Source organism: Pseudomonas sp. 58 R 3, assembly GCF_900006605.1.
GTDB lineage: Bacteria > Pseudomonadota > Gammaproteobacteria > Pseudomonadales > Pseudomonadaceae > Aquipseudomonas > Aquipseudomonas salomonii.
Map to the genome: position 1 here is coordinate 1 of NZ_CVTT01000060.1, position 113,194 is coordinate 113,194.

The following is a 113,194-nucleotide window of genomic DNA, read 5'->3' on the forward strand; positions in this document are numbered from 1 at the left end:
CGGCGAATGTTGTCTTCACAGTATAACCAGATTGCTTGGGGTTATATGGTCAAGTGAAGAAGCGCATACGGTGGATGCCTTGGCAGTCAGAGGCGATGAAAGACGTGGTAGCCTGCGAAAAGCTTCGGGGAGTCGGCAAACAGACTTTGATCCGGAGATGTCTGAATGGGGGAACCCAGCCATCATAAGATGGTTATCTTACGCTGAATACATAGGCGTAAGAGGCGAACCAGGGGAACTGAAACATCTAAGTACCCTGAGGAAAAGAAATCAACCGAGATTCCCTTAGTAGTGGCGAGCGAACGGGGACTAGCCCTTAAGTGGCTTTGAGATTAGCGGAACGCTCTGGAAAGTGCGGCCATAGTGGGTGATAGCCCTGTACGCGAAAATCTCTTAGTCATGAAATCGAGTAGGACGGAGCACGAGAAACTTTGTCTGAATATGGGGGGACCATCCTCCAAGGCTAAATACTACTGACTGACCGATAGTGAACTAGTACCGTGAGGGAAAGGCGAAAAGAACCCCGGAGAGGGGAGTGAAATAGATCCTGAAACCGTATGCGTACAAGCAGTGGGAGCCCACTTTGTTGGGTGACTGCGTACCTTTTGTATAATGGGTCAGCGACTTATTTTCAGTGGCGAGCTTAACCGAATAGGGGAGGCGTAGCGAAAGCGAGTCTTAATAGGGCGTCTAGTCGCTGGGAATAGACCCGAAACCGGGCGATCTATCCATGGGCAGGTTGAAGGTTGGGTAACACTAACTGGAGGACCGAACCGACTACCGTTGAAAAGTTAGCGGATGACCTGTGGATCGGAGTGAAAGGCTAATCAAGCTCGGAGATAGCTGGTTCTCCTCGAAAGCTATTTAGGTAGCGCCTCATGTATCACTGTAGGGGGTAGAGCACTGTTTCGGCTAGGGGGTCATCCCGACTTACCAAACCGATGCAAACTCCGAATACCTACAAGTGCCGAGCATGGGAGACACACGGCGGGTGCTAACGTCCGTCGTGAAAAGGGAAACAACCCAGACCGTCAGCTAAGGTCCCAAAGTTATGGTTAAGTGGGAAACGATGTGGGAAGGCTTAGACAGCTAGGAGGTTGGCTTAGAAGCAGCCACCCTTTAAAGAAAGCGTAATAGCTCACTAGTCGAGTCGGCCTGCGCGGAAGATGTAACGGGGCTCAAACCATACACCGAAGCTACGGGTATCACGTAAGTGATGCGGTAGAGGAGCGTTCTGTAAGCCTGTGAAGGTGAGTTGAGAAGCTTGCTGGAGGTATCAGAAGTGCGAATGCTGACATGAGTAACGACAATGGGTGTGAAAAACACCCACGCCGAAAGACCAAGGTTTCCTGCGCAACGTTAATCGACGCAGGGTTAGTCGGTCCCTAAGGCGAGGCTGAAAAGCGTAGTCGATGGAAAACAGGTTAATATTCCTGTACTTCTGGTTATTGCGATGGAGGGACGGAGAAGGCTAGGCCAGCTTGGCGTTGGTTGTCCAAGTTTAAGGTGGTAGGCTGAGATCTTAGGTAAATCCGGGATCTTAAGGCCGAGAGCTGATGACGAGCTAACTTTTAGTTAGCGAAGTGGTTGATGCCATGCTTCCAAGAAAAGCTTCTAAGCTTCAGGTAACCAGGAACCGTACCCCAAACCGACACAGGTGGTTGGGTAGAGAATACCAAGGCGCTTGAGAGAACTCGGGTGAAGGAACTAGGCAAAATGGCACCGTAACTTCGGGAGAAGGTGCGCCGGTGAGGGTGAAGGACTTGCTCCGTAAGCTCATGCCGGTCGAAGATACCAGGCCGCTGCGACTGTTTATTAAAAACACAGCACTCTGCAAACACGAAAGTGGACGTATAGGGTGTGACGCCTGCCCGGTGCCGGAAGGTTAATTGATGGGGTTAGCTAACGCGAAGCTCTTGATCGAAGCCCCGGTAAACGGCGGCCGTAACTATAACGGTCCTAAGGTAGCGAAATTCCTTGTCGGGTAAGTTCCGACCTGCACGAATGGCGTAACGATGGCGGCGCTGTCTCCACCCGAGACTCAGTGAAATTGAAATCGCTGTGAAGATGCAGTGTATCCGCGGCTAGACGGAAAGACCCCGTGAACCTTTACTATAGCTTTGCACTGGACTTTGAATTTGCTTGTGTAGGATAGGTGGGAGGCTTTGAAGCGTGGACGCCAGTCTGCGTGGAGCCAACCTTGAAATACCACCCTGGCAACTTTGAGGTTCTAACTCAGGTCCGTTATCCGGATCGAGGACAGTGTATGGTGGGTAGTTTGACTGGGGCGGTCTCCTCCTAAAGAGTAACGGAGGAGTACGAAGGTGCGCTCAGACCGGTCGGAAATCGGTCGTAGAGTATAAAGGCAAAAGCGCGCTTGACTGCGAGACAGACACGTCGAGCAGGTACGAAAGTAGGTCTTAGTGATCCGGTGGTTCTGTATGGAAGGGCCATCGCTCAACGGATAAAAGGTACTCCGGGGATAACAGGCTGATACCGCCCAAGAGTTCATATCGACGGCGGTGTTTGGCACCTCGATGTCGGCTCATCACATCCTGGGGCTGAAGCCGGTCCCAAGGGTATGGCTGTTCGCCATTTAAAGTGGTACGCGAGCTGGGTTTAGAACGTCGTGAGACAGTTCGGTCCCTATCTGCCGTGGACGTTTGAGATTTGAGAGGGGCTGCTCCTAGTACGAGAGGACCGGAGTGGACGAACCTCTGGTGTTCCGGTTGTCACGCCAGTGGCATTGCCGGGTAGCTATGTTCGGAATAGATAACCGCTGAAAGCATCTAAGCGGGAAACTAGCCTCAAGATGAGATCTCACTGGGACCTTGAGTCCCCTGAAGGGCCGTCGAAGACTACGACGTTGATAGGTTGGGTGTGTAAGCGCTGTGAGGCGTTGAGCTAACCAATACTAATTGCCCGTGAGGCTTGACCATATAACACCCAAGCAATTTGACTACTCGAAAGAGCATCAGATTGCGGTGTGTGAAGACGAGATGAACCGAAAGTTCGACGCTCACAAAACACCGAAAGCTGTCACATACCCAATTTGCTGAAGCGAAGCCATCTGGCTACGACTCAGTACCCGAATTTCTTGACGACCATAGAGCATTGGAACCACCTGATCCCATCCCGAACTCAGTAGTGAAACGATGCATCGCCGATGGTAGTGTGGGGTTTCCCCATGTGAGAGTAGGTCATCGTCAAGATTAAATTCCGAAACCCCTGATTGCTAACGCAATCAGGGGTTTTGTTTTGGGCGGTCGAAAAGTGTGGCCACGCAATGTATCAAGCGGTTCTCACTTGCAGTCTGTGACCGCCTTCAATGCTAAAGTCCATGCCTCGATTTTGCTTTTCCCAAGGAAGCCGTTATGCCGGATGCGACGTCCCTCAGCGCTGGATTCATGGTGGTTCACGGCAACCGCCTCGACGAACTGCGCAGTCTGGTAGTCAGCTGGATGCGCCGCTATCCGCTGGCTCCTTTGGAAAACGAAATCGCCCTGGTCCAAAGCAACGGCATTGCCCAATGGCTCAAGCTGGCCTTGGCCGAAGATCCCGAAGAAGATGATATGGGTGGCTGCGGCATCGCTGCGGCTATCGACGTGCAACTCCCCGGCAGCTTTATGTGGCAGCTCTATCGCATGGTTTTGGGCAAAGACGAAATCCCGCCCAAATCCTTGCTCGATAAGGCCCCACTGACCTGGCGCCTGATGCGTCTGCTCCCGGAGCTCATCGGCCAACCGCACTTCGAGCCCCTGCAGCGATTTCTCACCGACGACACCGACCTGCGCAAACGCTATCAACTGGCGGAACGCTTGGCCGACTTGTTCGACCAATACCAGGTCTACCGCGCCGACTGGCTGGAAGATTGGGCGGCCGGTCGCCACCAACTGCGCAACGGCCGAGGCGAAACAAAGCCCCTGAACCCGGCGAATTGCTGGCAGGCAGAACTCTGGCGTGCACTGCTACTGGATGTAGGCGAAGAGGGCATGGCCGAAAGCCGAGCCGGTGTTCACCAGCGTTTTATCGAGCGGATCAATACCCTCGAAAAAGCCCCCCAAGGCCTGCCGTCCCGAGTCATCGTTTTCGGCATCTCATCGTTGCCCGCCCAAGCGCTGGAAGCACTCGCCGGCCTGGCACGCTTCAGCCAAGTCTTGCTGTGCGTACACAACCCTTGCCGCCACCACTGGTCCGACATCGTTGCCGACAAAGACCTGCTGCGTAACGAGTACAAACGTCAGGCGCGCAAAGCCGGCATGCCCGTCACCATCGACCCGCAAACCCTGCACCAGCATGCGCACCCGTTGCTGGCCGCTTGGGGTAAACAGGGCCGCGACTACATTAGCCTGCTGGACAGCTACGACGACCCCAACAGCTACCGCGCTGCTTTCCGTGATGGCCGCATCGACCTGTTCAGCGACAACGAACCCACCACGTTGCTCAACCAATTGCAGGACGACATCCTCGAACTGCGCCCACTCAATGAAACCCGCGAACTGTGGCCGGGCGTCGATCTGAATCACGACAGCTCCATCCGTTTCCACATCGCCCACAGCGCCCAACGCGAAGTGGAGATCCTCCATGACCAATTGCTCCAGCGCTTCAGCGCCGAACCCGCACTGCGCCCGCGTGACATCATCGTCATGGTCCCCGACGTCGACAGCTACGCGCCGCACATCCGCGCGGTCTTCGGCCAGCTTGAGCGGAACGACCCGCGTTTTATCCCGTTCACCCTCACCGACCAAGGCCAACGTGGCCGCGACCCACTGCTGATCGCCGTCGAGCACCTGCTAAAACTCCCGGACAGCCGCTTCCCCGTCAGCGAAATCCTCGACCTGCTCGACGTTCCCGCCTTGCGCGAACGTTTTTCCATCAAGGAACGCGACCTGCCTACGCTGCACCGCTGGATCGAAGGCGCCGGCATCCGCTGGGGCCTCAACGCCGAACAGCGCGCCGGCCTCGGCCTGCCCAAGGAGCTTGAGCAAAACAGCTGGCGATTCGGCCTGCGCCGCATGCTGCTGGGTTATGCCGTGGGCACCGGAATGGCCTGTGACGGCATCGAACCCTACGATGAAATCGGCGGCCTCGACGCCGCGTTGATTGGCCCATTGGTCGCCTTGCTCGATGCGCTAAACCACGCCCATCAAGCCTTGTCACAACCGGCAAGCCCACAAGAATGGGGCGAGCGCCTGCAACGCCTGATGCAACTGTTCTTTCTGCCCAGCAGCGAGCACGACGACTATCTGCTTGGCCAACTCGAACAGTTGCGAGAAGACTGGCTGGAAACCTGTGAGTCCGTCGGCCTGCAGGACGAGTTACCCCTTACCGTCGTCCGCGAAGCCTGGCTCGCCGGCCTCGATCAAGGCCGCCTGTCCCAGCGCTTCCTCGCGGGGGCTGTCAATTTCTGCACCCTGATGCCCATGCGCGCCATCCCGTTCAAGCTGGTCTGCCTGCTCGGCATGAACGACGGCGACTACCCGCGCGCCCAACCGCCGCTGGACTTCGACCTGATGGGCAGCGACTACCGCCCCGGCGACCGTTCACGCCGCGAAGACGACCGCTACCTGCTGCTCGAGGCGCTGCTGTCGGCCCGCGATCAGCTCTATATCAGCTGGGTAGGCCGCAGCATCCGCGACAACAGCGACCGCCCGGCCTCGGTATTGATCGGCCAGTTGCGTGACCACCTCGCCAGCGGCTGGCATAACGCAGACACACAAGAACCGTTGCTGGAAGCCATGACCCAGGAGCACCCACTCCAACCCTTCAGTGCCCGCTACTTCCACGAAGGTGATGCGCTGTTCAGCTACGCCCGCGAATGGCAACTGCTCCACGAAGCACCGGTAGCCTCAGCCAAGCAAGACGAACTGGCAGAGCACCACCAGGAAGAACCTCTAAGCCTCGGCCAGTTGCAAGACTTTGTGCGCAACCCCGTCAAACACTTCTTCAGCCAGCGTCTGAAAGTGTTCTTCGAAGCCGCCGAAGTCCCGCTGGCCGATGAAGAACCTTTCGTTCTCGATGCCTTGCAACGCTACAGCCTCAGCGACAGCCTGCTCAATGCAGCCTTGGCCCAGCCCGATCACATAGACCAGGCCCTGAATGCCCAAGCCCTGCGCCTGCAAGGCAGTGGCCTGCTGCCCATGGTCGGTTTCGGCGAATGCCTGCGTAATGAATTGGTCGAGCCATTGCCCGATCTACTGCAGCGCTATCAACACTTACTGGCGCTCTGGCCTACGCCACAAACCGCTGCCGAACCGATCAGTTTTGAGCATCAAGGCATCGAACTCGAAGGCTGGATCAGTGGCCTGCATCGGCGCAGTGATGGCGGATTGTTAAGCGTCACCACCATCCCCAACAGCATCGGCTCGATCAAGACCCGCAAGTGGCATCGCCTGATCCGCCCGTGGGTCAATCATGTGGTGGCCTGCGCCTGCGGCCTGCCGCTGAGTACCGGGCTGGTTGCCAGTGACGACACCTTGCTGCTGGCCCCGCTGGAAAAAACCATCGCCCAAGACATACTCGGCAACCTGTTACTGGCCTGGCACACCGGCATGCGCAAACCACTGCCCGTAGCGGTGAAAACCGCCTTCGCCTGGCTCGGCCAAACCGATCCGGACAAGGCCCAGGCCGCCGCCAGCAAAGCCTACGAAGGCGACGGCCTGACCACCGACGGCGAACGTCGCGAAACCCTGGCGCTCACTCGCCAATTCCCGGATTACGCCTCGCTCATCGCCAGCGAAGAATTCGAAGGCTGGGCCGAAACCCTGTATCGCCCCTTGATCAACGCCCCATGGCGATCACTCAGCAGCGAGGAGGCCGGCGCATGATCGGTAAACCTTTGGCCCTAGCCTTCCCACTCAAAGGCAGCCAGCTGATTGAAGCCAGCGCCGGCACCGGCAAGACCTTCACCATTTCCGCCCTGTACCTGCGCCTGGTGCTTGGCCACGGTGGTGACCAATCCGGCTTTGGCCGCGAACTGCTGCCACCGCAAATCCTGGTGGTGACCTTCACCGACGCCGCCACCAAAGAGCTGCGCGAACGCATCCGCATCCGCCTGGCCGAAGCAGCGCGTTTTTTTCGTGACGAAATCGAGCAACCTGACGCGCTGATTGCCGACCTGCGTGACCAATACCTGCCCGAACAATGGCCGACCTGTGCCAATCGCCTGGACATCGCCGCCCAATGGATGGACGAAGCCGCGGTCTCGACCATCCACAGTTGGTGCCAGCGCATGCTGCGCGAACACGCGTTCGACAGCGGCAGCCTGTTCACCCAGACCCTGGAAACCGACCACAGCGACCTGCTCGGCGAAGTGCTGCGCGATTACTGGCGGCTGTTCTGCTACCCGATGCACGACGATGCGCTCAATTGGGTACGCAAAAACTGGAGCGGCCCCGCCGCGCTGATGCCACGCGTGCGCGCGTTGTTCGGCAGCGAGCGGCCCACCGATGAAACCCGTGAGCCGGCCGAGTTGATCAACGCTTGCTTGCAAGAGCGCCGCCAAGCGCTGGTCGCGCTCAAGGCCCCCTGGCAACAATGGGCCATCGAACTGCGCGATATCTGCCTGCAAGCCGTCGCCGCCAAAGCCGTCGACGGCCGCAAGATGCAGGCGCGTTACTTCGAACCCTGGTTCGAAAAGATCAGCGCCTGGGCCGCTGACGAAACCCTTGAACAACTCGACATCGGCACCGGCTTCACCCGCCTTACGCCCGATGGCATGGCCGAAGCCTGGAAGGGCGAGGCGCCGCGTCACCCTGGCATCGACGCCATGGCCAGCCTCAAGGCCAGCCTCGACGCACTGCCAACCCCCGACGCCGCCGTGTTGCAACACGCCGCCGGTTGGGTCGGTAAACGCTTCGAAGAAGAAAAACGCCGCCGCGCCGAAATGGGCTTCGACGACATGCTCATTCGTCTCAACGCCGCCCTGCAAACCGAAGGCGGCGAGCGCTTGGCCAGTGTGATCCGTGAGCAGTTCCCGGTCGCCCTGATCGACGAGTTCCAGGACACCGACCCGGTGCAATACAGCATCTTCGACAGCATCTACCGCATCGAAGAAAACCACCTCGACAGTGGCCTGTTCCTGATCGGCGACCCCAAGCAGGCGATCTACGCCTTCCGTGGCGCCGACATCTACACCTACTTGCGCGCCCGTCAGTCCACCTCCGGCCGCCATCACACCCTGGGCACCAACTTCCGTTCCAGTCATGCGATGGTTGAGGCGGTTAACCATGTGTTCCAGCGTGCCGAGACCGGCCGTGGCGCGTTCCTGTTCCGTGAGCCGAATGGCGACAACCCGGTGCCGTTCCACTCGGTGTTGTCCCAAGGCCGCAAAGAGCAATTGCAGGTCGATGGCCAAACCCTGCCGGCGATGAACCTCTGGCACTTGCCTACCGACCAACCTATTTCCAACGCGGTGTATCGCCAACAACTGGCCGCCGCCTGTGCCACGCAGATTGTTGAGTTACTTAATGGCGGGCAGCAAGGCACGGCCGGATTCGTAAAAGATGGCAGCTTAAAAGGCGTACTCCCGTCAGACATCGCGATTCTGGTGCGTGACGGCAAGGAAGCCCAAGCCGTGCGCGCCGAGCTGGCCGCCCGTGGTGTACGTAGCGTGTACCTGTCCGACAAAGACTCGGTGTTTGCCGCCCAGGAAGCCCACGACCTGCTGGCCTGGCTCAAGGCCTGCGCCGAGCCGGACGTCGAGCGCCCACTGCGCGCCGCCCTGGCTTGCATCACCCTGAACCTGTCACTGGCGGAACTGGAGCGTCTGAACCAGGACGAACTGGCGTGGGAAACCCGCGTGATGCAGTTCCGTGGTTATCGCGCGATCTGGCGTACCCAAGGCGTGCTGCCGATGCTGCGCCGCCTGCTGCATGATTTCAAGCTGCCGCAAACCCTGATTGCCCGCAGTGACGGCGAACGCGTACTGACTAACCTGTTGCACCTGAGCGAACTGCTGCAACAGGCCGCGTCAGAACTGGACGGCGAACAAGCGCTGATCCGCCACCTCGCCGAACACCTGGCACTGTCGGGCCAGGCCGGTGAAGAACAGATTCTGCGCCTGGAAAGCGACGAACAATTGGTCAAGGTGGTGACCATCCACAAGTCCAAGGGCCTGGAATATGACTTGGTCTTCCTGCCGTTTATCTGCTCGGCCAAGCCGGTGGATGGCAGCCGCTTGCCGCTGCATTACCACGACGAACACGGCAAATCCCAAGTCAGCCTGCGGCCCACCGCCGAGCTGATTGCCCAAGCCGACGACGAGCGCCTGGCCGAAGACCTGCGTTTGTTCTACGTCGCCCTCACGCGTGCCAAACACGCGTGCTGGTTGGGCATTGCCGACCTCAAACGGGGCAATAACAGCAGCTCGGTCTTGCACCTGTCCGCGCTGGGTTATCTGCTCGGCGCCGGTGCCTCGTTGGGCGAATCCGCCGGCCTGGCGCGCTGGCTGCTGGACTTGCAAGAGGGCTGCGCCGCCATCCACTACACCCACGTGCCCGACGCGCAAGACAGCCTGTTCCACCCGCCGCGCAACGAGGCCACCTTGCTGGCACCGCTACTGCCCAAGCGCAAGGCCGCCGAAAACTGGTGGATCGCTTCCTACAGTGCATTACGAATTGGCGACAGCATGAGCGCCGCAAGCCTTGAAGCGCCAGAAAACCCACAAGCCCAGAAGCTGTTTGACGACGAACGCCTCGACCCCGACGCACCGCGTGAAGTGGCAGCGTCTGGCGGCGACATTCACCGTTTCCCACGTGGCCCTAACCCCGGCACCTTCCTTCACGGCCTGTTGGAGTGGGCGGGCGAGGAAGGCTTCAACGTGACACCCGAGGCCATCGAAAAAGCCGTGGGCGCCCGCTGTAATCGGCGCAATTGGGAAGGCTGGATCGTCACCCTCAGCGGCTGGCTCGGCCATTTGCTGCAGACGCCGCTGCCGGTAGATAACGATCTAGTCGCCCTCAGCAGCCTGCAGCACTACCAGATCGAAATGGAGTTCTGGTTCGCCAGCCACAAAGTCGACGTGCTGGCCCTCGACAAGCTGGTGTGCCAGTACACCCATAAAGGCGTGTCCCGAGTAGCCGCCGAACCGGTGCTGCTCAACGGTATGTTCAAGGGCTTTATCGACCTGACGTTCGAACACGACGGCCGTTATTACGTGGCCGACTACAAATCCAACTGGCTCGGCCCTGACGATTCGGTCTACACGCAGGACGCCATGGAACAGTCGATCCTCGAGCACCGGTACGACCTGCAATACGTGCTTTACCTGCTGGCCCTGCACCGCCAACTGAAGGCACGCCTGCCGGATTACGACTACGACCGCCATGTCGGCGGCGCGCTGTACCTGTTCCTGCGTGGCACCCAGGCCACGAGCCAAGGCGCATATTTCACCCGGCCGCCACGGGAGCTGATCGAAGGCTTGGACCTGCTGTTCCAGGGCAAACCCATACCGCCCAAGGTTGAGCCCGCCTGGGAACAAGGAGTGCTGCTATGAGCCTGTCGCCGTTACCGCTAGAGGAGCTGATGCCCCTCAGCCGCGCCGCCGACCTGCTGCAACTGTTGGAGCGCTGGGTTGACCGTGGCTGGCTGCGCGCATTGGACAAAGCCTTCGTCGGTTTCCTCCACGAACTCGACCCACAGGCCGACCCGCTGGTGTTACTGGCCGCCGCATTGACCAGCCACCAACTGGGCCATGGCCACGTCTGCCTGGACCTGTTCGAAACCCTTAAAGCGCCAGACTTTGCCCTGTCATTGCCCCCCGAAGGCGACCTGCAAACCGGCGCCATGCTGCTGCCCTCGCAATTACTCGGCGGCCTTGATGGCGCCCACTGGTGCCATGCGCTGGCCGCCAGCCACTTGGTCGCGCTGGCTTTGGATGGCAGTGAGTCGGCTCAAAGCCGCCCGCTGGTGTTGTCCGGCAAACGCCTGTATTTGCGCCGCTACTGGACTTACGAACGGCGCATCGACACGGCGTTGCGCCTGCGCCTGGCCACCCAGGAAACCGTCGCCACTGATTTGCCGCAACGCCTGAACACCTTGTTCGAACAACCGCCACCGGACGGCGTGATCGACTGGCAAAAACTCGCCTGCGCCCTGGCCACACGCGGGGCCTTCAGCATCGTCACCGGCGGCCCCGGCACCGGCAAAACCACCACCGTAGTGCGCTTGCTCGCGCTGCTGCAGGCCCCGGCCGTAGAGGCCGGCAACCCATTGCGCATTCGCCTCGCCGCGCCCACCGGCAAAGCCGCGGCACGCCTCACCGAATCCATAAGCCAGCAAGTGTTGTCGCTGAATGTGCTGGACAGCGTGCGGGAAAAAATCCCCACCCAGGTCACCACGGTTCACCGCCTGCTCGGCAGCCGCCCCGGCACGCGACATTTTCGCCATCACCTCGGCAACCCGTTGCCATTGGACGTGCTGGTGGTGGACGAAGCCTCGATGATCGACCTGGAAATGATGGCCAACCTGCTCGACGCGTTGCCGGCTCACGCACGCCTGGTATTGCTCGGGGACAAAGACCAACTCGCCTCGGTAGAAGCCGGCGCGGTGCTCGGCGACCTATGCCGTGATGCCGAAGCCGGCTGGTACAGCCCCGACACGCGCCAATGGCTGCAAGCGGTCAGCGGCGAAGACCTCAGCGCCAGCGGCCTGCAGGAAGACCTCGAGGGCGGTCATCCGCTCGCCCAGCAAGTGGTCATGCTGCGCTACTCGCGACGCTTCGGCGAAGGTAGCGGCATCGGCCAACTGGCGCGCTGGGTCAACCAGCAAAATGCCGAAGAGGCGCGCAAACTGCTTGCCGCGCGTAGCCACAGCGACCTGTTCTGCCTCAGCCTCAAGGGCGAACACGATCACGCCCTTGAGCGCCTGGTACTGGACGGGCAGGGCGACGAAGCCCAAGGCTATCGCTATTACCTGAATCTGCTGCAAAGCGCGCGCCCGGCCCTCGACACTCCACGTGAAGACGCCGCCTGGACTCACTGGGCGCAACAACTGTTGCAAGCCTTTGACGCCTTCCAGCTGCTCTGCGCCGTGCGCAAAGGCCCGTGGGGCGTGGAAGGTTTAAACCAACGCATCACCGCCGCCTTGCGCAAAGTGCGGCTGATCGAAGGCGACGACCAATGGTACGAAGGCCGACCGGTGCTGATGACGCGCAACGACTACGGCCTGGGCTTGATGAACGGCGACATCGGCATCGCCCTCAAGCTGCCCGAAAGCGACGGTGGCCCACAGGTGCTGCGTGTGGCTTTCCCACGCAACGATGGCCAGGGTGGCGTGCGTTTTGTACTGCCCAGCCGTCTGAATGATGTGGAAACCGTGTACGCCATGACCGTGCACAAATCCCAGGGCTCGGAATTCACCCACACGGCGCTGATCCTGCCGGATGCGCTGAACCCGGTGCTGACCAAAGAGCTGATCTACACCGGCATCACCCGCGCCAAACGCTGGTTCAGTTTGATCGAACCGCGTGGCGGGGTGTTTGAAGAAGCGGTGCGGCGCAAGGTCAAACGCCTGAGTGGGTTGATGCTGGAGTTGGAGGCTGCGCCCGATGAAACTGACTGATCGGTCGTAAAATATTTCTGGTTTAGTTGTCTGATTTTTCTGAAAAAATAGCGGGCTTTGATAAACCCCCAAGTCGTGGGGTTTTCCGCCGCTGTGCTATCGTTGCGGCATCACCCTGTAAAATAGCTGAGAGAATCGCTGCATGAACGTGGCTGTCTCGCCCACAGAGCGCAGTTCGAGCTGGAGACGCATGTTACTGGTGGCGGTGCTATGCCTGCTCGCCCCGCACGTATTTGCGCAGACGCCCAGCCTGGCGGATCACCGCGCCCAGGCCGTCACCCAAGTGGTACTCGGCATCCTCAGTTATGCCCGTTGGCCGGTGGAGCCTGCGCAACTGCGCTTGTGCATCGTCGGCCCCACCCAATACACCGACGACCTGATCAAAGGCACCACCCAGGCCACTGGCCGCCCGGTGGTGGTGCAGCGTCTGCTGGCCGATAATCCCAATATCGTCAGCGCCTGCGACGCCATTTACATCGGCAAACTCTCCGCCGATGAACGCAGCCGTCTGTTCACCTCATTGATCGGCCACCCGGTGCTCAGCATCAGCGAAGGCGGCGACCAATGCACCGTGGGCAGCCTGTTCTGCCTGCGCGTGGGCGATGAGCAAGTGTCGTTCGAGGTCAACCTGGACTCCGTCGCCCGCAGTGGCGTGCGTATTCACCCCAGCGTGTTGCAACTGTCCCGCCGTCGAGCGCCGGCGCCATGAGTACCGCTAAAGTGCGGCCGACCTTGCGTTCGGTCATTGGCCGTGGGCATTTGATCCTGGCACTGGTGGCCGTGACCCTGGCCAGTGTGTCGCTGACCCTGCTCGGCGTGCTGGCGCTGCGCGTGTATGCCGAACACAACCTGCACCTGATCGCGCGCTCCATCAACTACACCGTTGAGGCGGCAGTGGTGTTCGACGACAGTGCCGCCGCCACCGAGGCCCTGAGCCTGATCGCCTCCACCGAAGAAGTGGCCCAGGCCGAAGTCTTCGATGCCAACGGCAAGCTGCTGGCGCAATGGATACGGCCCGATACCGGCATGCTCTCCAGGGTTGAACTGGCGGTGGCGCACACCCTGCTCGAACAGCCCATCAGCCAGCCGATCCTGCACCAGGGCCAACCCGTCGGCAGCATTCACTTGGTCGGCCATGGCGGCAGCCTGCTGCGCTTTTTGCTCAGCGGCCTGGCCGGAATTCTGATTTGTACCGCACTCAGCGCCTGGGTCGCGTTGTACCTGGCGCGGCGCCTGTTGCAAGGCATCACCCAACCGCTGCAAAGCCTCGCCGCCGTGGCCCACGCCGCCCGCAGCGAGCGCGATTTCGACCGCCGCGTGCCACCGGCGCAGATCGCCGAACTCGACAGCCTCGGCAGCGACTTCAACGCCCTGCTCGGCGAGATGGAAGCCTGGCAAAGCCACCTGCAAAGTGAAAATGAAACCCTCGCGCACCAGGCCAGCCACGACAGCCTCACCGGCTTGCCCAATCGCGCGTTTTTCGAGGGCCGCATGATCCGTGCGCTGCGCAGCGCCGCCAAGGTCAATGAGAAGGTGGCGGTGCTGTTCCTCGACAGCGACCGCTTCAAAGACATCAACGACAACTTTGGCCACGCCGCCGGCGATGCTGTGCTGGTCGCCGTTGCTGAACGCGTGCGTGCGCAACTGCGGGAGGATGACTTGGTGGCGCGCTTGGGCGGCGATGAATTCGCGATCCTGCTGGCGCCGCTGCACAAGGCCGAGGATGCCCAGCGCATCGCCGACAAGATCATTGCCAGTATGGACAAGCCGATCCCGTTGCCCGGCAATACCCAGGTGCTGACCTCCCTCAGTATCGGCATCGCCATCTACCCTGATCATGGCGCCACTCCCGGCACCTTGCTCAATGCCGCCGACGCGGCCATGTACCAAGCCAAGCGGCTGTCCCAGGGCGGCCAGCAAACGGCGGAGGCGGAGCCTACCGCTGCCAATGTTCAACACAGGAGTTGATCCCTTGTTCTCTAAAACGCGTGTTCTGTTTATTACTTTGCTGGTGGCCTTCCTGGCCCTCGGCGGCTGCCAGACGCCGCCACCCAAAGGCCTGAGCCCGGCGCAAATCGCGGTCCTCAAACAACAAGGCTTTGAGCTGACCGACGAGGGTTGGGCGTTCGGCCTGTCCGGCAAAGTGCTGTTTGGCAGCGATGTGGAAAGCCTCAACAAAGCCAGCACCGACATCGTCGAACGCATCGGCAAAGCCCTGACGGGCGCCGGCATCGAACGCGTGCGCGTCGACGGCCACACCGACGCCTCCGGTAAAGAAACCTACAACCAGCAACTGTCCCTGCGCCGCGCCAAAAGCGTGGGCAAGGTGCTGACCGGCGTGGGCATGAAAGAAGAAAACATCCAACTACGCGGCCTGGGCAGCAGCGAACCGGTGGCGTCAAACACCACCGTGGCAGGCCGCACCGAGAACCGGCGCGTGTCGATCGTCGTGATCGCCGACTAAGCACCACACTCAGTTCCAAAGTGGCAATGCGGTCAACTGTGGGAGCTGGCTTGCCTGCGATGGCGGTGTATCAGCAGTAGATAAGCTGCCTGACCCACCGCCATCGCAGGCAAGCCAGCTCCCACACTTATTTGTGCCAGGCCTGAATCCTGTGCCCACCACAGTCCAAATGTGGGAGCGGGCTTGCTCGCGAATGCGGTGTATCAGCAGTAGATAAGCTACCTGACCCACCGCCATCGCAGGCAAGCCAGCTCCCACACTTATTTGTGCCAGACCTGAATCTTGTGCCCGCCACCATTCAACTGTGGGAGCCGGGCTTGCCCGCGATGGCGGTGGGTCAGCTGAGGATTTACTCACTGACCCACCGCTTTCGCGAGCAAGCCCGCTCCCATATTTTGTTTTGAAGTGTGCTTGCTGGCGTGTTCGCTTAGCTGCTCGGCGTCATTGCTTGCGTCAGGTCATCCACCACGGCTTTGCCCATCTCACACAGGTAGTGTGCGGCCCAGGCGTATTGTTCGCCGCGTACATCCATGGCGGCTTCCATAGCGAGTTTCTTGGAGTAAAACAGCAAGGTGGAGGCGTGTTCAAGGCTTCGCTGAGGCTGATGCGCCATAGCCGAATTCCAGCAATAAACGTCCAGTGTTTTTATCTGTAGGAACGGTCTGCCATGACGAATTTTGATGGCTGGGCTGATGAGGTTTCGCTTTTTAGAAAGTGCTGAGTTTAGTTAAATATCCGCTCTAACTACCGTAAAGGATTGCGATGAACATAAACGTCAGTAATTTTCGCCAAGAGGTTTCTAAGGTCAGGCTTTCAAAAAAAGCTTTTGAGGAACTATTAAGTGCAAAAAAAATTATCGAATCCGAAATTCAGGATAGTCGATTTGATGCGAAGCCTGCCTATATAAATCCACTGCTATTGCCCGTTCTTAGCGAGGAACTACATAGAATACGAAACATGATTGATCACGAGAGTCATGTCTTGATCCTCGATGGCTTTAAGGTCGAAGAGCTTGCAAGCTTCAAATCGCTGGTGTGGACATTCGGTTCTTTACTAGGTAAGCCAATGGTGCAGAACCATCTCGGTCACAAGGTGATTGAGGTTTATGACCGAGGTGGTAAGAGCATTGAGGAAGGTGCGAGATACCATCAAACCCGTCAAGGTGCCTACGTACACAATGATGGGGTGAGCGACCCACTGCCTATCGATTACTTGATCTTAGCTTGCGGACAGAAAGCGCTTTTAGGCGGGGAGAGTATTCTCATTGATGCAAGCTCTGTTTATGCGGAACTGATGGCGTTCCCGGAAATACTGGAAGAACTCAAATGTGACTTCTTTTTTGAGAATCGCGGCATGTCAGATGAAGAGCAGTTGTTTAAAGCTCCCATCCTGAGTTTTTCAAGTGAAGGTGTTCCACTGATTAGATACTTTCGAGTCTACATAGAGTCGGCTCATTTGAAGGCAGGAGTGCCGTTAACAGTGGCTCAATCCCAAGCGCTGGACTTTCTAGATACCGTTCTCGATCAATCATCGGTTCAGCATCGAGTACTGCTGGAGCCAGGACAGGTACTTATTTCGGCCGATAACAAGTTTCTTCATACCCGGACACACTTCATTGATATGAGCGCCCCACGTTCCGAAATCAATGATACTGAGCCTTTGAGCGATCTGAATCGCTATATGCTACGGATGTGGTTACGCAAACAATGATGCCCCGATGTTCATAACGTAAGTCCTCAAATATCCGCCATAAGCCGAGCCCCATGGACAACTCCGATATCGCGATCACGCTGGTCTTGATCTCTGCCTTCATGCACGCCACCTGGAACGCAGTAGTCCGCGCCGGTAGCAGTCGCTTCATGACCTTGGCCATGGTTGATGGTACCGCGCTAGTGATATGCCTGCTGGCCTTGCCATTTGTCAGTGTGCCGAGCCTGGAGGTTGGGAGCTATATCCTCGTCTCCGTGATGCTCAATACGGTCTATAGGCTATTTCTGATCAAGGCGTATGAAACGGGTGACTTTGGCCAGGTTTATCCCGTGATGCGTGGGGTACCGCCCGTATTGGTCGCGCTGTTTTCCTACTTTCTGCTGCATGAGCAGTTGTCACTTCAGGCGTTGACCGGAGTGTTGCTGATTTGTGTGGGGATTATCAGCCTGACTTTTGTGCGCAGGATGACGGCGCAGATGTTCAAACCGATCCTGATGGCGGTGTGCGCCGGTGTGTTTATTGCGTCTTACACGGTGGTGGATGCCAAAGGTGTAAGAGCGAGTGAGACGGTAATGCAGTACATCATCTACCTGACAGTGTTCCAGAGTATTCCGATCCCTGTGCTGGCGTATTCCAAAGAGCGTTCAGCCTTGGCTCAAGCAATACGTGGGCATTGGCGAGTAGGCCTGTTAGGCGGTGTTTTTTACCTGGCGTCTTACGGATTGGTGTTGTTTGCGTTATCGCTGGATGCGGTCGCCAAGGTCTCAGCGCTGCGGGAAACCAGTGTTATTATCGGCGCCATTATTGCCGCGCTGTTCTTTCATGAACGGTTCGGTTGGCGACGGATGCTGTCGGCATTCGTCATTGTTTGCGGGATCATCTTGATCAAAGTGAGCACCTGATGGCCCAGCGTCCGCCTCCCACACCCATGCTTCAAGCGTTCGTCAGCGCAGCTCAAACGGGTAGTTTTGCGCGTGCTGCATCTGAGCTCAACCTCACCGCCAGTGCCATCAGCCATCAAATTGCGGGCCTTGAGGAGTGGTGGGGCGTGCAGTTGTTTGAGCGGCACTCGCGCGGTGTGAAGCTGACGGCAGCGGGGCAGGCCTTATTGCCGGTAACCGACGGATTTTTCAAGGCGCTGGACGGGGTGCTGCATTCGCTCAACCCCGGTAAATCCCAGCCGTTGTACCTCTCATGCACCTCTTCCCTCTGTTCGACTTGGCTGATTCCCAGAATGCACGGCTCTCACACTGAGGCCTCGTTCAACATTGACCTGGTGTTGATCAGCGCTGACATGAGCGGCGCCAGCCTGGAGGCTCATCAATACGATGTTGCGGTGGTGATGGGGTACGGCGACTACCCGGATCATCATGTTGAACTGCTGATGCGCGACGCGGTGTTCCCCGTTTGTTCGCCGGAGTTTCTGCGGTTGAAGGGTGATATTGCACTGGAAGATGTCGCCCGGTACCCGCTGATCCATCGGGTGGACGATCAGGTGTGTCCGGGGTGGGAAAGCTGGTTTGCATTTCAGGGGCTGGCGGCGCCGCCTTATCACCATGGGCCGCGATTTCCGGATTCGAGCCAGGCGATCAGTCTGGCGGTGAAGGGCACAGGGATTGCGCTGGGCAGAACTGCGTTGGTGTACGACCAATTGGAAGGCGGCACGTTGGTTGCGCTGAATAGCCCAGTGATGATGTCGCCAGCGGCCTACTACATTATTTGCCGAAACGGACGACAGTCGGAGCCCGATATCGCTCGGTTAATTGCTTGGCTCAAGAGCACCGCGGGTGAGTTTTTGCGGGAAGTGCGGGCTCGGTATCCGCAAATAGCCGGGGCTGGTGCGGTTTAGAAGTGGAAGGAGCAAGCTTCCTCCCACATTCCGATCGTTCCCACGCTCCGCGTGGGAATGCATCCTGTGACGCTCGCGTCACGACTTCAAGAGCGGACGCAGAGCGTCCAGGGCGGCATTCCCACGCAGAGCGTGGGAACGATCTGCGATCTAGCCTTTAGCTCGTTGGGGTCATTGCCTGCGTCAGGTCATCCACCACGGCTTTGCCCATCTCACACAGGTAGTGCGCGGCCCAGGCGTATTGTTCGCCGCGTACATCCATGGCGGCTTCCATGGCGAGTTTCTTGGAGTAAAACAGCAGGGTGGAGGCGTGTTCCAGGGCTTGCTCGATGGGCATGCCGGAGTTGACGCGGAACAGCGGTTTTTGGTTTTCGCCGTAGTCGCCGAAGGTGACGACGCCGAGGGTGGTGATGGATGAAAGGGGTGGATCGGGGACGATTTTGCTCATGATGATTGCTCTCTGCTGAAGTAGAGCTGCCACATCACATCGCTAAACATGAAGAGGGTGGCAGCTGTGTGCAGGTTAGCGATCCGGGCCAGAGCGCATCCCGGGTAGACTCGAAAGTCTCCCGCACACAGCCGCCATAAAACGCTAAAAGCTGACGAGAGCCAGCTGATACTGTTGGGGGCAGTGTTACGCCTGAAACTCGGATCGCTAAACCCGATCGCTGATGAGCAGCGAAGTCAGGAGGCTAGTGACCCAAACGGTAAGGCGCAATAGGGTAGAGAGTCTCTAGGAAATGTCCTGCAAATTAAAGCGAATCTTCGCTGATGGCCTTTTAATCCGCAGGACCACAACCTCCGCGTCTCTTTGCTAAGCGACGCGTATTTCTACTTTGCTTGCTCTTCTCACCAAGCAGTATCACTACAGGCATAACCGCACCTTTTTAAGCAGTGACAGTGAGATACACATCGTCCATTTTTTCTAAGAAAGTCTGATAGGTCGATGGTTAAATAAGCATGGTTGCCATCAGGTTGTTCCACCTTGCCCCTGAATATCTTTGAGCAGTTGCTCTTATGTCTATAACAAAGCAAGCCAGCCCTCGAGGTCTTCAGGGGCAGCCTATTGTCACTTGGCCTTAAGTGGGAGAGGCACTCTTAAAGCTCAATCGAGTAGAAGAATCAAGTAGATCAAGTGCGGTGGATGTATCTTGGAATACTTGCATGCTTACCTTGTCTCCTTTATTTAAAGAAAGCTCAACTGTTAAGCCTAGATAAGTGTTGTTTCCACCTCCGGTAGCATTTTTAGAGTCATTCATTACCTCCACGCCATTCACGTTGACTCTAATTAATCTTGTGCCAATTGAGTTGGCAGTAAAGTTGGCGTTGGCGGTTACGGTGTACCTATTGGTGATAGGGGCGGTGATGTAAGTTGCGTGTGTTGGATCGTGTAGGGCGCTAGGATCAAAAATGGCCGCAGTGAAATCGACATCGGTCAGCACGCCCTGAGTAATTGATTGCTTAGTATTTAGACCTATCACGCAACTGAAGTGCTCTTGTTGTGGAATGGCTTCGATATCATCTTGGAAGAGGTTTCCTTCAGCGTGAAAGTTATAAGCGTTCATGTTGTCAAGGCCGAATTTAATATAAGGGCGGCCATTGGATGCAGCGTAATTCCCATACCCTTTAAAGCCAGATGAACGCACATTCAGCTTCTGCTTACCAGCAACAGAAGACGTGAACGTAGCAAAGATGTTAGTGATGGTGAAGTTTTTATTGCTGACTCGGTTGAATGAGCAAGAGTCTATATTGTGCACGCAATGGTTAGGGTTTAAAGTGGCATCCGGTGCATTGCTCGCGCTTACCCACACATCAGCAATACCATTGTTCTGCTCAAAGTAGACGCCGTTAAGGTTAGCACCTACGCCACCTTGCACACCGCAGTCCTGGAACAATAGGCCGAAACCTTTACCGTCTCCATCGATTCCATTACCTTCTATATCTCCGCCGTAGAAGTTAATGCAAGAACCTTTAACAAAGGCGGCACCATACGTTTTATTGCCAGCAATTTGGCAGCCAATAAAGTCAAGTCCATTGGGGGCTGTGCTATTGATAAGCCTAGGGCTACGCTGTTCAGCAATAAGCCCTCTGTTATTCCAATGGATAATAATTTTTTGAAATGAAGAGAAGTCCGCATCCAGAAGCTTTAAACCAACATCCAGCAGGGTGAGTTCAATGTCTTGCATGAAAATATGCTGGCAAGTATCTTGGTAAAAGCCAATAGACCCAGATGCCTGATTGCCCTTAATGGCGAATCCGGAGAATACTTGAAACATTTGCGATGGGATTTTTCCAGAACCTGTGCCGCCAGTAACCTTTATACAAGCGTCGGTGCCCGTAAATTCAAAGCGGCACGTTTGGATGCCGCTTCCGCGCATATCAATTTTGCGGGTGTCAGTGAATTCTGTGGAATCACTAAGATCAAAGTTTAGAGTTTTGCTAATAAGGTATTTGCCGGAAGGGATACGGATTTCAATACCGGCTGTTATTGCAGCATTAATGCAGTTTTGAAATGCAACTGTATCGTCTGTTTTTCCATCACCTTTACAACCGAACTGACGTGGATTGTAATAAGGAAGACTCGACGCTTTCCACCGTCCGCCATCGGTTGGATTAACCAGGATTGTTCCTCCATTATCAGCAGAAACAGTGTCGGTTGGATCCAGTTGATAATCTACGCCACCGCCTCCCGTAAAGGGAGTCGTACCATAGTCAAATGTACGAGCATACGGTGCGCCGGTATTAGACAATTGGCGAATAGCAGTTGCGCTTTTACTGGGCAGGATGACATTTAGTGACTCTGAAGTTTCTGGGGTGCCTTGTGGTTCTAGGGAGCCTGGTTCTCCATTTGGAGAAAAAACAGATGAATCTGTCATGCTATACATCCTGTAGTGATTTGATATTGAATATAAAGCAACCTTTCTTGAGTAAACAAGAAGAAAGCACGTTATGTGTCATCTATATATTGCTTCGAGCAAGATCAACTGCGCACCTCAGTCCGAAAACCTCATCTCCCTTGTCGTCCCCATCAACAACCCCGCATTCTGCTCCGTCACTTCCCTGATGTAATCCCACAACAACGTAATCCGTTTCAGCTTCCGCAAATCCTCCCGGCAATACATCCAAAACTGCCGCGTAATCGCAATCTGCTCCCCCAGCACCGGCAACAACCGTGGGTCCTGCGCCGCCAAAAAGCACGGCAATATCGCCATCGACCGGCCCTGCTGCGCCGCCACGTACTGCGCGATCACGCTGGTACTGCGCAAACTCGCGCTGGCGCCGGGCACCACATTGGCCAGGTACAACAGCTCCGAGCTGAACGCCAGGTCATCCACGTAACTGATAAACGGATGCTCGGCCAAATCCGCCGGTTTGCGGATTGGCGGGTGCTGGTCGAGGTAGTCCTGGGTCGCGTACAGCTGCAGTTTGTAGTCGCACAGTTTGCAGCACACGTACGGCCCGTGTTCCGGGCGCTCCAGGGCGATCACAATGTCGGCTTCGCGCTTGGACAGGCTGATGAAGTGGGGCAGTGGCAGGATATCCACCGAGATTGCCGGGTAAGTGTCGACAAAGTGGCTGAGCTGCGGCGTAACGAAAAAACTGCCGAAACCTTCGGTGCAGCCCATGCGCACATGCCCGGACAGCGCCACGCCGGAGCCGGAAACCTGTTCGCAGGCCATGTGCAACGTGCTTTCGATGGACTCCGCATACCCGAGCAAACGCTGGCCTTCGGTGGTGAGCACGAAGCCGTTGGTCCGGGATTTTTCGAATAACAATGTGCCGAGCGACACTTCCAGTGAGCTGATGCGCCGTGACACGGTGGTGTAGTCCACCGCCAGGCGCTTGGCAGCGACGCTGGCCTTGCGGGTGCGGGCCACTTCGAGGAAAAACTTCAGGTCATCCCAGTTCAGGGAGCCAAGCGAGGTGATGTTTTTTTGCATATTGGACCGGCTTTTATGTGCGTTCTTATTAGAGATTTGCACATCTATACTCCAAAAACAGTCCGAACGCCTCATTCTTCAAGGCGATTCAACGCCTTGGTTCTCTGCACAACTATAAGATTTGGAGACCACATGAACGCTTCTGCCGATATTTCCGTGCAACAGGTCAAGTTGCTGATCAAGGGCGAATGGGTCGAGTCCAAGACCACCCACTGGCAAGACATCGTCAACCCGGCCACCCAAGAGGTGCTGGCCAAAGTCCCTTTCGCCACCGCCGATGAAGTCAACGCCGCCATCGACGCTGCCCATCAAGCTTTTCAAACCTGGAAGCTCACGCCGATCGGTGCACGCATGCGCATCATGCTCAAGCTGCAGGCCTTGATCCGCGAGCATTCCAAGCGCATCGCCGTAGTCCTCAGCGCCGAGCAGGGTAAGACCATTGCGGACGCCGAAGGCGATATTTTCCGTGGCCTGGAAGTGGTCGAGCACGCGTGCTCCATCGGCACCTTGCAGATGGGCGAGTTCGCTGAAAACGTCGCCGGTGGCGTCGACACCTACACCCTGCGTCAGCCCATCGGCGTGTGTGCAGGCATCACGCCGTTCAACTTCCCGGCGATGATTCCACTGTGGATGTTCCCGATGGCGATTGCCTGCGGTAACACCTTCGTGCTCAAACCGTCCGAGCAAGACCCGCTGTCGACTATGTTGCTGGTAGAGCTGGCGCTGGAAGCCGGTGTACCGGCTGGCGTGCTCAACGTGGTGCACGGCGGCAAGGATGTGGTGGATGCGCTGTGTACCCATAAAGATATCAAGGCGGTTTCCTTCGTCGGCTCGACCGCCGTCGGCACCCATGTGTACGACCTGGCCGGCAAACACGGCAAGCGTGTGCAGTCGATGATGGGCGCCAAGAACCACGCCGTGGTGCTGCCGGACGCCAACCGCGAACACACCTTGAATGCCCTGGTCGGTGCCGGTTTCGGCGCGGCGGGCCAGCGTTGCATGGCCACCTCGGTGGTGGTGCTGGTGGGCGCGGCCAAGCAGTGGCTGCCGGATTTGAAAGCGCTGGCGCAAAAACTCAAGGTTAACGCCGGTAGCGAAGCCGGTACGGATGTCGGCCCGGTGATCTCCAAACGCGCCAAAGCCCGTATCCTGGAACTGATCGAAAGCGGCGTGAAAGAAGGCGCCAAGCTGGAGCTGGATGGCCGCGACATCAAGGTGCCGGGTTTCGAGCAAGGCAACTTCGTCGGCCCGACCCTGTTCTCGGGCGTGACCACTGATATGCAGCTCTACACCCAGGAAATCTTCGGCCCGGTGCTGGTGGTGCTGGAAGTCGCCACGCTGGATGAGGCCATTGCGCTGGTCAACGCCAACCCGTTCGGCAACGGCACCGGCCTGTTCACCCAAAGTGGTGCGGCGGCGCGTAAGTTCCAGAGCGAAATCGATGTAGGCCAGGTCGGTATCAACATCCCGATTCCGGTGCCGGTGCCGTTCTTCAGCTTCACCGGTTCGCGTGGTTCCAAACTCGGCGACCTCGGCCCGTATGGCAAGCAAGTGGTGCAGTTCTACACCCAGACCAAAACCGTCACCAGCCGCTGGTTCGACGACGACACGGTCAACGATGGCGTCAACACCACCATCAACCTGCGCTGATTTGGGAGACGACCATGAAGATTGCATTTATCGGCCTGGGCAACATGGGCGCGCCTATGGCCCGCAACCTGATCAAGGCTGGCCATGCGCTTAACCTGTTTGATTTGAACCAGACAGTGCTCAAGGAGTTGGCCGAACTGGGCGGCGCCATCAGCGACTCGCCGCGTGATGCGGCCAGTGGCGCGGAGCTGGTGATTACCATGCTGCCGGCCGCTGCCCATGTGCGCAGCGTGTGGCTGAATGAAGATGGCGTGCTTGCTGGCATCGGCAAAGGCGTGCCTGCGGTGGATTGCAGCACCATCGACCCGCAAACCATCCGCGATGTGTCCGCTGCGGCGGCCAAGCAAGGTGTGGTGGTTGCGGATGCGCCAGTCTCCGGCGGTACCGGTGGCGCGCAAGCCGGCACGCTGACCTTCATGGTTGGCGCCACGCCCGAACTGTTTGCCACCCTGCAACCAGTATTGGCGCAGATGGGCCGCAATATCGTGCATTGCGGCGACGTCGGCACCGGCCAGATCGCCAAGATCTGCAACAACCTGTTGCTCGGCATCAGCATGGTCGGCGTCAGCGAGGCCATGGCCCTGGGCGATGCGCTGGGCATCGACACACAAGTGCTGGCCGGCATCATCAACAGCTCCACCGGGCGCTGCTGGAGTTCCGACACCTACAACCCATGGCCGGGCGTGATTGAAACTGCGCCGTCGTCCCGTGGGTATACCGGTGGTTTCGGCGCCGACCTGATGCTCAAAGACCTGGGCCTGGCCACCGAAGCCGCGCGCCAGGCCAAGCAACCGGTAATCCTAGGCGCCGTGGCCCAGCAGTTGTATCAATCGATGAGTCAGCGTGGGGAAGGCGGCCTAGACTTCTCGGCCATCATCAACAGCTATCGCAAACCCAAGTAGGGGTGTTTCCGAGAGCCCGCGTCGGGCGGGCTTTCGGGTTTTTGCCGGTTACCACAGTGGCTTTTCGTAGCTGACGATCAAGCGTGTTTCGTCTATATCGCTTTCAAAGTTGGAGCGCAGCATTGCGTTGCGTAAGCGGACTTTGACGTTTTTCAGGGTCGGATTCTGGAAGGCATAGCTCACATCCATATCCCGCTCCCACTCACGCCCTTGCGAACGGCCAGGCCCTCGGTCGACGTTGCTGCCCGATGCATAGCGCGTGAACATGGAAAGGCCGGGAACGCCCAGCGCGGTGAAGTCGAAGTCGTAGCGCACTTGCCAGGACTTTTCATCCTTATTGGCGAAATCGCTGTACTGCAGAAAATTCACCAGTGTGGGATAGCTTCCTCTTACAGCGGCGTAGCCTGTGTTGCCTGACATGGTTTGGTAGGCCCCACCCAATTTATGCGCCCCCCATGAGTAGGTCAGCATCGCACCCACTGCGGTGTTGTCGATGTTGGTGTGGCCGTTATCGAGAGAGCGCGTGTAACGCAATTCACTTTTCAGGCTTTGGTTCTCGGCGACCGGATAGGTATGTTGAAGGCTGCCCGCGTGCTGGGTGTAGAGGTTGTCCAGCGTGCTGTAGTAGTAGCTGGCGGTGAGTTGTTTGTTGACGGCGTAACTACCGCCTGCAAAGTCGAATGCATTGGATTGATTCTTCCCACGCACCACGATATTCCTGCGTGCGCCGGTGGCGACCGCCAACGCTTCATAGTTGGTTGAGTCGACCTGGTTGACGTGGGTAATTCTGCCCACGTCCAGCGTCAGGTCTTTGAGTTCCTGGGAGCGCAGGTGCGCGCCCTTGAAAAGCTGCGGCTGCAAGCGGCCAACGTTTTTTTCCAGTATCGGTAGCGTCGGCGGGGCCAGCGCACCGATTTTCAGCGTCGTTTGGGAGGCCCTGAATTTTGCCGTAAAAGCCGCTTCGCCATAGCTGTCTTCGGCTTTGCCGGATTGGCGCACCGGCAATAAGCCGGAGCGGGTTCGGTCTGTACTTGAATCAAGCTTGAAGCCTGCCATGGCGAGGACATCTACCCCCATGCCTACGGTGCCCTCGGTAAACCCGGACTCAATTTGCAGCGCGAAGCCTTGTGCCCATTCCTCGCGCTTGGACTGTGCGGCATTGGGCTCGCGATAGTCGCGGTTGAAGTAAAAGTTTTTCAGTTCCAGCTTGCCGGTGCTGTCGTTGATGAAGTCAGCAAAGGCAGAGGGTGCGAGAAAAATGCAGATATTCAGCGTGCATATTTTGGTCAGAACGTTCACTTAGGCAGCCTGCGTGAGAGAGAGGACTCATCGCAGGGTGCTTTAAGGGGGGCGGACTCACGCTAGGACTAAGCTGAAGTCAGCCAGGGGTTGTCTGATGTGACTTACGCAAACACAAAATACTTACGCACGGTCTCGACCACCTCCCACGTGCCTTTCATGCCGGGTTCCACCACAAAGATATCCCCAGCGCGCAGGTGAATCGGCGCCATGCCTTCGGGGGTGATCACGCAGTAGCCTTCCTGGAAGTGGCAGTATTCCCACTTCACGTATTCCACGTACCACTTGCCCGGCGTGCAGATCCAGGTGCCCATGATCTTGCTGCCGTCTTCGCTGGTGTAGGCGTTGAGGTTGACGGTGTGCGGGTCGCCCTCGAGCTTTTCCCATTTGCAGGCATCCAGGACAGGTAGCGGGTGGGTGTCGCGCAGTACGGTGATGGGCTTGGACATGACGGCTCCGAGGCAGGGAATGGAAGCGTCCACCCTAAGGCCTGGGGCGTTGGGCCAGTGGTCTGAACTCGACATCGGGATGCCCAGAAGCGCAGGTGCGTCGTGATTCACCAGGCGCCGCAAACCCCTGTGGGAGCCGGGCTTGCCCGCGATAGCGGAGTGTCAGGTGCTGGAGATGCAAGCTGTGCCGCCGTCACCGCGGGCAAGCCCGGCTCCCACAGGGAATGGAGGAACTCTTGAGTGATAGGTTTGTGCGGTAAACTGCTGTTTCCTCGCAGTAACTGCGAAATATTTCCCGCCTTACGCTGGAATTCGCAAGAAAATGCACGGCTGGCCCTCGTATCATTCACCCAGGAACGAGTGAGAGCCTTGCAATGAACCCAATAAAAACGTGGTGGGATATCAGCCCGCCCTTGAGTACGGCGACGCCGACCTGGCCGGGCGATACGCCGTTCCAGGAAGCGCGCGTATGGCAGTTTGGCCCGGAGTGCCCGGTGAATGTGGGGCGCGTGACGTTTTCGCCGCACACCGGCGCCCATGTGGATGCGCCGCTGCATTACAGCGCCGACGGCGCGCCGATCGGTGAGGTGTCGCTGGATGTGTACATGGGGCCATGCCGGGTGCTGCATTGCCTGGGCAGCGGTGCGCTGGTGCAGCCGCATCAATTGCAAGGGCGTGTGGATAACTTGCCTGAGCGCGTGCTGCTGCGCACTTATCCACAAGCGCCGCTGACCGAATGGGACTCGAATTTCACCGCCATCGCCCCGCAAACCATTGAGCTGCTGGCCAGCCTGGGCGTGCGCCTGATCGGTATCGACACACCGTCCCTGGACCCGCAACAGTCCAAGACCATGGATTCGCACAATGCCGTGGCCCGCCATGGCATGGCGATTCTCGAAGGCATCGTGCTCGATGACGTGCCGGAGGGCGACTATGAGTTGATCGCACTGCCGCTGCGCTTTGCCAACCTGGACGCGAGCCCCGTCCGTGCCATTCTGCGCCCGCTCAAGGAGCCCACGCGATGAGCCAGTGTCCCTTCTCACCTGATTACCAGCCGCCGGAAGAATGGCATAACGCCGAACTGAATTTTTCCGAGTCCATGAGCTACGGCGACTATTTGGACCTAGGCAAAGTGCTCAGTGCCCAGCACCCGCTGTCGCCGGACCATAACGAGATGCTCTTTATCATCCAGCACCAGACCTCGGAGCTGTGGATGAAACTGATGCTCCACGAACTCAAGGCCGCCCGCGAACACGTGCGCCTGGGCGAGTTGCCGCCGGCCTTCAAGATGCTGGCAAGGGTGTCGCGGATCTTCGACCAACTGGTGCACGCCTGGGCCGTGCTGGCGACCATGACGCCGTCGGAATACAAGGCGATTCGCCCGTTTCTGGGGCAGTCGTCGGGGTTTCAGTCGTTCCAGTACCGCGAGATCGAATTTATTCTCGGCAATAAAAGCGCAGCGCTGTTACGCCCGCATGCGCATCGCCCGGAGTTGCTGAACGAGTTGAAAGTGGCGATTGCCACGCCGTCGTTGTATGACGAGGCGATCAATCTGATGGTTAAAGCCGGGTTGGCGATTGACCCCAAACGCGCCGAACGCGATCCGACGGCGGCCACGGTTCACGATGAGTCGGTGGAGGCGGCGTGGCGCGAGGTATACCGCGACCCGAGCCGGTATTGGGATTTGTATCAGTTGGCCGAGAAGTTCATCGACCTGGAAGACTCATTCCGCCAGTGGCGCTTTCGACATGTGACCACGGTGGAGCGCATCATCGGCTTCCAGCCCGGCACCGGTGGCACGGAAGGTGTGGGTTACCTGCGCAAGATGCTCGACACGGTGTTGTTCCCCGAACTGTGGCGAGTGCGTTCCACGCTCTAAACAAAAAGCCCCGCAGAACCGGGGCTGATCGTTCCCACGCTCTGCGTGGGAATGCCGCTTTGGACGCTCTGCGTCCGCTTCATGTGGGAGCTGGCTTGCCTGCGATGGCGGTGTGTCAGCCAGCCCATCCACTGACTGACCCACCGCCATCGCGGGCAAGCCCGGCTCTCACAGGGGTTACTGCGCCACGGCTACTTTTGCGTTTCTGATCCGCAACCGGTAGGCAATGTAGATGATGCCCACCCACACCGGCATCGCATACACCGACTCGCGAATGCCTGGAATCGCCAGCATCACGCTGATGATCACCACCATGAACGCCAGGCACAGGTAGTTGCTGAACGGGAACCAGAAGGTCTTGAACGACGGCGTCACGCCTTGCTCGCCCATGGCCTTGCGGAACTTGATGTGGGTGAGGCTGATCAGTGCCCAGTTGATCATCAGCGAGGCAACCACCAGCGCGAACAGCAGTTCCAGCGCACTGTGCGGCGCGACGTAGTTGACCACCACGCACAGCATCGTCACCAGCGCCGAAATGGCCAGGGCGCGAATCGGCACGCCTTGCTTGTTGAGCTTCATCAGCGCCTTGGGCGCGTCGCCTTGCTCGGCCAGGCCGAACAGCATGCGGCTGTTGCAGTACACGCCGCTGTTGTACACCGACAGCGCTGCGGTCAGCACCACGAAATTGAGGATGTGTGCGGCGGTGTCGTTACCGATCAGCGAGAAGATCTGCACAAACGGGCTGCCGCTGTAGGGGTCGCCCGAGGCGCCGAGGGTTTGCAGCAGTTGGTCCCACGGGTACAGCGACAGCAGCACGGTCAGTGCGCCGACGTAGAAAATCAGAATGCGGTACACCACCTGATTGATCGCCTTGGGGATCACTTTGCGCGGCTCGCTGGCCTCGGCGGCGGTAATGCCCACCAGCTCCAGGCCGCCGAACGAGAACATGATGAAGGCCATCGACATCAACAACCCCATGCCGCCATTGGGGAAGAACCCGCCGTGGCTCCACAGGTTGCTCACCGAAGCTTGCGGGCCGCCGGTGCCGCTGAACAGCAGGTAGCAGCCGAGCACGATCATGCCGACAATCGCCACTACCTTGATGATCGCAAACCAGAACTCGGCTTCACCGAAGAACTTCACGTTGAGGGTGTTGATCAGGTTGACCGCGACAAAAAACACCAGCGCACTGACCCAGGTCGGAATCTCCGGCCACCAGAACTGGATGTATTTGCCCACGGCGGTCAGTTCGGCCATGCCCACCAGCACGTAGAGCACCCAGTAGTTCCAGCCCGCCAGAAAGCCTGCGTAGCCGCCCCAGTATTTGTGGGCAAAGTGGCTGAAGGAGCCGGCCACCGGCTCTTCGACGATCATCTCGCCAAGCTGGCGCATGATCAGGAATGCGATGAAACCGGCAATCGCGTAGCCCAGGATCATCGACGGCCCCGCCGACTTGAGTACCCCGGCCGAACCGAGGAACAACCCTGTGCCAATCGCCCCTCCCAAGGCAATCAGCTGAATGTGCCGGTTCTTCAGGCCACGCTTGAGGCCCACCGGGTTAACCATGTCATCCGCCATTAACATTCCCTTCTACTTGTTTTTCTTGAGGGTGAGTGCACGCCGCATCAGCCCCTCAGAACCGCTGAGGGGTCAGATATTACTCTGCGTAAACTTTTCGTAATACAGTTGAACGCCATCAAGTGCCTGATCCGCCAGCCATTGTTGAATGGATTCGACCATTGGAGGGGGGCCGCACACGTACATATCCGCCGAACCGTCCCGCAATTCGGCCAGGTCGAAATGTTCGGTGAGGTAGCCGCGTTTGCCCGGCCACTCGGGTGACGGGGCGCTGAGCACTTCGGTGTAGCGAAAGCCGGGGATTGTCGAGGCATAGGCGTGGATGCGTTGGGCTTCGCACAAGTCCTCGGCCCCGCGCACGCCGTAATACAAGTGGACCGGCTGGTCGCAGCCGTTGGCGGCCAGCTCGTCGAGCATGCCCAGCAAGGCCGACAGGCCGGTGCCGCCGGCCACCAGGATCAGCGGCCGGGTCACATGCCTGAGGTAGAAGGCACCCAATGGCGCCTCCATCAGCACTTCATCACCCACCTGGCAGCGTTCGCGCAGGTAGTTGCTCATGATGCCATCGGGCAGCAGGCGCACCAGAAACTGCAATTGATTGCCCGACCGGTTGGCAAAAGAATACGAACGCCAACGGTCGGTGCCTGGGACCGACAGACGGGCATACTGACCGGGCAGGAAGTCCAGTGAGTCGTCCAGGGTCAGCTGCAAAATCGCCGTGCTGGCCGACACCAGTTGCACTTCGCTGACCTTGCCGCGCACCTGCACCGGCCCTGGCACATTGCACAGGCTCGACTCAAAATCGAAGTAGAACGTTGCGTCGGACTGCACCCGCGTCTGGCAACTGAGCATCTTGCGTTGCTTGAGGTCGAGGCTGGAGAGGGCTTCTTCATCGACATAATCCTGGGTGTAAGCGCCGGACTCGCAACGGCCCTGGCAGGTGCCGCACACGCCTTCACGGCAATCGAGGGGGATCTTGATGCCGTTGCGCAGTGCCGCGTCCAGCAGGATTTCATTCGCACCTACCGGGAAAAACAGGGTTTTGCCGTCGGCAAAACTGAAGGCCACTTTGTGATTCATCCGCATAACTCCGCGTATCTGATTTTTGTGGCTGCCCCGCTCGCCACAACAACCCAGCTCGCCACAGTGGCCAGCTAGCCCATGGGCGCAGTCAAAGGTGATAGAAATCCAGCACCGAGTTGATGGTGTCGTTGAGCAACAGTGCGTGCTTGCGGGTGATCAGCCAGCTGTCGCCATTCGGTTTCAGGTGGTACGTAGCAGGCCCGTAAAACTGCTCTGAGGTGGCCAGGCGATAGAACAGCGTGTGCCAGTTCAGCTTCACCTCCAGCGTGCCGTCTGCCTGCTCGGCGATCCGCACGTTATTGATCAAGTGCAAGGTGCGCGGCATCGGCGTGGCCGACGCCGCCTTGCCGGTGCGCAAACGGAACACGCGGTCTTCCAGGCCCGAACGGTTGGCGTAGTAGATCAGCGACATCTCGCGTTTGGGGTCGCGGGTGTACACGTGTTCCGAGTCCCATTGCGGCAGGTGAAACTCGCTCTGCGGGTCGAACAGCTGCACGTAGGCGTCCCAGTCCTGGGCGTCGCACAGTTCGGATTTGCGGTAGAAAAATTGCTCGATCCGGTACTGCAATTGGGCATCCATCACTTCACCTCCCGCAGTGTCAGCGCTTGCTGGTCCAGGCCTTTGAGCAGAAATTGCTGCCAGTTACGGTGCTGGTTCACATACAGGCCTTCGTGGGTAAATTCGGTGCCGGTCATGGCCGGTTGAATGCCGATGGCTTCGCTGTTCGGCGTAGGGCCGGTTTCCCAGCGATGGCTGCCCCGTGAGATATCGCTCCAGCGCTCCAGGCGGCCCTGGAAACCGCGTTGGGCTTCGCGAAACTCCACCAGATCATCCGGCGTGCCCATGCCTGACACGTTGAAGAAGTCTTCAAACTGGCGAATGCGGTTTTCGCGGTCGGCCTCCGACTCGTTTTTCACGCCCAGGCACTGGCTGATGATCTCGGTCTTGTTCCACGCCACCGGGCGGATGATGCGCAGCTGCGAGCTGATCTGGTCGAGAAAGAACAGGCTCGGGTAGATGTTCAGGTTGCGCAGGCGGTGCATCATCCACTCGGCTTTCTGCTGGCCGTGTTCATCCACCAGGCGCGGCATGATGGTGGCGTAGCCCGAGCGCACGCCGGGGTTGGGCATGTCGCTGAACAGCACGCTGTGGCCGTTATTGAAGGCGAACCAGCCGTCATCGGTATTCGCGTCGCCGGCGCCGAGTTTGCTGTAGTCCAGGGTGCTGGCGGAGCCGCTGCCGTTTTCGCTATTCACCTGCTGGCGATGCTGCACCGTGGCCACGTAGTTGTAGTGCACGGTACTGACGTGATAACCGTCCAGGCCGTTTTCGTTTTGCAGCTTCCAGTTGCCGTCGTAGGTGTAGGCGGATTTGCCCGGCAGCACTTCCAGTTCACCGGTGGCGGACTGCGCGACCATCATGTCGAAGAACACTTTGGCGTCACCGAGGAAGTCTTCCAGGCTGTCGGTGCCTTGCACGTTGAGGCTGATGAACACAAAGCCCTTGTAGCTTTCGATACGGGCTTTTTTCAGGCCGCGTGTGGCTTTGTCGAAACCTTCCGGGTACTCGCCCGGCGCCTTGACCTTCACCAGCCGGCCGTCGCTCTTGTAGCACCAGGCGTGGAACGGGCAGGTAAAGGTCGATTGGTTGCCCTTGCCGACGCGCGTCAGCGTGGTGCCGCGATGCTGGCAGGCGTTGATCAGCGCATTGAGCTGGCCCTCGCCGTCGCGGGTGATGATCATCGGCTGGCGCCCGGCGCGCATCGTCACGAAGTCGTGGTTATTGGCCAGTTCGCTTTCGTGGCAGGCGTAGATCCAGTTTTTTTCGAAGATCAGTTCCATCTCCAGATCGAACAGTTCGGGCTCGGTGAACATGTCGCGGGCAATGCGGAACACTTCGTCCACCGGCCGAAAGTCCAGGCAACCTTCGATAAACGTTTTCCACTGCTCGACGCTTCTTGCACCACTCATGGGAGGCACCTTTTTTGATAGGGGCTAATCGGTGGGTTATTAGAGGCAGTGGAGCAGGGCGCGGGCTATCCGCTTAATGGGGGAAGGCAGGCCGCAAAATTGGGCAGCAAATACCCAGTTCAGTGCGCCCAGGTGACGCCATGCGCTACTGTCCTACCAAGGGAAGGTCGCAAACGCCTGCGGCTTATCCACATAGTCGACGGTTGCTATCCACCCGGTTGCATTCAGGCGGGCGTGGCGTAGAACTTGCTGTCGATTGCCAACGACGCGCCGCCAGAGCGCGCAACCGCCTAACCGCCGTGGGTGCACCCTGATGAGTAGCCATACACGCGAAATCCATATTCAACGCTTCGACCTGGAAGGCGCCTGCAGTTGGATGTCCGGCATTTGCGGGCCGCACCGCCTGGCGACAAGCACGCCCGAGCGCCTGCGTTTTCACCACAGCGCCAACGTGTTCAAGTCCCGCGCCACCACCTTGGGCGTGATCGAATATGGCACCGACGTGACCATTGATATCGAAGACGCCGAGCACTTCAGCAGCTACAGCCTGAGCCTGCCCTTGGTGGGCGAGCAGGAATTGAGCAAGAACGGCGAGCGCTTGAGCTCCAACCGTGACCAAGGCGTGATTTTGTCGCCTAACGAGCATCAGGTACTGGCGATATCCGGTGATTGTCGCAAATTGCAGGTGGTGATTACGCGGGCGGCGATGAGTGAGTCGCTGGAAGGGTTGCTGCAACGGCCGATTGAAGCGCCACTGCGTTTTGAGTCGGTGATGGATGCCGTGGACGGTGCTTCGGCGTCGTGGTGGCGCATGGCGCGCTACTTTATTGCCGAGCTTGAGTGCAGCAGCGAGTTGTATGAGCAGGCGGCGTTTACGCGGGATCTGGAAAGCTCGCTGATCAAGGGGTTGATCCTGGCCCAGCCGAACAACTATTCGGAAGAACTGCGCGCCGTGCTGGGCGTGAAGCTGCCGCATTATTTGATCCGGGCCCGGCAATACATCCACGACAACGCCCGCGAGGCAGTGAATTTGGAAGACCTGGAAGTGGCCGCGGGTGTGTCGCGGTTCAAGCTGTTCGATGCGTTTCGCAAATACTTTGCGCTGTCGCCGATGGCTTACCTGAAGAAGTACCGGCTGGGTGCCGTGCGCCAGGAGATCCTCGAGCACGGTTCAATCCGCACCATCTCCGAGATCGCGCTGGGCTGGGGCTTTACCCACTTGGGACGGTTTTCGGCGGAGTACCGCAAGTTGTTTGATGAATCCCCCAGCCAGACCCTGCAGCGCAAGCGCCTGCGCAGCATTTGAAAACAATGAAGATCAAACTGTGGGAGCAGGCAAGCCAGCTCCCACAGGGGAATTGCATTGTTTGGGAGAACTTAGATCAACTCTTCAACCAACTGCAAACAATGACTCAGCCCTGGCGACTGATCCTTCACGCGCCGGCTCAGGATAATCGGCGAAGTCGCAGTGGCTTCCACAATCGGCGTGTAGCCGATGTCCGCCCGGTGCAACACCTGCACCGAGGCCGGCACCAGCGTCACGCCCATGCCTGCGCCCACCAGCCCGATCGCCGTCTGCAACTCGTTGGTCCACTGCGCCACTTTGAGGCTCAAGCCATGGGCGTCGAACAGCGCGATCACATGGTCGGCATAGCTGGGGCGCGGGTTGCCGGGGTAGAGCACAAAGGGCTCTGCGGCCAATTGCGCGAGGGTGGCGGGCGCGCCGAGCAGCGAGTGGCCGGCGGGCAATACGGCCACCAGTCGGTCTTCCACCAGCACGCGCTGGACGATGGCCGGGTCGTCGATGCGAATGCGCCCGAAGCCCACATCGATGCGCCCGGCCTTAAGCGCTTCGACTTGCTGCAAGGTGGTCATCTCCGACAAGCCCAGCTCCAGCTCCAGCGCCTCATGGTTGCGCAGCCGCCGAATCAACTCCGGCAGCACGCCGTACAGGGTCGAGGGTGCGAAGCCGATGCCCAGCCAGGTCTTTTCGCCCTGGCCGATGCGCCGCGTGGTGTCGCAGACTTTAGCCAGTTGTTCCAGCAGCACATTGGCGTGCTCATAGAAAAACCGCCCGGCCTCGGTCAGCCGCAACGGGCGGCCGCGTTCCAGCAGAATCACGCCCAGTTCATCTTCCAGTTGCTGGATCTGCCGGCTCAACGGCGGCTGGGCGATGTGCAGGCGAACGGCGGCGCGGGTGAAGTTGAGGGTTTCACCCAGCACCTGGAAATAGCGCAGATGACGCAGTTCCATGACGGCTCCTTTCATACCTTGAGGGTATTGTGCGAGACCCATTCTATATTGGAAGCCTTTAAAAATACGGCACAGAATCGGCTCAAACCTATAAAGAACCCAACGGGTATAGCCATGCCGATTTGCGCCATCGAGTCGATCGAGACCATCATCGTCGACCTCCCCACCATTCGCCCTCACAAGCTGGCGATGCACACTATGCAAAACCAGACGCTGGTGATCATCCGCCTGCGTTGCGCCGACGGCATTGAAGGCATCGGTGAGTCCACCACCATCGGCGGTTTGAGTTACGGCAACGAAAGCCCGGACAGCATCAAGGTCAACATTGACCGTCACTTCGCGCCGCTGCTGATCGGCCAGGACGCAAGCAATATCAACGCGGCCATGTTGCGCCTGGAGCGCAGCATTCGCGGCAACACCTTTGCCAAATCCGGCATCGAAAGCGCCTTGCTCGATGCGTTGGGCAAACGCCTGAACCTGCCGGTGAGCGAGCTGCTCGGCGGGCGCGTGCGCGACGCCTTGCCGGTGGCCTGGACCTTGGCCAGCGGCAACACCGAACAGGACATCGCCGAAGCCGAAAAGATGCTCGACTTGCGCCGCCATCGTATCTTCAAGTTGAAGATCGGCGCCGGTGAGGTCAGCCGCGACCTGGCCCATGTGCTCGCGATCAAAAAAGCCCTGGGCGAACGCGCCAGTGTGCGCGTCGACGTCAACCAGGCCTGGGACGAAGCCGTGGCCCTGCGCGCCTGCAAGGTGCTGGGCGATAACGGCGTCGACCTGATCGAGCAGCCGATTTCGCGCAACAACCGTGGCGGCATGGCCCGGCTCAACCTGTCGAGCCCGGCGCCGATCATGGCCGATGAGTCCATTGAGTGTGTGGAGGACGCCTTCAACCTGGCCCGCGAGGGCGCGGCTTCAGTGTTCGCGCTCAAGATCGCCAAAAACGGCGGCCCGCGTGCGCTGTTGCGCACCGCCGCAATTGCCGAGGCGGCGGGCATTGGCCTGTACGGCGGCACCATGCTCGAAGGCGGCATCGGCACGTTGGCGTCGGCGCATGCCTTCCTCACCTTGAACACGCTGGCGTGGGGCACCGAACTGTTCGGCCCGCTGCTGCTGACCGAAGACATCCTCAGCGAGCCGCCGGTGTACCGCGATTTCGAGCTGCATGTGTCCACCGCACCGGGCCTGGGCCTGGCCATTGATGAAGAGCGTTTGGCGTTCTTTCGTCGTGACACACACTAAGAGGCGCCTGCCATGTTGTTCCACGTAAAAATGACCGTGAACCTGCCGCTGGACATGAACCCCGAGCGCGCCGCCAGCCTCAAGGCCGAGGAGAAAGCCCTGGCGCAGCGCCTGCAACAGGAGGGCAAATGGCGCCACCTGTGGCGCATCGCCGGGCACTACGCCAACTACAGCGTGTTCGACGTCGACAGCGTGCAAGACCTGCACGACCTGCTGATGCAACTGCCGCTTTTTCCCTACATAGCCATCGAAGTGAACGCCCTGTGCCGCCACCCTTCGTCGATCCATGAGGACGACCGTTAAGCCCGTTTGCACCCAATAATTACAAGATGAGGATTTGCACCATGTCCATCCGACTGTCCCAGACTGCCCACGCCCAGGCGTTTCTCGAAGAAGCCAGCGGCAACCATAACGACGGCGGCAACCCGCGCGCCAAGGCGCTGATCTATCGGATCCTGCGCGATACGGTAAACATCATCGAAGACCTGGAAGTGACCCCGGAAGAGTTCTGGAAGGCGGTCAATTACCTCAACGAATTGGGTAAAAATCAGGAAGCGGGTTTGCTCGCCGCCGGCTTGGGCCTGGAGCATTACCTGGACCTGTTGATGGACGCTGCGGACCAAGAGGCCGGCAAATCCGGTGGCACGCCCCGCACCATCGAAGGCCCGCTGTACGTGGCGGGTGCGCCACTGAGCCACTACGAAGCGCGGCTGGACGATGGCAAGGACGACGCGGTGCCGCTGTTTATGCGCGGGCAAGTGCGGGGCACCGATGGCAAGCCGTTGGCGGGCGCGATTGTGGATGTGTGGCAGGCCAACACGGGTGGCACCTATTCGTGGTTTGACCCGACGCAATCGGAGTTCAACCTGCGTCGGCGCATCGAGACCGATGCCCAGGGCAACTACCGTTTTCGCAGCATCGTGCCGTCGGGCTATGGCTGCCCGCCGACCGGGCCGACGCAGCAGTTGCTCGACCAATTGGGGCGCCACGGGCAACGGCCGGCGCATATTCACTTCTTTATCTCGGCGCCGGGGCACCGGCATCTCACCACGCAGATCAACCTGTCGGACGACCCGTACCTGCATGATGATTTTGCCTACGCGACGCGCGATGAGTTGATCGCCGAGATTCGCTTTAGTGACGATCAGCAATTGGCGCGGGAGTTTGGGGTGCAAGGGCGGTTTGCGCAGATTGATTTTGACTTTGAGTTGCAGCTGGCAGACGCGCCGGTAGAGCAAAAGCGCATGCAGCGCGTTCGCGCCCTCGAAGACTGATTAAACGCGCAAGATCGTTCCCACGCTCGGCGTGGGAATGCCGCCCAGGACGCTCCGCGTCCGCTCTTAAAGGCGTGACGCAGAGCGTCACAGGAGGCGTTCCCACGCAGAGCGTGGGAACGAGCATCTGGTTATTTGCGCACCACCAGATCCAACACCTCATCCCGATCCTTGATCTTCTGCAACACAATCTCCGAACGAATATCCATCACCCCGGCCGTGCGGTTCAGGTGGTTCACGATAAAGTCGGAAAAGTGCTTGAGGTTGCGCGCCTGCACGCGCAATACATAGTTGCTGGCGCCGGTGATCACATAGGCACTGGCCACCTCCGGCCAACCTTGCACCTTCTTGATAAAGGTCTCGTGCCAGTCCTCCACATCCTGGCGCAACGACAGGTGCACGATGGCCTCAAGCTCAATCCCCAACTGCTCGGCATTCAACACGGCGCGGTAGCCGCTGATGATTCCTTCGCTCTCCAGCAGGCGCAAACGGCGCAGGCAGGCGGAGGGCGACAGGGCGACTTTTTCCGCCAATTCCTGGTTGCTGATGCGCCCATCCTGTTGCAAAAAATGCAGGAGGCGCAGGTCGGTGGCGTCGAGAATCATGGTTAGAATAAATCCGCGTGTTTGGGGGTTAAATTCGAATTTCCTACAGCTTAATTAGCCTGTTACCTACCACTTTGCACGAAAATTCTCTAAAGCTTCGTTCATTATTTGGTCCATCCTCACTTATAAAAATCAGGACGCCCTATGACCACTCGAAGCCACTGCCAAGCCCTCGACGCCCAGGACCCGCTGGCGCCACTGCGTCAGCAGTTTGCCTTGCCTGCGGGCGTGATCTACCTCGATGGCAACTCTCTGGGCGCCCGCCCGGTAGCGGCGTTGGCGCGAGCGCAGCAGGTGATCGCCGAGGAGTGGGGCAATGGCTTGATTCGCAGCTGGAACAGCGCCGGTTGGGCCGACTTGTCCCAACGCCTGGGCAACCGCCTGGCGCCGCTGATCGGCGCGCGTGACGGTGAAGTGGTGATTACCGATACCACCTCGATCAACCTGTTCAAGGTGCTCAGCGCTGCCTTGAGCGTACAGCGCCAACGCGAGCCTGCGCGCAAGGTGATCGTCAGCGAGGCGAGTAACTTCCCCACCGACCTGTACATCGCCGAGGGCCTGGCCGAGCTGTTGCAACAGGGCTATTCCCTGCGCTTGGTCAACAGCCCGGACGAACTGCCCCAAGCCATCGGCCAGGACGTGGCGGTGGTGATGCTCACCCACGTCAATTACAAGACCGGCTACATGTACGACATGCAGGCGCTCACCGCCCTGAGCCATGAATGCGGCGCGCTGAGTATCTGGGACCTGGCGCATTCGGCGGGCGCGGTGCCCATCGATCTGCATCACGCCAGTGCTGACTATGCAATTGGCTGCACCTACAAATACCTGAACGGCGGGCCTGGCTCCCAGGCGTTCGTGTGGGTCAACCCGGCGTTGGTGGATGTGGTGCGCCAGCCGTTGTCGGGCTGGTTCGGTCACTCGCGCCAGTTCGCCATGGAAGCTCAATACGCGCCAAGCGCCGGCATCGCGCGCTACCTGTGCGGCACACAACCGATCACGTCGTTGGCGATGGTCGAATGCGGCCTGGAGATTTTTGCCCAGACCGACATGGCCAGCCTGCGCAGCAAATCCCTGGCCTTGACCGACCTGTTTATCGCGCTGGTCGAAGCCCGTTGCGCCGCCCACGGCCTGGTGCTGATTACGCCGCGTGAGCATGCCAAGCGCGGCAGCCATGTGAGTTTCGAACACCCGGAAGGTTATGCGGTGATCCAGGCCTTGATTGCCCGTGGGGTGATCGGTGATTACCGCGAGCCGCGCATCATGCGTTTTGGGTTTACGCCGTTGTATACGAGCTATACCGAGGTATTTGACGCCGTGGAGATCCTGGGCGAAATCCTCGACAACCACACCTGGGACCAGCCGCAATTCAAAGTGCGCAACAGCGTCACTTAAGTACAACACGAATCAAAATGTGGGAGCGAGCAAGCCCGCTCCCACAGGGAATCTGCGTCAATATCCAAACAGTGCAATCACAATAATAAAGGGGCACACCACGTGACCACGCCAGACAACGGCTTTGCAGAGATCACCCAGCGCGAACTGGGCCTGAGGCGCCAGCTCACTTCCGGCCAGATGAGCATGATCGCCATCGGTGGCGCCATCGGCACCGGGCTGTTCATGGGCAGCGCCTACGCCATCGGTTACGCCGGGCCGAGTGTGCTGGTGAGTTACGCCATCGGCGCGTTGATCACCTTGTTGCTGATGGGCTGCCTGGCGGAGATGACCGTGGCGCACTCCACCTCGGGCTCGTTCGGCGCCTATGCCGAGTTTTACATCAGCCCGCTGGCCGGCTTTCTGGTGCGTTATGCCTACTGGGCGGCAATTGTGCTGGCGGTGGGCGCCGAGGTCACGGCGGTGGCGATGTACATGAAGTACTGGTTCGCCAACGTGCCGGAGTGGGTGTGGATCGTGTCGTTTTCCAGCGTGCTGATTCTGCTCAATGCCATCAGCGTAAAGACCTTCGGCAACTTCGAATACTGGTTCTCGACCATCAAGATCACCGCGATCGTCGGCTTCATCATCCTCGCCGTGTACGTGGTGTTCGGTTCCGGTAACCCTGACTATGGCGTGCAGAATTACACGGCCCATGAGGGGTTTTTCCCCCATGGCCTGAGCGGCATGTGGATCGCGGTGATCGTCTCGATCTTCAGTTATCTGAGCGTAGAAATGATCGCCGTGGCCGCCGGTGAAGCCGCCGACCCGGAGCAGGCGGTAAAGAAAGCCTTTCGCGCCACCATCGTGCGGTTGGTGGTGTTTTACCTGCTGACGCTCGCGTTGATGCTCGCCATTGTGCCGTGGAACCAGGCCGGCCAGACCCAGAGCCCGTTTGTCACGGTGATGCAGACCATCGGCATTCCCGGTGCCACCGGGGTGATGAACTTCGTGATCCTGATCGCCGCGTTGTCGGCGATGAACAGCCAGCTCTACATCACCACACGCATGATGTTCAGCCTGTCGCGTGCAGGCTTTGCGCCCAAGTCCATGGGCGCCTTGAGCAAGAGCGGCATTCCGCTGAACGCGTTGCTGCTGTCCAGCTCCGGCATCGCCCTGGCGACCCTGCTGAATGTGGTGTACCCGGAAAGCTCGTTCACCTTGATGATGGCGATTTCGATGTTTGGCGCGATCTTCACCTGGTTCATGATTTTCCTCACGCACCTGTTTTTCCGCCGTTATCGCAAGCGCCATGGCGGGCCGAAGTTGTCGTTTCAGCTGCGCCTGTTTCCCTACAGCACGCTGCTGGGTCTGGTGCTGATGGGGGCGGTGATGATCACCACGTACTTCACCGAGGCCTTCAAGATGACGCTGGTGTTTGGGGTGCCATCCCTGCTGATTCTGTCGGCGGTGTATTACGGGTTTTTCCGCAAGGGCAGGGCCAGGGCGTCGAACAAGGCTTTGGCGTAACCCGGCAACTGCTCGAAGGAGCGGGCGCATAACAGCAGCGTGCGACAGGCCCAGTCTTCAGTTAATGGCTGGGCCTTGATGCGCTTTTCTGTCGGCCAACGTTCCAATGCAGCCTGGGGCACGATGCCCAGGCCGGCGCCGCCGGCGACCATGCGGATCAACCCATCAAAACCCTCGGCGCGAATGCGGGTTTGCAGGCGAAAGCCTGCGTGCAGGGCCTGTTCTTCCAGGTACACCGAGAGGGCGCTGTGGGCGGTCAGGCCGACGTAGTCGTATTGCAGGCTGTCGATGAAATTCGCCGTCGCCAACGGATGATCGAGGGGCATGATCAGCACCAGCGGGTCATCGCGAAACGGCAGGGTCTGCAGGCCGTGGGTGTCCACGGCATCAGAGATAATCCCCAGGTCTGCTGTGCCCTGGCGCAAAGCTTGGGTAATGCGCAGGCTCGGCAGCTCCTGCAGGTCGATATCGAGGTTGGGGTGTTGGCGCAAAAAATCCGCCAGCAGTTCCGGCAGGTATTCGCTCAGGGCGGTGGTGTTGCACAGCAGGCGCACCTGGCCTTTGATGCCCTTGGCGTATTCGGCCAGGTCCTGTTGCAGGTGCTCGGCCTGTTGCAACAGCAGTCGGGCGTGGCGGGCCAGGGCTTTGCCGGCGGGTGTCGGGGTGACGCCACGGCGGTTACGTTCCAGTAGCTCAATGCCAAGTGATGCTTCCATCGCGCGGATGCGCGCGCTGGCGGCGGCCAGGGATAAATGGCTGCGCGCCGCGCCGGCGGTGATGTTGCCGGTGTCGAGGGTGTGCAGGTAGAGGCGCAGGTCGATCAGGTCAAAGTGCATGGCTGGGGTTTCTCGAGTGACTTCACTGGCCCTATCGCAGGCAAGCCCGCTCCCACATTGGAATGCATTTCAAATGTGGGAGCGGGCTTGCTCGCGAAGAGGCCCTCAGCCTCACACAAAACAAGAGGCTGCCTCAGTATATGGCGAATTTCCATAAACGCCTTAAGTCCACACAATCGCCCCATGACTACCTTCCTTGCGTTCTACCAAAACCTTGGCCCCGCCTTGACCCTGCTGGTAATCGGCACCTTCCTGCTGGCCGGCACGGTCAAAGGCGTGATCGGCCTGGGCCTGCCCACCGTGGCCATGGGCATGCTCGGCCTGGCTATGCTGCCGGCGCAGGCTGCTGCTTTACTGATCATCCCTTCAACGGTCACCAACCTCTGGCAACTGGCGTTCGGCGGCCACTTGAGCGCCTTGCTCAAACGCCTATGGCCCATGCTGCTGCTGATTTTCCTCGGCACCGGGCTCGGCACCTTGTGGCTGGGCATGGACGGCGGGCACTGGGTGGTTCGCGCGCTAGGTGGCGCCTTGCTGGTGTATGCGTTAAGTGGCTTGTTCCTGCCGACCTTCAAGGTGAAACCTCAAACCGAGCGCTGGCTGGGCCCGTTGTGCGGTCTGGTCACCGGCCTGATCACTTCGGCGACCGGTGTGTTCGTGATTCCGGCCGTGCCCTATCTGCAAGCCCTGGGTTTGCACCGCGATCAATTGGTGCAGGCGCTGGGGCTGGCGTTCACCGCTTCCACGCTGGCGTTGGCTGCTGCGTTGGCCTGGCGCGGCACACTGGGCGGTGGCGAAGTCAGCGCCTCGTTGCTGGCGCTGATACCCGCGTTGCTGGGCATGTGGCTGGGCCAGGTGCTGCGCCAGCGCATCAGTGCGGTGCTGTTCAAGCGGGTGTTTTTTATCGGCATGGTGCTGTTGGGCAGTCATCTGTTGATCAGCGGCTGAGTGGCTGTTCACGGTGTAAGCTGTCGCGAACCGATTGAGAGGACAACCCTTGAAAGCCCGATCCGATGAGCTACAGATCTTCGTCAGCGTGATTGAGTGCGGCTCGATTTCGGCGGCTGCGGAGCAGGTCGGGCAGACGCCGTCGGCAGTCAGCCGCACCTTGTCGCGCCTGGAAGCCAAGCTCGACACCACGCTGATCAACCGCACCACGCGGCGCATGGACCTGACCGAAGAGGGCAAGTATTTTTTCGAACAGGCCAAGGTGATCCTGGCGCAGATGGACGAGCTGGAAGAGCGCCTGTCGTCGCGCCAGAAGAACCCGGCCGGGCGCCTGCGCATCAATGCGGCCGTGCCGTTCATGCTGCATGGGATCGTGCCGTACATTGCCGAGTTTCGCAGCCTCTACCCGGATATCCAGCTGGAACTGAACAGCGACGACCTGATCATCGACCTGCTGGAGCAAAGCACCGACATTGCCATTCGTATCGGCGCCCTGGCTGACTCGACTCTGCATGCGCGGTCACTGGGTTGCACCCCGCTGCATATCCTCGCCAGCCCCGATTACCTCAAGCAGTTCGGCACGCCGAAGACAGTGGCCGAGTTGGCCGACCATACGCTGCTGGGCTTTACCCAGACCGAAACCCTCAACCACTGGCCGCTGCGTCACGTGGAAGGCGACCGCTGGCTGATCCAGCCGAGCATTGCCGCCTCCAGCGGTGAAACCGTGCGCCAGCTGGCGCTGGAAGGGCAGGGCATTTGCTGCCTGTCGAACTTCATGACCAACGCCGACATCGATGCCGGGCGCCTGGTGCCGTTGCTGGAAGCCTTCAACAGCGGCTATCGCCAGCCGATCCACGCGGTGTTCTACCGTAACTCTCAGTTGGCGCTGCGCATCCAGTGCTTCCTGGACTTCATTCAAGCCAAGTTGGCGCGATATGCCTGTTGATTCGTGACCTGCACGCAAGATTGAATTGGGCAACATGGGCTTATTCGGCGCAAATGACTGCTTGATACTGGGCCCATCACTTACCCCGTCAGGAGCAACCTCCATGAATGTATTCGTCACCGGCGCAGCAGGGTTTATCGGCGGCTCCATCGCCACCGGCCTGGTCAAGGCCGGCCACACGGTCACCGGCCTGGTGCGCAGCGCCGAGCAAGCGGCTGAAATGACTGCCCTGGGCATCACTCCCGTGATCGGCATGCTGGATGACGCCGCCGTGTTGACCGCGCAGGCTTCTAAAGCTGATGCGGTGATCAATGCCGCCAGCAGCGACCATCGTGCTGCCGTCGAAACCTTGCTGGCCGCCTTGAAAGGTTCGAACAAGCCGTTCCTGCACACCAGCGGTTCGAGCATTGTCGGTGATGCGTCGGGCGGTAAAGCCAGCGATGTCATCTACGTTGAAGACAACCTGCCGGAGCCGACCGTCGACAAGGCCGCGCGCGTGGCCATCGACAACCTGGTCCTGGCAGCGGCCAAAGACGGCGTGAACTCGGCGGTGATCTGCAACACCCTGATCTACGGTCACAGCCTGGGCGTGAAGCGTGACAGCGTGCAGTTGCCGCGACTGCTCAAGCAAGCGCGCAAAAGTGGTGTGGTACGGCATGTGGGCACCGGCCAGAACATCTGGTCCAACGTGCACATTGAAGACGTGGTGGCCCTGTATCTGCTGGCGCTGACCAAAAACGTCCCGGGCACGTTCTACTTTGTGGAAAGCAGCGAAGCGGCATTTGTCGACATGACCACCGCGATTGCCCAAGCGCTGAACCTGGGCGAGCCGCAGGACTGGCCATTGGCCGAGGCTGAGGCAGAGTGGGGTTATGAAATGGCCAACTATGGCCTGGGCTCCAACAGCCGGGTGCGTGGCAAGCATGCACGTGAGTTGTTGGGCTGGGCGCCGAAGCGCACGTCGGTGGTGGAGTGGATTCGTCACGAGATGGTGTGATGTTCGCTTAGTACCGCGGCGCGCCCTTCGCGAGCAAGCCCGCTCCCACACTGACCGCGTTCCAGCTTTGGAATGCAGTCAAATGTGGGAGCGGGCTTGCTCGCGAAGGGGGCCACTCGGTCTATCTGGCTGACACTTCACTGGCCCCACCCGCCGCAATTCCGTACCATCCCCCGCCATATCCCTCGCTACTCCCTGGTAACTCATGAACCTCACCCGTCTGCGCGCCGATGCCCTGGCCGGCCTCACCACGTCTTTTGCGCTGCTGCCCGAATGCATCGCCTTTGCCCTGGTGGCTCACCTCAACCCACTGATGGGCCTCTACGGCGCCTTTATCATCTGCACGCTCACGGCCTTGTTCGGCGGCCGGCCGGGCATGGTCTCGGGCGCGGCGGGTTCGATGGCGGTGGTGATCGTGGCGCTGGTGGTGCAACACGGCGTGGAGTATTTGCTCGCGACCGTGCTGCTGGGCGGGCTGATCATGGTCGCGTTCGGCCTGTTACGGCTGGGCAAACTGGTGCGCATGGTGCCGCACTCGGTGATGCTCGGGTTCGTCAACGGCCTGGCGATCATCATTGCGCTGGCACAGCTGGAGCATTTCAAAAGCGGTGAAACCTGGCTGAGCGGCACGCCGTTGTACGTGATGACCGGGCTGGTGGCGGCCACCATGGCGATTGTCTACCTGCTGCCACGCCTGACCCGCGCCGTGCCGCCCGCGCTGGTGGCGATTTTGGGCGTCGGGCTGGCGGTGTACGTGTTGGGCTTGCCGACCCGTACGTTGGGCGATATGGCCCACATCGCCGGCGGCCTGCCGACCTTCGCGTTGCCGCAGATCCCCTGGACCCTGGAAACCCTCGGCATCATCGCGCCCTACGCGTTCCTGATGGCGATGGTTGGCCTCCTGGAAACCCTGCTGACCCTGAACCTCACCGACGAAATCACCGAAACCCGTGGCTACCCCGACCGTGAAAGCGTGGCCCTGGGCGCGGCGAATATGGTCTCGGGCCTGTTTGGCGGCATGGGCGGTTGCGCGATGATCGGGCAAACCGTGATCAACTTAAGCTCCGGCGGGCGCGGGCGTTTCTCCGGGGTGTTTGCCGGGGTGATGATCCTGTTGTTCATTTTGCTTCTGTCGCCGCTGATCGAGCGCATTCCGCTGGCGGCGCTGGTGGGGGTGATGTTCGTGGTGTCCCAGCAGACCTTCGCCTGGGCGTCGCTGCGGGTGATCAACAAGGTGCCGGTCAATGACGTGCTGGTGATTATTGCGGTCACGGTGATTACCGTGTTCACCGACCTGGCCACCGCCGTGCTGTGCGGCATCGTGATTGCGGCGCTGAACTTCGCCTGGCAACAGGCCCGTGAGTTGTATGCCGATGAGCATCTGGAAGCCGACGGCAGCAAGCTGTATCGCCTGCACGGCACGCTGTTCTTTGCCTCGACCACGCCGTTCTTGAACCAGTTCGACCCGGCCAACGACCCGGCCCAGGTGACGCTCGATTGTCGTCACCTGAGCTTTGTCGACTACTCGGCGATTGCTGCGTTGATGACCCTGCGCGAGCGCTATACCAAGGCCGGCAAGCATGTGCGCGTGCTGCATTTGTCGGAGCGCTGCAAGAAGCTGCTCAAGCGCGCCCGCGTGCATCACGACTGATTACAGCGGCAGCATGTTTTCCAGTTCCTGGGCGCGGGTCTGGGTCATGTCCAGCATGCAGCCGATGCCATTGACCTGATCGATGGTGCCGCCGGTCGCTGAGCCGATGAAGCCGCAGTTGGCGTCCCGGTACTTTATCCACAGGCGCTGCACGTCTTGCAGTTGCTGCTTTTGTTTGCCTTCCTGAAGGGCAAGGACGGCTTTGTAGGCCTTGTTCAGGCGCGCATCCTGGATCTTGGCTTCGGTGGCGTTGCAGGCAACCATATCCGCCGTGGTGTTGGCGCCATCCAGGCATTTTTTCAGCGCCGGGCTGTCATCGGCCGAGGCGCTGCCGCAAAAGGCCAGCAGCAGTGCGCTGGCGGCGAAAGGAACAAGCAGGGTCTTGCGCTTCATTGTCGGTTTTCCTGGTTGTGAGTAGGGCTGCCATTTGAGACTCGGCCCTGGTAGCTGAGTTTCCCCGCGCAAAAAACTTCGTGTAAGAACACCCCCCGAATTTTCATCGACTGGCGTTGGGCATATCCCAAAGCGACAGCGCTTATCCGTGGGCGAAAATGACTTTCATAAAAATTGAAAATTAAACCCGGTAATGATTTATGAGTTTCACAACCAATTCGACGTGACCCTTTCCAAGGAGTACCGCATGGCCGCACCACTGGGCTTTGGGCTGTTGGCATACGCTGCCATCGCCATCATTGCATTGATCGTGCTGATTGCACGTTACCGACTCAACCCGTTTATCGTCATCACGTTGGTGTCCATCGGCCTGGCTTTGATGGCCGGCATGCCGGCGGACACCATCATGGGCTCGTATGAGGCGGGCGTCGGCAAGACCCTTGGGCATATCGCCCTGGTGGTGGCGCTGGGCACCATGCTTGGCAAGATGATGGCCGAATCCGGCGGTGCCGAGCAGGTGGCGCGTACGCTGATCAACCGTTTCGGCGAGCGCAACGCCCATTGGGCGATGGTGTGTATTGCGTTCCTGGTGGGGCTGCCGCTGTTTTTCGAGGTCGGTTTTGTGTTGCTGGTGCCGATCGCCTTTACGGTGGCGCGGCGCGTGGGCGTGTCGATCCTGATGGTCGGCTTGCCGATGGTCGCCGGTCTGTCGGTGGTGCACGCGCTGGTGCCGCCACACCCGGCGGCGATGATGGCGGTGCTGGCCTATAACGCGTCGGTGGGGCAGACCGTGCTGTACGCGATTCTGATCGGCATTCCCACGGCGATCATCGCCGGCCCCGTGTATGCCAAGTTCATCGTGCCGCGCATCCACTTGCCGGCGGAAAACCCGTTGGAACGCCAGTTTATCGAGCGCGAGCCGCGTACACGTTTGCCAAGTTTCGCCCTGACCATGGGCACCATCCTGCTTCCGGTGGTGCTGATGATGATCGGCGGTTGGGCCAACGTGATTTCCACTCCGGGCACTGGCTTCAACCAATTCCTGCTGTTTATCGGCAACTCGGTGATTGCGCTGCTGGTCGCCACGCTGGTGAGCTTCTGGACCCTGGGCCTGGCCCAGGGCTTCAACCGCGAAGCGATCCTCAAGTTCACCAATGAGTGCCTGGCGCCGACCGCCAGCATCACCTTGCTGGTGGGCGCGGGCGGCGGCTTGAACCGCATCCTGGTGGACGCGGGCGTGACCCATGAGATTCTTGGCCTGGCGCACGCGTTCCACCTGTCGCCGCTGGTGATGGGTTGGTTGTTTGCCGCGTTGATGCGCATCGCCACCGGCTCGGCCACCGTGGCCATGACCACGGCCTCGGGTGTAGTCGCGCCCGTTGCCTTGGGCCTGGGTTATCCACACCCTGAATTACTGGTGCTGGCGACCGGTGCGGGTTCGGTGATCTTTTCCCACGTCAACGACGGCGGCTTCTGGCTGATCAAGGAATACTTCAATATGACGGTGATCCAGACCTTCAAGACCTGGACAGTGTTGGAGACTTTGATTTCGGTGGTCGCGTTCGGTCTGACTTACGGCCTGTCTCTTGTTTTATAAGCATTGTTTTATAAGCCTTGTTTTATAAGCCTCATTTTGTAACCCGGAGCCAAGCCGATGGACATCCTCTACCAGATCCGCGCCCGTCAGGATTCGTTCAGCGCCGGTGAAGGCCGTATCGCCAAGCTGATGCTCGATGACGTGGGCTTTGCCGCGTCGGCCAGTCTGGAAGCGTTGTCGCAACGGGCCGAGGTCAGCACGGCAACCTTGTCGCGGTTTGCCCGTAGCGTCGGTTGCCGCGATTTACGCGATTTGCGCCTGCAACTGGCCCAGGCCAGTGGCGTGGGCAGTCGCTTCCTCGACCCGGCCGGGTTGCCGGAACAGTCGGCGTTTCACCGGCAGATTCTGGGCGATATCGAAGCGACGTTGCGTCAGCACCTGTCGGGTTTTAACCAGGCCAGTTTTGTTGATGCGGTCAGCCTGTTGGGCAAGGCGCGGATGATTCACGCGTTCGGCATGGGCGGCCCATCGAGCCTGTGCAGTGACGAATTGCAGGTGCGCCTGGTACGCCTGGGCTACCCGATTGCCGCCAGCCACGACCCGGTGATGATGCGGGTCACGGCGGCCACTTTAGGCCCGGAGCAGGCGCTGATCGTGTGCTCGCTCACCGGGCTGACGCCAGAACTGTTGGACGTGGTGAAGCTAGCGCGTAGCTACGATGCGCCCATCATCGCCATCACCCTGGCCGACTCCCCTCTGGCCGAATTGGCGGACGTACTGCTGCCGCTGCAACCGGCCGAAACCAGTTTTATCTACAAGCCCACTGCGGCGCGCTACGGCATGCTGTTGGCCATCGATCTGCTCGCCACCGAGCTGGCGCTGGCCCGGCCGGACGACAACCAGGAACGCCTGCGCCGGATCAAGCTGGCCCTCGACGATTATCGCGGCGGCCCCGACAGCCTGCCGCTTGGAGACTGAAATGAAGTACGAGACGCTGATCCGCCAGGCGCTGATCATTGATGGCAGCAACACGCCGGGCTATGTCGCCGATGTGGGGCTGCGCGCCGGGCGCATCGAGCGCATTGGCGATTTGTCGAGCGCAACCGGTGAGCAGGAAATCGACGCCAGTGGCCGCGTGTTGGCGCCGGGTTTTATCGACGTGCACACCCACGATGACACGGTGGTGATCCGCCATCCGCAGATGCTGCCCAAGCTCAGCCAGGGCGTGACCACGGTGATTGTCGGCAACTGCGGCATCAGTGCATCGCCAGTGAGTTTGCGCAATGATCCGCCCGACCCGATGAACCTGCTGGGGGCGCGTGAAGCATTCGCCTATCCACGTTTTGCCGACTATCGCGCGGCGGTGGAGCAGGCCCATCCGGCGGTCAACGTAGCCGCATTGATCGGCCACACCGCATTGCGCAGCAACCATATGGACGACCTGCACCGCACCGCCACCCCCGGCGAAATTGCCGCCATGCGCGTGCAGTTGCAGGAGAGTCTGCAGGCGGGTGCCCTAGGGTTATCCACAGGCCTGGCCTACGCCAGCGCGTTCAATGCCGAGACCGATGAAGTGCTGCAACTCAGTGAGGAACTCACGGCGTTTGGTGCGGTGTACACCACGCATTTGCGCAGCGAATTCGAACCGGTGCTGGAGGCGATGGATGAGGCATTTCTGATTGGCCGACATGCGCAGGCACCGGTGATCATTTCCCACCTCAAGTGTGCCGGTGCGGGCAATTGGGGGCGCAGTCCGCAACTGTTGGCATCGTTGGAGTTGGCAGCGAAAACCCATCCGGTCGGGTGTGATTGCTATCCCTATGCCGCCAGCTCGTCGACGCTGGATCTAAAACAGGTCACCGACGCGTTTCGTATCACGATTACCTGGTCAACACCGCACCCGGAGGTCGGCGGGCGCGACCTGCAGGACATCGCTGCCGAATGGGACGTTTCGCTGATGGATGCGGCACGTCGCCTGCAACCGGCTGGGGCGGTGTACTACGGAATGGATGAGGCGGATGTACGGCGTATTCTTGCGCATCCGTTGTCGATGGTGGGGTCGGATGGTTTGCCGGAAGACCCGTTTCCCCATCCACGTTTGTGGGGCGCGTTCCCACGGGTGCTGGGGCACTTCAGCCGCGATGTGGGGTTGTTTCCACTGCACACGGCGGTGCACAAAATGACCGGGTTGTCGGCGGCGCGTTTTGGGCTGGCCGAGCGTGGAGAAATTCGTGAGGGGCACTGGGCCGACCTGGTGTTGTTCGACCCGTTGCGCGTGCGTGATGTGGCGGACTTCAAAGAACCGCAACGCGCCGCCGAGGGGATTGATGGCGTGTGGGTCAATGGCGTGCTGAGCTATAGCGAGGGGCAGGCCAATGGTCAGCGGCCGGGGTTGTTCCTCGCGCGCAATGGCGATTTGCGTGGCGGGTTTTCGTCTCTATAGTGGGCGCATTCATACAGGGAGCGGTTGCCATGCACTTAGGAAAAGTCACCCCGATTTTGCGCATATTCGACGAGTCCAAAGCGTTGGAGTTCTACGTCGACTTCCTCGGGTTCAAGATTGACTGGCAGCACCGTTTCGAGGCGAATTTCCCGTTGTACCTACAGGTGTCGTTGGGCGAATGCGTGCTGCATTTATCCGAACACCATGGCGATGCTTCGCCGGGTGCGGCGGTGCGGATTCAGGCACAAGGCGTGGACGGCTACCAGCAGCAGTTGCTGGCCAAGGGCTACCGGTATGCCAAGCCTGGGGTTGAAGAAACGCCCTGGGGCTCGCGGGAGATGAGCATCAAGGACCCGTTTGGGAATCGGTTGGTGTTTGTTGAGGAAGGCGAGGGCTGAAGGGTAAATCGCAGGCAATAAAAAACCGCCTTAGTAGGGCGGTTTTTTATTGCAAACCCAGTGAGTGGCTGGGTTGCTATCTCAAAAGACGCAATCGACCCGCAGCCAGATACTACCGCCGGTCATGTCGTCACGCAAGACGGAACCGTCGCCAGCATGGATACTTTAGGTGTTTTTCTCTTGCCCGATTTGGCTGCAAAAGCTTGCAATGAATCTATCGGTCGATACTGGATATTTGACCACTATTCGACACACCTTAGACGGGAATGTTGGTTAGGATCTTCCCCGTTCTGCGTTTGTTGCTTTTCAGGTGAGCCGGGTATGCGCGCGAATTCTGGACCGACCGCCACGGGCTAGTAATCCGTGCCGGATTGATGCGGAAGGACCATTAGCCCGGCTGCCTCAAAAGGCGCAATCGACCCGCGTCTGAAGGCTCACATGTTCCGGTAAGTGCGCTGGAGGTAAGGCCCAACTCAAGGAGGGCCGGGTATGTCTAAGTTTGCACGACGTACGTGGAACCTCGTAGTGAATGCCCTGCGTGTTTATCACGTCTGGGTATTCCTGCGGGACAGCTTCGATGACCTTTAAGGTCTGAGAAGTGGAGCCGCCTCGGCTTGAACCGAGGCGGCTTTTTGGTTTTTTCGCTTTAGTTTTTTACACCCGGAAATGACTGACCATCTGCTGCAACTGGCTGCCCAAACGCGCCAGTTCCACGCTCGATTTAGCCGTCTCATCGCTCGCAGTAGCGGTCTGCTCCGACACATCGCGCACGTTCACAATGCTGCGGCTGATCTCTTCAGCCACAGCGCTCTGCTGCTCGGCGGCCGCTGCAATCTGCTGGTTCATCGACTGGATGTTCGACACGGTACGGGTGATGTTCTCCAGCGATACACCGGCCTTGCGCGTCAGCTCGACACTGCTGTCGGTAAGGCTGCGGCTGTTATTCATCACCGTTGCCACTTGCTGGGTGCCGTTCTGCAAACCGGCGACCAGGCCTTCGATTTCCTCGGTGGATTTTTGTGTGCGCTGGGCCAGGCCACGCACTTCGTCAGCCACCACGGCAAAGCCACGACCGGCTTCACCGGCACGCGCCGCTTCAATTGCCGCGTTGAGCGCCAACAGGTTGGTCTGCTCGGCCACGGCCTTGATCACGTCCATCACGCTGCCGATCTTGTTGCTCTCTTGCTGCAGGTGCGTCATGGCGTCGGTAGAGCGCGCCACTTCGGCGGCCAGGCGTTCGATCTGGGCGATGGCCTCGGCCACCACTTTGTCGCCGGCGCGGGCTTGACCATCGGCGTCGGCGGCGGCCAGCGAGGCTTGCTCGGCGTTGCGCGCGACTTCCTGCACGGTGGCAGTCATTTCATGCATCGCGGTGGCGACTTGATCGGTCTCGATCTTCTGGCTGTTCACGCCGGCACTGGTCTGCTCGGTCACGGCCGAGAGTTCTTCGGCGGCGCTGGCGATCTGGGTTACGCCGTCGCGAATACCGCTGATCAGCTCGCGCAGGGTGGTGCCCATGCGCTGGATACCTTGCTGCAATACGCCGAGTTCATCGCGGCGGGTCACCTGGATATTGTGGCTCAGGTCACCGGAAGCGATACGCTCCACCACGGCCAGGGTGTCCTGGATCGGGCGAGTGATCTGGCGGGTGATGACCAGGGCCGCGATGATGCCCACCAGCAACGCCAGCAAGGTGCTGATCAATTGCAGGCTGCGGGCCTGGGTGCTTTCGGCGTCACGGCGATCGAGCTGAATGTCGTACAGCTTGTCGCTGATGGTGACGATATCGGCGCCCTGGGTGGTCATTTCGGCGCGGGCGCTGACGATGTTGGCGTTGGCGGCCTTGTAGCTCTGTACGGCGCTGCGATAGGCGCCAAGTGCGGTTTCCAGCGACGTCAGTGCGCTTTGTTGGCTTGAACCAAATAAGCTGCTGAGGCCTTTCAAGCCACTGATGGCTTTCTCGATTTGAGCCGCAGCGCGGGCTTCGGTTTCTGCGCTGGGGGAGTTGGTGTAGCCACGCACTTCATAGCGCGCCAGGTGGAATTCTTCCTTGGCGTGCGTCACAGCCTGGTACTGGGCGAAGCGCTCCGGGCTGTCGGGCGCTTGCTGCACGCCGGTCTCCAGTGCGTCGATCTGCCCGTTGGCGATGTCGGCCTTGTCGCCCATCACTTGGCGCGCGGCATTGCCGTTACGGTAGGCCTCACGCATTTTGTTCAGCGACTGCTGGTAAGCCGTGATGACGGCTTTCTGCTCGGTGAGCAATTTGCGATTTTCCGGGCTCTTGAAGCTGTCCAGCAGTTTCTGTTGCTGGGCGGCGAAGGCGTCAAGGCTGGTCTGGACGTTCTGTGCCACGGCTTCGTCGCCATTGGCCAGCATGTATTGCAGGCGCACGATGCGCAGCTTGGTCAGGGACGCGTTGAGCTGGGTGATGTCGCTCATCCAGTTACTGCGGTCGATCAAGCCGCCCAGGCTGGTCCAGCCGGTCAGGGCCAGGATCGAGGTGAGGACCAGCACCAGGCCAAAGCCCAGGCCGAGTTTGAGGTTGACGCTGATGTTGCCGAACCAGCTATTCATCGAATGCTCCGCAAGAATGATGTGTGTCTGCTGGACGGTGTTGTTGTTTGAGCCAGCCAAAGTTTGTAGCGCTGTATCGGCGGCGGGGGGTGATTCTGAAATACATTTCTTACGGGTGCGACGAAGGGTCGCTATTGCAAGGTTGGATCCTCTGAAGGCGGCAGCCGGGGGGCTGATCAGAGGCGGCTCTTGTGTGCTAGTCTGCGGGCCCTTTTAGTTCTGGATGGCACGGGAAACCGTGCTGCCCTACAGCGGAGCCTCTTCATGTCCGAAGTTAATCTGTCCACCGACGAAACCCGCGTCAGCTACGGTATCGGCCGTCAGTTGGGCGACCAACTGCGCGACAACCCGCCACCGGGCGTGAGCATCGACGCCATCCTGGCTGGCCTGACCGACGCCTTCGCCGGCAAGCCAAGCCGTGTTGATCAAGAGCAAATGGCGGCCAGCTTCAAAGTGATCCGTGAAATCATGCAAGCCGAAGCGGCAGCCAAGGCCGAAGCGGCTGCTGGCGCCGGCCTGGAGTTCCTGGCTGAAAACGCCAAGCGTGAAGGCATCACCACCCTGGCTTCCGGCCTGCAATTTGAAGTGCTGACCGCCGGTAGCGGCGCCAAGCCGACTCGTGAAGACCAGGTGCGTACTCACTACCATGGCACCCTGATCGACGGCACTGTGTTCGACAGCTCCTACGAGCGCGGCCAGCCTGCAGAATTCCCGGTGGGCGGCGTGATCGCTGGCTGGACCGAAGCCCTGCAACTGATGAATGCCGGCAGCAAATGGCGCCTGTACGTGCCGAGCGAACTGGCTTACGGCGCCCAAGGCGTTGGCAGCATTCCGCCGCACAGCGTTCTGGTGTTCGACGTTGAGCTGCTCGACGTTCTGTAAGGCCTGTTGATTGCGCCTGGCTCTGTGTGGGAGCTGGCTTGCCTGCGATAGCATCACCTCGGTAGCGGGTTTGACCGAGTCGCCTGTATCGCGGGCAAGCCCGGCTCCCACATGAAGCCGGTGCATTCAGGTTTTGCGCGGTGGTTCATGGGTGGAACTTGCCATTGAGCTCCGTCGCCGGGCGCAACGCTCTGGCATAGCAGAACAGAAACAGATTACGCACCACCTCCTTCAGCACCCCAGGTTCACTCGAACTCAAGCCGTTGACGTCCAGGTCGCCCTGGTCCTGCAGTTCGCTCAAGGCTTCTTCTTCCAGCACCGCACAAACTTCGCCGGTTTCCCGATGCAGGATCCGCAGGTAAGGGTGTGGGCGATCCAGCCAGGCATCTATCAAATAAGTCATGGTGGTTCTCCTTGATGGGTTTCAATGAGAATAATTCTTATTCGTAGAATAGCAAGTGCCTATTGGCGGTTTCCTGGTTTTTCTGTGTGGATATTGAGACAGGTCAGCGCGGAGGGCAAAACGCCATCCCGCGGCGGGCGCGGGATGGATGCAGCAGGTTCAGACTTTGCGCACGAACTCGGACTTGAGTTTCATCGGGCCGATACCGTCGATCTTGCAATCGATATCGTGATCGCCGTCGCACAGGCGGATGTTCTTGACCTTGGTGCCGACCTTGACCACCAGTGACGTGCCCTTGACCTTGAGGTCCTTGATCACGGTAATGGTGTCGCCGTCTTGCAGGACATTGCCCACAGAGTCTTTCTTCACGGTTTCGTCGCCCGCCACTTCGGCCTCGCCATTGGCGGACCACTCGTGGGCGCATTCCGGGCAGATCAGCTGGGCGCCGTCTTCGTAGGTGTACTCGGAATTGCATTTTGGGCAGGGTGGCAACGTGCTCACTAAAGCTCCTTGAGAGTCAGGGTGGCTAAAAGTCGCACATTATATAGGGTTTTGTGCTGAGAGCGGGGAGTGAGTTGGGAATGGTGAACCAAATGTGGGAGCGGGCTTGCTCGCGAATGCGGTGTGTCAGTCACTTCATAGCTGACTGATCTACCGCATTCGCGAGCAAGCCCGCTCCCACATAAGCCAGCTCTGCAAAGAGTCTTTAGTGCGTACGGGCGACCGCAAACTCACTCAGCTCAACCAAGGCGTCCCGGTATTCGCTGGCTGGCAGGGCGTCCAGGCACTGGATGGCACGGGCCACATAGTCGCGCGCCAACTGTGCGGTGTATTCCAGCGAACCCGAGGCTTCTACCGCTGCACGGATAGCTTCGAGGTCTTCAATTCCGCCTTTCTGGATCGCCTTGCGCACCAGGGCGGCCTGTTCCGGCGTACCTTCGCGCATGGTGTAGATCAGCGGCAAGGTCGGCTTGCCCTCGGCCAGGTCGTCACCGACGTTCTTGCCCAGGGTTTCGGCGTCGCCCTTATAGTCGAGCAGATCGTCGACCAGTTGGAATGCCACGCCCAGATGATCACCGAAGGTGCGCAGGGCTTCGGCCTGTTCGGCCGTTGCGCCACAGAGGGCGGCGGCGCTGTGGGTGGATGCTTCGAAGAGCATCGCGGTTTTACCGCGAATCACTTCCATGTAGGTTTCTTCGGTGGTGCTGGCGTCGCGGACCTTGGACAGCTGCAACACTTCGCCTTCGGCGATGATGCGCGTGGCTTGTGAAAGAATCTTCATCACCGGCATCGAGCCCAGCTCGACCATCATTTCGAACGAGCGCGAGTACAGGAAGTCGCCTACCAGTACGCTGGGGGCATTGCCCCACATCGCATTGGCCGTCTCGCGGCCACGGCGCATGCCGGACATGTCGACCACGTCGTCATGCAGCAGGGTGGCGGTGTGCAGGAATTCGATAGTGGCGGCCAGCAGGCGCAGGTCATCGCCTTCGCGGCCCAGTGCCTTGCCACACAGCAACACTAATAAAGGACGCAGGCGTTTACCGCCCGCCGACGTAATGTAGTCGCCAATTTTGGAGACCAGCGGCACTTTAGACGTCAGCTGCTGCTTGATGATGCCGTCGACGGCGCTAAAATCGTCCGCGACCGCGCGGTAGAAAGCTTGGGGTTGCATCAGCGACAGTCGCTCCAGAAGGGTTGCGCGGCATGCTAGGACCCTGACCCCGCAGTGTCAAGGCGCGCCCAGTCACCATGAAAGCTACTGCAGGCTTGGAGCCTTCGGCTCTACGCGCGCAATCCTGCGTCAAAAACAGGCTCGGAATGCTCATTTACAACCCGTAAACTCCGCTTCCTCGCCTGTTTTTTCGTTGTCTTCCCTTCGCTCGCTACGCTTTCAAGGCGACTGGCGGCCCCTTGCAAGGCATCTACAGCTTGCGTACAATCGCGCACCCTGAACTTCCTGGGCAGCACCTGCCTTACGCAATTGCATTCGGGACGTCCATCCCATGCAGCCATGCCAGCCAATACCTTTTCTTATAAAGCGCTGGGTGAGCAGGATTATCGGAGAAATACCATGTCGTACGCAGTAATTGTTACTGGTGGCAAGCAATACAAGGTCGCCCCAGGTGAATACCTGAAGATCGAAAAACTGGAAGTCGCTACTGGCGAATCCGTTACCTTTGATCGCGTTCTGTTGGTCGCTAATGGCGATGACGTGAACATCGGCGCTCCAGTTGTTGCTGGCGCTACCGTTGTGGCTGAAGTGATCTCCCAAGGTCGTCACGATAAAGTCCGCATCATCAAGTTCCGTCGTCGTAAGCACCACATGAAGCGTATGGGCCACCGCCAGTGGTACACCGAGATCAAAATCACCGGTATTCAGGCTTAATTTCAGCCTAATTCCTCACTAGGAGAATTGACTCATGGCACACAAAAAAGCTGGTGGTAGTACCCGTAACGGTCGCGACTCAGAAGCCAAACGCCTTGGCGTTAAGATGTATGGCGGCCAGAAAATCATTCCGGGCAACATCATCGTGCGTCAGCGCGGCACCCAATTCCACGCCGGTTACGGTGTTGGCATGGGTAAAGATCACACCCTCTTCGCTAAAATCGAAGGCGTGATCAAGTTTGAAGTAAAAGGCGCGTTCAACCGCCGTTACGTGAGCGTTGTCGCCGCTTAATTGCGCGATCGCTGGAAAAGCCCTGTCTCGCGACGGGGCTTTTTCGTTTGTGGAGTGAGTCTCTTGCAAAGCTGTTTGTGATGGGCTCAGGCGCTGGATGTGCGGTCGTTTTCTGAGGTCGCTGCGCTCATTTTTGCAAGAGTCTTATGTCTTGGTTTCTTAAGCTCGTCCATGCGACGAGAGGCGTTTTGTTATGAAGTTCGTTGATGAAGTTTCCATCCGAGTAAAAGCAGGCGACGGCGGTAACGGTTGCATGAGTTTCCGTCGCGAAAAATTCATCGAAAACGGTGGCCCAAACGGCGGTGACGGCGGCGACGGCGGTTCCATCTACATGATGGCCGACGAAAACCTCAACACCCTGGTCGACTACCGTTACACCCGGCACTTCGATGCCGAGCGTGGTTCCAACGGCGGCAGCACCGACTGCACCGGTAAAAAAGGCGAAGACCTGGTACTGCGCGTACCGGTCGGCACCACGATCATCGACTCTGCGACCCAGGAAGTGATTGGCGACCTGACCAAGGCCGGCCAGAAACTGATGGTTGTGCAGGGCGGCTGGCACGGTCTGGGTAACACCCGATTCAAGTCCAGTACCAACCGTGCGCCACGCCAGACCACGCCGGGCAAGCCCGGCGAGCAGCGTGACCTCAAGCTGGAGATGAAAGTACTGGCAGACGTGGGCCTGTTGGGCTTGCCGAACGCCGGTAAAAGTACCTTCATCCGCTCGGTCTCGGCCGCCAAGCCGAAAGTCGCCGACTACCCGTTCACCACCCTGGTGCCAAACCTGGGCGTGGTCAGCGTAGACCGCTGGAAAAGCTTCGTGATCGCCGACATTCCCGGCTTGATCGAAGGCGCTTCCGACGGTGCCGGCCTGGGGATTCGCTTCCTCAAGCACTTGTCGCGTACCCGTTTGCTGCTGCACCTCGTCGACATGGCGCCGCTGGATGACACCAGCGCACCGGATGCCGCCGAAGTGATCGTCAGCGAGCTGACCAAGTTCAGCCCGGCCCTGGCCGAGCGTGACCGCTGGCTGGTGCTGAACAAGTGCGACCAGATCCTCGAAGAAGAGCACGAAGAACGCGTCAAGGAAATCGTTGACCGTCTGGAGTGGGAAGGCCCGGTCTATGTGATCTCGGCCATCGCCAAAGAAGGCACCGAGCGCCTGACCCGCGACATCATGCGCTACCTCGAAGACCGCGCCGACCGCCTGGCGGCCGACCCGGTATTCAAGGCCGAACTGGCCGAACTCGACCAGCAGATCGAAGACGAAGCCCGCGCCCAGCTGCAGGCTCTGGACGACCAGCGTGCCCTGCGCCGCAGCGGCGTGAAGTCGGTCCATGACATCGGCGACGACGATTGGGACGAAGAAGACGTGGATGATGAAGACGGTCCGGAAATCATTTACGTGCGCGACTGATTCGTTGCAGTAAACTTGAACGCCGCTCCTTACAGAGCGGCGTTTTAGTATCCGGATATAACGTTATGGCCAGCGCTGGGTCGCGCGGCCCTCTATCTAAGGTTGAAGATGATGCGGAGCAAAGTGACAGGTGCGCAGCGCTGGGTCGTAAAGATCGGAAGTGCGCTGCTGACGGCGGATGGCAAAGGTCTGGATCGCGCAGCCATGAGCGTCTGGGTCGAGCAGATGGTGGCCTTGCATGAGGCCGGTGTCGAGTTGGTGCTGGTCTCGTCCGGGGCCGTTGCCGCCGGAATGAGCCGCCTCGGCTGGACCGCGCGACCCAGCGCGATGCACGAACTGCAAGCCGCCGCCGCCATCGGCCAAATGGGCCTGGTGCAAGCCTGGGAATCCAGCTTCGCCGAGCACGGCCGCCACACGGCGCAGATCCTGCTGACCCACGACGACCTGTCCGACCGCAAGCGTTACCTCAATGCTCGCAGCACCCTGCGCGCACTGGTTGAGCTCAAGGTCATCCCGGTGATCAACGAGAACGACACGGTGGTCACCGACGAAATCCGCTTCGGTGATAACGACACCCTGGCCGCGCTGGTCGCCAACCTGGTGGAAGCCGACCTGCTGGTGATCCTCACCGACCGCGACGGCATGTTTGACGCTGACCCGCGTAACAACCCCGACGCCCAGCTTATCTACGAAGCCCGCGCCGATGATCCGGCGCTCGACGCCGTGGCCGGCAGTGTCGGCGGTGCATTGGGCCGTGGCGGCATGCAGACCAAGCTGCGTGCGGCGCGCCTGGCCGCGCGTTCCGGCGCGCACACCATCATCGTCGGTGGGCGCCTGGAGCGTGTGCTGGACCGCCTCAAGGCCGGTGAGCGCATCGGTACGCTGCTGTCGCCGGAACGCGGCATGCTCGCGGCGCGCAAACAGTGGCTGGCCGGTCATCTGCAAACCCGTGGCACGCTGGTTCTGGACGACGGTGCTGTGTCAGCCTTGTCCCAGGGCAACAAGAGCCTGCTGCCGGTCGGCGTCAAGTTGGTGCAGGGCAGCTTCCGCCGTGGCGAGATGGTGGTGTGTGTGGCGCCCGATGGTCGCGAGATCGCCCGTGGCCTGGCCAACTACAGCGCACTGGAAGCCCAGAAGATTATTGGACAATCGTCCGACGCGATTGTCGGACTCTTGGGTTACATGGCCGAACCGGAACTGGTTCACCGCGATAACCTGATCCTGGTCTGAATAAAGGAAATACACGATGCGTGTCATGAAAGGATTGCTCGGCCTGCTGCTGGCCATGCCGTTGCTGGCCTCGGCCGAAGAAATCGGCCAGGTGTCGACGGTGTTCAAGTTTGTCGGCCCCAACGACCGCATAGTGGTCGAGGCGTTTGATGACCCCAAGGTCGACGGCGTGACCTGTTACCTGTCGCGTGCCAAGACCGGCGGCGTCAAAGGCGGCCTGGGCCTGGCCGAAGACCGCGCTGAAGCGTCGATAGCCTGCCGTCAGGTCGGCCCGATTCACTTCAAGGGCGAGCTCAAGGATGGCGACGAAGTGTTCAAGGAGCGCACTTCGCTGGTGTTCAAGACCATGCAGGTGGTGCGCTTCCTCGACAAGAAGCGCAATACCCTGGTGTACCTGGTCTACAGCGACCGTCTGATCGAAGGCAGCCCGCAGAATGCGGTCACCGCGATTCCGATTTTGCCCTGGCCGACCGCGCAGTAACCGGCGGGCGAGTTTTTCAATCGGCGTCTATGATTGCAGGCTTGTGGTCTGTAATCTCGTACAGCCGCAACGCGAAGAACATGGGATATCTGGAGTTCGTCATGAGTGCTTTCCACGACCTGAAACTCAAAGCTTTGGACGGACAAGAGCTGCCGCTGGCGCCCTTCAAGGGGCAAGTGGTGCTGGTGGTCAACGTGGCCTCCAAATGTGGTTTGACCCCGCAATATGCGGCATTGGAAAACCTTTATCAGCAGTACAAAGGCCAGGGGTTTACTGTGCTTGGCCTGCCGTGCAACCAGTTTGCAGGCCAGGAGCCGGGCACCGAAGAAGAAATTCAGGCGTTCTGCAGCCTGAACTACGGCGTGACCTTTCCGTTGGGCAGCAAGCTTGACGTCAACGGCCACGATCGCCATCAGCTGTATCGCCTGCTGGCGGGCGAGGGCGCTGAGTTTCCCGGGGATATCACCTGGAATTTCGAGAAGTTCCTGCTCGGCAAGGACGGTCGTGTACTGGCGCGATTCTCGCCGCGCACCGCACCGGATGATCCGACGATCGTACAGGCCATCGAAAAAGCCCTGAGCTGAACACCTTTGGTGCAGCTTGATCGTTCCCACGCTCTGCGTGGGAATGCCGCCCCGGACGCTCAGCGTCCCGCTTTTACCCCTTAATCACCCAGATCAATAGTGCTACCCAGTACATTGCGCGGCTCATATTATCCACATCATAAATCCCTCTTATGTGGAGTGCCCCATGCCCGTCCAAGCTCTGTTCAAACCCTTCCAGCTCGGTGCACTGCAACTGTCCACCCGTGTGGTCATGGCGCCCATGACCCGTTCGTTCTCACCGGGCGGCGTACCCAATTCCAAAGTCATCGAGTACTACCGTCGCCGCGCCGCCGCCGGTGTGGGCCTGATCATCACCGAAGGCACCGTGGTCGATCATCAGGCCTCCAATGGCTACCCGAACGTCCCGCATTTTTACGGTGAGGCCGCGCTGGCCGGCTGGAAGAAAGTGGTCGACGCCGTACACGCCGAAGGCGGCAAGATCGTCCCGCAGCTGTGGCACGTGGGCAGCGTGCGCCGTATCGGCACCGAGCCTGACGCCAGCGTGCCGGCCTACGGCCCGATGGAGAAACTCAAAGACGGCACTGTCGTCGTTCACGGCATGACCCATCAAGACATCAAGGACGTGATCAGCGCCTTCGCCCAAGCCGCCAAGGATGCCCAGCGCATCGGCATGGATGGCGTGGAGATCCACGGCGCCCACGGCTATCTGGTCGATCAGTTTTTCTGGGAAGGCAGCAACCAGCGCACTGACGAATACGGCGGCAGCCTGGCCAACCGTTCGCGGTTTGCCATCGAGTTGATCCAGGCCACCCGCGCCGCCGTCGGCCCGGACTTCCCGATCATCTTGCGCTTCTCTCAATGGAAGCAGCAGGACTACGCCGCGCGCCTGGTGCAAACCCCCGAGGCGCTGGGTGAGTTCCTTAAGCCGTTATCGGACGCCGGTGTGGATATTTTCCACTGCTCCACGCGTCGGTTCTGGGAGCCGGAATTCGAAGGCTCCGACCTCAACCTGGCCGGCTGGACCCGCCAGCTCACCGGCAAGCCGACCATCACCGTCGGCAGTGTGGGCCTGGATGGCGAGTTCCTGCAGTTCATGGTCAACACCGACATGGTCGCCCAACCGGCCAGCCTGGAAAAACTGCTGGAGCGTCTGAACAACGAGGAATTCGACCTGGTTGCCGTGGGCCGTGCCCTGCTGGTGGACCCGGATTGGGCCGTGAAAGTGCGCGAAGGCCGTGAGGGCGACATTCTGCCGTTCAGTCGTGAGGCGTTGACCAGCCTGGTGTAGCGTCTGCTTCGACGCCATCGCGGGCAACCGGCTCCCACAGGAAAATGCGTTCCAATGTGGGAGCCGGGCTTGCCCGCGATTGCGATCTAACGGTCAACACTGGCCTCAGATCAAACGCGACTCCCCTGCAATCACCGTCCGCTCGCCGCACACCCCGCGCAATTGACGCTCAAACTGCTCGATAATCGCCGGCCAACCCTGGCGGCTTGCATGTTGGCGAGCATTCAAGCGCATACGGCGCAAACTCTCCGCATCTTCCAGCAGCCAGTTGGCGGCGTCACAAAACGCATCCTCATCCCCCGGCATTGCGAGCACGCCGTTGTAGCCATGGCGAATATGCTGGGTCGCGGCGGCCTGGTCGTACGCCACCACACCCAGTCCCGAGGCCATGGCTTCCAGCACCACGTTGCCGAAGGTTTCGGTCAGGCTGGGGAACAGGAACACATCGCCGGACGCGTAGTGCCGCGCCAGTTCTTCACCGCGCAGGGTGCCGCAGAAAATCGCCTCGGGCAGTTCCTTTTCCAGCGTCGCCCGCTGCGGGCCGTCGCCGACGATGATCAGTTTCATCTGGCGCAGCGGGTAGGTGTCCTGCAAGGTTTCGAAGCAGCGCTTGAGCAGCCCCAGGTTTTTTTCCTGTGCCAGGCGGCCCACATGCAACACGGCGATCTGGTCGTTGTTGAGCGCCCAGCTTTCACGCAACGCGTTATCGCGTTTGGCGGGGTGGAACAACTGGCTGTCGACGCCGCGTGACAACATGCCCAGGCGCTCGAAGTGGCGACGCTCCAACTCCAGGCGCTGGCTGGCGCTGGGCACCAGGGTCAGGGTCGAGCGGTTGTGAAACCAGCGCAAGTAATGGGTGACCATGCGGCTGAGCAGGCTCAAGCCATATTGATTGGAGTATTGCTGGAAGTTGGTGTGAAATCCGCTGACCACGCTGATACCCAGGCGCCGCGCCGCACGTAGCGCCGACAGCCCCAGCGGCCCCTCAGTGGCGATGTACAGCACGTCCGGGCGCTGGCGCGTCCAGCGCCGCAGCAACTTGTGCATCGACGACTGGCCCCATTGCAGCCCCGGGTAACCCGGCAGTGGCCAGCCGCGACACAACAGTAATCCATCGTCGCTGGGTCGGCTCTGGTCGACACCCTGGCGTGGGCGTACCAATTCGACATGATGGCCACGCGCGCGCAAACCCTCACACAGGCGGCCAAGGGTATTGGCCACCCCATTGATTTCCGGCGGGAAGGTTTCGGTAATCAGGGTGATGTGGAGCGAGGCTGTCGTCATGACCCACAGTGTCACCGTGGGCCATGTCGTCATTGTGACGCTAGGATGATGGATTTATGACTTGGCTATCGCCTGCCGCGCCATCGCCTCGGCGCCTTGCTCACGTACCCAGAATAACGTGGCTCCCGCGACGGCAGCCGGCATCATCAGCAGGTTGACCACCGGCACCAGCAGCACCAGATAAACAATGCCGCCAAAGCTCATGCTCTGCCAGCGCTTCTGGCGCAGCCAGGCGAGCATTTCGTTCCAGCCCAGCTTGTGGTTATCCGCCGGGTAGTCGATGTACTGGATCGCCATCATCCACACGCCGAACAGCAGCCACAACGGCGCGGCGATCAGGTTGACCACCGGAATGAACGACAGGATAAACAGGCCGATGGCGCGTGGCAGGAAGTAACCCAGTTTGCGCATTTCCCGCGCCAGGGTGCGCGGGACCATGGCAATCAACTCGCCCCAGCTGAAGGCGGGGAAGTCATCGGTGCCGCGCACCACTACCTCGACTTTCTCCGAGAGAAAACCGTTAAACGGCGCGGCAATGATATTGGCCAGCATGGTGAAGGTGAAAAACACCATCAACACCACCAGTACCACAAACAAGGGCCACAGGATGTAACTGAGGAAACTCAGCCAACTGGGTAGCGTCGGCATCAAGGTGTCGACCCACAGGCTGAACTGATGGCCGGCGAAATAGATCAAACCGACGAACAGCACCAGGTTGATCGCCAACGGCAGCAGCACAAACAGGCGCAGGCCAGGGCTCAACACCAGTTTTAGGCCTTCACGCAGGTATTGCGGGCCAGAAAGAGCAGGGGCAGGCATGGAGAACTCCGAGCAGGAAGACGAACGCGCCGACCTTACCGGCTTTGCTTGTTCGGCGAAAGCGGCGACATCAGCGGTAACATCTAGGTAACCAGGGTGTCGATTAACCGCGTCGACTGCATAGAGACCACCTATGAGCTGGATTGTTATTCCGTATTTCCTTAATCTTGCCCCCCTCTATACGCTGCACCCATTATTTTCAGGGCCTGCGAGTTCAAGCCTTCCCCAAGTGCTTCGCGGTCCTTTTTTATTCCAGCTGCCTTGTAGTCCGGGCGGTCGATAGGAGTGAGTCATGTCTGATACCCGTCATTCGCGAGTGATTATTCTCGGTTCCGGCCCTGCCGGTTACAGCGCTGCCGTCTACGCTGCCCGGGCCAACCTCAAGCCGCTGCTGATTACCGGCATGCAGGCGGGCGGTCAGTTGACCACCACCACCGAAGTCGACAACTGGCCGGGCGATGTGCACGGCCTGACCGGCCCGGTGCTGATGGAACGTATGAAAGAGCACGCCGAGCGCTTTGAAACCGAGATCGTTTTCGACCACATCAACCAGGTCGACTTCTCGAAAAAGCCTTACAGCCTGACCGGCGACAGCGGTGTCTACACGTGTGACGCGCTGATCATCGCCACCGGCGCCAGCGCCCGTTACCTGGGCCTGCCATCGGAAGAAGCGTTCATGGGCAAAGGCGTCTCCGCCTGCGCGACCTGCGACGGTTTCTTCTACCGCAACAAGCCGGTCGCTGTGGTCGGTGGCGGCAACACCGCCGTGGAAGAAGCGCTGTACCTGGCCAACATCGCCAGCACCGTGACCCTGGTTCACCGCCGTGAGACTTTCCGCGCCGAGAAGATCCTGATCGACAAGCTGCACGCCCGTGTGGCTGAAGGCAAGATCATCCTCAAGCTCAACGCCACCCTGGACGAAGTCCTGGGCGACAATATGGGCGTGACCGGCGCTCGCCTGAAAAACAACGACGGCAGCTTCGACGAGCTGAAAGTCGACGGCGTGTTCATCGCCATCGGCCACACCCCGAACACGTCCCTGTTCGAAGGCGTGCTCGAAGCCAAAGACGGCTACCTGGTTGTACAGGGCGGCCGTGAAGGCAACGCCACTGCGACCAACATCGAAGGTATCTTCGCCGCCGGTGACGTGGCTGACCACGTGTACCGCCAGGCCATCACCTCGGCCGGCGCCGGTTGCATGGCGGCGCTGGACGCCGAGCGTTACCTCGACGGTTTGAAGGACGCTTCGTTCTAAACCCGTTGAAATGAAAAAACCGGCCGAGAGGTCGGTTTTTTTATGCCCGGGGTTTAGGGGCAACACAGATCAAATGTGGGAGCGGGCTTGCTCGCGAATGCGGAGTGTCAGTCAAAGAATATTTCTCTGATACACCGCTTTCGCGAGCAAGCCCGCTCCCACATTTTGATTTGTATCTGTCTCAGGGTTTACGGGTCAGGGGCTGTGCGGTGAACTTCACACCGGCCAAACCATGGGCAATCAGCGCGCGAATATTGCCGTGATCACTGCCCTCTGGCGTCGCCACCACCGAACGGTAATGCTCACCAAACGCCAGCAACGCTTCCTGATCGCTCAAGCCTTCCAGCAGCGCCAGGCCCAAGGTCTTGCACGAACCTTCGTTCTGGCCAGCAGCGTTTTCTACGCCGCCATTGGTAAAAGCCTGCGGCTGGTAGTCGTAACCGGCAGCCACAAAGGCCAGGGTGTCGGCAAAAACATGTTCGCCGCTGTTGAGGCTGGCGCGCAGGGTGTTCAGATCAGTCATGGGGTTTTCCTTTGGCGAACGCCGCCTGTTGGTCGGCGCTGGCTTCTTGCTGGTATTGGGCTTTCCACTCGGCGTACGGCATGCCGTACACCACTTCGCGGGCGTCATCGAGGCTCAGCTCGATGTGGCGCTCGTCGGCCTCGGCCTTGTACCACTTGGATAAGCAGTTGCGGCAAAAGCCCGAGAGGTTCATCAGGTCGATGTTCTGCACATCCTTGCGGCTGTCCAGGTGGGCCACCAACCGGCGAAAGGCGGCGGCTTCGAGTTCGAGGCGTTGTTGATCGTTCATAAGGCTCACTTAACTATCAGCGGCTGGCAGCGAGGGTTATCGACACCGACTCGGCAAAGCGCAGCGCATGGGGCTTGTCCACTTCGACTTCGGCATACAGCACTGACTCATTGCTCATCACCAGGTCCAGCAACTCTTGCGTCAGACGTTCGAGCAGCGCAAAGCGATTGCCTTCGACGTGGGCAATGATCGCCTTGGTGATGGTGCGGTAATTCAGTGCGTGGTCGATGTCATTGTCGCGCACAGCTTCCTGTGCGGCATACAGGATGGTCAGGTTGATCAGCACATCCTGCTTGTTGTTGATCTCATCTTCATTGATGCCAATAAAGGTGCGCAGGCACAGGTCCTTGACCCGGATGCGCGCCATGCCTGGTTGAAGTTGTGGCATTGCTACTTGCTCCGTCCGATCAGTTGCAGGAACTCCATGCGCGTGGTGTTCGACTCGCGGAACGCGCCGAGCATCACCGAGGTGTTCATGGTTGAATTCTGTTTCTCCACGCCGCGCATCATCATGCACATGTGCTTGGCTTCGATCACCACCGCCACGCCTGCGGCCTGGGTGACCTGCTGGATCGCGTCGGCGATCTGCCGCGTGAGGTTTTCCTGGATCTGCAGGCGCCGCGCGTACATGTCGACAATGCGCGCCAGCTTCGACAGGCCCAGCACCTTGCCGGTCGGTATATAGGCCACGTGGGCCTTGCCGATAAAGGGCAGCAAATGGTGTTCGCACAGCGAATACAGCTCGATGTCCTTGAGGATCACCATCTCGTCGTTATCGGAGGCGAACAAGGCGCCGTTGACGATGGTTTCCAGGTTTTGCTCATAGCCATGACACAGGTACTGCATGGCCTTGGCGGCGCGCTTGGGGGTGTCGAGCAAGCCTTCGCGCTCCGGGTCTTCGCCCAGGCCTTTGAGGATCTCGCGGTAGTGTTGGGGCAGGGACAAGGTCATACAACATCCTCACAAACGGCTTACTTGATATGCCGCCCGCCGTTGACGGTCAGGGTGGTTCCGGTGACATACGGGTTGTCCAGCAGGTAGCGCACACTCTGGTAGATCACATCAGGCCCAGGCTCGATACCCAGCGCCGACTTGGCCAGCACCTTGGTTCGGTACGCCGCGTCGTCGCCTTCGTTGAACATCACCATCGCCGGCGCGATGCCGTTGACCTTGATCAGCGGCGCGAACTGCGCGGCAAACGACAGTGTAAGGCTGTCGAGGCCGGCCTTGGTGGCGCAGTAGGCGATGTGCTGGCGGCTGCCCTTACGCACCACGTCATCGCTGATGTGCACGATATCGGCCGGTGTCGAGCGTTGCAGCAAAGGTGAACAATGCAGGTTGATCAGGTACGGCGCAAGCATGTGCACGCTGAACATATCGGTGAAGGCGCGGCTTTCGTCGCCGGGCGTTTCCGCAACCCACGCCGAGGCGTTGTGGATGATCGCACGCAGGCTGTCGGTATGGGTTTTCAGTTCGGCGATAAAGGCCAGAATCCCGGCCTCAGTGGAGAAGTCGGCAAACACGCCGAGCGCACCACGCTCACGCAAGGCCTCAACGCCCGGGCGTTGGCTGCGGTAGCTGAAAATCACCCTGTGGCCTTCGTCCAGCAGGCGCTCGGCACAATACAAGCCGACACGCTGGCCGGCACCGGTGATCAGGATCGGGGCGTTGGTTACCGTCATGGGAGGCTCGAGTCGCTGGCAGGCTGAAACTATACCAGCGACCGGCCGCCCCTGTACTCACGCAGGGGCTTGGGTAGCCTTGGGCGTGGGCGTTGGATGCAACCAACTTGCGAGCAGATGGGTCGAGAGCGGAATAAAGAAGTACACCATCAATGGCGTGAGTGCCAGGGTACTGACCAGCACACGCGGGAACATGTCCAGCTCGCTGAGCAGCGGCCCCAGGCCGAAGTTAAACAACAGCGACACCGGGAAAAATGCCAGCCAGATCGCTACCGCCTGTTTCCAGCGCGGTGGTCGTGCGCCCACGGCGCCGAACCAGCCGTCGATGCCGCTGACGCGATGCTCGGACGGGTCGGCAAACAGTTCGCTGCCACGGCTTAGCCAGGCGCTGCGCGAGGCGGAGAACTCCCAGGCATGCAGGGTTTTTTCATCGGCGAAGCGGAAGATGATCTGAAACTCATCATCATGGGGCGGCGGCGCAAGCACACCGGAACCCAGGTAGCCGGGGAAGTCAGTGGCCAATTGCTCGCCTTCGCGCAGCCAGGCCATCAATTCTTCATAGCGCCCTTTGGCCACGCGGCGCGCAACCATCAAGGTGACGGGAGAGGTAGACATTGTGTATCTCCAAGTAATCAGGTGCGCTGAGCCGGGTAGGCGGCGCACACAGGTGGCGACCGGGTAAGGTCATCACCAAAAAACAGGCAAGGATTATTCCTGTTTTCAAGAAATACACCAGTGGCATTGGTCTGACAGGCCAGCCCTTGAAAAGGACAAGTCTAAAAGCGTTAAATGGGATCCACACTTAGATGGATGTTTGCGATCTCTGATGTCTGAAATGACTGCTCAAACTCGCGAAATGAACCAGGCTCACGTCTCTGACCCGGATGAGCTGTTCCCGATTCGTGATGTCTCGAGAATGACAGGTGTCAACCCGGTCACCCTGCGTGCCTGGGAGCGTCGTTATGGCCTGATCCAGCCGACACGCACCGAAAGCGGGCATCGGCTCTATTCCAGTGCCGATATTGTGACCATCAATCGCATTCTCGATTGGATTGAGCGTGGCGTGGCCGTCAGCAAGGTCGGCAAGATCCTCGCACGCGACGATCAGCAGGCTGTGGCACTTCATGCCGAGGGCAATGGCGTCGACGAACATGAGTGGTCACAGTGGCGGGCGCGTTTGCTGAACGCGGTCAGCGCCTTTGACGACCGTCAGTTGGAGAGCCTTTACGGCCAGGTTTTTGCGACTTACCCACTGAGCGTCGCATTCCAGGACATCTTTATGCCGCTGTGGGGTGACCTGCTGCGCCACCAGGGCCGTTTCGGCCAGGCCAGTGAATGGCTTTTTTACGACACCTTCCTGCGCATGCATACCTTTGAGCGCTTAAGACTTGCGAGCAGCTCTCTGGCGCCGCGGGTGTTACTGGCGGCCATGCCGGGCGAATGCCGTAAATTGGAACTGCTGGTGGCGGCGCTGATGCTCAGCCACGAGAACACGCCGGTGAAAGTGCTGGGCATGGGCCAGCCGTTTGATGAGCTGACACTGGTGTGTGAAAAGATCCGTCCCCAGGCGCTGGTGATTTTCTCCAATCATGCGCACAACCATGAACTGGCAGCGCGCCTGAGTCGCCTGGCGCTGACCCTGGATTGCCCGCTGTTGCTGGCCGGTGCCGCAGCGGACCTGGCCGAGCAGGACCTGGCCGGCTCGCCCATCGGCTGTCTGGGCAGTGAAGGGCGCCAGATGCAGAGCCGCTTGCAGCAGTTTCTCGCAGGTAGCCTGGATAGCTGATTTCAGGCGTGTACGTGCGGATGGACCAACCGGTGCTGATGCAGAATGAACTGGCGTAGCCGTTCGATCTCATCCGCGTCACTCTGGCTCAAGCGATAAGCGAACAGGCCTCGCGCGGTTTCCCGTTCCAGCGTGCCGCGCAAGGCAATACGCTCGTAACCGGACGGGCTGAACCACAGGGAAAAGGTTTTCGGCGGTTTGACCCGCCCGCGAATCTCCACCAGCACACCCTTGAATGACACTTCATGCACCCACAGCGCGGCAGGGTTGCCCCGCACGTTTTCCAACGCCACGGGTGCTTCAAGGGCCAGGCGCCAGGGGCGGATCATCGGCCCGTCTTCAAAAATGCTCGGCACGCCCAGGCGCAGATGCACCGCATGAAACTCGTCTTCCACCAGGTGCAGCGGGAAGGTCAGTTGCTGGTTATCGAACTGCGCCTGGATGGTGACATGGTCGTGCGCGGCCAGCCGCGTGAGCAAATCGCGAATCTGCGCACCGCCATTGACCGTCAGGCTCGACCAGGCATCCCGCAGGTTGAGCTGCGGGTTGTGCTGCATGTCCTGGATAAAATCCAGCTCGTCCTGCGTCAGTAGAGCGTCGCGGTGCATTGATGTAGCTCAAGGAGGAGGCATTAAAAAGCCATTATCGCCCTAAAGGCTGCATTTTTTACACTTTGTTAATTCCGCTCGTCGTCTTGAGCGCCGCCAGCTCATCTTTAAGCTCGGCCACCTGCGCTTCCAGCTGGGCGACGCGTTGTTGCGCTTTTACCTGAATGGTGACGTCTTTTTGTACGCCCACGAAGTAGGTTTGCTTGTCTGCTTGGTTGTACACCGTGGACAGCGACAGCTCGTTCCAAAAGTGCGTGCCGTCCTTGCGGTAATTGCGCAGGATCTCTCGGCACGAACCACCGCTGTCGAGGGCTTCACGAATGGCCATCAGCGCCGGCTGATCGCGGTCACCCGACTGCAGGAAGCGGCAATCCTGATACAGGATGTCGTCCAAGGCGTAACCGGTCATGCGCTCGAACGCCGGGTTCACGTAGATCAGCGGCTTGTCCTGGCCTTCACGTTCGGCGACGACGATGCCGTCGTTGGAAGCGTTAATCACCAGTTGCATCAGTTTGGCGTTGATCATTGAGCAGTCCATCGCATGTTTTTAAAGTCTGAATTCTATGACAACTTTTGAATGTCGCACGGTGTGCGCTGAAATAGTTGCGTCAGCTGCTAATATCCCACGCTTTCGCTCAACCACAGGATCAGATTGATGAAAGTCGCCATCCTTTCCGGCTCGGTCTACGGCACGGCTGAAGAAGTCGCCCGTCACGCCGCCGGCATCCTCAATGCGGCCGGTTTTGAAGCCTGGCACAACCCACGCGCCACCTTGGCCGACGTGCAGGCCTTTGCCCCCGAGGCGTTCCTGGCGGTCACATCGACCACCGGCATGGGCGAACTGCCGGATAACCTGCAACCGCTGTACTCGACCATTCGCGACCAGCTGCCAGCCGCCTGGCGCGGCCTGCCCGGTGCGGTGATCGGCCTGGGCGACGCCAGCTATGGCGACACGTTCTGCGGTGGCGGTGAGCAAATGCGCGAACTGTTCGCTGAGCTGGGCGTGCGCGAAGTACTGCCGATGCTGCGCCTGGACGCCAGCGAAAGCGTGACCCCGGAAGCCGACGCCGAGCCGTGGCTGGCCGAGTTGGTCACTGCACTGCGCGCTTGACCGGGAATTCACGCAGCAATGCCAGCCACGCCTGGGCGGCTTTCGACAGATAGGCGCCCTCACGCCAGATAAAGGCGATGTCCCAGCGCAGGAAGTCGGGCGCCTTGAGCGTCAGGCGCACCACGCCCGGTCGCACCAGCCCACGGGCAACTACGCTGGGCAATAACACCACGCCTTGGCCAGCCGCGACCAGGGCGACCAGAAAGTCCGCCTGGCCGCTGCGCCCGATCTCCTTGGGCGTGAAGCCCAGTTGCTGGCACGCCTGCATCAGCCGGTCATTGAGCACGAAACTGCGCTGGTACATCAGGAACGGCGTGTCCGCCAATTCTTCCAGGCGCACCTGGGCGTTGTCGGCCAGCGGATGGTCAATTGGCAGCAAGGCGTCCAAGGGTTCATCACAGAAGAGTTGCCAGGCGAGCGCCGGGTCGCTGGGCATCAAGCTGCCGCCCACGTCCAATTCACCGTTGAGAATCGCCTGCTCGATAGTGCGGCTGCCGCCTTCGAGCAATTGGATGGAGACCTTCGGATAGCGACGGCGGTACTCGGCGAACAACCCGGCGAACAAGGTATCGCCCGCGAGCAGCGGCAAGCCCAGGCGCAGCTCACCGCGCGTCAGTTGTTGCATGTCGTCCAGCTCACTGAGCAGCTCGGTCTGCAGGCGCAACATGGCCTCGGCGCGCTGCAATACCACTTGGCCGCTGGCGGTCAGGCGGATGTGTGAACCGGTGCGCTCCAGCAGCGGTGTGCCGAGGCTTTGCTCCAGCTGCGCCACTTGCTTGCTCACCGCCGATTGGCTGATGTGCAGGGTTTTACCGGCTTGGGTAAAGCCCCCGCGGTGGATCACTTCGACGAAGCTGCGCAGCTGTTTGAATTCCATCGCTTGATTCCAGTTTGGAATAGCATGCAGTCTAACAATTCGCTGTGGGTATGGGGCGTGTCTCATTAAAATGAGCGCCTGCGAGGACCCAAAGCTCATGAAACCTTTCACCTTCAAACATCTCGGCCGCCTGCTCACGGAGTTGGTGGTACTGCTGGCCATTTATCTGCTCGGCACCCAGCTGTCGGTGTGGTTCGCGTGGCCGATCCCCGGCGGTGTGGTGGGCCTTGGCCTGTTGCTGGCGACTTTCGCCAGTGGCCTAGTCAAGCCGGCAGCCCTGCAACTGGGCGCCGGGGTGTTGATGGCGGAGATGCTGTTGTTCTTTATTCCGGCCCTGATGAGCCTGCTTGACTACGGCGGCCTGGTGCGCAATGAAGGCTGGCGCATCCTGCTGGTGATCGGCTTCAGCACACTGGCGGTGATGCTCGTGACCGCATTCACCGTGGAGATGGTCTGCCGCTGGAGCCTGCGCCGTGAAGCTTGAGCTGATGCCGGTGTTCTGGCTCGCCCTGACCTTGACCGCCTATATTTTCAGCCGCTGGATCTATAGCCGCACCGGCCGCTACCTGCTGTCACCCTTGATTCTGGTGCCGGCGCTGCTGCTGGCGGTGGCGGTGCCGATGAAAACCGCCTATGCCGAATACGCCACCGACACCCACTGGCTGATGCTGGTGCTGGGGCCGGTTACCGTGGCGTTTGCCGTGCCGATCTGGCAACAGCGGCGCTTGTTGGCACGCCACTGGTCGGCATTGTTGCTGGGCATGGTGGCGGGCAGCGCAGCGTCCATCGGCACCTCGTTCGGGCTGGCCAAGGCGCTGGCGTTGAACAGTTCGGTAACGATGTCGCTGTTACCCCGCTCGATCACCACGCCCTTCGCCATGCCGGTGTCCTCGGACCTTGGCGGCGTGCCGGAGCTGACGGCGGTGTTCGTGATGTTCACCGGTGTGTTCGGCGCCATGCTCGGCGGCGTATTGCTCAAATGGTTGCCACTGCGTACACCCTTGGCGCGTGGCGCATTGTTTGGCGTGGGTGCGCATGGTGCGGGTGTCAGCCGCGCGCGCGAAGTCGGCGGCGAAGAGGGCTCGGTGGCGGGCCTGGTGATGGTGCTCACGGGCTTGCTCAACCTGTTTGCCGTGCCTTTATTGGCGGCACTTCTCTGACACCACTTGTACTATTCTTATGACTGACTCGCTCAGTCATCAAGCTGGCTGCCAAGGCAACTCCTTGCGTCACGGCGTCTGACTAGACTGGCCCCTCATCCAGAAAAATAATAAGAACGCGAACCAAGGAGGTTGTTGCCGTGAGCCTAGCCCCTGTTCTATCGCCACAGCATGTCAAAGACCAGGTCAGCGCTGCCGAATGGCAGACCCGCGTCGACCTGGCCGCCTGCTATCGCCTGGTGGCGCTGCATGGCTGGGATGACCTGATCTTCACGCATATTTCCGCCAAGGTGCCGGGCACCGATGACTTCCTGATCAACCCTTATGGCTTGATGTTCCATGAGATAACGGCGTCGAGCCTGGTCAAGGTCGATCAGGCCGGCAACAAGCTGATGGACAGCCCCTACGAGATCAACCCCGCCGGCTACACCATCCACAGTGCCATCCATGAAGTGCGCCATGACGTGGTCTGTGTGCTGCATACCCACACCGCCGCGGGCGTTGCGGTATCGGCGCAGAAGCAGGGCGTGCTGCCGATCAGCCAGCAATCCACCTTTGTCTTGTCCAGCCTGGCCTATCACGCCTATGAAGGCGTGGCGCTCAACCCTGAAGAAAAAGCCCGCTTGCAGGCAGACCTGGGCGACAACAATTTCCTCATGCTGCACAACCACGGCCTGTTGACCTGCGCCGGCTCGATCGCCGACACGTTTTTAATGATGTTCACCTTCCAGCGCGCGTGCGACATCCAGGTGCTGGCACAAAACGGCGGCGCCGAATTGATTGCCATCGAGCCGCAAATTCTGGCGGGGGCCAAGGCGATGGTGGCCGTTGTCACAAAGAGCGCCCAAGGTATGGGCGGTGCACTGGCGTGGCCGGCGCTGTTGCGTAAATTGGACCTGCAAGATCCCGGGTATAAAAGCTGATGCCACTCGCCGAGATACCGCTCAGAGCCTGGCGCAAACGTAGTCAGGAATTTCTCTTTCGTGGCCACGTGATCCGTTACTGGGTGGCGGGGCAGGGCGAGCCGTTGCTGTTGATTCATGGCTTTCCCACCGCCAGTTGGGACTGGCACTACCTGTGGCAGCCCCTGGCCCAGCGTAACTTGGTGATCGCCTGCGACATGCTCGGGTTTGGCGATTCGGCCAAGCCGTTGAACCACGATTACTGCCTGCTGGAGCAGGCGGACCTGCAACAGGCGCTGCTCGAACACCTGCGCGTGGAGCGGCCGGTGCATGTGTTGGCCCATGATTATGGTGACAGCGTGGCCCAGGAATTACTGGCGCGCCACTACGACGGCCGCTTTCGGATGGCCAGCTGCGTGTTCCTCAATGGTGGGCTGTTTTCCGAGACCCATCGCCCGGCGCTGGTGCAGAAACTCTTGCTCAGCCCGCTCGGCTGGATGGTCGGCCGCGCCTTTGGGCGTAATGCCTTGTCGAACAGTTTCAGCCAGATTTTCGGCCCGAACACGCGGCCCAGTGAAAGTGCACTGGATGACTTCTGGAGCCTGATCAACTGCGGCGATGGCCCGCGCATCCTGCATAAGCTGATTGCTTACATTCCCCAGCGCCGGCGTATGCGTGAACGCTGGGTGGCGGCGATGCAACGCGAAGAGGTGCCGCTGCGGGTGATCGACGGCGAGGTCGATCCCATTTCCGGCGCGCACATGGTGGAGCGTTATCACCAGTTGGTGCCCAATGCCGACTCGGTGTTGCTGGCCAATATCGGCCACTACCCGCAGATCGAAGCGCCGGTGCTGGTGCTCAAGCATTATTTGGCGTTTCGTGAACGCATCGGTCAGCCGGCACCGCGTTTGGCCTATTCCTGAGCCGGGCAATCATCCCCCTGCCTTATTGAGCACCATTCAGCCTCGGGCGTATTTATTGTGACCAAAGGCTGCGTGCGTGACACTCAGCCCATTGCCATTGTCGCCAACGGAGTTCGGTATGAGTGAGTCAGTGCAGTTTCAGGATAAGGTCGTGATCGTCACCGGTGCCGGCGGCGGGTTGGGCCGTGCCCATGCGCTGCTGTTTGCCAGGCACGGGGCCAAAGTGCTGGTCAACGACCTCGGCGGTTCGGCCCAGGGCGAAGGCGCGAATGCCTCGGCCGCCGACCGTGTAGTGGCTGAGATTCGAGAGGCCGGCGGTATTGCCGAGGCCAACCATGACTCCGTAACCGAGGGTGACAAGATCGTCCAGCACGCCCTCGACGTGTTCGGGCGTGTCGACGTGGTGGTCAACAACGCCGGCATTCTGCGCGACAAGACCTTCCACAAAATGGACGACAGTGACTGGGACCTGGTGTACCGCGTGCATGTCGAAGGTGCCTACAAAGTTACCCGCGCCGCCTGGCCGCACATGCGCGAGCAAGGTTATGGCCGCGTGATCTTTACCGCGTCCACCTCGGGCATCTATGGCAACTTCGGCCAGTCCAACTACGGCATGGCCAAGCTGGGCCTCTACGGTTTGACCCGCACCCTCGCGCTGGAAGGGCGCAAGAACAACATCCTGGTCAACGCCATCGCCCCCACCGGCGCCACGCGCATGACCGAAGGCCTGATCCCGCCGCAGGTGTTCGAGCGCCTCAAGCCGGAGCTGGTCAGCCCGTTGGTGGTGTACCTGGGCAGCGAGGCATGCCAGGACACTTCGGGCTTGTTTGAAGTCGGTGGCGGCTGGATCGGCAAGACCCGCTGGGAACGCAGCCTGGGCGTGGGGTTTGACCCTGAGGCCGGCTTCTCACCCGACGATGTGGCCGCGCACTGGGCGCAAATCTGCGACTTCGAAGGCGCCGCGCACCCCAAGGACAACATCGAAGCGTTGAAAGAGATGATGGCCAATTTACAGAAGTTCAGCCTCTGATCGTTGCTTGAACACCGTTGAATGCTACGGGGCGCTAAAAGCGCCCCGTTTTCTTTTGGGCATAAAAAAGGCCGCTGCAAACGCAGCGGCCGAAGTAAGACGTTGGATCAAGGAGCGACAAATCAACGTCAGTGAACAGCGGTAATAGATTGAAACATTAGGCCAATCTATTGGAATCAGACTTTTCCTGGATTTACCCAAGCGGGCCATTTGCCCTGAAAGTGCGTTAAGAATAGTCGGTTGTAACAAGATGAGTAATAGCAGTTCAGGACAAGGACTGTTGCAATTTCAGTAATGATCGCCTGCGCGCTATCCATCCTCCTGATAATCCCCCATCTGCCTGATCCATGGTGGCACGCAAACCCCGGCCAGGGCGGCTGTTCATCCTTTCGAGCGACAGCACGAATACCCCTTTGGTGCGCTTATCGCTCCCGAGGGGCGGCAGTAGGGTGGGGCCTTCTGTCACTCACCGGGGAAGACGCATGACAAAAACAACAATGCGCGCCATCTTCACGCTACAGGCGCTGGCCACGGCGGTTGCGCTGGGCTGTTGCGCCCAGGCACAGGCTGTTTCATTCAACATCGGCGAGATCGAAGGGCAATTCGATTCCTCGCTGTCGGTCGGCGCCAGCTGGGGCATGCGCGATGCCGACAAGAAGCTGGTGGGCATTCCCAACGGCGGCACGGGGCAGGCGTCCACCGGTGATGACGGGCGGCTGAACTTCAAGAAGGGCGAGACCTTCTCCAAGATCTTCAAGGGCATTCACGATCTGGAGCTCAAGTACGGCGACAGCGGCATCTTTGTGCGCGGCAAGTACTGGTACGACTTCGAACTGCAGGACGAAAACCGCGAGTTCAAGCAAATCAGCAACAACCACCGTGACGAAGGCGCGCGCTCGTCCGGCTACGAGTTGCTGGATGCCTTCGTGTACCACAACTATTCCATCGGCGATTTACCGGGCGCCGTACGCGTCGGCAAACAGGTGGTGAGCTGGGGCGAAAGTACGTTTATCGGTAACTCGATCAACAGCATCAACCCCATCGACGTCTCGGCGTTTCGCCGTCCTGGCGCCGAGATCAAGGAAGGCCTGATTCCGGTCAACATGCTGTTCGCGTCCCAAAGCCTCACCAACCAGCTGTCGGTAGAAGGCTTCTACCAACTCAACTGGGAAAACACCGTGGTGGATAACTGCGGCACCTTCTTCGGTAACGACGTGGTGGCCCACGGCTGCAACGGCAACTACACGGTCGGCAGCCCGGCGATTGCGCCGTTGCAACCGGTGGCCGCAGCGTTTGGCCAGGGCTTTCAGGTGACCCGCGAAGGCGTGGTGGTGCAGCGCGCCAACGACCGCGAAGCGCGCGATGGCGGCCAATTCGGCGCGGCCTTGCGCTGGCTCGGCGATGACACCGAGTACGGCCTCTACTTCATGAACTACCACAGCCGCACGCCCACCGTGGGCACGATCACCGCCAATACCAACCTGGCCACCATCGGCCGTATCGTCAGCACTGCCAACGCCATTGCGCCCGGTAGTGGCTCGGGCCTGGCCCAGAGCACCATGCTCGGGCGTGGCCAGTATTACCTCGATTACCCGGAAGACATCCGCCTCTACGGCGCCAGCTTTTCCACCACCTTGCCCACCGGCACGGCCTGGACCGGCGAAATCAGCTACCGGCCGAATGCGCCGGTGCAACTCAACACTACCGACCTGACCCTGGCGCTGGTCAACCCGATTGCCGGCCAAACCGCCTCGCCCATCCGCAGTTCGTTCGGCTCGGACAACTCAGGCTACCGCCGCAAGGAAATCACCCAGATCCAGAGCACCATGACCCAATTCTTCGACCAGGTGCTGGGTGCCGAACGCCTGACGCTGGTGGGTGAGGCGGCCTTTGTGCACGTCGGCGGGCTGGAAGCCAAGACCAAACTGCGTTATGGCCGCGATTCGGTGTATGGCGCCTATGGGTTTGGCGGCGACACCGACGGCTTCGTCACCGCCAACTCCTGGGGCTACCGCGCCCGCGCGATCCTCGACTACAACAACGTGTTCGCCGGGGTGAACCTCAAGCCCAACCTGTCCTGGTCCCATGACGTCAGCGGCTACGGCCCCAACGGCATTTTCAACGAAGGCGCCAAGGCGATCAGCGTCGGCGTGGATGCGGACTACCGCAACACCTACACCGCGAGCCTGAGCTACACCGACTTTTTTGGCGGTGACTACAACACCCTCACCGACCGCGACTTTATCGCCCTCAGCTTCGGCGTGAACTTCTGACTTGGTTTAAGGAAGGACAACAACCTATGCGTAAGCTATTTGCAGTGATGGCCCTGAGTGTACTGGCCGCCCACGTCATGGCCGCCGTCTCGCCCGAAGAGGCCGCCAAGCTCGGCACGACCCTGACGCCGGTCGGCGCCGAAAAAGCCGGCAACGCCGACGGCTCGATCCCGGCCTGGACCGGCGGCATCCCGAAAAATGCCGGCGCGGTGGACAGCAAAGGCTTTCTGGCCGATCCGTTCGCCAATGAAAAACCGCTGTTCGTGATCACCGCCGCCACGGTCGACAAGTACAAAGACAAGCTTTCCGATGGCCAGGTGGCGATGTTCAAGCGCTACCCCGAAACCTACAAGATCCCGGTGTACCCAACCCATCGCACGGTCAACCTGCCGCCGGATATCTACGAGTCGATCAAGCGCAGCGCGCTGAACGTACACGCGATCAACGACGGTAACGGCCTGGAGAACTTCACCGGCAACCGCTACTACGCGTTCCCGATCCCGAAAAATGGCGTGGAAGTGCTGTGGAACCACATCACCCGTTACCACGGCGGCAACCTCAAGCGCATCATCACCCAGGCCACCCCGCAAACGAACGGCAGCTACACGCCGATCCGCTTCGAAGAAGAAGTGGCGGTGCCGCAAGCCATCCCGGACATCGACCAGGCCAAGGCGGCCAACGTGCTGAGTTTCTTCAAGCAATCGGTGACGGCGCCCGCACGCCTTGCGGGCAACGTGCTGCTGGTGCACGAAACCCTCGACCAGGTGAAGGAGCCGCGCCTGGCCTGGATCTATAACGCCGGCCAACGCCGCGTGCGCCGCGCCCCGCAAGTCTCGTATGACGGCCCGGGCACCGCCTCCGACGGCCTGCGCACCACCGACAACTTCGACATGTTCTCCGGCGCGCCCGACCGCTACGACTGGAAACTGGTCGGCAAAAAAGAGATGTACATCCCCTACAACAGCTACAAGCTCGATTCGCCGACCCTCAAGTACGACGACATCATCAAGGCCGGGCACATCAACCAGGACCTCACCCGCTACGAGCTGCACCGCGTGTGGGAAGTGGTCGGCACCGTCAAGCCAAGCGAGCGGCACATCTACGCCAAGCGCCACATGTACATCGACGAAGACAGCTGGCAGGTCGCACTGGTGGATCACTACGACGGGCGTGGCCAACTGTGGCGCGTTGCTGAAGGTCATGCGCAGTTCTACTACGACCACCAGGTGCCGGCCTACACCGTGGAAACCCTGTACGACATCATCGCCGGGCGCTACATCGCGTTGGGAATGAAGAATGAGGAAAAGCGCAGTTTCGTGTTCGGCTTTGCGGCCAAGGCGGCGGATTACACGCCAGCAGCCTTGCGGTCCGAGGGCGTTCGCTGATCTCCATTTGAAATGCAATCAACCTGTGGGAGCTGGCTTGCCTGCGATAGCATCACCTCGGTATGGCTGTGAGACCGAGGTGTCTGCATCGCAGGCAAGCCAGCTCCCACATTGGGTTTTGTGCATGGCCACTGATCACCCCGCTGAATACTTCTTCAACAACCGCCAACCACAGGACTAGGGTGGCGTCAGGTTGCATAACAATAAAAACGCAGGATGCAGCAATGACTGCCATGACCCGCTGCCTGGACCGTCCCGGATTCATGCCACGGCTGTCCGCCCATCACCTGTTACGCCCGCAATTGACCGAGCCGTTGCTCGCAGCAACCGTAAGGGTGAAGTTGCTGTGCGCGCCGGGCGGCAGTGGCAAAAGCGCGCTATTGGCCGAGTGTGCCTTGCAGGCGCCCAAGGGTTGCCAGGTTTATTGGCTGCCCCTCAATGGCGCGGCCTTGAGCCCCGATGAGTTGTGCCGACGCTTGGCGCACAACCTGGGCCTGGCATTTGTCGATGAAGCCACCTTGTTGCTCGACCTCAGCCGCTGGCAGCCCACGGCGTGGTTGTTCCTGGATGATTACTGCCGCCTGCCCGCGCCCGAGCTGGATGCTTTGCTCGACCGCCTGCTCAGTGTCGCAAGCCCGGCGCTGACCTGGTGGCTGGGCGCGCGGCGGCGGCCCGCGTGCAACTGGCCGCGGCTGTTGCTCGACGATGAACTGTTGACGTGCAGTGAGCTGAACTTCAGCCCGGCGCAGGTCCAGCAATTGCTCGGCCCTGAGCAAAGCCTCGACAGCGTGATGCAGTTCAGCGGCGGCTGGTGCGCCGGGGTACGTATTGCCTTGCTCGGCGATGGTCACCCGGACAAGACCTTGCTCGACTACCTGCAACACGAACTGCTGCGCACCTTGCCGGTGGAGTTGGCTGAGGCCTGGCGGGTATTGGCGCACTTGCCGCGTTTCAACCCGAGCCTGTGCGAGCACCTGTTCGGCGGCGGCGACGGTGACCACTACCTGCGCGAATTGCAGGCATTGGGTGCCTTCATCCAGCCCTGGGAAGACACCGCCGATTGGCTGCAGGTCTTTGCGCCGCTCGCACGCTTGCTGCGCGATGAACCCTGGCCGGCCAAGCGCTCCTGGCATCGGCGCGCTTGCCAATGGTTTACCACCGAGTGCGATTGGCAGGCCGCGTTTGAGCAGGCCTTGCTGGCCGAAGCGTTTGAGGTGGCGGTGAGTCTGTTGCAACACTTCAGTTTTGAGGATCTGTTCCGTCAACACAATGCGCAACTGCTGCTGCGCCTGCATGAGCAGCATGGCGATGAATTGCTGCTGGGCTCGGCGCAACTGGTGGGGCTGGTGACGGCCGCACTACTGTTCGCAGGGCGCTTTGAGCAAGCCGGTGTGTGCATCGACCAGTTGGCCCGGTTTGCACCGCAGCCGACAGCAGCGAAACAGCGGCACTTATTGGCGCGCTGGCAGGCGCAATGGGGCTGGTTGTTGCACCTTAATGGCGATGCCGAGCGCTCCCGCGAACATTTTCTGGAGGCTTTGCAAGCGTTGCCCGACAGCGCCTGGACTTCCCGGCTGATGTGCCTGTCGGGCCTGACCCAGCAAGCCTTGCTGCGCGGCGAGTTGGACGTCAGCCAAGCCTTGAACCGCGAAGCGCTGTGCCTGGCGCGTGCCCATGGTTCATTGCTGTTGGAGGCATTGCTGGAGCTGGATCACGCCCAGTTGTTGGAGCAGCGCGGTGCACCGTATCGGGCGCAAAGCCTGCTGGAAAATGTGCAGGCGATGCTGGCGTGCCAGCGCCTCAAGGCCGGGCCACTGGTAGGGCGCATCGCCCTGCGGCGCGGGCATCTGGCACTGCGCCAAGGCCAGGACACGCTCGCCGGTGAATGTTTCGAGACCGGTTTGAGCCTGTGCCTGCACAGCCAGGACAAGCGCGTGCTCTACGGGTTTCTCGGTCTGGCGTTGCTGGCGGCCAACCATGGCGATTATGCCCAGGCGTTTGCCCAACTGCGCGAAGCGGAGCGCTTGATGCAGCAGCGCCATGTGCCGGACTCGGTCTACCGCGCGGTGCTGTTGTTGGTCAGTGGACACTTCTGGTTGCAGCAGGGCCGTGCGGAACTGACTGTGGAGGCTGTGCGCCGGGTGCTGCGCCACTTCCGTGGGCCACAGGCCCGGCAGGCGCCGCCGGCTACGCTGGAGCTGATTCCACGGCTGGAGTACCTGCTGGTGTTGGCCGAAGTGAAGCTGGGTGTGGCCGTTCAGCCCATGGAGCGTCTGTATGCCTTGCTCGACACCACCCAGCAACGCGGCATGCTATGCCTGGAAACCGAACTGCACTTGGTGTTGGGCGAAGTGGCCTGGCAGTTGGGCGACTCGGCCGTGGCCCGGCGCGCCTTGCAAACCGGGCTGGAGCTGGCGCAGCGCTGCCAGGTGCAGCAGGCGATTCGCGAGCTGCGTTTGCGTGCGCCGGGGCTATTGAGTGAGCTGGGCCTGGAAACCCCGGCAGCGCCCAGCGGCGTGGTGGAAAACCCGCTGAGCCAGCGGGAACTGGAAGTGCTGCAGCTGATCGCCCAAGGCAACTCCAACCTGGAAATCGCCGACCGGCTGTTTATCTCGCTGCACACCGTCAAGACCCACGCGCGGCGCATCCACAGCAAGCTTGGCGTTGAGCGACGCACCCAAGCGGTGGCCAAGGCCAAGACATTGGGCTTGATGGTCTAGGCGCAGAACGCCTGGCGGTATTCCCCGGGCGTGGCGCCCATGGCCTGGCGAAAACGGTGGGTAAAGTGGCTGGCACTGGAGAAGCCACACCGCCAGGCAATTTCGCCAAGGGGCAGGGCGCCGCCACGCAGCAAGGCTTGCGCACGTGCCAGGCGACGCGCCAACAGGTACTGGTGGGGCGGCAGGCCGAAGCTTTGCCGGAACATCCGCGCAAAATGGTATTCCGACAGCGCGCACATGCCGGCCAGTTGCCCGAGGCTGATCGGGTCTTCCAGATGGTGGTCGATAAACTCCACCAGCAGCCGGCGCTGATGCGCCGCCAACCCGCCTTTTAAGCGCAGGCCATCGCGTGCGCCGACTTGGCTGAGCAAGGTGTGGCTGAGCATCTCGTGGGCCAGGCTGCTGGTCAGCAGGCGCTCGGCGGGCTCCTGCCAGTTGAGGGCGATCAGTTGGTGAAAGCGCTGGGCCTGGCTGGCGTCTTCGAGGAAGGTGCTTTCGCGCAATTGCAATTCACGCGGCTCGCGGTCAAGCAAGGTGACGCAGCCGAGGGCAAATTGCTCCGGGCTGAAATACACATGGGCCAGGCGGATCTCACCGTTGATCACCCAGGCCGACTGGTGCTCGGCGGGCAGGATGCAGAGTTTGTCCGGGCCGCCCTTGGTGCCTGGCTGATCGCGCCGAAACGTGCCGGTGCCACCGCCGATGTAGCAGGACAAGGTGTGATGGGTCGGCGCCTGGTAATCCTGCGAATCGTGATGGTTGCTCCACAAGGCCGCAGACAAGCCGTCACCGAGCTCGGCGCAGGCTTCCAGGCGTGCGTTGGGCGAGCGGTTCAGCGCTTGAAAGACTTGCAGGGATTCCAGATCTGGCATGGTTGTGCTCTCCGACGCCTTGCATCCTACTCCCGCCGGTGATGGCTGTGATCCCTGCGGCCGACAAAAGCGCAAGAATGTGCAAGAGCGCCGGCTGGCCGGCAAGGGACACTGTGGCTCAATCGACGGAGCCCGCTATGAACCTTTTCCTGTATTTACTCACCGTGCTGATCTGGGGCACCACCTGGATCGCCCTCAAGTGGCAATTGGGCGTGGTGGCGATTCCTGTGTCGATCGTCTACCGCTTTGGTTTGGCGGCGCTGGTGCTGTTTGCGCTGTTGCTGCTCAGCCGCACGTTGCAGGTGATGAACCGGCGCGGGCATTTGATCTGCCTGGCGCAGGGGCTGTGCCTGTTCTGCGTGAACTTTATGTGCTTCCTGACCGCCAGCCAATGGATCCCGAGCGGTCTGGTGGCCGTCGTGTTTTCCACCGCCACGTTGTGGAACGCCCTCAATGCCCGGGTGTTTTTTGGCCAACGCGTAGCGCGCAACGTGTTGATGGGCGGCGCGCTGGGGTTGCTGGGGCTGGGCTTTCTGTTCTGGCCGGAACTGGCAGGGCATACCGCCAGCCCGCAGACCTTGCTCGGCCTGGGCTTGGCGTTGCTGGGGACCCTGTGTTTCTCGGCGGGCAATATGTTGTCGAGCCTGCAACAGAAGGCCGGGCTCAAGCCGCTGACCACCAATGCCTGGGGCATGGCCTATGGCGCCGTGATGCTGGCGACTTACTGCGCGGTACGCGGCATTCCCTTCGACATGGACTGGAGTGCGCGGTATATCGGCGCTTTGTGGTACCTGGTGATTCCGGGGTCGGTGATCGGCTTTACCGCCTACCTCACCCTGGTTGGGCGCATGGGGCCGGAGCGGGCGGCGTATTGCACGGTGTTGTTTCCGGTGGTGGCGTTGAACGTGTCGGCGTTTGCCGAGGGTTACCAGTGGACGGCCCCGGCGCTGATGGGGTTGGTGCTGGTGATGTTGGGGAATGTGTGGGTGTTCAGGAAGCCTCGGTCGGTTCAGCCAATCTTAAAGGCGAAGGCTATCTAATGTGGGAGCTGGCTTGCCTGCTCCCACAGTTGGGCTATTTGAGGCCCAGGCGCCTGGCCATGCGCCCGAGGTTGGCGCGGTCCAGGCCGAGTTCGCGGGCGGCGCCGGCCCAGTTGTGCTGGTGGCGCTCCAGGCAGGCGCTGATGACCTGGCGCTGATAATGTTCGGTGGCCTGGCGCAGGTCGCCGGTCACGGCCAGCGGCGCTTGCGGCGGTGCTTCGATAGCCGGCGCACTGACGTCCGGAAGGTCCAGGTCCTGGGCGCTCAGGCTCAGAATCTTCGGCCGCTCGCGGCAGTTACCCAGAGCTTTGAGTGCGCTGCGCCCGATCAAATGCTCCAGCTCCCGCACATTGCCCGGCCAGTTGTAGGCCAGCAGCGCGGCCTGGGCGTCGCTGGTCAGGCGCAGGCTGCCCAGGCCCATACGTGAGCGGTTCTGCTCCAGAAAGTAGCCGGCCAGCAGCAACACATCCCGCCCGCGCTCGCGCAGCGCCGGCACCTGCAGCGGGTACACGCTCAGGCGGTGGTAGAAGTCGGCGCGGTAGCGGCCATTGCGCACTTCTTCGGCGAGGTCGCGGTTGGTGGCGGCGATCAGGCGTACATCCACCTGGTGTTCCTTGTCCGAACCCAGGCGTTGCAGCTGGCCGCTTTGCAGCACGCGCAGCAATTTGGCCTGCACGGTCAACGACAGTTCGCCCACTTCATCCAGAAACAAGGTGCCGCCATTGGCCAGCTCGAACTTGCCCCGACGTTCATTCAACGCGCCGGTAAAGGCGCCGCGCACATGGCCGAACAGTTCGCTTTCCACCAGGGTTTCCGGCAGCGCGGCGCAGTTGAGGCTGATCAGCGGTTTGTCCGCACGCGGGGAGGCGGCGTGGATAGCTTGGGCGACCAGCTCCTTGCCGACCCCGGTTGCGCCGGTGATCAGCACAGTCAGGTCGCTGCCGCCCACCAGCTTGATCTCCTCGACCAAACGCTTGTGCGCCTTGCTCTGGCCGATCATTTCCTTGTGCTGTTGGCCGCTGGCCTGGCGGTAGATCTCGGCGCGCTGATGCTCGTCTTCGGCGCGCAATGCCAGGCGCTCGATACGTTCGGCGACATTGACCGTGGCCGCCGCCAGGCTGGCAAAGGCTTGCAAGGCATCCAGCTCGACGCGTTCGAACCGCTCGGTGTCCAGCGCATCGAGAGTCAGCAGGCCCCAGGGCTGGTCGTCGATAAACAGCGGGCAGCCCATGCAGTCGTGTACTTCCAGGTGCCCATGCAGGCCGTCGACCAAACCGTCGTAGGGGTCGGGCAGTTCGCTGTCGCTGTCAAAACGGGTGGGACCGGGGCTGCTCAGCAACACTGCAAAGCGCGGGTGTTCGCTGACTTTGAAGCGTCGGCCGAGGGTGTCGGTGCTCAAACCATCCACTGCCAGCGGCACCAGCCATTCACCGTCCAGGCGCAACAACGCGGCGGCATCGCACGGCAACAGCGCGCGCATGGCTTGCAGCAGGCGTCGATAGCGCTCGCCCTCGGGCAGCTCGCGGGACAGGTCGGCGACCAGTGGCAGCAGGGTGGTGAGCAGCGATTGTGCAGTCATAATGACTCCTTGTAGTCCTTATGACTATAAAACGTAAGGAGTCATACTGACTACAAAACATTTAACTCATTGATATATAGCGATTAATAAGTTGGCACGAATACTGAGTAGGTAAAGGTAATCAGTAAAGAGACCCAGGAGTCTGCCATGCTTAGTGCCCAAGACCGTGCCATCGTCAAATCCACTGTGCCCCTGCTGGAAAGCGGCGGCGAAGCGCTGATCACGCATTTTTACCGCATGATGCTCAGCGAATACCCGGAAGTTCGCCCGCTGTTCAACCAGGCTCACCAGGCCAGCGGTGACCAGCCCCGCGCCCTGGCCAATGGCGTGCTGATGTATGCGCGGCACATCGACCAGTTGGACCAACTGGGTGACCTGGTGGCCAAGATCATCAACAAGCACGTGGCCTTGCAGATCCTTCCGGAACACTACCCGATTGTGGGCGCCTGCCTGCTGCGGGCCATCTCTGAAGTGCTCGGCAGCGAGATCGCCACGCCTGAGGTGATGAATGCCTGGGGCGCGGCCTACGGCCAATTGGCCGACATCCTGATCGGCGCTGAAGCCGCCATCTATGATGAAAAAGCCCAGGCGCCGGGCGGCTGGCGCGGTGCGCGGCCATTTTTGTTGGTCAAGCGTGTGGAGGAGAGCGACGAAATCATCTCCTTCTACTTTGCGCCCGTGGATAACGGCCCGATCCTGCAAGCCGCGCCGGGCCAGTACATCGGCATGAAGCTGGTGCTGGACGGCGAAGAAGTGCGCCGCAACTATTCCCTGTCGGCCCTGAGCGATGCGGGCCTGTACCGCATCAGCGTCAAACGCGAGGCCGGTGGGCGGGTGTCCAACTACCTGCATGACCAGATGCACGTCGGTGCAACCATCGACCTGTTCCCGCCATCGGGTGAGTTCACCCTGGCCGACGGCGATAAACCGCTGGTGCTGATCAGTGGCGGGGTAGGCATTACCCCGACATTGCCCATGCTTGAAGCGGCCCTGGCAACCGAGCGCCCGGTGCACTTTATCCACTGCGCGCGCAACGGCGGCGTGCATGCGTTCCGTGATTGGGTCGATGCCCTGGCGGCCAGGCACCCGCAGCTCAAGCGTTTTTATTGCTATGCCGAGGACGATGGCGTGAGCCCGGCGGCGGACAAGGTGGGGCTGTTGAGCCAGGAGCAATTGGCGGCGTGGTTGCCCGAGGAGCGTGACCTGGATGCGTACTTCCTGGGGCCTAAAGGCTTTATGGCGGCGATCAAGCGTCACCTGAAGGCGTTGGGAGTGCCGGAGCAGCAGGCGCGCTACGAGTTCTTCGGCCCGGCGGCGGCGCTGGAATAACGCGGTTAAAAATGTGGGAGCGGGCTTGCTCGCGAAGGCTGCGTGTCAGTTGACTCATAAGTGACTGATCCACCGCCTTCGCGAGCAAGCCCGCTCCCACATTGGGTTATCTATTTATCCAGATTAATCCGCTGTTAACCCCTCTCTGTTTTAACCATGCTCTGTGTGTAAACTTGCCGGCATTGGCACAACGACAAAGGGAAAATGGGGATGAGTGACGAATTGCGTTTAGGCAGGGAGCGGCGCTTTCTGGTGTTGCTGGGCATCATCTGCCTGGCGCTGATCGGCGGTGCGCTGTACATGCAAGTGGTGTTGGGCGAGGCGCCGTGCCCGCTGTGTATCCTGCAGCGCTACGCTTTGCTGTTGATTGCGATCTTTGCCTTCATCGGCGCCGCCATGCGCCGCAAAGGTGCGGTCACCTTGTTTGAAGGGCTGGTAGTACTCAGTGCCCTGGGCGGCGTCGCTGCCGCAGGCCACCACGTGTATACCCAGTTTTTCCCTGAGGTGAGCTGCGGCGTCGATGTGTTGCAGCCGATTGTCGATGAGCTGCCGCTGGCCAAGGTGTTCCCATTGGGCTTCCAGGTCGACGGCTTCTGCAGCACGCCGTACCCGCCCATCCTTGGCCTGTCCCTGGCGCAGTGGGCGCTGGTGGCGTTTGTGCTGACGGTGATCCTGGTGCCGCTGGGCATCTATCGCAATCGCCAGCGCCAGGCCTGAGCCTGTTCTCCAAAACGCCCCGGTCTTCCTTGAAGGAAGTCCGGGGCGTTTTTGTTCGTAGGGATTTGTGAAAGGGCCGTGACGAGGGGCAACAATAGGTGCGCGCAGCGTGCGACATGTTGTCACACGGACGTTGTCGCAGGACGTTTCCGACCCATCAAACCGCCGCCTGAATTTGCACCCGAAGGCTAAATTGTGCTGTCAGTTCATCGTTTGGGCGATGCCGCGAATGTCATGCCGTCCGAGCCGTTGGGTGATGTCCGAATGCCTTGTTTTATGGGGGCTTGGATCCGTTTTGCAAGCCCTTACAAGGTGTAAGGGAAGTAGCGTTCTGCCCAATAACACGGCAATTTTTGTGGTTTTTGTTGAGAATCGAACACGATAAGATCGCGAACCTTTGCAGGTTTAGTGAAGGATTGTTGCTGTAATCGATAAAAATTATTTCTTTATAAGACATGGTTTATACATCGCTAGCTAACTACAATCGCCCGCACTGAATGTCCGGTGCTGTTCAATATTTGAGCACCGGAGCGGTCGAGGGGCAGATGGACGGCTCTGTGCGACCCCAAGGTTCCGGCAGCCTTTCAACTATCCGCACCAAATGGAATTGGTCTGTAACAAGGCCTTTAACCACGAAATCGAATAAGAACTCACCGCAGGTCCGTGAAACGTACAGTTATGGCGTGACGGGCAGGCTCTTATTCAATCGAAGAGAAATGCCAACCCTTGGCAGGGTGAAGTGTTGGCGATCAAAACCCAACTGCATTGCGCAAGCTGCTTTAGAGGTCGTGAGATGAGTAAAAACAGGTACCCCCGATTACTAGGCTTTTTGCCGCTGATTGGCATGCTGTTAATGCTGGGAGGCTGCAAGTGGACCTTGATGGACCCAAAAGGACAGATCGGTCTGGATCAACGAAACCTGATCATCACCGCTACCCTGCTGATGCTGCTGGTCGTGGTCCCTGTGATCATCATGACCTTCGCCTTCGCCTGGAAATACCGCGCGTCGAACACCAGCGCTACCTACGCGCCCAAGTGGTCGCACTCCACCAAGATCGAAATCGCGGTGTGGCTGGTTCCGATCCTCATCATCATCGCCCTGGGTTACATCACCTATAAGTCGACCCACGAGCTGGACCCTTACCGTCCGCTGGAATCCAACGTCAAGCCGATCAACATCGAAGTGGTCGCGCTGGACTGGAAGTGGCTGTTCATCTACCCGGACCTGGGTATCGCCACGGTCAACGAGATCCAGTTCCCGGAGAACACTCCGCTTAATTTCCGGATCACCTCCGATGCCGTGATGAACTCGTTCTTCATCCCTGCACTGGGCGGCCAGATTTACGCGATGGCGGGCATGCAGACTCGCCTGCACCTGATCGCCAACGAAAAAGCTGAAATGGAAGGCATCTCCGCGAACTACAGCGGCGCTGGCTTCACCGGCATGAAATTCAAAGCGATCTCGACGAGCCAGGAAGACTTCAACGCCTGGGTAGCCGCAGTCAAGGCCGCACCTAAACAGCTTGATCAAGCTGAATACGACGCCCTGACCAAACCAAGCCAGAACAACCCAGTCGCGCTGTACTCCGCGTTTGAGCCGGACCTGTTTCAGAAAATCGTCGACAAGTACGAAGGTATGAAGCCAGGCAAGCCGGTCAAGCACGAGAAGAAAGAAGTGGCCGTGGTTGAAGGTTCTGACACGGGCTCGCATTCAACTGCTGGGGCAGAGGAGTAAACGATGTTTGGTAAATTAAGTTGGGATGCGGTCCCGTTCCACGAGCCGATCGTAATGGTGACCATCGCCATGATCGCGCTGGGTGGTCTGGCACTGTTTGCTGCAATCACGTATTTCAAGAAATGGACCTACCTGTGGACCGAGTGGCTGACGTCTGTCGACCACAAGAAAATCGGTGTCATGTACGTCATCGTTGCCATGGTCATGCTGCTGCGTGGTTTTGCCGACGCCATCATGATGCGTACCCAGTTGGCCATGGCCACCGAGGGTTCGCCGGGCTACCTGCCGCCTGAACACTATGACCAGATCTTCACCGCTCACGGTGTGATCATGATCATCTTCATGGCGATGCCATTCTTCACCGGCTTGATGAACCTGGCCTTGCCGCTGCAGATCGGTGCGCGTGACGTTGCCTACCCGTTCCTGAACTCCCTGAGCTTCTGGCTGCTGGTTTCCGGCGTGGTGCTGATCAACCTGTCCCTGGGCGTCGGCGAATTCGCCAAGACCGGCTGGGTTGCGTATCCGCCATTGTCGGGCATTCAGTACAGTCCGGGCGTGGGTGTGGACTACTACATCTGGGCGCTACAGTTATCAGGACTCGGGACGACATTGACGGGGGTCAACTTCCTGGCCACCGTGCTGAAAATGCGCGCCCCTGGCATGAAACTGATGGACATGCCGATCTTCACCTGGACCTGCACCTGGGCAAACGTCCTGATCGTGGCTTCGTTCCCGATCCTGGCCGCTACCATGGCGCTGCTGTCGCTTGACCGTTACCTGGATTTCCACATTTTCACCAATGAACTTGGTGGCAATCCGATGATGTACGTGAACCTGTTCTGGGCATGGGGGCACCCTGAGGTGTACATCCTGATCCTGCCAGCGTTCGGTATCTTCTCTGAAGTGATCTCGACCTTTACCGGCAAGCGCCTGTTCGGTCACCACTCGATGGTTTATGCATCGGGCGCAATTTCCGTACTGGGCTTCATGGTATGGCTGCACCACTTCTTCACCATGGGCTCGGGGGCCAGCGTCAACGCCTTCTTCGGCCTGGCGACGATGCTGATTTCGATCCCGACGGGGGTGAAGCTATTTAACTGGCTATTCACCATCTACCACGGCCGTCTGCGTATCACCAGCCAGGTTCTGTGGACCCTGGGCTTCATGGTGACCTTCGCCATCGGCGGCATGACCGGCGTACTGCTGGCCATCCCGGGTGCTGACTTCGTACTGCACAACAGCCTGTTCGTGATCGCGCACTTCCACAACGTGATCATCGGTGGTGCTGTATTCGGCTACATCGCAGGTTTCAGCTTCTACTTCCCGAAAGCGTTCGGCTTCAAGCTGCACGAAGGCTGGGGCAAGGCTGCATTCTGGTTCTGGATCTCGGGCTTCTTCGTCGCGTTCATGCCGCTCTACGCGCTGGGCTTCATGGGCATGACCCGTCGTCTGAACGCCACTACCAACCCTGAGTGGGTGCCGTACCTGTACGTCGCCATGTTCGGTGCGTTGATGATTGCTGCCGGTATCGCCTGCCAGCTGATTCAACTGTACGTGAGCATCCGTGACCGTAAGCAGAACGCTTGCGACTCCGGTGACCCATGGAATGGCCACACCCTGGAATGGTCGACTTCCTCGCCTCCACCGTTCTACAACTTCGCCGTGATTCCTACTGCGAACACCATTGATGCGTTCACCGAAGCCAAGGAAGACGGTACTGCGTACCAGCGTCCTAAGCACTACGAGCCGATCCACATGCCGAACAACACCGCCACTGGCGTGGTGATGGGCGCGCTGTTGACCGTGTTCGGTTTCGCGATGATCTGGCACATCTGGTGGCTGGCAATCGTGGGCCTGGTAGGCACTATCGGTTACTTCATCATTCACGCTGCCCGTGATGATCAAGGCTACATGGTGCCGGTCGAGACGATCGAACGCATCGAAGCCGAGCAACACGCTCGCCTGGTAGCCGAGAAGAAAATCCCGGCCAACCGTGTAGAAACCTCGTTGGAACAGGCTTAAACCATGTCGAACTTAGTGACCAATGCTGGACACGCCCATGTCGATGACCATGGGCACGATGACCATCACCACGACTCGGGGCCAATGACCGTATTCGGTTTCTGGCTCTACCTGATGACCGACTGCATCTTGTTTGCGTCGATCTTCGCGGTGTACGCGGTACTGGTAAACAACGTAGCGGGTGGCCCGTCGGGCCACGACATCTTCGAACTGCCTTACGTGCTCGGCGAAACCGCCTTGCTGTTGTTCAGTTCGATCACCTACGGCTTCGCCATGCTGGCCTTCTACAAGGGCAGCAAGAAGGGCGTACTGAGCTGGTTGGCACTGACCTTCCTGTTCGGCCTGGGCTTCATCGGCATGGAGATCAACGAGTTCCACCTGCTGATCTCCGAAGGCTACGGCCCGCACCGTTCCGGCTTCCTGTCCGCGTTCTTCACGCTGGTAGGCACCCACGGTCTGCACGTATCTGCCGGCCTGCTGTGGATGGCGGTGATGATGTATCAGGTCAATAAGCACGGCCTGACCAACACCAACAAGACTCGCCTGAGCTGCCTGAGCCTGTTTTGGCACTTCCTGGACGTGGTCTGGATCTGCGTATTCACCGTCGTTTACTTGATGGGGACTCTGTAATGGCTAATGCACACTCCCATGACCATGACAGCCATGATGCGAGTCACGGCAGCGTAAAGTCTTACGCTATCGGCTTCATCCTGTCGGTCATCCTGACCCTGATCCCGTTCGGCCTGGTGATGTACCCAACCTTGCCGAAGTCGATCACCTTGATGATCGTCCTGGCGTTCGCGGTGATTCAGGTTCTGGTTCACCTGGTGTACTTCCTGCACCTGGATCGCTCGAAAGAGCAGCGCGATAACGTGATTGCGTTCGTGTTCGCAGGTCTTGTGATCCTGCTGCTGGTTGGCCTGTCGATATGGATCATGTTCAGCATCCATACGTTCATGATGGCGAAGTGAGGTAAGACCCGATGTCGCTTAAGCACTTTATCCAAATCACCAAACCGGGGATCATTTTCGGTAACGTGCTTTCTGTGGCAGGCGGTTTCTTCCTGGCCTCCAAGGGGCATGTCGATCTGGCCATCTTCTTGGCTGCGATGATCGGCACGTCCCTGGTGGTAGCTTCCGGTTGTGTGTTCAACAACTGCATCGACCGTGACATCGACTTGAAGATGGAACGCACCAAGAATCGTGTGCTGGTGCAGGGCCTTATCTCCCTGAAACTGGCACTGATCTACGCGACCGTCCTGGGTGTTGCCGGTGTGGCCCTGTTGTACAAGGTGGCCAACCCGTTGGCGGCGCTGTTTGCCGTGATCGGTTTTGTCATCTACGTCGGCCTTTACAGCCTGTACCTCAAGCGCAAGTCGGTTCACGGCACGCTGGTGGGCAGTCTGTCCGGGGCGATGCCGCCGGTGATTGGTTACGTGGCTGTGACCAATAGCTTCGACATGGCTGCGCTGGTGCTGCTGGTGATGTTCAGCCTGTGGCAGATGCCGCACTCCTATGCCATCGCAATCTTCCGCTTCAATGACTACCTGGCTGCGTCGATTCCGGTGCTGCCGGTTAAACGTGGCATTCAGGTAGCCAAGAAACACATTTTGCTCTACATCCTGGCCTTCCTTGTGGCGACCTTGATGCTGACCTTCAGTGGCTACGCCGGCATGAGCTACCTCGCCGTCGCCGCCGCCATGGGCATGTACTGGTTGTACATGGCCTGGACCGGCTACAAGGCGGTGGATGACACCGTCTGGGCGCGCAAGCTGTTCGTGTTCTCGATCTTCACCATCACCGCGCTCAGCGTGATGATGTCCCTGGATTTCCAAGTGCCGAAAGAGCTGTTGCTGACCTACGCACACTGAGTCATCGAGCAACAAAAAGCCCCGCCTTCGCAAGAAGCGCGGGGTTTTTTATGGCGTGGCCTTTAAACTATTCCCACATTCTACAAATGCAGGAAGCAACGTGATGACGAAAAAAGCCGTGATGGTATTCAGTGGCGGGCAGGACTCGACCACCTGCCTGATCCAGGCGCTGGGGCAGTATGACGAAGTGCACTGCATCACCTTCGATTATGGCCAGCGCCATGTCGCCGAAGTTGAAGTCGCGCAGAAGCTGGCCAAGCAGTTGGGCGCTACCGTTCACAAAGTGATGGACGTGTCTTTGCTCAACGAGCTGGCGATCAGCAGCCTGACCCGCGACAACATTCCGGTGCCGACCGTGAACAGCTCGGGCGAAAGCCTGCCGAGTACTTTTGTGCCGGGGCGCAATATCCTGTTTCTGACCCTGGCGGCGATCTACGCCTATCAGGTCAAAGCCGAAAGCGTGATTACCGGTGTGTGCGAAACCGACTTCTCGGGTTACCCCGATTGTCGCGATGACTTTGTCAAAGCGCTGAACACCGCGCTCCAACTGGGCATGGACTATAAGCTGCGCCTGGACACGCCGTTGATGTGGCTGAACAAGGCTGAGACCTGGGCGTTGGCAGACTACCACCAGCAACTGGACCTGGTTCAGCACCAGACCCTGACCTGCTACAACGGCATCATCGGCACCGGCTGCGGTAATTGCGATGCATGCAACCTGCGGGCGCGGGGCTTGAATGAGTATTTGCAGGACAAGCCGGGTGTGATGAGCAGCCTGAAGCAGAAGTTGCAACTGAGCTAGGATCAGGGGCGCAAGCGGTATTCGGTCAAAATGTGGGAGCGGGCTTGCTCGCGAATACGGTATGTCAGTTACGGATAAATTGACTGACCCACCGCATTCGCGAGCAAGCCCGCTCCCACAGTTAGGTCACATTAACCAGCCTATTAACATCAGGCAGCGCTACCGGTAATCCAGCGTTTGAACAACGCACGCGCGCCATAGGCCGGCAGAATATTGAAAAACGCAAAGCCGACTTTAATCGCGATCTGCACATAGATCATGCTCAAGATGTCGCTGGTCTGCATCGCGCCATAGAACGCAATAAAGCAGAACAGGAAACTGTCGATAATCACCGCAAAGAACGTGCTGAGGAAAATCCGCAGGTACAGGTATTTGGAGTTGGTCAGTTCCTTGATCTTGCACAGCAAGTAGGAGTTTATATTCTCCGACACCAGGAACGAGACCGAGGACGCGACCAGTACCGAGGACACTTGAATGATCACGTCGTTGTAAGGCCCGTCCAGTTTCCAGCCCGGCAACCCCGGCAGAAACGTCGAGCCATAGAGCAAGATGATGATCATCGCGTTACTGGCAAACGCAAACAAAATGGCGCGCCTGGCCAGCCGCAGGCCGAATTGCTCGTTGAGCAAATCCACGATCAGAAAGGTCAGCGGGTAAAGAAACGTGCCCGGCGTGACGATGATGCCCATCGACTCCAGGTAAATAGGCTTGGTCGCGGCAATGCTGGTGAAAATATAAAACGTGAACAGCAACAGGTTCAGGATGATGTAGATCATCCAGGAGTTTTCGTTGCGGTCGTTGATATCGTAGGCCGTCAGCGTCCCTCCCTGTGAATAAAACTTCTTGTACATGTTCTTAATTTCCATTTTATTGAGGTTATCCATGATTTCGCTGTTGATGACTTCATTCAGCTTCATCTTGATGACCTTGCCGGTGGCGATCACCATGATCACCGCCAGGCTCTTGTCATTCTCAAAGCCCAGCAGTTTGTATTTGCTGTTTTCGATGCCGGCTTCATAGGTTGTCATTGAAGCGCTCCTCAATGATGTCGCCGATCACGCACAAGCGCTCTGAACCGGCGCAGGCTTGAAGGGTGATAAACATCTTTTGGGTGGCCCGGTCGTACACCAGCTTTTCTTTGCCCAGGGTGGACGCGCCTTTTTGCACGATGAGCAAATCGCCTGGCTCGTTGATGCCGGGGATGCCACGTTCCAGGCGCACGCCGATCAGGTTGTAGGAAGAGCCGAAGTAGTAGGTCAGCGGATACAGCGTGGCCAGCTCGCCAATGCGCTTGTCCAGGTTCTGGATAACCAGGCTTTCCTTGAGCACCGGCACGGCGGCCGGGTTCATGTTGCCCTGTGGGGAAACACTGCTCTCGATGATTTCCTTGGCTTCAAAATCGAGGGTCTCGATTTCATCGTAGGAGACGCCGAAGAAGTCCGAGATCTTGCGGACGGTGGACTGCTGCACGTTGACGACCTTGCCTTCCAGGATGTTGTAGATGGTGGTCCTGGTCAGGCCGGCAGCATTGGATAACGACAACTGCGTCTCGCCGCGGCTTTTGATCAAGTACTTGATGTTGCTCTTCAAGTGCTCGGTTTTTTCGCGTCTGTGTATCACGTGCTCACCACTTCCTTTTAGTCGTTAACGTCCATTGTTTGCGCAACCACAACAGGGAGCGCCCGTTCCGGGGGCGCTTGTGGTTTTGCGGCGGCGGGAGTGTTGCATGCGTCGGGCCTAACAATAAAGTCCGGATGCGCTGCTTGCGTGCTTTTGATGGGGTTGGCGTTTGTAAAATGAACATTTGATTTGGAAAATGTTTAATTTCCTGTTTAATTGATCCTCTCGGTTCAGGACGGACCGGCACGCAACGCCCAGGAAGGGACCCGCACTGATGGCATTCAATACCGTACCTCTGAAAGACCAGGCCGACCTGCTGCGTCGTGGCCTGGCGGATCTGCGCGCAGAAGACTTCGAGCTCGCCAGCCTGCTGGATGCTGAAGTCACTCGCCAGCATCGCACCCTCTCACTGGTGGCTTCCTCCTGTGCGGTCAAGCCACGCACTCTGGTGGCCTGCGCCTCGGCCTTGGTCAATGTGAGCGCCGAAGGCACACCCGGCAAACGCTATCGCACCGGCTGCGAAAATGTCGATTTGGTGGAGTCCCTGGCTATCCGCAGAGCGCGGGAGTTGTTCGACGCGCATTACGCCGGCGTGCAGCCTCATTCGGCGTCCAATGCCATATCCCAGGTGCTGTCGGCGCTGCTTGAACCGGGCGATACGCTACTGGGTATGGCCCATGACCATGGCGGCGAACTCACCCTTGGCAGCCCGGCGGTGTTCACCGGGGCCTATTACAAGGCCATCCGCTACGGCACCACCGGCGAAGGCCTTATCGATTATGAGCAGGTGCGCAGCCTGGCCCTGGCCCATCGCCCACGCATCATTATTTGCGGTGCGGGTGCGTACTCAAGGGTGGTGGATTTTGAGCGCTTTCGCGCGATTGCCGACGAGGCGGGCGCCATCCTGCTGGCGGATATTTCCGCTATCGCCGGGTTGGTGGTGACAGGGCGCCACCCGAGCCCGATCAACGCCGCACACGTCACCATCACCTGCACGCACAAGCAATTGGGCGGCCCGCGTGGTGGGTTGATTCTGTGCGGCCGCGACGCCGAGACCAAGGTGCCCGGCCTGCGGTCGACGTTCAGCCGTGTGCTGGATCAAGCCGTGTTCCCGCGCATGCAAGGGGCGCCGGCGGTCAATATGATCGCGGCAAAAGCGGCCGCCTTCAGGTATGCGAAGTCAGCGCAATTTGACGCCTGCATGGGGCGTGGTCGTGCGCTTGCCGATGAAGTGGCCAGTGCGTTTGCGGCCCAGGGTTACGACGTGGTGGGTGGGCGCAGTGACAACCATACGGTACTGATCCGGTTGCCGGGCGCCATGACTGGCGCCATCGCCGAGGCGGCCCTGGAGTCTTGCGCCATTGTGGTGAGCAAGCATCGCGTACCGGGCGAGACACGTTCGAAGTTGGTCACCAGCGGTTTGTGTCTCGGCACCGGCTGCATGGCGCAACGCAATTTCGATGCCGACGGCTGCCGGCAGGTGATTGAGCTGATTTGTCGGGTGTTGGAAAAGGTCACCCCGCTGGGCGAACAGGACTATCGGCTTGAGCCTGAGGTGCTCGAGCAGGCGCGCACGGCGGTGGAAGCCTTGTGCATGAATTACCCGATCGCCGACTACCTGGAGGGCTGATCGCGGCGCCGGTGGCTAAATCAGCTGGGCGCCTTCTCGTCATACTTCTTTGTACGCACCGTGAGAAACCATCACCCGTCTACAAGGAGTCGCGCCATGTTCAGCGTAAGTCGTCGGTCTCTTCTCGCCTTTGGTGCGGCCCTGCCGGTGCTGGGCCGCCTGGACTGGGCGGTCGCCGGCCCGCCACCGGCCCCGGCGGACAGGGTGCGACTCAACTACAACGAAAGCCCCTACGGCCCTTCAGTCGCCGCCCGCGAGGCGATGCAGCGTGGCATCGCCCTCTCCGGGCTGTATCCCTATGGTTACATGTACGGCTTGGCCGAACAGTTTGCTAAAGCGCAGGGGCTGGCCGAAGAACAGGTCGCTGTATTTTCCGGCTCCATGGCCGCCCTGCGCTACGCCGTGTTGGCGTTTACCAGCCAGGCCCGTGGTCTGGTGATGGCCACGCCGTCCTATGAAGTACCGCGTCAGGCCGCCCAAGCGTGGCAGGCGCCGGTGCACGAAGTGAGCCTTAATGCCGACCACGCCCATGACGTGCCGGCCATGCTCGCCGCAGACCCTCAGGCGGGCATGCTGTACCTGTGCAACCCCAACAACCCGACCGGCACCCTGACGCCCACCGCAGCGATCCGCCAGGCGCTGGCGAACAAACCCAAAGGCTGCGTGCTGGTGGTGGATGAGGCGTACATCGACTTCTGTGACGCACAAAGCTGCGTGAGCTGGGTCAAGGACCACGACGACTTGCTGGTGCTGCGCACCTTCTCGAAAATCTACGGCATGGCCGGTGCGCGCCTGGGCCTGGCGATCGGCCACCCGGCGTTGCTGGAACGGCTGGCGGTGTTTGGTGGCGACAATGTGCCGGCCGCGTCCACGCTACTGGGTGCTCGGGCGAGCCTGGAAGACCTCAAGCTGGTGCCGCAACGCAAGGCGCTCAATGCCCAACTGCGTGACGAAACCGTGGCTTGGCTCAAGGGGCGTGGTTTTACCTGCACTGCGTCGCAAAGCAACTGCTTCATGATTAACGTGAAGCAACCGGCCGAACAGGTCATCGAGAAGCTGGCTGCACAGGGCGTATTGGTCGGGCGGGTGTGGAAGAATTGGCCGCAGTGGGTGCGGGTGACGGTGGGCAATAAACAGGAGATGGCGCGGTTTCGCGAGGTGTTCGCGAGTCTTTAAATCACCACAAAACCCATGTGGGAGCGGGCTTGCTCGCGAAGGCGGTGTGTCAGTAACAAATGTTCTGACTGATACATCGCCTTCGCGAGCAAGCCCGCTCCCACATTTTTAGTCCAGCTGTGTTGCAGGTAATGCGTTACTGCTGCGCGATGCTGTACCCATCAAACGCCGTCTGCTGCTGCAGTGCAGTAATCACACTCTTGCGGCTCAACGGCTGCTCGGCGCCGGCGTTATCCACAAAGCTTTCAACTTCAAGCTCGGCCTCGTCGCCTTCACCCACAAAGCTGAAACCCAGAAATTCGAACGCTTCACGGTCAACGTTGAGCTTGGAGCGCGGCGTGCGCAGCGGCAGGGTGACGCTGATGCCATCCTTGCTGATCACAAACACTTCGGCTTCTTTCTTGGCCCGTGCAGCCTTGCCCTTGCCGGCGCTTGGGTTGCTGATGGCCTGGTGAGACTGGTTCAGCACCTTGAGGGCCAGGCCGTAGACCAGCTCCTGAAACTCGGGGTCGTCCTTGAAACTGGAGAGGATGCGGCTGATCGAGAACTTACTGCTCAGGTCTTCGAGGGCGATGTTGTCGGCCGCTTCGGCATCCTTGAGTTGCTTGAGCTGGCCCATCAGGTCGTAGGCCTTGTCGTCGTCGAAAGCGTCATGGGCCTGGCGGATGGCCACGCGCAGTTCGCGGATCTGGTCGCTTTCCTTGGAAGTGTGGAACGCGTCCAGCACCATCTCGCTGATGATCTTGGCCGCAGGCACATGCTGTGAAAGATTGATGGCATTTTCGTATTCGGCCTTCGATTGCAGGGCGACTACGGATTCTTCGGCGGCGTGTTCGGTGTAAGAATCAGACATTGAAATTTCACTACTTCAGTAAGCGGGAACAAAAAAACGTCGCGCATTTTCGGCGGCCACGCAGGTCAGGTCAAGGCAGCACACTGCCCTTATCGCGGCGCAAGGCGCTCAGCGCCCGCTGCAATCGATCGGCCCGCCCGCAGAACAGACCAACGGTAAACCCCGACACACCGCCCACCATCAGCACCACCGGCAAAATCATCAACGAGCGTCGATTCTCGCACCCGCCCAGGCAGGCCTTGATGCCGTAATAACAAATCCACAGGTAGATGGCGTACACCCACAGGGGCGTGCCTTGGAGGATATCGAGCATGGGTGCTCCCTTGCAGGGTTGGAAGGCGCTGATAGTCGTTGAGCCATCATCTTTTTGTCCATCGATGTGGCGCTGATCCAGGGGACATGCGCGCCCTGTACGCCTACCTGATGCAAGGCGTCGAGCCGGTGCGACAGGCCAACCTTGAGGCGGACATGGGCTTCCCGTTCAATCAGCGCTGGGGCCTGGCGCTGTGGAATTTTGCCTTTCTCGACAAGCAGCCGTTCCAACCCGACCCGCAGTGTAGCGAAGTGCTCAACCGTGGCGCCTATCGGGTCCAGGGCCTGGGGCATTGCGGCTCGTGCCACACGCCACGGGGCATCGCTTTCCATGAAAAAGCCATGAGCGATCCGGGCCGCAGTGGCCGGCATTACCTGGCGGGTGAAACCGTCGAACACTGGCGGGCCCTGAGCCTGCGCAACCTGTGGACGGTCGAAGACACTGTGCAACTGCTCAAGACCGGGCAGGACCGCTTTGCCACGGTCGCCGGCAACATGGCCGATGTGATCCACCACAGCACCCGGCATTTCAGCGATGACGACCTTACGGCCATCGCCAGTTACCTCAAGTCCCTGCCGCCGGGTAAAGACGACCTGCCAATGCCATCGGTCGCCCGTGCATCTGCCGCACCGCCAGCCGACCTGTTCACCCGCCGTGGCGGTCTGGGTTATATGCAGTTTTGCAGTGATTGCCACCGCAGTGACGGCGCTGGCGTAAAAGGCCTGTTTCCACCCTTGGCGGGTAACCCGAGCATTGCCTCAAGTAACCCGACCTCGTTACTGCACATCACGTTGACCGGCTGGCTGATCAGGAAATCGCCGAAATTCTCACTTTCGTGCGCACCCGTCGGGGCAACGAAGGCACACCAATCAATGCGGGCCAAGTGAAGCAACTGCGTGACCAACTCAACCCTGACACCACCGATTGTTCAGCCTTCGAAACCCCAAGGCTGGCGAATTTGCTCGCCGCACCCAACGCCGACCAGGTTGTTCGTGGCATGCGCCTGCACCTGCAAACCAAGGCGCTGCTGCCGGATAACGTCGGCAATTCGCTCAATTGCACCAGTTGCCATCTCAACGCCGGCACCGTGGCGGACGGTTCGCCCTTTGTGGGCGTGTCGGCGTTCTTCCCCAGTTACGCGCCGCGTGCAGGCAAGGTGGTTACGCTAAAGGAACGCATCAACGGCTGTTTCCGCCACTCGATGAACGGCAAGCCACTGGCGCCGCAGTCAGCGGATATGCAAGCGATGGTCGCGTATTTTGACTGGATGAAAAACAACACCCGCCCTGAAGATAAAGTCGCCGGGCGCGGCGTGGGCAAGATCGACCCGGTGGTCAAGCCGGGCCTGGACAACGGCAAGCAGGTGTACCCGCCACTGTGGGGCGAGCAGTCGTTCAACATCGGCGCCGGTATGGCACGGCCTTACACCGCGGCGGCGTTTGTGAAACGCAACATGCCGATCGGCGTCCACGAAAAATTCCCGTTGGGGCAGGGCGGTTTGTCGGACCCGGAAGCGGTGGACGTGGCGGCGTATTTCTCTGGCCAACCGCGCCCGGATTTTCCGGACAAGGTCAAAGACTGGCCCAACGGCGGCAAGCCCGTGGATGCGCGTTATTAAGCCAACTGCTTAAGGCAGGCCTCGAGAATATCCAGGCCTTGCTCCAGCACCGCAGGCTCGGTGGTCAGCGGTGCCAGCAGGCGGATGATATGCCGCGACTTGCCGCTGGGCATCAGCAGCAAGCCGGCCTCGCGTGCCAGGCTGAGCAGTTGGGTCAGTTGCTGGGGCGCGGGCGTGCCGTCGGCATGGGCCAGCTCGATGCCGCGCATGGCACCCACGCCGGTCAGACGACCCAGATAGGGCGACAGATGTTGTTCGCGCCAGGCGGCATAACGGCTGACGATGGCGGCTTCCTGTTGTGAACCCCAGGTATTTAATTGCGCGTCGGTCATCGCATCCAACGTCGCCAACGCCGCTGCGCAGGCAATCGGGTTACCGGAGTACGTGCCACCGAGGCCACCTTTGGGCAAATTGTCGAGCAGCGCCTTGCGCCCGACCACCGCGCCCAATGGCACGCCACCGGCGATGCTTTTGCCGAGCAGGATCAGATCCGGTTCGATGCCCAGGCGCGAGAAGGCAAAACGCTGGCCGGTACGCCCGAAGCCGGACTGGATTTCATCGACAATCAGCAGGCTGTTTTTCTCATCACAGAAGCGGCGCAGGGCCTGGGCGAACTCGATGTCCAGTGCCAGAAAGCCGCCTTCGCCCTGCACCGGTTCGATGATGAAACAGGCCACATCGTTTACGTCGATTTCCACACTGAACAGACGGTCCATGGCCTTCAGGGCTTCGGCGCAGGTCACACCGTTATCGGCGCTGGGGTAGGGCAGGTGATACACCGGGCCAGGCAGCACACCGACCTTTTGCTTGTAGGGCGCCACCTTGCCATTGAGGTTAAGCGTGGCCAGGGTGCGGCCGTGGAAGGCGCCGTCAAAGGCGATCACCGCCGTACGGCCGGTGGCGCCGCGCACGATTTTCAAGGCGTTTTCCGCCGCTTCCGCGCCGCTGTTGGTGAGCATGCCGCTCACCGCGTAATCCACCGGGATAAACGCACAAAGGCGATCCATCAGCTCGATGTAGGGCGCGTGCGGCGCGGCGTTGAACGCATAGTGGGTAAGCCGCGTGGCTTGTTCGCGAATCGCTTCCACCACGCCTGGGTGACAATGGCCGAGGTTGAGCACGCCAATGCCGCCGACAAAATCGATATAGCGCTTGCCCATGGTGTCCCAGACTTCGGCATTTTTACCGTGGCTGAGGCTGATGGGGTGAACGATGGAAATCGATTGGCTGATGGTTTCGCGGCTCATGAATCGGGGACTCGGCAATGGCGGGCGTGTATTTATCTAAGCCGCGCAGCCGGCCTCGCCGCAAACGAAATAAAATCGCCGGGTCATTCCAAATCGGAAGGAGCTGTTGCCTAAAGGTCGTTTGTGGCCACGCTGCAAACCTGACAATACTGCCGGGCAACCTCAGAAACCGGCGCGGGCAGTGCGGCGCCGAATAATAAAAGACTCACAGGGAGTGCCTCGCATGAACCACCTCAAAACCCTTATCGCGGCCACAGCCATGGCGCTTGCCGGCAGTGCCCACGCGGGCGTGACCCTGGACGCGATCCAGAAAAAAGGCTTTATCCAGTGTGGCGTCAGCGACGGCTTGCCGGGTTTCGGCGTGCCGGACAGCCAGGGCAAGATGACCGGCCTCGATGTAGACGTGTGCCACGCTGTTGCCGCCGCCGTGTTCGGCGATGCCTCAAAAGTGAAGTTCACCCAGTTGACCGCCAAGGAGCGATTCACCGCGTTGCAATCGGGCGAAATCGACCTGATCTCCCGCAATACCACCTGGACCAGCTCCCGGGATTCCGGCATGGGCCTGGTGTTTACCGGCGTGACCTATTACGACGGCATCGGCTTTTTGGTCAACAACAAGCTGGGCGTGACCGCTGCCAGGCAACTCGATGGCGCCACCGTCTGCATCCAGGCCGGCACCACCACTGAACTCAACGTTTCGGATTACTTTCGCACCCACGGCATGAAGTACACGCCGATCACCTTCGACACCGCCGACGAGAGCGCCAAGGGCCTGGAAGCCGGGCGTTGCGACGTGCTCACGACCGACCAGTCGGGCCTGTATGCCCAGCGCATCAAGATGGCCCACCCGGATGAGTTCGTGGTGCTGCCGGAGGTGATCTCCAAAGAACCCTTGGGGCCGCTGGTACGCAAGGGCGACGATGAGTGGTTCAGCATCGTCAAGTGGACCCTGTTCGCCATGCTCAATGCCGAGGAAATGGGCATCACCTCGCAGAATGTCGTCGAGCAGGCCAAGTCCACCCGGAACCCGGACGTGGCGCGGCTGCTGGGGGCCGACGGCGATTACGGCAAAGACCTGAAGCTGCGCAAGGATTGGGTGGTGCAGATCGTCAAGCAAGTGGGCAATTACGACGAGGTATTCGAGCGCAATATCGGCCAGGGCAGCGTGCTGAAGATCAAGCGCGGGCTTAATGCGTTGTGGAGCAATGGCGGCATCCAGTACGCACCACCGGTGCGCTGACTGAACTCTGCCTTAGGTGGGCGCTGGCTTGCCAGCTCCTACATCACTCAGAGACCGCATCCTTGCCCGCCGCCTTGGACCGGTACAGTGCTTGATCGGCACGTGCCATCAGCGCGGCGGGCGTTTCGCCCATCCGCCGCTCCACGACGCCCAGGCTCAGGGTGACTTTGAAGTCGCCCACGGCGGGCATCTCGGCGATGGCCTGACGGATGCGTTCAGCCAATTGCCTGGCGGTATCCACCGTGCTTTTGGGCAGGATCACCATAAACTCATCGCCCCCCCAACGCGCGAGCAAGTCACCCTGGCGCACACAGGTTTCCAGCCTTTCTACCACGCTCACCAAGGTTTGATCGCCGACGCCATGACCCTGTTTGTCGTTGATCGGCTTGAAGTCATCGACATCCATGGCCACCAAGGCCAGCGGTACGCGGAAGCGCTCGGCACGGTCGCACTCCTCCAGCAGCACCTTCTCCAGGCGATAACGGTTGGCGATGCGCGTCAAGGCGTCCTGTTCGGCCAGGGAACGGTTCTCGTCCAACTGCAATTGCAGTTGCTGATTGACCCGTGACAATTCAAGGGTGCGTTCGGCCACCAGCGCTTCCAGCGACTGATTGCGCTGTTGCAGCTGTTCGATGGAAATTTTGCGTGTATGGATATCGCGGTGCGCGCCGACCATGCGTGCTACTGAATTGTCGGGGTTACGTGCAATGACGTAGCCACGGTCTTCGATCCACAGGTAAGTGCCGTCTGCTTTGCGGCAACGATACTCAGCCTGGTAATGGGGCGCGCGTTGGCTGATGTAGTCATCAAATACAGCCATGACGCGTGGATAATCTTCGGGGTGGATCACGTTCTCCCAGGTGAACACGCTGTTCTCCAGGGAGTGGCGGGGGTAGCCAAGCATCGTGTACCAGCCGGGGCTGCGGTACACGAACCCGGTGTTGGCATTCCAGTCCCAGATGCCGTCGCTGACCAGTTCCATCACCGCATGCAACATGTCGGCGTTGAGTTCGGAAAAGTTATTGCGCAGCGGTTTATTGCCGGATGTCTCGTTCATCTGTGCACTTCCCTGCCGATGCTGGCTCCTACGGCCAGTCTTCATTGACGCCGGTACACCGTGGCTGACGTTACTCTACATCGCGGCTTGAGCGCTTTGAATAGGATGAGTGTGCTGCTTTAGTGGTGTGGCTAAGAGCCATTATCTGCTGCAGCGATCGACTCTTTAGTCCGGCGCCACCATCTGTGTTCGCGGCTTACCATCCGCGTTGTGCTGGTAAATCGCCTCCGGCTGGCCCTGCTCATTGAAAAACACTTGGCCGATGCCCGCCGAATTCCACAGCCGTTCACCCGCCTCGGCATGCTCCGGTATATGTGGCACCACCTGCATGGTGCGCCGGCGCGTGAAACCGTTGAGGGGCGAGCGCGGTGAGTAGAGCCAGCGGTTGAGGCGGTCGAACCATTCCAGCAAGCGCGCCGGGAACTGGTTCTTGATGCCGCTGCTGGTGATCTGCCAGATTTTGGGGCCGGCGCTGCGGTGGCGGATCAGCACTTCATAGACGAACGAGTAATGCACATCGCCCGACAGGATTACGTAGTTCCCCGGCGTGCGCGAGTGGCGGAAGATATTCAGGATCACCTGGGCGGCGCCGCGATGGGCCATCCAGTTTTCGGCGTCTACCAACAGCGGGAAGCCGCACCAACTGAAGACCTTCTGCACGGTCTCGATCAGCTTGACGCCAAAGATCGGCGCGGGCGAAACGATGATGGCTGACGGGTGGTCCAGCAGGGCCTGTTGCAGTTCGCTCAAGGCTTCCCAGTCCAGCAGGCCGGAGGGTTGCTTGAGCGCAAACTCACTGCGCCAGCGCCGGGTGCGCGTGTCGAGCACCACCAGTGCGGGCGTAGTGGGCAGCACGTAATGCCAGTGCTGAAATTTCAGCAGGCGTTGCAGCAGCTCATCGTGCGCAGCGGCGTGCAGGTGGTTGTCTTGTGTCTTGGCGGCCAGCGCCTGGGTGTGTTCCAGCAGTTCGCCAAACACATCCGGCTGGTTGCCCCAGCCCTGACACAGCATATAAGCGAGCAGGGCATTGCCGATGATGCGTTTGGAGAATGGATGGCCGTAGGCGGTGGCTTCCCATTGGGCGCTGAGGTTCCAGTCGTCGGTGATGTCGTGATCGTCAAAGATCATCAGCGTCGACAGGTGTGCGAAAACCCGCGCAACACCGGGCAGGCCGTCACGGAACCGATCGATCTGCACTTGCTCACGGTCATAGCGCTGTTGTTGCGGCGCACTCAATGACGGCGGCTGTGGCGTGATCAGAGTCCAGGGCGTGGGCGACCACACCAGCAGGTACATCGCCAGTACTTCGGCAAAGGTCACCAGGTGGTTGTCGGCGGTGCTGCTGGTAAAGATCGGTTTTTTCACACCGCCGAAAAACCGTTCGCGCAGGGTCTCGTTGCTGTCCAGTGCGGGCAGCAGATCCGCGCGGTGGTAATAGCTGGCGCGATGCTCGTAAAGGCTGGCGCTGTCATCCTCCACGGCGCCTTCCAGGTATTCGTCGAACAATTCTAAACCCGCGATCAGCGCATGAATCGCCCGCAGCATGGGCCCGGCCACATCGTCGGCGTAGACCTGGTCGCCGCTCATCATCAATAGCGCCGGGCGTTCACCCGGAGTGTGCGCGTCGGCCAGCAGGCGGTCTACGCACAGCAAGCCGTCATCGGCGTGGTGATGGGGTTTGCGGCACGAGCCATGCACCAACTGGTGAATGCGGCTGTGCACCACGAAATTCGCGCAGGCGGCGTCGGCATACAGCAGGTGCGGGGCCCATTGCGCAATACCACAACCGTCGACCAGCAGGTCATAGTCGATGATCACGTCCAGCGGCAGGGCTTCGCTCAGGGAAACGTCGATCAGATGGATAAAGGCGTGGCGGCCGACGGGCACGACCTGGCACTGCCGGGGGCCCAGATCGATCGTCAGGGCTTGGCCTTGAGGTGCTTGCAGCCTCAAGGCCAATCGCAGGGCACGGCTGCCCACCAGCCAGATCACCAGGCGCTTGGGTTCCAGGCGCCGAAGCAGTGGGCCGGCAATGACAGCGGGCAGTGTGTCGGATTGCGGCATGAAGCAAGCAGCTCATACAAGGTAGGGCTGAAAAGGGTAACGCAGAGGATGTCAGTGTTTTGTCAACCGCTTGCAGCGGATACCCGGCAGCCGATTGCCCTTATTGGATCAGAGCTCGAAGCCACGTCCCAGGGAGTCCAGGGACGAACGAGAGGGCTTAGGCTTGGGCGGTACGTTTTGCATCATTGGGTCGTTGTCGGGACTTTTGGGCTTTTCAGCACGCTTGGTGTTCTGGTTAGCCAGGAGGGTAACCAGGTCGATGGCATAGCCAGGGAAAATATTGCCTGTAATCATGGTAAAACCTCTTGCTCAGGTGGAGGATTGTTCTCGCATCAAAACTCCCTTTGATTGCGCCCCCCTTCAGTGGCATTGGCCGGGTTTATGTTCCCGGCCATAGGTTTCTGCATGTTTGATATGTGTTGGACTGAATGAGTTTCAGACAGGCTTGGGCACCGTAAACCTGAACTCGCTGCCGCGCCCCAACTCACTCTGCGCCTCAATCCGTCCGCCGTGGGCTTGCACGATACCTTGGGTGATATACAGCCCCAAGCCACTGCCGGTGGGGTTGTTTTCGGTCTTGGTCCAGTAGCGATCAAACACATGGGGCAATTGTTCGGGCGCAATGCCTTCGCCGGAGTCGCGCACCGAAAACACGATATCTTCGCCATTGCTCATGGCGCTGATACCGATATTGCCCTGGCGCGGGGTGAACTTGATGGCGTTGCCGATCAGGTTCGACAGCACCTGGAACAGGCGCTCCGGGTCGGCATGGATCTGCAGGCCGGGTTCGGCGTTGAACGACAGGTCGATGCCTTTCTCCATCGCCAACGGCGCGAGCAGCGAATAGGCCTCTTCGAACATCTGGCTGACGTCCAGCGACACGGGCTTGACCACATAACGCCCGGCCTCGATTTTCGAGGTGTCGAGCAGGTCTTCCAACAGCACATTCATGCGCCCGGCGGCCTGTTGCATAGTGTCGATGGCCGAGGAAATTCGCCGTGAGGTATGTGGGCCATCGGAGCTGAAGGCCTTTTGCATCATGCCGCAGAGCATCGAGATGACCGTCATCGGGTTGCGCAGGTCGTGGGACACCACCGCCACCAGTTCATCACGGGCACGCACGGCTTGCTGTTCGCGCAGCACTTGACGGGCCAGGTCATTTTCCAGGGCGAAGCGGCGCAGGTCGTTGGCGGCAAACCGGTCGCCGTGGCTCCACTTGGTGGAGATGCCGGCCATTTCGACTTTCCAGATTTCAAACGAGGTGCGTGGGCGCAGGCGCAAACCGGCGTCGGAGCTTTCCAGGTTCAGCGGCTTGTTCGGGTCGCCGCTCCAGTTGATGTTCTCTTTGACCTCTGGGCGGAACCACAACACGCCGTTATCCACAGGCTTGGGCAGACTCATGGCCAGAACGCCGCTGGCCACGGGCTGGAACTCGGCAGCCGGCGGGTACACCGATGTCAGGTTATGGCTGGAAAACACCGGCTCGCCGCTTTCCTGCAGCCACCTGTGCAGCGCACGAATCTGCGCAGGCTCGGGGCAATTACCGTAACGGTGCAATTGCTTGTCTTCAATGATCGCCACGCCGCCCGACTGGGTCAGGTCCATCAGCACCTGCGGCTGCTGGGCCAGGCCATCGAAAACGTTTTGCTCCGAGGCCTTCATTGCGCGGTCCAGCAATGCCAGGGCTTCGACTTTTTCCTCGCGCTGGCGGATCAGGTCCAGGGCTTCCATGGCGCTGATCTGCAGCGACAGCACCTGGCCGATGGTCTGGCAGGCAACGCGCAGGTCGTTGGGTACCAGCAAGGGCTCGCGATTGCCGCAGCTGATCAGGCCCCACAGCTTATCGCCGGCCATCAACGAGATGCTCATGGACGACAGCACGCCCATGTTCTGCATGTATTGGCAGTGAATCGGCGACACACTGCGCAGGGTGGCGAAGCTCAGGTCCAGCGGCTGGTCGGTGCCCGGCCGCAGCTTGGGCAGCAGTGGCACCGGCTCGTAGGCGGCATTCGGGATGATGCGCAGCCAGTTGGTGCGGTACAGCTCGCGCGCTTGCTCGGGAATGTCGGACGCGGGGAAGAACAACCCGTTGAACTGCTCCATGGACGGCGCCGACGCTTCGGCAATCACCTGGCCGTGGCCTTCTTCTTCGAAGCGATAGATCAGCACCCGGTCGTAACCGGTCATGGCCTGGATCTCAGTCACGCTGATTTCGTACAGCGCTTGCAGGGTTTTCGCCGACTGCAAGCGTTGCAGCATCTTGCCCAGGTCACTGGTGCGGCCATTCAGGGCGCGGGGTTTGAAGTTTTCAAGGCGCGGTTCGAACTCAAGTACCAGCACGTTCTGATGGCGATGCAGCAAGCCTTCAAATTGCGCACCATTGAGCGTGACATGCAGCGCCGGAGCATCGAGAAACCCGTTGTTTTCGGCGATCGATTGCACGGCTTGGGCAGGCTCAACGCCAATTAACCGGTGCAGCGGTTGGCCCAGCAGCGCCTCGGGCGCGTGGCCGAACAGGCTGCCCACGTTGGCGCTGACCTGAGTGATCTGCAGCTCAGGCTCCGACAACGTCAACAGCACGCCGTGGGGCTGGATGGCGCCCGGGAAGCGAATCGGTTCGTCGGCACAGTTGGCAAGCAGCTCTTCAAAATCGTCGGGTTTCATAGCAGTACCTCCTGGCGGGCGAGCCATTGCTCAAAGCCACTGAATGTAGAACAGGCGGCATCGACCGCGCGCTGTTTTGCGTCAGCATCCAGCGGCAGGCGGCCCAAATAATCGAGAAAGTTTTTCCAGAGCCGACCGGTTTCGGTGCCGTACACATCAAGGAACGCTCCGCCGGTATCGGCGTGTATGTCCAGGCGCCGGGCCATTTCCCGGCGCAGCACTTGGCCGCCAAGAGTCGCGCCTTCCAGTACATACAGGGCACCGAGGCAGGCGGCGGGGGTGTCGAACGTCGGATGTTGGGTGCAGCGGGGCAGGGCATTGATGGCGTTGTCATTCAAGCCAAGTGCGCGCAAGTCGCCCATCAGTGTGGGGGTTTTCACACGCAGTACAGCGTCGTATCCGTCGGGGATCAAGCCACTCGCGTACAGCGCTGCTTCCATCGGCGCATAAAACCCGTAGTACGCCTGGAGCAATCGCCGATACCAGCCGGCATCCAACTGATCGGAGAAAAACGGCAAGCGCTTTTCCAACGCCACATGCAGCAAACCCGTGCCTGTGCGCAACGCTTCCAGCAATGAGGGCGCACTGACGTCATGGGCCTGTGAATGCATTCAATAAGCTCGAACTGTGGGCCTGAAGGCCATGAATGACGCGTGAAATGGGCGACGATTCTACACAAGTCATTGCCGTCAACTGTACGCACAAGGCGAAAAGCCTGACGGGGGGATCAGAAAAGTCGCTCCTTGCGTAATAAATGACCACAGCGCATTACAGCAAGTTCGGTTTAAGTGATGTCGCGACGCTATTAGTGCATGGATGCGCCTTGCTGGGTCAGTGCCGTTTGTACGCACTTAACCAAATGTTCCGCACTCCAGGGCTTGGGTAAAAACCGCACCGAGCCACCCAGTTGCGCCGCCAGCTTGGTATTGCCCGAGGTCAGCAGTACCGGCACCGACGGCCAACGATGCGCGACCACCTTGCTCAAGTCGTAGCCATTGAGTAACCCCGGCATCTGAATATCACTGACGATCAGGTCTACCGGGTCATCGCCGCGTTCCAGGTAAATCATGCCTTCATCCGCCGAAGGAAACGACGTCACATGCGCGCCGAAGTCCTCCAATACATCCACCATCAACGCACGAATGATTTCGTCGTCTTCCAATACCAAAATCGATGGCTGAGCCATGATCCTTACTCCACCATCAGGGTTCAGTAAGGTGGAGTGGGCGCTGATTGATTAGGTTCGATTGGATGTTTTTTAAACGATGGGTGGTCGTTTTAGAGCGGTTGCGCAGGGTTGCCCGCAGCGGCACGCCGAATCGGATACAGGCATAATTGCCGCATCGTTGCCCGCTGTGGAGCCCTGTATGAAGTACGCCTTACTGACACTCGCCCTGATCCTCAACACCGCCCCGGCCTTGGCGGCCGGTGATGCCGAGGCGGGCGGCAAACTGTTCAGCAAGACCTGCGGCGGCTGCCACAGCATTGGTGAAGGTGCACGCGGCGGCTTCGGGCCTGAACTGAACGGCATCATCGGCCGGCCGGCCGGCACCACCACGGACTATCAGTATTCCGACGCGATGAAAAACTCCGGCGTGGTCTGGACCCGCGACAAACTCGCCGCCTATATCGAGGCGCCGAAGAAGGTGGTGAGCGGTACGCGTATGATCTTCTGGGGTATCAGCGACCCGGAAAAAATCGAAAACATCCTGGCCTACCTGGAGACCTTCCAGCCCAAGTAATCACTCGCGCACGTTCCTGAACAGCATCAACCGTGCACTTTCATGCAGCCCACGGGTCAGCCCCTGCAGGCGCTGAAACTCTTCGGGATGCT

The 113,194-nt window shown here is 59.8% G+C and carries 101 protein-coding genes, 2 rRNA genes and 3 pseudogenes (1 of these 106 cut by a window edge); 62 read left to right on the forward strand and 44 right to left on the reverse strand.

Translation table 11 applies throughout. The features are described 5' to 3' along the window. The first annotated feature begins 47 nt into the window (after positions 1-47). From BFP92_RS17855 to BFP92_RS17890, 8 genes are all read left to right on the forward strand, one after another. Positions 48-2,939: ribosomal RNA gene (locus BFP92_RS17855) — 23S ribosomal RNA — on the forward strand. Positions 2,940-3,096: 157 nt separating this feature from the next. Beyond that, positions 3,097-3,212: ribosomal RNA gene (gene rrf, locus BFP92_RS17860) — 5S ribosomal RNA — on the forward strand. Positions 3,213-3,374: 162 nt separating this feature from the next. Beyond that, complete coding sequence (recC, locus tag BFP92_RS17865) at positions 3,375-6,827, forward strand: exodeoxyribonuclease V subunit gamma (protein WP_065930489.1); 3,453 nt, start codon at positions 3,375-3,377, stop codon at positions 6,825-6,827. After that, positions 6,824-10,495, forward strand: a complete 3,672-nt coding sequence (recB, locus tag BFP92_RS17870; RefSeq protein WP_065930490.1) for an exodeoxyribonuclease V subunit beta — start codon at positions 6,824-6,826, stop codon at positions 10,493-10,495. Before recC ends, recB begins: the two co-directional genes overlap by 4 nt. After that, positions 10,492-12,561, forward strand: a complete 2,070-nt coding sequence (gene recD / locus BFP92_RS17875) for an exodeoxyribonuclease V subunit alpha (RefSeq protein WP_065930491.1) — start codon at positions 10,492-10,494, stop codon at positions 12,559-12,561. The genes recB and recD overlap by 4 nt, the downstream gene beginning before the upstream one ends. A gap of 142 nt (positions 12,562-12,703) precedes the next feature. Continuing rightward, positions 12,704-13,270, forward strand: coding sequence for a regulatory sequestration protein YfiR (locus tag BFP92_RS17880; RefSeq protein WP_065930492.1), 567 nt, complete (start codon positions 12,704-12,706; stop codon positions 13,268-13,270). After that, positions 13,267-14,529, forward strand: coding sequence for a diguanylate cyclase DgcN/YfiN (locus BFP92_RS17885; RefSeq protein WP_065930493.1), 1,263 nt, complete (start codon positions 13,267-13,269; stop codon positions 14,527-14,529). The genes BFP92_RS17880 and BFP92_RS17885 overlap by 4 nt, the downstream gene beginning before the upstream one ends. A 4-nt stretch (positions 14,530-14,533) precedes the next feature. Next, complete coding sequence (locus BFP92_RS17890; RefSeq protein ID WP_065930494.1) at positions 14,534-15,025, forward strand: outer membrane lipoprotein YfiB; 492 nt, start codon at positions 14,534-14,536, stop codon at positions 15,023-15,025. 427 nt (positions 15,026-15,452) lie between these two features. Here the strand turns inward: BFP92_RS17890 and BFP92_RS17895 are convergent. Further along, positions 15,453-15,617, reverse strand: a pseudogene (locus tag BFP92_RS17895) (DUF3077 domain-containing protein); the annotation flags it as partial. Between the two features lie 170 nt (positions 15,618-15,787). Between BFP92_RS17895 and BFP92_RS17900 the strand changes: the two are divergent. From BFP92_RS17900 to BFP92_RS17910, 3 genes are read left to right on the forward strand one after another with little or no spacing between them, the layout of a single operon-like run. Next, positions 15,788-16,735, forward strand: coding sequence for a TauD/TfdA family dioxygenase (locus BFP92_RS17900; protein WP_065930496.1), 948 nt, complete (start codon positions 15,788-15,790; stop codon positions 16,733-16,735). Positions 16,736-16,788: 53 nt separating this feature from the next. Beyond that, complete coding sequence (locus BFP92_RS17905) at positions 16,789-17,637, forward strand: EamA family transporter (RefSeq protein ID WP_065930497.1); 849 nt, start codon at positions 16,789-16,791, stop codon at positions 17,635-17,637. Continuing rightward, positions 17,637-18,584 (forward strand): LysR substrate-binding domain-containing protein, encoded by a 948-nt coding sequence (locus BFP92_RS17910; protein WP_065930498.1) that lies wholly within the window; start codon positions 17,637-17,639, stop codon positions 18,582-18,584. The genes BFP92_RS17905 and BFP92_RS17910 overlap by 1 nt, the downstream gene beginning before the upstream one ends. 157 nt (positions 18,585-18,741) lie before the next feature. On the opposite strand, the gene BFP92_RS17915 is transcribed toward BFP92_RS17910, so the two are convergent. The 3 genes from BFP92_RS17915 to BFP92_RS17925 form a co-directional block, all read right to left on the reverse strand. Further along, entirely contained in the window at positions 18,742-19,032 is a 291-nt protein-coding gene (locus BFP92_RS17915; protein WP_017137974.1) for a DUF3077 domain-containing protein, read from the reverse strand. Positions 19,033-19,663: 631 nt separating this feature from the next. After that, entirely contained in the window at positions 19,664-21,460 is a 1,797-nt protein-coding gene (locus BFP92_RS17920; RefSeq protein WP_163005478.1) for a glycosyl hydrolase family 28-related protein, read from the reverse strand. A gap of 117 nt (positions 21,461-21,577) precedes the next feature. Beyond that, positions 21,578-22,525, reverse strand: coding sequence for a LysR family transcriptional regulator (locus BFP92_RS17925; RefSeq protein WP_065930500.1), 948 nt, complete (start codon positions 22,523-22,525; stop codon positions 21,578-21,580). Between the two features lie 132 nt (positions 22,526-22,657). On the opposite strand from BFP92_RS17925, the gene BFP92_RS17930 reads away from it, so the two are divergent. Together BFP92_RS17930 and mmsB are read left to right on the forward strand one after the other, a co-directional pair. Next, positions 22,658-24,175 (forward strand): CoA-acylating methylmalonate-semialdehyde dehydrogenase, encoded by a 1,518-nt coding sequence (locus BFP92_RS17930; RefSeq protein ID WP_065930501.1) that lies wholly within the window; start codon positions 22,658-22,660, stop codon positions 24,173-24,175. Positions 24,176-24,189: 14 nt separating this feature from the next. Continuing rightward, positions 24,190-25,077 carry a 3-hydroxyisobutyrate dehydrogenase gene (mmsB, locus tag BFP92_RS17935; protein WP_065930502.1) on the forward strand — a complete coding sequence of 296 codons (888 nt, stop codon included), beginning with the start codon at positions 24,190-24,192 and terminating at the stop codon, positions 25,075-25,077. 48 nt (positions 25,078-25,125) lie between these two features. Here mmsB and BFP92_RS17940 read toward each other — a convergent pair whose 3' ends face one another. Together BFP92_RS17940 and BFP92_RS17945 are read right to left on the reverse strand one after the other, a co-directional pair. Further along, positions 25,126-26,376: an OprD family porin gene (locus tag BFP92_RS17940; protein WP_065930503.1), complete on the reverse strand. Its 1,251-nt coding sequence runs from the start codon at positions 26,374-26,376 to the stop codon at positions 25,126-25,128. A gap of 104 nt (positions 26,377-26,480) precedes the next feature. Further along, on the reverse strand, positions 26,481-26,825 hold the full coding sequence (locus BFP92_RS17945) for a cupin domain-containing protein (protein WP_003194115.1): 345 nt from the start codon (positions 26,823-26,825) through the stop codon (positions 26,481-26,483). A gap of 374 nt (positions 26,826-27,199) precedes the next feature. On the opposite strand from BFP92_RS17945, the gene kynB reads away from it, so the two are divergent. Together kynB and kynA are read left to right on the forward strand one after the other, a co-directional pair. Continuing rightward, positions 27,200-27,850 (forward strand): arylformamidase, encoded by a 651-nt coding sequence (gene kynB, locus BFP92_RS17950; protein WP_058419996.1) that lies wholly within the window; start codon positions 27,200-27,202, stop codon positions 27,848-27,850. Continuing rightward, a complete protein-coding gene (gene kynA, locus BFP92_RS17955; RefSeq protein ID WP_017137968.1) occupies positions 27,847-28,704 on the forward strand; it encodes a tryptophan 2,3-dioxygenase in 858 nt (285 codons plus the stop codon). The genes kynB and kynA overlap by 4 nt, the downstream gene beginning before the upstream one ends. A gap of 177 nt (positions 28,705-28,881) precedes the next feature. Here kynA and BFP92_RS17960 read toward each other — a convergent pair whose 3' ends face one another. From BFP92_RS17960 to antA, 4 genes are all read right to left on the reverse strand, one after another. Next, entirely contained in the window at positions 28,882-30,282 is a 1,401-nt protein-coding gene (locus BFP92_RS17960) for an amino acid permease (RefSeq protein WP_056858368.1), read from the reverse strand. Between the two features lie 72 nt (positions 30,283-30,354). Continuing rightward, positions 30,355-31,362 carry an anthranilate 1,2-dioxygenase electron transfer component AntC gene (gene antC / locus BFP92_RS17965; RefSeq protein WP_065930504.1) on the reverse strand — a complete coding sequence of 336 codons (1,008 nt, stop codon included), beginning with the start codon at positions 31,360-31,362 and terminating at the stop codon, positions 30,355-30,357. Positions 31,363-31,453: 91 nt separating this feature from the next. Then, entirely contained in the window at positions 31,454-31,945 is a 492-nt protein-coding gene (antB, locus tag BFP92_RS17970; RefSeq protein ID WP_065930505.1) for an anthranilate 1,2-dioxygenase small subunit, read from the reverse strand. Then, the gene (antA, locus tag BFP92_RS17975; RefSeq protein WP_065930506.1) at positions 31,945-33,336 is read right to left on the reverse strand and encodes an anthranilate 1,2-dioxygenase large subunit; all 1,392 of its coding nucleotides are present in this window, start codon (positions 33,334-33,336) and stop codon (positions 31,945-31,947) included. Before antA ends, antB begins: the two co-directional genes overlap by 1 nt. Before the next feature lie 313 nt (positions 33,337-33,649). On the opposite strand from antA, the gene BFP92_RS17980 reads away from it, so the two are divergent. Continuing rightward, a complete protein-coding gene (locus BFP92_RS17980; RefSeq protein ID WP_065930507.1) occupies positions 33,650-34,642 on the forward strand; it encodes an AraC family transcriptional regulator in 993 nt (330 codons plus the stop codon). A gap of 71 nt (positions 34,643-34,713) precedes the next feature. Here BFP92_RS17980 and BFP92_RS17985 read toward each other — a convergent pair whose 3' ends face one another. Beyond that, positions 34,714-35,589 (reverse strand): LysR family transcriptional regulator, encoded by an 876-nt coding sequence (locus BFP92_RS17985; RefSeq protein WP_065930508.1) that lies wholly within the window; start codon positions 35,587-35,589, stop codon positions 34,714-34,716. 114 nt (positions 35,590-35,703) lie between these two features. On the opposite strand from BFP92_RS17985, the gene BFP92_RS17990 reads away from it, so the two are divergent. Genes BFP92_RS17990 through catA form a run of 3 tightly spaced genes read left to right on the forward strand, consistent with a single transcriptional unit; the run spans position 35,704 to position 38,105 of the window. Further along, entirely contained in the window at positions 35,704-36,831 is a 1,128-nt protein-coding gene (locus BFP92_RS17990) for a muconate cycloisomerase family protein (RefSeq protein WP_065930509.1), read from the forward strand. Between the two features lie 12 nt (positions 36,832-36,843). Further along, entirely contained in the window at positions 36,844-37,134 is a 291-nt protein-coding gene (gene catC, locus BFP92_RS17995; RefSeq protein WP_065930510.1) for a muconolactone Delta-isomerase, read from the forward strand. Positions 37,135-37,175: 41 nt separating this feature from the next. Next, positions 37,176-38,105, forward strand: a complete 930-nt coding sequence (gene catA, locus BFP92_RS18000) for a catechol 1,2-dioxygenase (RefSeq protein ID WP_065930511.1) — start codon at positions 37,176-37,178, stop codon at positions 38,103-38,105. A gap of 131 nt (positions 38,106-38,236) precedes the next feature. Here the strand turns inward: catA and BFP92_RS18005 are convergent, their stop codons facing one another. Further along, positions 38,237-38,710, reverse strand: coding sequence for an Lrp/AsnC family transcriptional regulator (locus BFP92_RS18005; RefSeq protein ID WP_003176072.1), 474 nt, complete (start codon positions 38,708-38,710; stop codon positions 38,237-38,239). Between the two features lie 144 nt (positions 38,711-38,854). Between BFP92_RS18005 and kynU the strand changes: the two genes are divergently transcribed. Together kynU and BFP92_RS18015 are read left to right on the forward strand one after the other, a co-directional pair. Then, positions 38,855-40,105: a kynureninase gene (gene kynU, locus BFP92_RS18010; RefSeq protein WP_065930512.1), complete on the forward strand. Its 1,251-nt coding sequence runs from the start codon at positions 38,855-38,857 to the stop codon at positions 40,103-40,105. Positions 40,106-40,207: 102 nt separating this feature from the next. Next, positions 40,208-41,614: an amino acid permease gene (locus BFP92_RS18015; protein ID WP_065930513.1), complete on the forward strand. Its 1,407-nt coding sequence runs from the start codon at positions 40,208-40,210 to the stop codon at positions 41,612-41,614. On the opposite strand, the gene BFP92_RS18020 is transcribed toward BFP92_RS18015, so the two are convergent. Further along, a complete protein-coding gene (locus tag BFP92_RS18020) occupies positions 41,560-42,450 on the reverse strand; it encodes a LysR family transcriptional regulator (protein ID WP_065930514.1) in 891 nt (296 codons plus the stop codon). The two genes, BFP92_RS18015 and BFP92_RS18020, sit on opposite strands and share 55 nt — an antisense overlap. 183 nt (positions 42,451-42,633) lie before the next feature. Here BFP92_RS18020 and BFP92_RS18030 point away from each other — a divergent pair, with 183 nt between their 5' ends. The 4 genes from BFP92_RS18030 to BFP92_RS18045 all read left to right on the forward strand — a co-directional run bounded on the left by BFP92_RS18030 (position 42,634) and on the right by BFP92_RS18045 (position 46,992). Then, entirely contained in the window at positions 42,634-43,398 is a 765-nt protein-coding gene (locus tag BFP92_RS18030) for a sulfite exporter TauE/SafE family protein (protein WP_065930516.1), read from the forward strand. Between the two features lie 49 nt (positions 43,399-43,447). Beyond that, a complete protein-coding gene (locus BFP92_RS18035) occupies positions 43,448-44,344 on the forward strand; it encodes a LysR family transcriptional regulator (RefSeq protein ID WP_065930517.1) in 897 nt (298 codons plus the stop codon). Between the two features lie 103 nt (positions 44,345-44,447). Then, positions 44,448-45,341, forward strand: coding sequence for an NAD-dependent epimerase/dehydratase family protein (locus BFP92_RS18040; protein WP_065930518.1), 894 nt, complete (start codon positions 44,448-44,450; stop codon positions 45,339-45,341). A 205-nt stretch (positions 45,342-45,546) separates the two neighbouring features. Further along, a complete protein-coding gene (locus tag BFP92_RS18045) occupies positions 45,547-46,992 on the forward strand; it encodes a SulP family inorganic anion transporter (RefSeq protein ID WP_065930519.1) in 1,446 nt (481 codons plus the stop codon). On the opposite strand, the gene BFP92_RS18050 is transcribed toward BFP92_RS18045, so the two are convergent. After that, positions 46,993-47,385 (reverse strand): lysozyme inhibitor LprI family protein, encoded by a 393-nt coding sequence (locus BFP92_RS18050; protein ID WP_056858351.1) that lies wholly within the window; start codon positions 47,383-47,385, stop codon positions 46,993-46,995. 247 nt (positions 47,386-47,632) lie between these two features. On the opposite strand from BFP92_RS18050, the gene BFP92_RS18055 reads away from it, so the two are divergent. From BFP92_RS18055 to BFP92_RS18070, 4 genes are read left to right on the forward strand one after another with little or no spacing between them, the layout of a single operon-like run. Further along, the gene (locus BFP92_RS18055; protein ID WP_239694281.1) at positions 47,633-48,982 is read left to right on the forward strand and encodes a GntT/GntP/DsdX family permease; all 1,350 of its coding nucleotides are present in this window, start codon (positions 47,633-47,635) and stop codon (positions 48,980-48,982) included. 57 nt (positions 48,983-49,039) lie between these two features. Next, complete coding sequence (locus tag BFP92_RS18060; RefSeq protein ID WP_065930521.1) at positions 49,040-49,900, forward strand: MurR/RpiR family transcriptional regulator; 861 nt, start codon at positions 49,040-49,042, stop codon at positions 49,898-49,900. A gap of 1 nt (position 49,901) precedes the next feature. Then, positions 49,902-51,365, forward strand: coding sequence for an N-acyl-D-amino-acid deacylase family protein (locus BFP92_RS18065; protein WP_065930522.1), 1,464 nt, complete (start codon positions 49,902-49,904; stop codon positions 51,363-51,365). 29 nt (positions 51,366-51,394) lie between these two features. After that, positions 51,395-51,763 (forward strand): glyoxalase superfamily protein, encoded by a 369-nt coding sequence (locus BFP92_RS18070; protein WP_065930523.1) that lies wholly within the window; start codon positions 51,395-51,397, stop codon positions 51,761-51,763. Between the two features lie 654 nt (positions 51,764-52,417). Here BFP92_RS18070 and BFP92_RS18075 read toward each other — a convergent pair. Continuing rightward, entirely contained in the window at positions 52,418-54,337 is a 1,920-nt protein-coding gene (locus BFP92_RS18075) for a methyl-accepting chemotaxis protein (protein ID WP_065930524.1), read from the reverse strand. A 264-nt stretch (positions 54,338-54,601) separates the two neighbouring features. Here BFP92_RS18075 and BFP92_RS18080 point away from each other — a divergent pair, with 264 nt between their 5' ends. Further along, positions 54,602-55,219 carry a BamJ family beta-barrel-assembly machinery protein gene (locus BFP92_RS18080; RefSeq protein ID WP_065930525.1) on the forward strand — a complete coding sequence of 206 codons (618 nt, stop codon included), beginning with the start codon at positions 54,602-54,604 and terminating at the stop codon, positions 55,217-55,219. Between the two features lie 145 nt (positions 55,220-55,364). Here the strand turns inward: BFP92_RS18080 and BFP92_RS18085 are convergent, their stop codons facing one another. The 3 genes from BFP92_RS18085 to BFP92_RS18095 all read right to left on the reverse strand — a co-directional run bounded on the left by BFP92_RS18085 (position 55,365) and on the right by BFP92_RS18095 (position 57,297). Further along, on the reverse strand, positions 55,365-55,622 hold the full coding sequence (locus BFP92_RS18085) for a PA4570 family protein (RefSeq protein WP_056858344.1): 258 nt from the start codon (positions 55,620-55,622) through the stop codon (positions 55,365-55,367). Between the two features lie 159 nt (positions 55,623-55,781). After that, positions 55,782-56,123: a zinc ribbon domain-containing protein YjdM gene (locus tag BFP92_RS18090; RefSeq protein WP_003230858.1), complete on the reverse strand. Its 342-nt coding sequence runs from the start codon at positions 56,121-56,123 to the stop codon at positions 55,782-55,784. A gap of 205 nt (positions 56,124-56,328) precedes the next feature. After that, entirely contained in the window at positions 56,329-57,297 is a 969-nt protein-coding gene (locus BFP92_RS18095; RefSeq protein WP_056858342.1) for a polyprenyl synthetase family protein, read from the reverse strand. A gap of 399 nt (positions 57,298-57,696) precedes the next feature. Here BFP92_RS18095 and rplU point away from each other — a divergent pair, with 399 nt between their 5' ends. The 7 genes from rplU (at position 57,697) to BFP92_RS18130 (ending at position 63,285) form a co-directional block, all read left to right on the forward strand. Further along, positions 57,697-58,011, forward strand: coding sequence for a 50S ribosomal protein L21 (gene rplU, locus BFP92_RS18100; RefSeq protein WP_007950961.1), 315 nt, complete (start codon positions 57,697-57,699; stop codon positions 58,009-58,011). A 34-nt stretch (positions 58,012-58,045) separates the two neighbouring features. Continuing rightward, positions 58,046-58,303, forward strand: coding sequence for a 50S ribosomal protein L27 (rpmA, locus tag BFP92_RS18105; RefSeq protein WP_003176049.1), 258 nt, complete (start codon positions 58,046-58,048; stop codon positions 58,301-58,303). A 193-nt stretch (positions 58,304-58,496) separates the two neighbouring features. After that, positions 58,497-59,720 carry an Obg family GTPase CgtA gene (gene cgtA, locus BFP92_RS18110; RefSeq protein ID WP_016976186.1) on the forward strand — a complete coding sequence of 408 codons (1,224 nt, stop codon included), beginning with the start codon at positions 58,497-58,499 and terminating at the stop codon, positions 59,718-59,720. 111 nt (positions 59,721-59,831) lie between these two features. Next, a complete protein-coding gene (gene proB, locus BFP92_RS18115; protein WP_026013771.1) occupies positions 59,832-60,950 on the forward strand; it encodes a glutamate 5-kinase in 1,119 nt (372 codons plus the stop codon). A 16-nt stretch (positions 60,951-60,966) separates the two neighbouring features. Continuing rightward, on the forward strand, positions 60,967-61,431 hold the full coding sequence (locus tag BFP92_RS18120) for a CreA family protein (RefSeq protein ID WP_017137940.1): 465 nt from the start codon (positions 60,967-60,969) through the stop codon (positions 61,429-61,431). 101 nt (positions 61,432-61,532) lie between these two features. Next, entirely contained in the window at positions 61,533-62,015 is a 483-nt protein-coding gene (locus BFP92_RS18125; protein WP_065930526.1) for a glutathione peroxidase, read from the forward strand. Positions 62,016-62,181: 166 nt separating this feature from the next. Continuing rightward, the gene (locus BFP92_RS18130; protein ID WP_065930527.1) at positions 62,182-63,285 is read left to right on the forward strand and encodes an NADH:flavin oxidoreductase; all 1,104 of its coding nucleotides are present in this window, start codon (positions 62,182-62,184) and stop codon (positions 63,283-63,285) included. A gap of 105 nt (positions 63,286-63,390) precedes the next feature. On the opposite strand, the gene BFP92_RS18135 is transcribed toward BFP92_RS18130, so the two are convergent. Both BFP92_RS18135 and cysZ read right to left on the reverse strand, forming a co-directional pair. Beyond that, positions 63,391-64,569 (reverse strand): glycosyltransferase family 4 protein, encoded by a 1,179-nt coding sequence (locus BFP92_RS18135; protein WP_065930528.1) that lies wholly within the window; start codon positions 64,567-64,569, stop codon positions 63,391-63,393. Positions 64,570-64,623: 54 nt separating this feature from the next. Continuing rightward, positions 64,624-65,388 (reverse strand): sulfate transporter CysZ, encoded by a 765-nt coding sequence (gene cysZ, locus BFP92_RS18140; RefSeq protein WP_065930529.1) that lies wholly within the window; start codon positions 65,386-65,388, stop codon positions 64,624-64,626. Positions 65,389-65,680: 292 nt separating this feature from the next. Here cysZ and trxB point away from each other — a divergent pair, with 292 nt between their 5' ends. Then, positions 65,681-66,643, forward strand: a complete 963-nt coding sequence (gene trxB, locus BFP92_RS18145) for a thioredoxin-disulfide reductase (protein ID WP_010206474.1) — start codon at positions 65,681-65,683, stop codon at positions 66,641-66,643. Between the two features lie 181 nt (positions 66,644-66,824). Here trxB and BFP92_RS18150 read toward each other — a convergent pair whose 3' ends face one another. The 6 genes from BFP92_RS18150 to BFP92_RS18175 are packed head-to-tail and all read right to left on the reverse strand — an operon-like array spanning position 66,825 to position 69,752. Further along, a complete protein-coding gene (locus BFP92_RS18150) occupies positions 66,825-67,166 on the reverse strand; it encodes a HopJ type III effector protein (protein WP_056858337.1) in 342 nt (113 codons plus the stop codon). Continuing rightward, positions 67,159-67,455, reverse strand: coding sequence for a DUF1244 domain-containing protein (locus BFP92_RS18155; RefSeq protein ID WP_017135092.1), 297 nt, complete (start codon positions 67,453-67,455; stop codon positions 67,159-67,161). The genes BFP92_RS18150 and BFP92_RS18155 overlap by 8 nt, the downstream gene beginning before the upstream one ends. 16 nt (positions 67,456-67,471) lie before the next feature. Beyond that, positions 67,472-67,843 (reverse strand): dihydroneopterin triphosphate 2'-epimerase, encoded by a 372-nt coding sequence (gene folX, locus BFP92_RS18160; RefSeq protein ID WP_017135091.1) that lies wholly within the window; start codon positions 67,841-67,843, stop codon positions 67,472-67,474. Positions 67,844-67,845: 2 nt separating this feature from the next. After that, positions 67,846-68,406: a GTP cyclohydrolase I FolE gene (gene folE, locus BFP92_RS18165; RefSeq protein ID WP_056858336.1), complete on the reverse strand. Its 561-nt coding sequence runs from the start codon at positions 68,404-68,406 to the stop codon at positions 67,846-67,848. A 20-nt stretch (positions 68,407-68,426) separates the two neighbouring features. Further along, a complete protein-coding gene (gene folM / locus BFP92_RS18170) occupies positions 68,427-69,137 on the reverse strand; it encodes a dihydromonapterin reductase (protein WP_065930530.1) in 711 nt (236 codons plus the stop codon). Positions 69,138-69,194: 57 nt separating this feature from the next. After that, on the reverse strand, positions 69,195-69,752 hold the full coding sequence (locus BFP92_RS18175; protein WP_065930531.1) for a putative antibiotic biosynthesis monooxygenase: 558 nt from the start codon (positions 69,750-69,752) through the stop codon (positions 69,195-69,197). 220 nt (positions 69,753-69,972) lie between these two features. Here BFP92_RS18175 and BFP92_RS18180 point away from each other — a divergent pair, with 220 nt between their 5' ends. Next, on the forward strand, positions 69,973-70,923 hold the full coding sequence (locus BFP92_RS18180; RefSeq protein ID WP_139114085.1) for a MerR family transcriptional regulator: 951 nt from the start codon (positions 69,973-69,975) through the stop codon (positions 70,921-70,923). 2 nt (positions 70,924-70,925) lie between these two features. Here the strand turns inward: BFP92_RS18180 and BFP92_RS18185 are convergent, their stop codons facing one another. Both BFP92_RS18185 and BFP92_RS18190 read right to left on the reverse strand, forming a co-directional pair. Further along, the gene (locus BFP92_RS18185; RefSeq protein ID WP_056858332.1) at positions 70,926-71,531 is read right to left on the reverse strand and encodes a hypothetical protein; all 606 of its coding nucleotides are present in this window, start codon (positions 71,529-71,531) and stop codon (positions 70,926-70,928) included. Between the two features lie 58 nt (positions 71,532-71,589). Beyond that, entirely contained in the window at positions 71,590-72,057 is a 468-nt protein-coding gene (locus BFP92_RS18190; protein WP_065930533.1) for a PAS domain-containing protein, read from the reverse strand. Between the two features lie 129 nt (positions 72,058-72,186). On the opposite strand from BFP92_RS18190, the gene BFP92_RS18195 reads away from it, so the two are divergent. After that, positions 72,187-72,642, forward strand: a complete 456-nt coding sequence (locus tag BFP92_RS18195; protein ID WP_017135084.1) for a flavodoxin — start codon at positions 72,187-72,189, stop codon at positions 72,640-72,642. On the opposite strand, the gene BFP92_RS18200 is transcribed toward BFP92_RS18195, so the two are convergent. After that, the gene (locus tag BFP92_RS18200) at positions 72,623-73,519 is read right to left on the reverse strand and encodes a LysR family transcriptional regulator (protein ID WP_065930534.1); all 897 of its coding nucleotides are present in this window, start codon (positions 73,517-73,519) and stop codon (positions 72,623-72,625) included. The genes BFP92_RS18195 and BFP92_RS18200 overlap by 20 nt on opposite strands. 97 nt (positions 73,520-73,616) lie before the next feature. Between BFP92_RS18200 and BFP92_RS18205 the strand changes: the two genes are divergently transcribed. The 8 genes from BFP92_RS18205 to BFP92_RS18240 all read left to right on the forward strand — a co-directional run bounded on the left by BFP92_RS18205 (position 73,617) and on the right by BFP92_RS18240 (position 83,912). Continuing rightward, positions 73,617-74,003: a CidA/LrgA family protein gene (locus BFP92_RS18205; RefSeq protein WP_065930535.1), complete on the forward strand. Its 387-nt coding sequence runs from the start codon at positions 73,617-73,619 to the stop codon at positions 74,001-74,003. Continuing rightward, positions 73,993-74,679: an LrgB family protein gene (locus tag BFP92_RS18210; protein WP_065930536.1), complete on the forward strand. Its 687-nt coding sequence runs from the start codon at positions 73,993-73,995 to the stop codon at positions 74,677-74,679. Before BFP92_RS18205 ends, BFP92_RS18210 begins: the two co-directional genes overlap by 11 nt. Before the next feature lie 140 nt (positions 74,680-74,819). Further along, on the forward strand, positions 74,820-75,602 hold the full coding sequence (locus tag BFP92_RS18215; RefSeq protein WP_065930537.1) for a class II aldolase/adducin family protein: 783 nt from the start codon (positions 74,820-74,822) through the stop codon (positions 75,600-75,602). Beyond that, positions 75,602-76,504 (forward strand): alpha/beta fold hydrolase, encoded by a 903-nt coding sequence (locus BFP92_RS18220; RefSeq protein WP_065930538.1) that lies wholly within the window; start codon positions 75,602-75,604, stop codon positions 76,502-76,504. The genes BFP92_RS18215 and BFP92_RS18220 overlap by 1 nt, the downstream gene beginning before the upstream one ends. 118 nt (positions 76,505-76,622) lie before the next feature. Further along, on the forward strand, positions 76,623-77,534 hold the full coding sequence (locus tag BFP92_RS18225) for an SDR family oxidoreductase (RefSeq protein ID WP_065930539.1): 912 nt from the start codon (positions 76,623-76,625) through the stop codon (positions 77,532-77,534). A 482-nt stretch (positions 77,535-78,016) separates the two neighbouring features. After that, complete coding sequence (locus BFP92_RS18230) at positions 78,017-79,807, forward strand: DUF1302 domain-containing protein (RefSeq protein ID WP_065930540.1); 1,791 nt, start codon at positions 78,017-78,019, stop codon at positions 79,805-79,807. Positions 79,808-79,833: 26 nt separating this feature from the next. Further along, positions 79,834-81,192: a DUF1329 domain-containing protein gene (locus BFP92_RS18235; protein WP_017135078.1), complete on the forward strand. Its 1,359-nt coding sequence runs from the start codon at positions 79,834-79,836 to the stop codon at positions 81,190-81,192. 224 nt (positions 81,193-81,416) lie between these two features. Continuing rightward, a complete protein-coding gene (locus tag BFP92_RS18240; RefSeq protein ID WP_065930541.1) occupies positions 81,417-83,912 on the forward strand; it encodes a LuxR C-terminal-related transcriptional regulator in 2,496 nt (831 codons plus the stop codon). On the opposite strand, the gene BFP92_RS18245 is transcribed toward BFP92_RS18240, so the two are convergent. Further along, positions 83,909-84,784, reverse strand: a complete 876-nt coding sequence (locus BFP92_RS18245; protein ID WP_056858324.1) for a helix-turn-helix domain-containing protein — start codon at positions 84,782-84,784, stop codon at positions 83,909-83,911. The two genes, BFP92_RS18240 and BFP92_RS18245, sit on opposite strands and share 4 nt — an antisense overlap. A gap of 137 nt (positions 84,785-84,921) precedes the next feature. Here BFP92_RS18245 and BFP92_RS18250 point away from each other — a divergent pair, with 137 nt between their 5' ends. Beyond that, on the forward strand, positions 84,922-85,824 hold the full coding sequence (locus tag BFP92_RS18250) for a DMT family transporter (RefSeq protein ID WP_065930542.1): 903 nt from the start codon (positions 84,922-84,924) through the stop codon (positions 85,822-85,824). A gap of 34 nt (positions 85,825-85,858) precedes the next feature. Here BFP92_RS18250 and norR read toward each other — a convergent pair whose 3' ends face one another. Further along, positions 85,859-87,403, reverse strand: coding sequence for a nitric oxide reductase transcriptional regulator NorR (gene norR / locus BFP92_RS18255; protein ID WP_065930543.1), 1,545 nt, complete (start codon positions 87,401-87,403; stop codon positions 85,859-85,861). 147 nt (positions 87,404-87,550) lie between these two features. Here norR and hmpA point away from each other — a divergent pair, with 147 nt between their 5' ends. Then, positions 87,551-88,732: an NO-inducible flavohemoprotein gene (gene hmpA / locus BFP92_RS18260; protein ID WP_065930544.1), complete on the forward strand. Its 1,182-nt coding sequence runs from the start codon at positions 87,551-87,553 to the stop codon at positions 88,730-88,732. A gap of 210 nt (positions 88,733-88,942) precedes the next feature. Then, a complete protein-coding gene (locus BFP92_RS18265; RefSeq protein ID WP_056858320.1) occupies positions 88,943-89,449 on the forward strand; it encodes a disulfide bond formation protein B in 507 nt (168 codons plus the stop codon). A 474-nt stretch (positions 89,450-89,923) separates the two neighbouring features. Here the strand turns inward: BFP92_RS18265 and BFP92_RS32345 are convergent. Beyond that, positions 89,924-90,215, reverse strand: a pseudogene (locus tag BFP92_RS32345) (hypothetical protein). A gap of 27 nt (positions 90,216-90,242) precedes the next feature. Here BFP92_RS32345 and cyoA point away from each other — a divergent pair. The 6 genes from cyoA (at position 90,243) to queC (ending at position 95,878) form a co-directional block, all read left to right on the forward strand. After that, entirely contained in the window at positions 90,243-91,184 is a 942-nt protein-coding gene (cyoA, locus tag BFP92_RS18270; RefSeq protein WP_065930545.1) for a ubiquinol oxidase subunit II, read from the forward strand. A gap of 3 nt (positions 91,185-91,187) precedes the next feature. Continuing rightward, positions 91,188-93,206 (forward strand): cytochrome o ubiquinol oxidase subunit I, encoded by a 2,019-nt coding sequence (cyoB, locus tag BFP92_RS18275; RefSeq protein WP_017135070.1) that lies wholly within the window; start codon positions 91,188-91,190, stop codon positions 93,204-93,206. 3 nt (positions 93,207-93,209) lie between these two features. After that, positions 93,210-93,836, forward strand: coding sequence for a cytochrome o ubiquinol oxidase subunit III (locus tag BFP92_RS18280; RefSeq protein ID WP_056858318.1), 627 nt, complete (start codon positions 93,210-93,212; stop codon positions 93,834-93,836). Beyond that, entirely contained in the window at positions 93,836-94,177 is a 342-nt protein-coding gene (gene cyoD, locus BFP92_RS18285) for a cytochrome o ubiquinol oxidase subunit IV (RefSeq protein ID WP_010206434.1), read from the forward strand. Before BFP92_RS18280 ends, cyoD begins: the two co-directional genes overlap by 1 nt. A gap of 11 nt (positions 94,178-94,188) precedes the next feature. Then, positions 94,189-95,076: a heme o synthase gene (cyoE, locus tag BFP92_RS18290; protein WP_017135069.1), complete on the forward strand. Its 888-nt coding sequence runs from the start codon at positions 94,189-94,191 to the stop codon at positions 95,074-95,076. Between the two features lie 103 nt (positions 95,077-95,179). Next, positions 95,180-95,878: a 7-cyano-7-deazaguanine synthase QueC gene (gene queC, locus BFP92_RS18295; protein ID WP_065930546.1), complete on the forward strand. Its 699-nt coding sequence runs from the start codon at positions 95,180-95,182 to the stop codon at positions 95,876-95,878. 149 nt (positions 95,879-96,027) lie between these two features. Here the strand turns inward: queC and BFP92_RS18300 are convergent, their stop codons facing one another. Both BFP92_RS18300 and BFP92_RS18305 read right to left on the reverse strand, forming a co-directional pair. Beyond that, entirely contained in the window at positions 96,028-96,906 is an 879-nt protein-coding gene (locus BFP92_RS18300) for a queuosine precursor transporter (protein WP_065930547.1), read from the reverse strand. Then, the gene (locus BFP92_RS18305; protein WP_083221760.1) at positions 96,893-97,498 is read right to left on the reverse strand and encodes a helix-turn-helix transcriptional regulator; all 606 of its coding nucleotides are present in this window, start codon (positions 97,496-97,498) and stop codon (positions 96,893-96,895) included. Before BFP92_RS18305 ends, BFP92_RS18300 begins: the two co-directional genes overlap by 14 nt. 274 nt (positions 97,499-97,772) lie before the next feature. On the opposite strand from BFP92_RS18305, the gene BFP92_RS18310 reads away from it, so the two are divergent. Further along, positions 97,773-99,128 (forward strand): serine hydroxymethyltransferase, encoded by a 1,356-nt coding sequence (locus BFP92_RS18310; RefSeq protein WP_065930548.1) that lies wholly within the window; start codon positions 97,773-97,775, stop codon positions 99,126-99,128. A gap of 96 nt (positions 99,129-99,224) precedes the next feature. Next, entirely contained in the window at positions 99,225-100,304 is a 1,080-nt protein-coding gene (locus BFP92_RS18315; RefSeq protein ID WP_065930549.1) for a pyoverdine biosynthesis transaminase PtaA, read from the forward strand. 136 nt (positions 100,305-100,440) lie between these two features. On the opposite strand, the gene BFP92_RS18320 is transcribed toward BFP92_RS18315, so the two are convergent. Beyond that, the gene (locus BFP92_RS18320; protein WP_065930550.1) at positions 100,441-101,157 is read right to left on the reverse strand and encodes a hypothetical protein; all 717 of its coding nucleotides are present in this window, start codon (positions 101,155-101,157) and stop codon (positions 100,441-100,443) included. Between the two features lie 70 nt (positions 101,158-101,227). Further along, positions 101,228-101,470 carry a hypothetical protein gene (locus tag BFP92_RS18325; RefSeq protein WP_065930551.1) on the reverse strand — a complete coding sequence of 81 codons (243 nt, stop codon included), beginning with the start codon at positions 101,468-101,470 and terminating at the stop codon, positions 101,228-101,230. Positions 101,471-101,553: 83 nt separating this feature from the next. On the opposite strand from BFP92_RS18325, the pseudogene BFP92_RS18330 reads away from it, so the two are divergent. Further along, positions 101,554-103,088 (forward strand): annotated as a pseudogene (locus BFP92_RS18330) (cytochrome C); the annotation flags it as partial. Here the strand turns inward: BFP92_RS18330 and BFP92_RS18335 are convergent. Continuing rightward, on the reverse strand, positions 103,085-104,335 hold the full coding sequence (locus BFP92_RS18335; RefSeq protein WP_065930552.1) for a 2-aminoadipate transaminase: 1,251 nt from the start codon (positions 104,333-104,335) through the stop codon (positions 103,085-103,087). The pseudogene BFP92_RS18330 and the gene BFP92_RS18335 overlap by 4 nt on opposite strands. A 223-nt stretch (positions 104,336-104,558) precedes the next feature. On the opposite strand from BFP92_RS18335, the gene BFP92_RS18340 reads away from it, so the two are divergent. Beyond that, positions 104,559-105,575 (forward strand): amino acid ABC transporter substrate-binding protein, encoded by a 1,017-nt coding sequence (locus tag BFP92_RS18340; RefSeq protein ID WP_065930553.1) that lies wholly within the window; start codon positions 104,559-104,561, stop codon positions 105,573-105,575. Between the two features lie 43 nt (positions 105,576-105,618). Here the strand turns inward: BFP92_RS18340 and BFP92_RS18345 are convergent, their stop codons facing one another. The 6 genes from BFP92_RS18345 to BFP92_RS18370 form a co-directional block, all read right to left on the reverse strand. Further along, positions 105,619-106,632: a sensor domain-containing diguanylate cyclase gene (locus BFP92_RS18345; RefSeq protein ID WP_065930554.1), complete on the reverse strand. Its 1,014-nt coding sequence runs from the start codon at positions 106,630-106,632 to the stop codon at positions 105,619-105,621. A gap of 165 nt (positions 106,633-106,797) precedes the next feature. Beyond that, positions 106,798-108,696: an alkaline phosphatase D family protein gene (locus BFP92_RS18350; RefSeq protein WP_065930555.1), complete on the reverse strand. Its 1,899-nt coding sequence runs from the start codon at positions 108,694-108,696 to the stop codon at positions 106,798-106,800. A gap of 108 nt (positions 108,697-108,804) precedes the next feature. Further along, positions 108,805-108,990 (reverse strand): hypothetical protein, encoded by a 186-nt coding sequence (locus BFP92_RS18355; RefSeq protein ID WP_065930556.1) that lies wholly within the window; start codon positions 108,988-108,990, stop codon positions 108,805-108,807. Positions 108,991-109,131: 141 nt separating this feature from the next. Then, on the reverse strand, positions 109,132-111,360 hold the full coding sequence (locus BFP92_RS18360) for an ATP-binding protein (protein ID WP_065930557.1): 2,229 nt from the start codon (positions 111,358-111,360) through the stop codon (positions 109,132-109,134). Further along, positions 111,357-111,971, reverse strand: a complete 615-nt coding sequence (locus tag BFP92_RS18365; RefSeq protein WP_065930558.1) for a biliverdin-producing heme oxygenase — start codon at positions 111,969-111,971, stop codon at positions 111,357-111,359. The genes BFP92_RS18360 and BFP92_RS18365 overlap by 4 nt, the downstream gene beginning before the upstream one ends. Before the next feature lie 194 nt (positions 111,972-112,165). Continuing rightward, positions 112,166-112,546, reverse strand: a complete 381-nt coding sequence (locus tag BFP92_RS18370; protein WP_065930559.1) for a response regulator — start codon at positions 112,544-112,546, stop codon at positions 112,166-112,168. 181 nt (positions 112,547-112,727) lie between these two features. Here BFP92_RS18370 and BFP92_RS18375 point away from each other — a divergent pair, with 181 nt between their 5' ends. Next, the gene (locus BFP92_RS18375; RefSeq protein ID WP_056858301.1) at positions 112,728-113,102 is read left to right on the forward strand and encodes a c-type cytochrome; all 375 of its coding nucleotides are present in this window, start codon (positions 112,728-112,730) and stop codon (positions 113,100-113,102) included. Here BFP92_RS18375 and BFP92_RS18380 read toward each other — a convergent pair whose 3' ends face one another. After that, positions 113,103-113,194, reverse strand: the end of a protein-coding gene (locus BFP92_RS18380) for an LTA synthase family protein (RefSeq protein WP_065930572.1). It continues 1,930 nt past the right edge of the window; only the last 92 of its 2,022 coding nucleotides appear in the window; its start codon lies beyond the right edge, outside the window; its stop codon occupies positions 113,103-113,105.

What these genes read in the sequence shown, in the direction of transcription:
- cyoA (WP_065930545.1), top strand. Translation starts at nt 90,243, where the DNA reads ATGAGTAAAAACAGGTACCCCCGATTACTAGGCTTTTTGCCGCTGATT.
- BFP92_RS17925 (WP_065930500.1), bottom strand. Translation starts at nt 22,525, where the DNA reads ATGCAAAAAAACATCACCTCGCTTGGCTCCCTGAACTGGGATGACCTG.
- kynB (WP_058419996.1), top strand. Translation starts at nt 27,200, where the DNA reads ATGAACCCAATAAAAACGTGGTGGGATATCAGCCCGCCCTTGAGTACG.
- BFP92_RS18050 (WP_056858351.1), bottom strand. Translation starts at nt 47,385, where the DNA reads ATGAAGCGCAAGACCCTGCTTGTTCCTTTCGCCGCCAGCGCACTGCTG.
- BFP92_RS18355 (WP_065930556.1), bottom strand. Translation starts at nt 108,990, where the DNA reads ATGATTACAGGCAATATTTTCCCTGGCTATGCCATCGACCTGGTTACC.
- BFP92_RS18055 (WP_239694281.1), top strand. Translation starts at nt 47,633, where the DNA reads ATGGCCGCACCACTGGGCTTTGGGCTGTTGGCATACGCTGCCATCGCC.
- kynA (WP_017137968.1), top strand. Translation starts at nt 27,847, where the DNA reads ATGAGCCAGTGTCCCTTCTCACCTGATTACCAGCCGCCGGAAGAATGG.
- recD (WP_065930491.1), top strand. Translation starts at nt 10,492, where the DNA reads ATGAGCCTGTCGCCGTTACCGCTAGAGGAGCTGATGCCCCTCAGCCGC.
- BFP92_RS18225 (WP_065930539.1), top strand. Translation starts at nt 76,623, where the DNA reads ATGAGTGAGTCAGTGCAGTTTCAGGATAAGGTCGTGATCGTCACCGGT.
- folM (WP_065930530.1), bottom strand. Translation starts at nt 69,137, where the DNA reads ATGACGGTAACCAACGCCCCGATCCTGATCACCGGTGCCGGCCAGCGT.
- BFP92_RS18265 (WP_056858320.1), top strand. Translation starts at nt 88,943, where the DNA reads ATGAGTGACGAATTGCGTTTAGGCAGGGAGCGGCGCTTTCTGGTGTTG.
- cyoB (WP_017135070.1), top strand. Translation starts at nt 91,188, where the DNA reads ATGTTTGGTAAATTAAGTTGGGATGCGGTCCCGTTCCACGAGCCGATC.
- BFP92_RS18150 (WP_056858337.1), bottom strand. Translation starts at nt 67,166, where the DNA reads ATGACTGATCTGAACACCCTGCGCGCCAGCCTCAACAGCGGCGAACAT.
- queC (WP_065930546.1), top strand. Translation starts at nt 95,180, where the DNA reads ATGACGAAAAAAGCCGTGATGGTATTCAGTGGCGGGCAGGACTCGACC.
- BFP92_RS17930 (WP_065930501.1), top strand. Translation starts at nt 22,658, where the DNA reads ATGAACGCTTCTGCCGATATTTCCGTGCAACAGGTCAAGTTGCTGATC.
- BFP92_RS18065 (WP_065930522.1), top strand. Translation starts at nt 49,902, where the DNA reads ATGAAGTACGAGACGCTGATCCGCCAGGCGCTGATCATTGATGGCAGC.
- BFP92_RS18320 (WP_065930550.1), bottom strand. Translation starts at nt 101,157, where the DNA reads ATGTCTGATTCTTACACCGAACACGCCGCCGAAGAATCCGTAGTCGCC.
- BFP92_RS17980 (WP_065930507.1), top strand. Translation starts at nt 33,650, where the DNA reads ATGAGTAGCCATACACGCGAAATCCATATTCAACGCTTCGACCTGGAA.
- BFP92_RS18245 (WP_056858324.1), bottom strand. Translation starts at nt 84,784, where the DNA reads ATGCCAGATCTGGAATCCCTGCAAGTCTTTCAAGCGCTGAACCGCTCG.
- BFP92_RS18335 (WP_065930552.1), bottom strand. Translation starts at nt 104,335, where the DNA reads ATGAGCCGCGAAACCATCAGCCAATCGATTTCCATCGTTCACCCCATC.
- BFP92_RS18365 (WP_065930558.1), bottom strand. Translation starts at nt 111,971, where the DNA reads ATGCATTCACAGGCCCATGACGTCAGTGCGCCCTCATTGCTGGAAGCG.
- BFP92_RS18235 (WP_017135078.1), top strand. Translation starts at nt 79,834, where the DNA reads ATGCGTAAGCTATTTGCAGTGATGGCCCTGAGTGTACTGGCCGCCCAC.
- recB (WP_065930490.1), top strand. Translation starts at nt 6,824, where the DNA reads ATGATCGGTAAACCTTTGGCCCTAGCCTTCCCACTCAAAGGCAGCCAG.
- BFP92_RS18310 (WP_065930548.1), top strand. Translation starts at nt 97,773, where the DNA reads ATGGCATTCAATACCGTACCTCTGAAAGACCAGGCCGACCTGCTGCGT.
- BFP92_RS17960 (WP_056858368.1), bottom strand. Translation starts at nt 30,282, where the DNA reads ATGGCGGATGACATGGTTAACCCGGTGGGCCTCAAGCGTGGCCTGAAG.
- proB (WP_026013771.1), top strand. Translation starts at nt 59,832, where the DNA reads ATGCGGAGCAAAGTGACAGGTGCGCAGCGCTGGGTCGTAAAGATCGGA.
- cyoD (WP_010206434.1), top strand. Translation starts at nt 93,836, where the DNA reads ATGGCTAATGCACACTCCCATGACCATGACAGCCATGATGCGAGTCAC.
- BFP92_RS18005 (WP_003176072.1), bottom strand. Translation starts at nt 38,710, where the DNA reads ATGATTCTCGACGCCACCGACCTGCGCCTCCTGCATTTTTTGCAACAG.
- BFP92_RS18340 (WP_065930553.1), top strand. Translation starts at nt 104,559, where the DNA reads ATGAACCACCTCAAAACCCTTATCGCGGCCACAGCCATGGCGCTTGCC.
- BFP92_RS18280 (WP_056858318.1), top strand. Translation starts at nt 93,210, where the DNA reads ATGTCGAACTTAGTGACCAATGCTGGACACGCCCATGTCGATGACCAT.
- BFP92_RS17915 (WP_017137974.1), bottom strand. Translation starts at nt 19,032, where the DNA reads ATGAGCAAAATCGTCCCCGATCCACCCCTTTCATCCATCACCACCCTC.
- BFP92_RS18045 (WP_065930519.1), top strand. Translation starts at nt 45,547, where the DNA reads ATGAACCTCACCCGTCTGCGCGCCGATGCCCTGGCCGGCCTCACCACG.
- norR (WP_065930543.1), bottom strand. Translation starts at nt 87,403, where the DNA reads ATGACTGCACAATCGCTGCTCACCACCCTGCTGCCACTGGTCGCCGAC.
- BFP92_RS17905 (WP_065930497.1), top strand. Translation starts at nt 16,789, where the DNA reads ATGGACAACTCCGATATCGCGATCACGCTGGTCTTGATCTCTGCCTTC.
- BFP92_RS18350 (WP_065930555.1), bottom strand. Translation starts at nt 108,696, where the DNA reads ATGCCGCAATCCGACACACTGCCCGCTGTCATTGCCGGCCCACTGCTT.
- cysZ (WP_065930529.1), bottom strand. Translation starts at nt 65,388, where the DNA reads ATGCCTGCCCCTGCTCTTTCTGGCCCGCAATACCTGCGTGAAGGCCTA.
- BFP92_RS17985 (WP_065930508.1), bottom strand. Translation starts at nt 35,589, where the DNA reads ATGGAACTGCGTCATCTGCGCTATTTCCAGGTGCTGGGTGAAACCCTC.
- BFP92_RS18315 (WP_065930549.1), top strand. Translation starts at nt 99,225, where the DNA reads ATGTTCAGCGTAAGTCGTCGGTCTCTTCTCGCCTTTGGTGCGGCCCTG.
- BFP92_RS18125 (WP_065930526.1), top strand. Translation starts at nt 61,533, where the DNA reads ATGAGTGCTTTCCACGACCTGAAACTCAAAGCTTTGGACGGACAAGAG.
- BFP92_RS18130 (WP_065930527.1), top strand. Translation starts at nt 62,182, where the DNA reads ATGCCCGTCCAAGCTCTGTTCAAACCCTTCCAGCTCGGTGCACTGCAA.
- hmpA (WP_065930544.1), top strand. Translation starts at nt 87,551, where the DNA reads ATGCTTAGTGCCCAAGACCGTGCCATCGTCAAATCCACTGTGCCCCTG.
- rpmA (WP_003176049.1), top strand. Translation starts at nt 58,046, where the DNA reads ATGGCACACAAAAAAGCTGGTGGTAGTACCCGTAACGGTCGCGACTCA.
- BFP92_RS18250 (WP_065930542.1), top strand. Translation starts at nt 84,922, where the DNA reads ATGAACCTTTTCCTGTATTTACTCACCGTGCTGATCTGGGGCACCACC.
- BFP92_RS17880 (WP_065930492.1), top strand. Translation starts at nt 12,704, where the DNA reads ATGAACGTGGCTGTCTCGCCCACAGAGCGCAGTTCGAGCTGGAGACGC.
- BFP92_RS18075 (WP_065930524.1), bottom strand. Translation starts at nt 54,337, where the DNA reads ATGAATAGCTGGTTCGGCAACATCAGCGTCAACCTCAAACTCGGCCTG.
- BFP92_RS17920 (WP_163005478.1), bottom strand. Translation starts at nt 21,460, where the DNA reads ATGACAGATTCATCTGTTTTTTCTCCAAATGGAGAACCAGGCTCCCTA.
- BFP92_RS18220 (WP_065930538.1), top strand. Translation starts at nt 75,602, where the DNA reads ATGCCACTCGCCGAGATACCGCTCAGAGCCTGGCGCAAACGTAGTCAG.
- BFP92_RS18360 (WP_065930557.1), bottom strand. Translation starts at nt 111,360, where the DNA reads ATGAAACCCGACGATTTTGAAGAGCTGCTTGCCAACTGTGCCGACGAA.
- BFP92_RS18180 (WP_139114085.1), top strand. Translation starts at nt 69,973, where the DNA reads ATGACTGCTCAAACTCGCGAAATGAACCAGGCTCACGTCTCTGACCCG.
- BFP92_RS18325 (WP_065930551.1), bottom strand. Translation starts at nt 101,470, where the DNA reads ATGCTCGATATCCTCCAAGGCACGCCCCTGTGGGTGTACGCCATCTAC.
- antC (WP_065930504.1), bottom strand. Translation starts at nt 31,362, where the DNA reads ATGAATCACAAAGTGGCCTTCAGTTTTGCCGACGGCAAAACCCTGTTT.
- BFP92_RS18345 (WP_065930554.1), bottom strand. Translation starts at nt 106,632, where the DNA reads ATGAACGAGACATCCGGCAATAAACCGCTGCGCAATAACTTTTCCGAA.
- BFP92_RS18135 (WP_065930528.1), bottom strand. Translation starts at nt 64,569, where the DNA reads ATGACGACAGCCTCGCTCCACATCACCCTGATTACCGAAACCTTCCCG.
- BFP92_RS18185 (WP_056858332.1), bottom strand. Translation starts at nt 71,531, where the DNA reads ATGCACCGCGACGCTCTACTGACGCAGGACGAGCTGGATTTTATCCAG.
- BFP92_RS18200 (WP_065930534.1), bottom strand. Translation starts at nt 73,519, where the DNA reads ATGGAATTCAAACAGCTGCGCAGCTTCGTCGAAGTGATCCACCGCGGG.
- BFP92_RS18020 (WP_065930514.1), bottom strand. Translation starts at nt 42,450, where the DNA reads ATGCACTTTGACCTGATCGACCTGCGCCTCTACCTGCACACCCTCGAC.
- BFP92_RS17900 (WP_065930496.1), top strand. Translation starts at nt 15,788, where the DNA reads ATGAACATAAACGTCAGTAATTTTCGCCAAGAGGTTTCTAAGGTCAGG.
- BFP92_RS18155 (WP_017135092.1), bottom strand. Translation starts at nt 67,455, where the DNA reads ATGAACGATCAACAACGCCTCGAACTCGAAGCCGCCGCCTTTCGCCGG.
- BFP92_RS18040 (WP_065930518.1), top strand. Translation starts at nt 44,448, where the DNA reads ATGAATGTATTCGTCACCGGCGCAGCAGGGTTTATCGGCGGCTCCATC.
- BFP92_RS18095 (WP_056858342.1), bottom strand. Translation starts at nt 57,297, where the DNA reads ATGCAACCCCAAGCTTTCTACCGCGCGGTCGCGGACGATTTTAGCGCC.
- BFP92_RS17945 (WP_003194115.1), bottom strand. Translation starts at nt 26,825, where the DNA reads ATGTCCAAGCCCATCACCGTACTGCGCGACACCCACCCGCTACCTGTC.
- catC (WP_065930510.1), top strand. Translation starts at nt 36,844, where the DNA reads ATGTTGTTCCACGTAAAAATGACCGTGAACCTGCCGCTGGACATGAAC.
- BFP92_RS18375 (WP_056858301.1), top strand. Translation starts at nt 112,728, where the DNA reads ATGAAGTACGCCTTACTGACACTCGCCCTGATCCTCAACACCGCCCCG.
- BFP92_RS18070 (WP_065930523.1), top strand. Translation starts at nt 51,395, where the DNA reads ATGCACTTAGGAAAAGTCACCCCGATTTTGCGCATATTCGACGAGTCC.
- kynU (WP_065930512.1), top strand. Translation starts at nt 38,855, where the DNA reads ATGACCACTCGAAGCCACTGCCAAGCCCTCGACGCCCAGGACCCGCTG.
- BFP92_RS17885 (WP_065930493.1), top strand. Translation starts at nt 13,267, where the DNA reads ATGAGTACCGCTAAAGTGCGGCCGACCTTGCGTTCGGTCATTGGCCGT.
- BFP92_RS18205 (WP_065930535.1), top strand. Translation starts at nt 73,617, where the DNA reads ATGAAACCTTTCACCTTCAAACATCTCGGCCGCCTGCTCACGGAGTTG.
- BFP92_RS18085 (WP_056858344.1), bottom strand. Translation starts at nt 55,622, where the DNA reads ATGACTTATTTGATAGATGCCTGGCTGGATCGCCCACACCCTTACCTG.
- BFP92_RS18190 (WP_065930533.1), bottom strand. Translation starts at nt 72,057, where the DNA reads ATGATCAACGCCAAACTGATGCAACTGGTGATTAACGCTTCCAACGAC.
- BFP92_RS18080 (WP_065930525.1), top strand. Translation starts at nt 54,602, where the DNA reads ATGTCCGAAGTTAATCTGTCCACCGACGAAACCCGCGTCAGCTACGGT.
- BFP92_RS18370 (WP_065930559.1), bottom strand. Translation starts at nt 112,546, where the DNA reads ATGGCTCAGCCATCGATTTTGGTATTGGAAGACGACGAAATCATTCGT.
- cyoE (WP_017135069.1), top strand. Translation starts at nt 94,189, where the DNA reads ATGTCGCTTAAGCACTTTATCCAAATCACCAAACCGGGGATCATTTTC.
- BFP92_RS18060 (WP_065930521.1), top strand. Translation starts at nt 49,040, where the DNA reads ATGGACATCCTCTACCAGATCCGCGCCCGTCAGGATTCGTTCAGCGCC.
- BFP92_RS18230 (WP_065930540.1), top strand. Translation starts at nt 78,017, where the DNA reads ATGACAAAAACAACAATGCGCGCCATCTTCACGCTACAGGCGCTGGCC.
- cgtA (WP_016976186.1), top strand. Translation starts at nt 58,497, where the DNA reads ATGAAGTTCGTTGATGAAGTTTCCATCCGAGTAAAAGCAGGCGACGGC.
- BFP92_RS17910 (WP_065930498.1), top strand. Translation starts at nt 17,637, where the DNA reads ATGGCCCAGCGTCCGCCTCCCACACCCATGCTTCAAGCGTTCGTCAGC.
- BFP92_RS18195 (WP_017135084.1), top strand. Translation starts at nt 72,187, where the DNA reads ATGAAAGTCGCCATCCTTTCCGGCTCGGTCTACGGCACGGCTGAAGAA.
- trxB (WP_010206474.1), top strand. Translation starts at nt 65,681, where the DNA reads ATGTCTGATACCCGTCATTCGCGAGTGATTATTCTCGGTTCCGGCCCT.
- folE (WP_056858336.1), bottom strand. Translation starts at nt 68,406, where the DNA reads ATGACCTTGTCCCTGCCCCAACACTACCGCGAGATCCTCAAAGGCCTG.
- folX (WP_017135091.1), bottom strand. Translation starts at nt 67,843, where the DNA reads ATGCCACAACTTCAACCAGGCATGGCGCGCATCCGGGTCAAGGACCTG.
- BFP92_RS18030 (WP_065930516.1), top strand. Translation starts at nt 42,634, where the DNA reads ATGACTACCTTCCTTGCGTTCTACCAAAACCTTGGCCCCGCCTTGACC.
- BFP92_RS18120 (WP_017137940.1), top strand. Translation starts at nt 60,967, where the DNA reads ATGCGTGTCATGAAAGGATTGCTCGGCCTGCTGCTGGCCATGCCGTTG.
- recC (WP_065930489.1), top strand. Translation starts at nt 3,375, where the DNA reads ATGCCGGATGCGACGTCCCTCAGCGCTGGATTCATGGTGGTTCACGGC.
- rplU (WP_007950961.1), top strand. Translation starts at nt 57,697, where the DNA reads ATGTCGTACGCAGTAATTGTTACTGGTGGCAAGCAATACAAGGTCGCC.
- BFP92_RS18175 (WP_065930531.1), bottom strand. Translation starts at nt 69,752, where the DNA reads ATGTCTACCTCTCCCGTCACCTTGATGGTTGCGCGCCGCGTGGCCAAA.
- antA (WP_065930506.1), bottom strand. Translation starts at nt 33,336, where the DNA reads ATGAGTGGTGCAAGAAGCGTCGAGCAGTGGAAAACGTTTATCGAAGGT.
- BFP92_RS17990 (WP_065930509.1), top strand. Translation starts at nt 35,704, where the DNA reads ATGCCGATTTGCGCCATCGAGTCGATCGAGACCATCATCGTCGACCTC.
- BFP92_RS18300 (WP_065930547.1), bottom strand. Translation starts at nt 96,906, where the DNA reads ATGACAACCTATGAAGCCGGCATCGAAAACAGCAAATACAAACTGCTG.
- catA (WP_065930511.1), top strand. Translation starts at nt 37,176, where the DNA reads ATGTCCATCCGACTGTCCCAGACTGCCCACGCCCAGGCGTTTCTCGAA.
- BFP92_RS18240 (WP_065930541.1), top strand. Translation starts at nt 81,417, where the DNA reads ATGACTGCCATGACCCGCTGCCTGGACCGTCCCGGATTCATGCCACGG.
- mmsB (WP_065930502.1), top strand. Translation starts at nt 24,190, where the DNA reads ATGAAGATTGCATTTATCGGCCTGGGCAACATGGGCGCGCCTATGGCC.
- antB (WP_065930505.1), bottom strand. Translation starts at nt 31,945, where the DNA reads ATGGATGCCCAATTGCAGTACCGGATCGAGCAATTTTTCTACCGCAAA.